Genomic DNA, 113255 nt, shown 5'->3' with positions numbered 1-113255 from the left:
ATCTTACATTAAAAACTTTGAAAGAATAAAATCATTACAATTTTTTGAACAACAGGAAAAAGTATATGGAAATGCTAGCTGGGCTAATCCGTCAGATATAGAGGCCGCAGGTCTTAGATCCAAAAAAGGTATGCTGATCGGTGTTGATGCCGGTGGATATTTTGTTGCCGACGGGTTCCAGCATTCCTTATTATTTGCTCCTACCGGTTCGGGTAAAGGTGTGGGTTTTGTGATACCTAACTTGTTGTTTTGGAGTGATTCGGTAGTAGTACATGACATAAAGCTCGAGAATCACGGTTTGACAAGCGGTTGGCGTGAGAAACAAGGTCAGAAAGTTTTTGTATGGGAGCCTTCTAATCCCGACGGTGTTACTCATTGTTATAATCCAATTGATTGGGTTAGTACTAAGCCTGGGCAGATGGTTGATGACGTTCAAAAAATTTCAAACCTTATAATGCCTGAAAAGGATTTTTGGAATAATGAAGCACGAAGTTTATTTTTAGGTGTAACTTTATATTTAATAGCTGATCCTACTAAAACTAAATCTTTCGGTGAAGTAGTGCGTACCATGAGAAGTGACGACGTAGTTTATAATCTAGCAGTCGTACTCGATACGCTTGGCGGTGTAATACATCCCGTAGCATATATGAATATTGCTGCATTTCTGCAAAAAGCCGATAAAGAGCGTTCAGGTGTAATATCTACAATGAACTCATCTCTTGAATTATGGGCAAATCCCCTAATTGATTCAGCTACTGCATCTTCTGATTTCAACGTACAAGAATTTAAAAAAGTAAAAACAACCGTGTATGTAGGGTTAACACCCGATAATATACAGCGTTTACAAAAATTAATGCAGGTGTTTTATCAGCAGGCGACAGAATTTTTAAGCCGTAAAATGCCGGATTTAAAGGAAGAGCCGCATGGGGTAATGTTCTTACTTGATGAGTTCCCGACACTTGGGAAGATGGACACTTTTAAAGCCGGTATAGCGTATTTTAGAGGTTATAGAGTTCGCTTATTTTTAATTATTCAGGATACTCAGCAGCTCAAAGGAACATATGAAGACGCCGGTATGAATTCTTTCTTATCAAATGCGACATATCGTATTACTTTTGCTGCTAATAACTATGAAACGGCAAATTTAATATCGCAGCTTGTCGGTAATAAGACGGTAGAACAAAGATCATTTAGTAAACCTTTATTTTTTGACCTTAATATTTCTACTAGAACCCAAAACGTTTCTCAAGTTCAAAGAGCTTTACTTTTACCTCAAGAAGTAATACAGTTACCGAGAGATGAGCAAATTGTTTTAATAGAATCCTTTCCACCTATAAAATCTCGTAAAATTAAGTATTACGAAGATAAGTTTTTTACTAGTAGATTATTACCGCCGACCTTTGTGCCTACCCAAGTACCTTTTGATCCTAGGGCAAATAATAATGAGGCTTCTGAAGAGACTGAAACAACAACTGCTCCGGAAAATAATGAGTAAGATCCAAAAATGCGTTCAGCTATTATTGATATCGGTTCAAATGCTTTAAGAGCTGTAGTTTATGAAAGTGATGAGCTTGGAGCTCCGGAAATTTTTAATTATAAATTTAGAAATTATCTTACAAATTTACTTAACTTAGATAATTTAGACGTAAAACATCAAACATATTTATCCCTACAATATCTTATTCATATTTTTACCAAACTGTCCGTTACTAATATTAGATGTGTTGCAACAGCTATACTTAGAGGACATCCTAAAGCAGATGAATTCAAAGCTATAATTAAAAAGAGATTCAATATTGATATTGAAATTATCTCAGGTGAACGTGAAGCTTATTTAACTGCTGCCGGATTAATTTCAGGTATTAGTGATGCTTTCGGTATTGTAGCTGATCTTGGCGGCGGAAGTCTTGAGCTTGCACAAATTGAAAATAAAAAGGTCGGTAAATTAAAATCACTACCTCTTGGTACTAAAATTATTGCTAGTAGCAATTTCGGTGATGTTGGACTGATTACTAAAATGCTAGAGGAGGAATTTGGAGCTGCACATTATCCTAATTTATATTTAATCGGTGGTGCTCTTCGTCTAATGAGTCGTATATACATGGAGTCTATAAATTATCCCCTTAAAAATTTACATAATTTTGAAATAAATCGCGTAGAGTTTGAGTTATATCTAGAGAAATTATCACAAATTGATAAATTAAAGCTGAGTTATTATGAGCAGAAGGCCATAAATTATAATGCAGTTTTAGTAATAAAGGCGATGATTAAGGTATTTTTACCGGAAAAAATTATTATCTCAAATTACGGTTTAAAAGAGGGAGTAAGATTTGACTCGTTGCCGCTGCATGAAACAAAAAAAGATATTATCTATGAGCGAGTAAAGAGATTAGTAAAATTTGATAGAAATATATGTAAGATCGATAAATATATAGAAGCTGTACACTATCTTTTAATCAACCCTGACTACACGACGCTTGTCATTATTGAACTTGCTATAATGCTTGCTCAATATAATAAAAATATCGATAAAACGCTCAGAGCAAATTTTGTTTCGGAATTTATATTATCTTCAGACATTCCTTTTAGTCATAGACAGCGTCTAATGCTTGGTATTGCCCTTACAGTTACTTATACTGCTAAAACTGACATGCAGATTAATAAAACAGCTAAGAAAATGATTAGTAAAAGTGATTATTACAATAGTCATATAATCGGTTATTATATAAAAATTGCTAGAGAAATTGATGGACCGGAATTCCAAGAACCTTCTTTTTCGATTAAATTAAAAGACGATAAGTTTTTACAAATTAATGCTTCAAATATCTTGCCTAAACAAGTTTTTGAAAAGGTTTGTGAACGTTTAAAAGATATAAGTTCTGCTAGAAAAAATATTAGCTATAATTTTAATGATTAGGAATAACTCAATAGATCCCGCGATTAAATCAGCTTTGCCCTCATGGCTTAAGAATAAGTGGTCGATGTCATTCCTGCGAAAGCAGGAATCCGCATAAAGCGAGATAAGCCAAGCTTTTAATTTCAAAAATTTACTGTATTTATACTTTTTTCCTGGATTTCTGTTTTCGCAGGAATGACATTATAGTCATAATAAATACAATAATCATGCCCCATCAAATGTGTTACAATTATATTTTTCACCTAGAGTTTGTACCTCATCATTTTCTAAAAAGAGAGGAAGATGTTTTTTTAAAGAAGCTTCGGAGCTTGTAGTGTTTATATTTTTATTTACTAAAGGCTTGATATTTAATTTTAATTGTCCTATTTCATTAATAAGTTCTTTTTTATAAGCAAATATTTCTGCTGATTTTAAAAATAAAGAAAAAATCTTTCGGTCTCGTAAAATTTCTTCTATAGAAAAATTAAGTTTAGGACCTTTATCCTCAGTCATTTCATGATGAAATTGAAAAATGAGGATTGGAGTCCCGAATTGAGATTCAGTTGCTTCAATTTCTCCATCTGAAGTTTTAGCGGTTATTTTTAATAAATCTTTATTATTATTTATTCTATTCCTATCACCTATATCTTTTACTATGTCACCATGAGCTGCTCAAAAATTTTGCCTAGGAATGTTGTTGTCCTTAATATTTGAAGTTTGTTTAATTATTGGAGCTAATTTTGAAAATGACCTGTCAACACTTTTCCGGACAGTTGTTTAAGCGCAATTTTGTATCTCTTCATATCTTACTGGTGATAAATAATCGTTAGCAGAATACATTCTGATACGGTTATAAAATACCTCTATATATTCAAATATGGCATATTTTGCTTCCTCCTTAGTTTTAAATTTATATTGATACATTAATTCTGTTTTTATAGTATGAAAGAAACTTTCAGCAACAGCATTATCCAAGCAATTTCCTTTACGACCCATACTCTGTTTGATACCATGTTGTTTTATAATTTTTAAATGACTATCAGAACAATATTGACTACCTCTATCAGTATGCCAAATAAGCCCTTTTGCTGGTTTACGTTGCCATATTGCCATTAATAAAGCATTATTAACCAAATCAGCTTTCAGGCCACGCCCCCGTATTGCAGCTTAGCATGAATAGTCTATAATCCTCAAACAGTAATAAGAGAGAATTATAGTTAAGGAGTTATGGCAAGAATAGATGTTAAGTGTAGATCAAGAATAGATGTTAAGTGTAGATATTATAACGACACAGAAAAAGTAGTAAAGGCGGGATATTCAATTTCAAAACAACAGAGATATCAATGCAAGCAGTGTAATCGATATTTTTAACTGTAATATATTAATAATGCCTCTAAGCCTGGAGTCAAGGCTCAGATAGTAGATATGTCAATCAATGGCTCTGGAGTTAGGGATACAGTAAGAGTATTAAAAGTGGGTATCAATACGGTTATCCGTGTTTTAAAAAAATCTAGCGTTAAAAAAGATAAATCATTCTATCAATACGATAGAAGTAATTGTTGCTCCTGAAATAGATGAACAATGGTCTTATGTACAGAATAAATCCAAACAAAGATGGCTTTGGTATTCTTTGGATAAGATTTTGTTAAAAGTAGTTGCTTATACTTTTGGTACAAGATGTGATAGCACATCAGAATCATTACTGAAAAAAACCGGAGGATTTTAAGGTTACTTTTTACTTTACAGATGGATGGGGAAGTTATGCTAGGTTATTAGATCCCAAAAAACACATTGTTAGTAAAAAAATATACTCAACGGATAGAACGGGGTAACTTAAATCTTAGAACAAGATGCAAAAGACTGGCGCGTAAAACAATTTGTTTTTCCAAGTCATTGGATATTCATGATAAAGTCATCGGAACTCTTATTGAACGTATAGCCTTTTAATATCCACATCTGTAAAATGGAGGTGCGGCCACTTTCTATTTAATAAATTAGGAGCAATTTGCTTATTATGATTAGAGTCAGTAATGGCTTTAAATTTACGTTTAGTTTTACATAGCAAATTAGCTTCTTTTATTAGTCTTGCAATGCGTCTCCTACTAGCAGTTATATCTTGCCGTGATAGTTCCTTTTTAATAGGTCTAGTTCCATAATTACCTCTACCTTCTTTAAAGATAATTTCAATTCTGTTTGTTAATTCATTACCTTCTTTAACCCTATTACATCCAAGATTATTTAACCATTCATAATAACCATTACGTGATACTTTCATAAATTTACACATAGCAGAAATGGAAAAATTACCTCTGTTTTCCTTTATCCATGCGTACCTTATTGGGATTCTTTTGCAAAGTACGCGGCAGCCTTTTTAATAGATCACGTTCTTGTGTTACTCTATCTAGTTCTTCTTCAATCTCCTTAATTCATCATACAGATGTTCTTCATATCTCATTACTTCCTTGAGTTTTGAATGTTTATTAACCCAATTATATAGACTATACTTCGTAATTCCTAGTTCTCTAGCTGTTTGAGCAAAAGGTTGCTTAGACTCAATAGCTAATCTAATCGCTGATTCTTTAAATTCAGCTGGATATATCTTTGGCTCTATATCCGGCATTTTTATCCCTACTGTTAATATCGTCTATTATTAACTTTCTGGAAAACTATAGTCGCATCATAGTACTACAAAATAGACACCTTTACTCTTAATAGAGCGGTAGAGAAAAGTGATTTTGCTATTTTAAAAGCTGTACTTGACCACAATACTGCAAAAATAGAGTCTTGGATGCTTGATAAAGCTATAGAGAAAAGTGGATTTAGAAATTCTAGATATAGTACCTAAGCATCCTACTATATAGGTAAATAGCTATAATATTTATATGGCAGAAGAGACGTATAATTTGGATGTTATTGAATTAGTAAAGAAATATTATAATTCTACTATAAATACTATTACGCCTGAAGAAACTACTATAGATACAACATTTACTGTAGTAGAAGAAGTATTAGTATTAGGATAGGGGATAGAAGAGGCGTAAATAAAAAATAAAACTCCAGGTCATACCGTGGCCCCTTCGCGGTACCCAAAAACATTAATATCTTTAACTGGACCTAGCTCATAAGTCGGCGTTGTTGTATGGATCGGTTTTTCGTCATTACGAGAAGAATTACGTAGTAATTCGACAAAGCAATCCAGTAAAAAATTCTGTAAATCAGAATTTGTTTAATTATTTTGATTGCCGCGTCGCTTCGCTCCTAGCAATGACGAATCGGGTACCCATGCAATAACGCCTCACAAGTCGCGGGATGACAGTAGAAAACTAATCAACCCAACAACGCTTCGCAGGAATGACGTAGAACGCTTTTTTTTAAGCTATGCAACAAACTTGAACTGAAATTATTTTAAATATCGTTTAAGATTACTTTATTTAATTCATAATTTAAATGTGAGAAATTTATCTCATCAAATCCTTTTCTTGGAATAATAATCATTGCGAATTTTATAGCCTTAAGCTTAGAATCGCTAACGATAATTCTAATTAGATGTCTTATACGCCTTTTGATTTTATTGCGAACAACGGCTTTTTTACTGAGCTTTTTGCTAACTTTGATTCCAAAAAAGGCGTTATATTTTGATTCAAGGAAAATTTTAGGAAGATTTTTTGCTATTACCAAAATAAAATACCTTTCATGGAACTTCTTTCCAAGCTTATTTATAAGCTCAAATTCTTTTTGATTTTTTAAAGAGGTAATATACAATTTGATAAGTCAGATTATTTTAAGCAGATAATTTATGTCTACCTTTAGCACGACGTTTGCTTAAGATTGCTCTTCCAGCCGGAGTAGCCATTCTAGCTCTAAAACCATGTCTTCTTTTTCTAACTAAATTGCTAGGTTGAAATGTACGTTTCATAATATTTATACCGAACGAAAATAAAAATTAATTGTTATAAATATGTTATCCCGTGGCTTGACCACGAGATTTCAAGATACAGACTGTAACACAAGATCCCGTGATCAAGCCACGGGATAACGTTAAATAGTTAAATATGTACTTTTGCTTTTTCTACAATACTTGCGAATCCGTCACTGTTATTTACAGCAAGTTCTGCAAGTACTTTACGATCTATGTCAATTTCTGCCTTTTTAAGAGCTCCCATAAATTGGGAGTAAACAAGCCCATGCTCTCTTGCTGCTGCATTTATTCTTTGAATCCATAAACCCCTGAAATCACGCTTACGATTTCTACGATCTCTATAAGCATATTGAAGAGCTTTTTCTACCTTCTCAATAGCTACTCTAAAGCAGGTACTTGCTCTACCTCTATAACCTTTTGCCAATTTGAGGATTTTTTTATGTCTATTTTTGGAAATTTTTCCTGATTTTGCGCGTGTCATTGCTTAGCTCCTAATTAAATTAATTTATACCGTACGGTAGAAAATATTTTTTAATATTATATCCGTCTTGAGGACAAAGTATTGTAGTTCCCCTAAGGTTACGAATTTGGGCTTTAGTGCGACGACGCATAAAGTGTTTTTTCCCTGCTTGAGATGCTATAACCTTGCCGGTAGCAGTAAGTTTAAAACGTTTTTTTACGGCAGATTTTGTTTTTAATTTAGGCATAATATTCCTTATAATTGGTATTTCTAGATTTGCCGGTAATTAGGCATACCAAAGCCATGTTACCGATGTGTTAATTACGCTAAAGGATAATAGTAGTTTTTTTTATCAGTTATTGCAAGATTTTTTTATAAAAATATACTATAGTGAATTGATTTGAACTTGGTGCTTCGTTATTCGCCCTTTCGTCTATTATTATAGGTTCTACCCTCACGCCTGTCACCAAATTCAACTGAATTCACTATATAATGCGCTTAATCAACCAGTAAATAAATTAAATAATGTTCGGACAAAATCCTAAAAGAAGTATATTAAATGGTGACGGTACTAGGCTAGAGGTCAAGTCTATTTTTAAGACTATACAAGGCGAGGGTATTTTTGTTGGTAGTCCTGCCATATTTATAAGGCTAGGAGGGTGTAACCTTGCTTGTAATTTTTGTGATACGGAATTTGAAGATTTTGAGTTAGTAGATATAGATAAGATTTTAAATAAATCCGAAAGTTTGGCATTAAATTCTAAAAATGAAAAATCGATTAATTTAGTAGTAATAACCGGTGGCGAGCCGATGCGTCAACCTATAGAGCTATTATGTCAGAAGTTATTAGACCGAGATTTTAAAGTCCAAATAGAGACTAACGGGACGTTATATCGCTCTCTGCCAAAAGGAGTGTCTATAATTTGTTCGCCGAAAGCAGGTAAAACCGGTTATAGTAAAATAAGAGAAGACTTATTGCCACAAATTAGTGCAGTGAAATTTATCGTTGCTAAAAATATTTTAGAATATGACATCATACCGGAAGTAGGGCAAACAGCTTATAATATCCCGGTTTTTGTGCAACCTATGGATCAAAACGATCAAAAGCTCAATGATGAAAATAATGAATTAACAGTAAAATTAGCGCTAGAAAGCGGTGCTAGATTGTCGTTACAAACTCATAAGTTCTTAGGTATTGAGTGAGATACTCGTTTTATTTAAAGAATTGGTTATGTCGCTTCTTCAAATAAAACTTAATATATCTCTAGAAATAATCTAAGTATATAGTGAGTATATAGTAAGGTATTCTAAAAATACTTGAATTTTATATTAATCGAAGCTATTATAATCTTTTTTAAGTTTAAAGTGTTGAAATAATGAGTGAAATATTAGAGCTTGAAGCAAAATCCCGTACAGAATTTGGGACGGGAATAGCAAGAGCGTTAAGAAGAGAAGGGCGTATTCCGGCTATTATTTACGGAGCTGGAAAAACACCTGTTAGTATTTCTTTAGAAGAAAAGGAAATAACTAAATATTATAGAAAGCCGGCTTTTATCTCTCAGTTAATTAATTTAACAATTGATAAGAAGCAATATAAAGTATTGCCGAAAGCTGTAGAGTTACATCCTGTTACAGATATAGTACGCCATGTTGATTTTGTTTTTTTAGAAGAGAAAATCCAAAAGATGGAAGTACCTGTAGTATATGAAGGTAAAGAAAAAGCTTTGGGTGTTAAAAGAGGTGGCTACTTTAACATAGTAAAAAGAAGAGTTACTTTACTATGTGATGTTAATAATATCCCAAGAAACGTAACTATCGACGTTACTAATATGCCTATCGCTACTTCACTAAAATCTTCAAAAATAGAATTACCGAAAGGATGCAGTTTTACTACTAAAAAAGAATTCATTCTTGCAACTATAATAGGACGTAGAGGAGCAAAAACTGAAGCTGAAGAAGGACAAGTAGCAGAAGCAGGGAAATAAGTCGGGTAAGTTGAATAATTCATAATATTAAAAAACTTTTTATTTTTTTCTTTAAGAGGTTATTTGCAAATTAATTTTAATTAATAATTTATAAGATTTTGGCAGGAATACTATTCATATTTCAAAAAAATCTTATAATTTGCAGCAAAAGAGAACTAAATTATGGTTAAAATTTGTTTACAAATAGCCTCTAAGTGCAATAATTTTATGTAGTAGTTTTCTTAGTTAATTAATATTAAGAGAAGTTGCTACATATTTTTATATTATCTAACCTTAAAGAAAGGGGTACAATATTATGAATAAGGATAAACCGTTTGGTTATAATGCTGTTGCTAAATATATTGGTAACAAATTTATAGCAGAATTATGGCAGCAAAAATATACTATAATATCCACAATTCTTTTTTCTTATATCAGTAGTGTAAGTGGTGAGAATAATGATGATATTGAACAGAGAGAAAAACAATCTTTTGATAATTCTTTTTCTGATATATTGGTACAAGTAATGATTTGCGTGAATGTCAATATAATACACATAGATATAATAAATTTATTGAAGGTCAAAAAGATACAATACGCGAGCAAGCTACGCTGATAAAGTTTATGAATGAGGTCTGAAGTCTTTATGTAGTATTGTGGCTGGTGTATCTGTTTCTAATGATACTTACAGTCAATCCTGTGTTTTTGTTAATAATGGAGCTATTGATCTTTTATGTACACAGTATGAACAGATAGACCTTATGCATGATGGATTATGAGAAACTTTACGATGTCCTTCCTGCGTAAGCACATGAGCGTCAACTTAAGATGGGGCTCTTCGATGTCATTCCTGCGGAAGCAGGGATCCATGCTAAAAAAATCTTGATTTCAAAGATTTTTTTATTAGATAATTTTTTGTTAAATAAAGCTTCTTGAAGCTTTATTTAACTGGATTCTCGCCTACGCGGGAATGACATAGAATGAAAAATGTCCAGTACTATAGGGAATGGCACCGAGCGTGTTTTTCGATCCACGCAATATAATGCCTTGCAAGAATGACATTATTCGGTACTTCTCCAAAATCAATATTTCTTCAAAAATTTTCCATTACATATTTAGGTAAATATTATGGTCCTTATTATTGGTCTTGGTAATCCAGGAAAAGAGTATCAATATACGAGGCATAATATCGGTTTTATTGCTATAGAGAAAATAGCAAGCCAATATAATTCATCATTTAGCATAAAGAAAAAATTTAATTGTGAGATTGCTGAAACTATTAGTGATGGACAAAAGATTATTTTTATAAAGCCCACTACCTATATGAACTTGTCCGGTAAGTCGGTGGTAGCTTTAAAAACATATTGTAATATCCACCACGCAAAAATTTTTGTTATTCATGATGATATTGATCTAGAAACAGGTAGAATAAAATTTAAAACCGGGGGCGGTAACGGTGGGCATAACGGTTTAAAATCAATTGACTGGGTTATAAGCAATAATTATAATCGCATTAGAATTGGAGTCGGTAGACCGCAAAATAATCAAGATGTAGCAGATTACGTACTTAATAATTTCTTGAAATCCGAATATGAAATAGCAATTCAAGCCATAGATAAAATAGCTAATAATTTTGGTTTGATATTAGAGAATAGGTTAGAAGAATTTAAAAATAAGATTAGATAATGTTATTCTGAGTTGCCTGTATTGCTCAAGAAACCTACTCGATATCATTCCTGCGAAAGCAGGAATCTAGTACTTTAAAACTTTTTAAAAGCCCAATAATATTTCACTTTTTTTGAATTCCCGCTTTCGCGGGAATGACATAAAAATTTGAATTAAGAGGATCGCTTATGAAGCAAGATTTTGAAATTATTTATGCTGAAGAGATGGATAAAGCTTATTCAGCTATAATTTGAGATGCTTTTCATAAAGATGCACAAGAGAAAAAGGGTTTAACAGGGGATTTAAAATCTTTCTCCTTCTCATGTTTAGACCAAAATAAAAATTTTATTGCCGGTATGCAAGGAATAAGCCTTTGGGGTGGTTTGTATATTACCTCATTGTTTGTAGATGAAAATCATAGAAATAAAAAATATGGAAGTTTATTAATGGAAAAAGCTGAAGAATTGGCACGTGAGCGTGATTGTAATTTTATTGTTTTATCGACTATGGATTCTCAGACCAAACTTTTTTACAAAAAACTAGGACATAAACTAGAATTTATAAGACACGGTTATGAAAAAGATCCAGCTTCATATCATTTACGGAAGGATTTATGACACTAAAACTAGGAATTGTTGGTTTGCCGAATGTCGGTAAGTCGACGTTATTTAATGCCTTAACGGCAAGTCAGGCTGCGGATGCCGCTAATTATCCGTTTTGTACTATTGAGCCTAATAGCAGTAAAGTTTTGGTGCCGGATGAGCGTTTGCAACGACTCGCAAGTTTAGCTGGAAGCGGAAAAGTTATCCCGTCTTATATTGAGTTTGTTGACATTGCAGGGCTTGTTAAAGGAGCAAGTAAAGGGGAGGGGCTTGGTAATAAGTTCTTATCTCATATCAGGGAAGTTGATGCAATATTGCATGTACTGCGTTGTTTTGAAGATGAGGATATAACGCATGTACATAATAAAGTTGATTCGCTGCATGACCTTGAGATTATTGAAATGGAATTAATACTTGCCGATATAGAATCGGTTGAGAAGCGTTTAGCTACGAGTGAAAAACGCTTGAAGTCAGGTGACAAAACAATGGCAGAGCTGATAGAGCTATTAAAAGAGGTTTATAAGGTACTTGGTACGAATAAACCTACAAGAGTGTTAAATGAAACTTTAGGAGCTGATAATTTAAAGCAATTGCAGTTAATTACTTCTAAACCTGTCTTATATATATGTAATGTACTTGAAAAAGACGCAGCTATAGGTAATGAGTTTACAAAACTAGTAGCAGAAAGAGCAAAGAAAGAAAACGCTAAAAGCGTGGTAATTTCTTCAAAAATAGAAGCTGAGATTGCTTTACTTGAAAGTATGAAAGAAAAAGAAGAGTTTTTAAAATTTATAGGTCTTCACGAAACAGGGCTTAGTAAAGTCATTAAAGAGGGGTATAATCTCCTAAACCTTAAAAGCTTTTTTACTATAGGCCCTAAAGAAGCCCATAGCTGGACTTTTAAAGACGGTACGCTTGCACCAGCTGCCGCCGGTATTATTCACACCGATTTTGAGAAAGGTTTTATTAGAGCTGAAGTTATCGGCTATGAAGATTATATAAATCTTGGTAGCGAAACAAGGGCCAAGGAAGTAGGCAAAATGCGTTTAGAGGGTAAAGAATATAAAATGCAAGATGGGGATATAGTACATTTTAGATTTAACGTTTAATATACTCGATCAACTTCAAAAATTAGCTACGTCGTCTTATAAGATCTGTGGTGCTCACGTATTAAGTATACGCTTCGCTCCTCGCCGTATAGACTCCATGCTCTTTTTGAAGTCGATCTCCGTCTATCTATTTTTGGCCGCGCCCCCGTATTGCAGCTTAGCATGAATAGTCTATAATCCTCAAACAGTAATAAGAGAGAATTATAGTTAAGGAGTTATGGCAAGAATAGATGTTAAGTGTAGATCAAGAATAGATGTTAAGTGTAGATATTATAACGACACAGAAAAAGTAGTAAAGGCGGGATATTCAATTTCAAAACAACAGAGATATCAATGCAAGCAGTGTAATCGATATTTTTAACTGTAATATATTAATAATGCCTCTAAGCCTGGAGTCAAGGCTCAGATAGTAGATATGTCAATCAATGGCTCTGGAGTTAGGGATACAGTAAGAGTATTAAAAGTGGGTATCAATACGGTTATCCGTGTTTTAAAAAAAAATCTAGCGTTAAAAAAGATAAATCATTCTATCAATACGATAGAAGTAATTATTGCTCCTGAAATAGATGAACAATGGCCTTATGTACAGAATAAATCCAAACAAAGATGGCTTTGGTATTCTTTGGATAAGATTTTGTTAAAAGTAGTTGCTTATACTTTTGGTACAAGATGTGATAGCACATCAGAATCATTACTGAAAAAAACCGGAGGATTTTAAGGTTACTTTTTACTTTACAGATGGATGGGGAAGTTATGCTAGGTTATTAGATCCCAAAAAACACATTGTTAGTAAAAAATATACTCAACGGATAGAACGGGGTAACTTAAATCTTAGAACAAGATGCAAAAGACTGACACGTAAAACAATTTGTTTTTCCAAGTCATTGGATATTCATGATAAAGTCATCGGAACTCTTATTGAACGTATAGCCTTTTAATATCCACATCTGTAAAATGGAGGCGTGACCAGAATGATTTATCTTTTTTAACGCTAGATTTTTTTTAAAACACGGATAACCGTATTGATACCCACTTTTAATACTCTTACTGTATCCCTAACTCCAGAGCCATTGATTGACATATCTACTATCTGAGTCTTGACTCCAGGCTTAGAGGCATTATTAATATATTACAGTTAAAAATATCGATTACACTGCTTGCATTGATATCTCTGTTGTTTTGAAATTGAATATCCCGCCTTTACTACTTTTTCTGTGTCGTTATAATATCTACACTTAACATCTATTCTTGATCTACACTTAACATATATTCTTGTCATAACTCCTTAACTATAATTCTCTCTTATTACTGTTTGAGGATTATAGACTATTCATGCTAAGCTGCAATACGGGGGCGCGGCCCTGTACTTTATCAATGACAAGTATATTAAAAAATCCTGGAATCTTATGAAAAGCAAAACCGACAAAAAAACCGAAATAGATGTAAATAATAGCGTTTTTATTACCTTATTTAGCTGTAAATTAAAATAGGAATAAGTAATAGCAGTAAAAATAGATAAAGCCCCAACACCTACAATATTTATTATACCTTGGTATAAAGCAGCTAAAATCGTAATACCTATACCTAAATATGCAGCTCTTTTATCACGACAAAATAAAGATACTAAGATTGTTATAATAAGAAGAATGTAGGTGATATTTAAGGAGTGCATATAAATCTTTGTAAAAAAACTGTATTTAATATATAGTTATTTTTTAGCATAAAAAATAGAAAAATAAAATAATCATAAAAGGAAACCAATAAAATAATGTATAGAATTGGGAGATTTTATGAAAGATATAGAATATTGGGAAAAAAAATTTAAAAACTGTAAGTATTCTGATAAATTAATCAGAAAGCTTTTATTTTTAAATACCCAAGTAAAGAAACCTGTTGATATTAGAGAAGTTAAAAAAGGTATTTACTATGCTCGTAAATATCATGGTGAGCAAATGCGTCAATCAGGTGATCCTTATTATTCTCACCCAATTGCAGTAGCAATTATGGTAGCGGAATTTGTGGCAAAAGAAGCTCCTAAACTTTTTACTCCTATAATGCTACAAGCTGCATTACTTCATGACACTGTTGAAGATACCGAACTTACTGAAGAGATGATTAGTAACATTTTTGAGAAAGAAGTAGCAAGACATGTAGAAGGTCTAACTAGAATTAAATCTTATGGGAAAATAAGTAGTGCGAAAAGTCTTATTTTATTAATTAAACAAAAAAGATACGATACTGCCCTTATAAAACTTTTTGATAGAATACATAATTTACAAACTTTAGGAGCAAAATCGCCTGAAAAAGCTCATAAAATAATTAAAGAGACATTAAAAAGCTTTTTAGTTTTAAGTGAAATGCTTGAAATACCTTTAGTTTCAGAGCTCATATATGCTGAATGTTATAAAAATAATTTAAAATTTAATATAAATTCTACTTTTAATAAAATTATAAACTTCGATTCTTTTCCATTTTTTCAAAATAAGTTACTCCCATGAAGAAAGTTACACCTACCGGAATGAAAATTAAAAATAATCCCCAATACCCTAAATAATTGGTAATATAAACTAAACCAAATGACGTTATAATATAAGTAAATAATTTTGCTATTGCACTTAGCATACTAGTATATGTAAATCTCTTAAAAACCGGGAAATATTTATAAAATATAGGGGATGCCGGTACGTGATCAAATACGAATAATGCAGCTAAGCACTGAAAAATAAAAATATATAAAGGAGTAGGATTATAATTTAACATTATAGGAAAAAAAACGAGAGAGGTAAAAAATAGATATAATTTTACTTTTAGTATTTTTAAAGGATGAATTCTATAGCTAACAAATGCAAGACCGATAATACCGAGTAAATCTACTATAGATACCCAAAAATTCTGATTTATAATTTGATTCGGAGTAAATCCGCATTCTCTTTTTAATATATCACCGCAATATATATACACAAAATAAAAACACGGCGGTCTGGCGCACTGGATAAAGAAATACCAAATAGAAGTGGCGCTAGGAACTTTTTGATCCAGAATGTCTTTGTCAATTTCTTCAAGTGTAATATTATTTTCCTCAAGCCTTAGTTTTAATTTATTTTTTTTATTTGAAAAGGCATCTGCTTCTTTTAAACTAGTCCTTGCAATAGTACCTACAAAAGCGATAGTTGCACCAATGAAAAAGGCTATACGCCAACTGGATTCATGTTGATAAATATTTTGATTAGTAAAAATTGATGCAATACCTAGTGCTACCGTGGTGCCTACAGCAGAAAATACTGTTATAACTGCTACTAATGGATACTGAATAGGAGGGGCTGAATTTTCAGTTAAATATAACTCTGCACCTCGCGCTTCTGCAGTTGCCGACATACCTTGAATTATACGACATATAGTAAGAATCCAAGAGGCTGTTATACCTATCTGTGCATATGTTGGCATACTGCCTATAATCACACAAGTAATAGCCATTAATAAGGTAGTTAAAACAACTACAATCTTACGTCCAAAATGATCACCTATATACCCAAATATTAATGCTCCTATAGGTCTTAGTAAATAGGTAGAACAGAAAGAAAAGGCATTAAGCAACGAAAAAGTGAAAGGATCATATTTCGGAAAAAATAAATTGTTTAAAAGTACCGCCATATGCACATAAAGCATAAGATCAAAATACTCTAGAAATGTACCTATAGAAAGTAAACCAACAGCTTGCTTCTGTTCTTTATTTAAATTTCTTTGTTCTTTTTCGTAGCCTAACATAACCTATTATAGATAATTAGATTGTGAATTAAGCTATACCTTTTTGAATAAAAGTCAATAAAGTATTAAGAATTTTTTAAGTATCTATTTTTCTCTAAACGCTTTAAATGCTGTATCAGTTACAGGGTCAAGTAAATATTTAAGTAGTGTTCTTGTGCCGGTTACGATTTGTACTTCGGCTTGCATACCCGGATGTAATTCAAGGTTTTTAACTTTAGCAACTTTGTTAAATTCATCCATATCGATTTCGACTCTTGCAATATAATAATTATCTTGTTGTTGCCCCGGATGTTGTCTCTCATCTTGCACTATATCAGGTGATACGCTGACTACTTTACCGGTAAACATTGGAGTAGTTCTTGATTTAAATGCACTAAAGCGTATTTTAGCAACTAACCCTTCATGTACTGAATCGATATTTTTTTGCGATACTTTTGCTTCTATTATTAACGTATCGTTAGTCGGCGAAATTTCCATAATAGGTTGACCGTGACCTATAACACCTCCGATTGTATGATATTTCAAGTTATTAACTATACCATCAACGGGTGATCTGATAATTACACGGTTAAGAGAATCTGTAAGAGAAGTATATTTTTCTTTAAGAGATGCTGTTTGTACTTGAGCTTCACGAAGTTCGGTCAAAGTGTCCTTAGTATATTTATTTTGTTGATTTATAATACTAATTTGAGCTTCAGTAATAGTGTGGCGTGTTCCTGCTATTTCGGATTCATTTGTAGCAACATCGCTTTTTGCAGCAGCAACTTTAGCTTCTTGCTCTAGTAAGGCTGCTCTCTGTACAAACCCTTTTTCTTTTAAGGTTCTTAAAGCTTTTAAACGATCTTGGTAAACTTCGGCTGTTTTGCTTGCTGCAGCCTTTCTTGCTTCTAGACCTTCAATTTTTTTCTCAAGCTGAGAAATACGCTGATTTAAACCGTCTTTTTCTGAATTAAATAATTCTTTTCTAGATCTAAATAAATTTTCTTGTGTATGAATTATTTTGGCCACTTCTGGTAAGTTTATATCTTGCATTAGAAAATCGGAGAATTCGATTTGTTCTAAATTATCACGTTCGGCAATTAAGCGATTTTCAGTTGCTAAAAAATTACGGTACTGACCAAGAATATTTTCATGTTCGCTTTTTATTCTAGTTTCTTCAAGCTCTATTAACTTGTCACCTTCTTTGACCTTATCGCCTTGCTTAACATAAATAGCATTAATTATTCCACCTTCATGATGTTGGATTGTTTTTTTGTTTGTGCTTGGCATTACTATTCCGACTGCCACGGCACCACTATCAAGTGGCGCAAGGGCCGACCATACGCCACCGATCAATACTAAGAAGATAATAACATAAATACCGAAAAGTATAGGCGATCTTGCGGCTTGTGCCACGTTATTGCGATCCTTATCAGTTTTTTTGGTAGTAAAATTAACAAACCTATCAAGCTTTACTAATAAGAATTCTATAGCGTGAGAAGTTTTTTTTAATGTGGTATTTATTAAAGCCTTACGTTTAGAACTTTGACCTTTAAGGCTTAACGCATCTTCTCGTAAGGACAATAATTGTTTTAATTGTTCTGGAGTAATTTGAGGTTTATTGTGTTTTAAGTCCTGCATAATATTTATTAGTTATTAATATGAATTGTGCCGCTTTTTAAAGTTTTAAAGTGTTTTTGAATCTCTTCTTCTGTTCCGTAAACTGCAACAGCTCCATCTTGTAATATTAGAATTTTATCAACAACGGATAATACAGAAGGTCTATGTGAAATTACAAGAACGGCTATCCCTTTAACCTTTGCTTGCTTTAAGGCATTTGCAAGAGCAACTTCACCTGCCTCATCTAAATTAGCGTTAGGCTCATCTAAAATGATGAGTTTTGGATTACCGTAAAAAGCTCTAGCAAGTCCTATACGTTGTCTTTGCCCACCTGATAGATTAGAGCCTGCAGTACCAATATCAGAATCATAACCATCCGGAAATCTTAATATCATCTCATGAGCACCGGCCATTTTAGCTGCTTCAATAACTCTTTGTGGATCGGCATCCTCTTCCATTCTAGCTATATTTTGCTTAATGCTACCGCTAAAAAGTTCTATTCCTTGGGGAAGATAGCCGACATGTCTACCAAAATCGTCTCTATTCCAGCGATAAATCTCTGCTTCATCTAAACGTACTGAACCTGATGATTCTTTCCATACACCGACTAGAATTTTAGCTAAAGTTGATTTTCCCGTAGCCGAAGGACCGATAATTGCTAAAGTCTCACCGGGCTGCACCGCAAAGCTAACGCCTTTTAAGATATATTTTGGTACAGGCGGTTGAGGTAAATGTTTTGGTATAGGATGAGCGTAATAAATATTTTCAACGGTAAGATGTCCTTCAACGTTTGGAATCGGCATTGCTTCATCTCTAGAAGAATAAGTGCTAAATAAATTATTAATGTTTTTGTATGATTTAATAGCGCCGCTCATACTTTTCCATAGCTCAATAGCATTATCGAAAGGAGCAAGAGCTCTGCCGACTATTATAGAACTCATAATCATATTACCGGGAGTCATGGCAGCACCATGAGTATCTACAACAAGATAAGCCCCAACGCCTGTAACAGCCATTTGCATTATATTACGGATAAACCTTGAAAAGTTAGAAATAACACCGTTACGATAGCTAGCAACCGATTGCTTACCAAGTGCTAGCAAATTAAATTTATGCCAATTATGAGTAACGTTTTTCATCATTCCCATTGCTTCAATTGCTTCCGCATTTCTGTTAGCAATATCAGCCTGAGTCATACCTTTTATCGAAAATTCAGTAGCTTCACCGAGCGTCTTATTAGTAGCAGCCGCATTAAAGAAAGCCGTTGAAACTATAACTATTGCTCCAAAAACCGTAATAAAACCGAGATATGGATGAATTGAAAAAATAACTGCAATATAAATAAGACTCCAAGGGGCATCGAATAAAGTATTAATCCCGGTACTTGTTAGAAATGTTTTAACGGCTTGAAAATCACGTAATAATTGGCTAGAACCCATATTTGCTCGTGTTGCAGCTGCAGAAATCGAATAAGCAAAAATTATGGGTGCTACTGTTCTATCAAGCCATTCTCCAACTTTTATAAGCGTAAAAGAACGGGCAATTTGCAGTAATCCATAAACGAAATAAATATATGCGATTATTATTGATAAAAATAATAATGTTTGTAGATTACCGCTCCCAAGAACCCTATCAAGAACTTGTAGAGAGTAAAGAGGAGTAATTAACATTAGTAAATTAATTACAAAAGCAAACCAAAAAACTATCCAAAAAGCTGTTCTACATTCACCTAGTGCTATTACTAACGGGTTTTTTTTGTTTAAATTATTATTTTTATTATCCATATTAGTTATATTATTATAAATAAGTATTAATCAGTTCTTCGGCAATTTGGACGCTGTTTAAAGCTGCTCCTTTACGTAAGTTATCACATGTGATCCATAGATTTATCGTATCATCTCTACTTACATCATTTCTAATTCTAGAGACATATACGGCATCTTCACCTACTACTTCAACCGGTGAGGCATAAGTAAAATCTTTGTTGTGGGAAATCGTAACGATTCCATCAGAATCTTGTAATATTTCTTCAGCTATAGCAGCATCCATTTTGTCGTTAAATTCTATATTAACCGATATAGAATGACCGAGAAATACCGGTACTCTGACAGAAGTAACGCTAACTTTAATATGATCGCCTATAATTTTGTTTAATTCAAAAGCAATTTTTGCTTCTTCACTCGTATAGCCATTTTTATTTAAATCACCTATATGAGGAAACAGATTAAATGCAATTTGTTTTGGAAATATGTTGGGATCATTTTCTCCAAAAGTATATTTGGATTTTGTTTGATCGTAAAGTTCGTCCATTCCTGCTTTACCAGCTCCCGATACCGATTGATAAGTAGATATCACTACTCTTCTAATTTTTATTTCATTATCCAGCGGTTTTAATGCTACTGCAAGTGGAATCACTATACAATTAGGATTAGCTATGATGTTTTTAGCGATAAAGTCTTTAAGTGTTGATAAATTAGCCTCAGGTACAATTAAAGGTACTTGATCATGGGTTCTAAAAAGTGAGGATTTGTCGATAACTACACAATTACCAGCAGTAGCTTGCGGTATAAATTCTTTTGAAACTTTTGAGCCGGCACAAAAAAAGGCAATATCGATATCATCAAAATTTAAATTAGCTAAACTACTAATTTGCAGTATTTCTTCCCCAAAACTTATTTCTCGCCCTATAGAGTTATCTGAAGCTATAGCATGGACTTTATTAACAGGGAAATTACGTTCAGCAAGAATATTTAGAGTTTCACGCCCTACATTTCCTGTAGCTCCGATTACTGCAATATTGTATTTTTTAATCATTTTTATTTATTAATCCGATGAGTTTTTTGCCGCCGATAATATGGAAATGGAAATGAAAAATAGTTTGTCCTGATTTCTCACCTTTGTTAGTTATTAAACGATAACCATCTTTATCTAAACCTGCTTCATTTGCTATATCAGAAATTTTAGCAAAAAAATGCTTTATTTCGTCTATAGAAGCTTTAGAAATAAAATTGGCATAATCTATATATTCGTTTTTAGGTATAACGATAATATGCACAGGTGCTACGGGCGCCATATCTTTGAATGCTAAAATTTGTTCGTCTTCATAAATTATTTCTGCCGGAAGATCTTTATCTATAATTTTTGCAAAAACATTTTCTTTGTTATACATATATTATTTTTTAGAAATTTCAATTCGGCTTCGATTTTTGAATTTGCGATTATAATATCCTCTAGTCGGTAATTATTCCTTTTTAAATAATTTTCTCTAATATCTGAAGCAAAAAAGCCGAAACCTAATATTAAGATTATCTTAAATATAAACGTTAGCTCTTCAATATTAATTGCCGTAACGATTATATTCGCTATTACGGCAATAGCAACAACTAACCACATTTTATGGTATAATGCCCAAAATATACTTAAAAGAGCAGCTATCCACGAAAAGCCTTCTTCAATAACAATAAAATTATTATTTTTTTGTGTGGAGTTAATGTATATTGCGTATATATTCATTATTTAAGTTTAAGTCTTGAAAATTCAAGGGACAATAATTAATTAAATTGGATTAGTCAAGTATACTAAGATAGAACTTCAAAAATTAGCATTGTCGTTCTACAAGAGCTGTCGTACTCACGTATTAAGTATACGCCCCGTTCCTCGCCTTGTGAACTCCTTGCTCTTTTTGAAGTTGTGTCGAAGTATAATAACTCTTCATTTTACTTCAGAGTAAAATATTACGTTATAGTACTTAATTAACAACTTAATATCAATAAATTTATATATTATGTCAGATAATTTAGCCTTACACGGCACAACAATACTTTGTTTAAAAAAGAACGAAGAAATAATTATAGCGGCGGACGGACAAGTCTCGCACGGCAATACAATATTAAAGTCCGGTGCTAGAAAACTACGCACTATAGCAAACAATAAAATTATTGCCGGTTTTGCAGGTTCTACGGCTGATGGGCTTGCTTTATTTGAAAAACTTGAAGCAAAAATAGAAAAATATTCACATAATTTACTTAGAAGTGCAGTTGAGCTTGCTAAAGATTGGCGTAGCGATAAATATTTGAGACGTTTGGAAGCAATGATGATAGTAGCTGATCATAGTCATATATTAATTTTGACTGGTAATGGTGACGTTGTAGAGCCTGAAAATGATGTTGCGTCAATAGGGTCAGGCGGCTTATTCGCGCTATCTGCCGCCCGCGCTCTGATGTCTTACGAGAATAATCTAACGGCTGAGGAAATTGCTTTAAAATCTATGAAGATAGCTGCCGATCTTTGTGTATTTTCTAATCATAATATTATAATGGAAAAAGTTGTATGAAAGCTACTAAAACTACTTATAAAAAAGACCCTATGGGGCTTACCCCTTCCCAAATAGTTAATGAACTTAATAGATTTATCGTAGGTCAAGAAAAGGCCAAAAAAGCCGTTGCTATTGCACTTAGAAATCGTTGCCGCCGTAAAAGAGTAGAAGGTAATTTACGTAATGAAATAGTACCGAAAAATATCTTGATGATAGGTTCAACCGGTGTTGGTAAAACGGAAATAGCTAGAAGGCTTGCAAAGTTGACTAATTCCCCTTTTTATAAGATAGAGGCAACTAAATTTACTGAAGTTGGGTATGTAGGGCGTGATGTAGAGTCAATTATTCGCGATCTAGTTGAAATAGCCGTTAATACTGAAAAAACTTTAGCAAAAACAAAAGTAGATATTAATGCACGCGAAAAAGCCATAGAAAGAATATTAGATAGTTTAGTAGGTAAAACCTCTAGTAATGAGACTAGAGAAAAGTTCAAAGAAAAAGTTTTAAACGGCGAACTTGATGATACGGAAATCGAAATTAGCATTGTTGATACTACGCCTGTTGGCAGTGGAAGTTTTGAAATACCGGGTATGCCTGGAGCATCGATGGGTGTACTTAATCTTGGCGATATGATTGGACGAGCACTTGGCAGCAGTAAGACAAAAACAAAAAAAATGCTAATTAAAGATGCTATGGCTATTATTATACCTGAGGAATCAGAAAAATTAATAGACCAGGAAAAAATTATTCAGCAAGCTATAAGTTTAGCAGAAAATGACAGTATAGTTTTTATTGACGAAATTGATAAAATAGCTTCAACCGATAGTTCTGGAGCAAAAAATGCCGAAATCAGTAGAGAGGGTGTGCAAAGAGATTTGTTACCTTTAATAGAAGGAACAACGGTTAATACCAAGTATGGACCGGTTAAAACCGATCATATGTTGTTTATTGCTTCCGGTGCTTTTCATATTGCTAAACCTTCTGATTTATTACCGGAGTTACAAGGAAGATTACCGATTAGAGTAGAATTAAATTCGCTCACCAAAGATGATATGATTAAAATATTGCTTGAACCTGAAACTAGTTTAATAAAACAATATTCGGCATTAATAGGTACGGAAGACGTACATCTTGAATTTACTGATTCTGCTATTGAGAGGATAGCTGATTATACTATTACCGTTAATTTAGAAGTCGAAGATATAGGTGCAAGAAGACTGCATACTATACTTGAGAATCTGCTTGAGGATATAAGCTTTGAAGCTAGCGAAATGAAATGCAAAAAAATAACTATTGATGATAAATTTGTAGAAAATCAATTATCTAAAATAATAACTAATCTTGACTTAGCTAAGTTTGTTCTATAATATGCTTTTTCAATTAAAAGTGTTGTTTTTTGTCGTTTCGAAGAAAAATTGAAAATTTTGACGAAGTAATCTCAGGAGTTTGTTATTGTTTCATGAGATTGCCACGCAGCCTATGGCTGCTCGCAATGACGACTTTGGTGCCCATGCCACAACATCTTCAAGCTGAAAAAAATAGCATTTTAAGAAAAATTTATGATAATTCATATAGCAAGTCTAACGTTTAATGGAATTGATATTATCGATGTTGATGTGCAGGTACAAATATCACCAAGTATTCCCGCTTTTACTATAGTACGGCTTGCCGATAAAACTATAGCCGAGTCGAAAAAACGAGTTAAAGCAGCGTTATCCTCTATAGGGCTTGCACTACCTACTAAAAAGATTTTAATAAATTTAGCTCCGGCAGATTTAGTAAAAGAGGGAAGCAATTTTGATCTTGCGATTGCCTGTTCGATACTTACCGCAATGAATATTTTACCGGAGCTTGAAATATCTGAATATTTGATAATAGGAGAATTATCGTTAGATGGTTCAATCTTACCGGTAAGTGGAGCATTGCCGGCAGCGATTGGGGCTTTTGCTAGAGGTAAAGGTCTTATTTGTTCAAGCAAAAACGGCTCGGAAGCCGCTTGGTCCGGTAACGATAATATACCTGTTGCAGGTAATTTAATTGAACTAGTAAATTATTTTAAAGGTTCACAAGTTTTAACTCCTCCGGAAGCGAGGCTACAAGATGAGCCGATAAATTATCCCGATTTTAAAGATATAAAAGGTCAAAAAATTGCTAAAAGAGCTTTAGAAATTGCAGCATCAGGGGGCATAACCTTTTAATGTTCGGTCCTCCCGGAGCCGGTAAATCAAGGCTTGCTGCTTGCCTTCCCGGTATATTGCCTAAATGTCTACAAAAGAAATTTTAGAATGCAGCACGATTACAAGTATTGCTGGAAAATTTTCAGACGGTAAGCTTACCAAAGCAAGACCGTTCAGAATCCCGTATCATTCATGTTCGCCTACCACTATGGCTGGTGGGGGCGTTGGGAAAAAAGTAAAGCCGAGCGAAATTACGCTAGCTCATAACGGGGTATTATTTTTAGACGAATTACCTGAATTCCCGCATAATGCTATTGATTCCTTAAGACAACCTATTGAAAATGGTGAAATATTAATTTCAAGATCAAACGCCCATATAAAATATCCGGCAAATTTTCAGTTAATAGCAGCTATGAATCCTTGTAAATGTGGTTATTTGGGTGATCCTTATAAAGAATGTATGAAAGCTCCAAAATGTTCTAGCGATTATCAAATGAAAGTATCGGGACCTATTATGGATAGATTTGATTTGCATATAGAGGTATCAAATATTAGTATTTATAATTATGACTTGATTGCAGATAACTCTGAGGAAGAATCTGAATATATAGCTGCAAGAGTCGAGAAAGAACGCTTGATCCAAGAAAAGAGATATGAGGGTTATAATATTAAAACAAATAACAGATTAGATGGGCAGTTATTAATAGATTACGCTATGCATATCGATGAAGGTAGAAATTTACTGAATGAAGCAGCAAATAAGTTTCGTTTATCAATGCGGACTTATAACCGAATACTCAGGGTAGCACGTACGATTGACGATCTTGAGGATGCAGATAAGGTCTTGAAAATGCATATTGCGGAAGCTTTGGGCTATCGTAAAATGGAGTTTAATAATACGTAATTAGATAAAGAGGTTGATTCATGGCTACCTATGTCATTCCCGATTTCGTGGGAAGGCATTGTTGCGTGAATCAATTTCACTGCTGTCATCCCGTGATTTATTCACGGGATTCAGTAAAAACACTAATAATATTAGTATTTTTTATTATCTTCTGGATACCGTGATCAAGCCACGGTATGACACCGAATGCGTTTTTCGATTCACGCAACAATACTTTCGCGAGAATGACAGATAAATGGAAATATTATAAATATGACAAAAATTTACTTTATAGCTGGTGAGATGTCGGGAGACTTTATCGGTGGACGCATAATTCAGCACTTAAAAGATAATAAAGAAATAAAATGTATTGGTGTTGGAGGTAAATACATGGAAGAAGCCGGTAGTTTTAAAAGTTTATTTCCTATTACCTTCATAAATTTAATGGGTTTTGTAGAAATTTTACCTCATATTTTAAAGCTTAAAAAATTAATTGATAAGACTGTGGAGGATATAATAAATAGTAAAGCTGATTTATTAATTACCATAGATTCACCAGGGTTTACTTATCGTGTGGCAAAGCGGGTAAGAAAACTTTTACCAAAACTGAAAATGATTCACATCGTTGCACCGTCAGTTTGGGCATATAAAGAGGATAGAGCAGTAAAATATGCCCAAATTTATGATTGTTTATTTGCTTTACTACCTTTTGAACCGCCGTATTTTACTAAGGTTGGGCTTGATTGCAGATATATAGGTCATCCAATCATGGAACAGGAGTTTTATAGCGATAAAATAACTTTACGTGAAGAGTTTAAAATAGACGAGAATGAGAGAGTTTTATGTATTACTCTTGGTAGTAGAAAGGGTGAAATTCTAAGACACTTACCGGTTTTTATTTCCTCTATTGAAGAAATATTCAAAATCTGTAAGAATCTAAAAGTTATATTTACTCTTTCAAATTCCGCTCATGAGGTAATAATAAAACCGTTTTTAGAAGATGTTAAATTTAATTATTTATTTTCAACTGAAAGACTTAAAACTTATGCTGTTGCGGATATAGCTCTAGCAAAGTCCGGTACTAATACTTTAGAGATAGCAGCTTCCGGTACCCCTATGATTGTAGCATATAAGGTTAATATTTTAAGCTTTTTTATCATTAAGTTATTGATAAAAATAAAATATGTTACGTTAATAAATATTATAGCCGATAAAGAAATAATTCCGGAATTCATCCAATTTAATTGCAAAGCTAATCTTATTAATAGTAAGCTTCAAGAGTTATTATTTAATTCTACGAAAACTTATGAACAGGTAATAGAAAGCCAAAAAATTTTACAAAAATTAGGATTTGAATCAAACCGATTACAGCTAAATTCTGAAAGCTTTGGACAAGGTGAATTTAAGAGTAAGTCGGTGCAGCGTACAAAAGTACGTGAGCATAGACTCGACTCGGAAAATTCGCTTGGATTAAGCTTTTGGAATGACGTTGTACCTTCTTATATAGCTGCAGAAATTATTAAACAGGAGTTCTTAGAACCTAAAATAGAGTTGTTAAAAGAGAAAGATTAGTACTCGAACCGGTGGTCCATAACATTTTTTGAATTATAATAAACATTAATATTAATATAATAACAAAATATATTTCCATGTTTTTTCTTATAGTATTAATTTGTTTCATTAAAATTTCTAAATCATTGGAAATTTTTTTGTATTCCTTATTGTTATCAGAACGCATTGTTGTCAAGAAACCGGATAAGTTTCCCAGCTTATTTTGTAAAGCTTTTAACCTCTCAGTATGTTCTTTATGTTTTAGATCTGTATTGTGATCTTGTATCATAATATATAATGTCCATTATAAGATCAGTATTAACGTCGGTATAGTAATATGAACTATGAATAAAGATTTATATTTTTTGTTTGTAATAAAAATTCCAACTTTTCATTTCACAGGAGTATACTATTGTTATAGTAAATTGGTTTACAACATGATTCAGAAAGCTTGATACAAGTGAATTTTGCATGACTTGCCTGTGCTCACGTATTTTTATACGCTGCGCAGGCTCGCATTTAAATTCACTTGTATCAAGCTTTCTGAATCATGTTGTACGTTATTAATTTTGTTGCTTATTAGTCACATAGTTTTAATATTTTAATTACCAAATATTAAAACTATTGATTTATTTAGCAAAAACTATATAATTTAAATTTAGTCAATATCTGACTTTAACCAGACTTTAAGTTAGTTTTACTACATGTTATTTCAAATGTCAAGAAAAAACCATATTTCGTGGTAATTTTTTTTTATCAATATTTTTTAAGCTTTATAAAAATAATAGTTACTATGTTAAAAAACCTATTAAAAACTAAACTTTTTTTAGTTATAGTATCTCTAATTGTATTTATTACATTGCTAAATTTTAGTATATTTTATATTTTTGTGCCGGGTAATCTTACTCAAAATAAAACGATAATTATTGAATCTAAACTATCCGTAAATCAAATAGTTACAAAACTTTATTCTAGTGAAGTAATCAAATATCCAAGAATTTTTAAAGTAATTGCTAAAATTTACTCTGTAAAAAATTCTCTTAAAAGCGGTGAATATGTGTTTACACGTAATATATCTCCTCTGCAAACTTTAAGAATATTATCAAGCGGTAAATCTATAATACATAAGATAATTACACCGGAAGGTACGGTAGTTAGTGAGGTTATAAAGAAAATTAATGAAGAGAGTCGTTTGCTCGGAGAAATAAAAGGGATAATACCGGAAGGTTTTTTAATGCCGTCTACATATTTTTTTTCTTATGGAGATCAAAAAGAGCAGATAATCGAACAAATGAGAAATTTAATGTCTGCTAATTTAGATAAGGTAATGCAAAATCTTTCACCAGATTCTCCTTTAAAAACTAGACTTGAGGTATTAACGCTAGCTTCGATAATTGAAAAAGAAGCCGGTTCAAATGCAGAAAAACCTATTATAGCAGCAGTATTCATTAATCGTTTAAAGAAAAATATGAAGCTACAAGCTGATCCGACTACTATATATGCTTTGACTGAAGGGAAATTTAAATTAGCAAGAGCTTTAACAAAAAAAGATTTATTGCAAGAACTGCCATATAACACTTATTATATTAAAGGTTTACCGCCAGGTCCGATTTCTTGCCCATCGTTAAAATCTTTAGAAGCAGTGGTAAAACCTGCAAAAACGGATGCCCTATTCTTTGTAGTTGACGGTAAGGGAGGGCATAATTTTTCCAATAATCTTAATGATCATAATAGATTTGTTGAAACTTATCGAAAAAGCTTGGTTAAAGTACCTGAGCCGGAAATTGATCCTGACAAATAGATATACTCGTCACAACGTGTATTAATTAGATAAATATATATTATGAATAATACAGAATTTAGTAAAATAGCCGAAACGACAATTGCCTATATATCAGACAAGATAGAAGAGCAAGACAAAGAAGCGAGTATAGATGTAGATTTACAAGATGATATATTAAATATTGAGACCGGTAAAGGTGTATATGTAATAAATAAGCAAAGTGCAGCCAAAGAAATTTGGTTGTCGTCGCCGGTTAGTGGCCCTCATCACTTTTTTTATGAACAAGGAAAATGGAAAAATAGAGCAGGGCTTAAATTGATGGATATTTTGGCCGATGAGCTTGAGATTGATTTTAATTAGGATAATAATATGAAGGATTTTGAAACTGTCGATAGTGCCGAAAAAGTTTATGATTTAATAATAAAAAATATACCTGCCAACACATTAATATCAATATTTTTTGATGCTGATGATACGCTTATAACTCCTCAAGCAAAAACTTTTAAGAAGTCGCCTTATAATCAAATGATTGATAGAATTAAGGAAAATAAAAGTAATTATGATAATTATGAGGAAATCGTCAGTAATTGGCGTCTGCAGCGAAAAGTAATATTAATTGATGAGGAGTGGGTAGAAGTTATAAACAAGCTCAAGGAAAAGTTTCCCGTTTATGCTCTTACACAAATGAATACGGGAGAATTCAGTAATATTCTTTCTATGCAAGATTGGCGATATAAAAAATTAAAAAGTTTAGATACAGAGTTTTCTGATAATGAAAAATTGGTAATTTATAACTCAGGACAAAAGAATGGTGTTATTTTTTATAAAGGGATATTTATAACCGGTAACCACTCAAAAAGCAGTATTTTATCAAAATTTTCTGAAGAATTAAATGCTAGTTTTATTGTATTTGTTGATGACCGCACGAAACATGTGGAAGATGTAAGAGATTATTGTAAAAAGAATAAAATCGGTTTTTTTAGGCATTTTATTTGACGGGCTTAAAAATTTAATAAGCGAACCCGATCCAAAACTTGCCGAATTTCAAGAATCATATTTAATAGAAAATGCCCAGTGGCTCGAAGATGATGAAGCTTATTATAAATTGCAAAGTGTATGTCATCCTCATGGAAGCGGGAATCCGGTCAAAAATGCTAATCTTTAGCATTTTTTAATTATTTTTCTAGATTGCCGAGCGATTTTCGACCGCTCGCAATGACAATATCTATCTTTGGTTAGCAATATCATAAAAAATATTGACGAAAATAGTAACGCTTATAAATCTGGACTTAGAAACTGGGACATAGTTATAAAATATGATTTTCCTAAATGTGGTTCTCCTGATCAGATAGTTACAATCAAAACAACTAAAGGCGAGTTTAAATATAGACCTGAAAGTGCTAATAAAAAAGATATATACAGATTCAAGCCCAATCTATCTAAAGAAGATAAGCTAAAAATCAAAAAGTTTTTTGGTTTTTAAATTTTTTGCAACAAAATAATTAACAATTAATAATAGAATTATACCGAAAAATATTTCCCCCTCCCTTATTTTTATGTATTATCCAAAAATAAATATAAACTAAAGAAAGAGGAGGCAATGAATTCTCTATTAAAAGTATTATATCCGAATAGAGTTGTAGAACATTTAAATGATCTGTCAACATTTTTCCGGACAGTTGTTTAAGCGCAATTTTGTATTTCTTATATCTTACTGGTGATAAATAATCGTTAGCAGAATGCATTCTGATACGGTTATAAAATACCTCGGCCGCGCCCCCCGTATTGCAGCTTAGCATGAATAGTCTATAATCCTCAAACAGTAATAAGAGAGAATTATAGTTAAGGAGTTATGGCAAGAATAGATGTTAAGTGTAGATCAAGAATAGATGTTAAGTGTAGATATTATAACGACACAGAAAAAGTAGTAAAGGCGGGATATTCAATTTCAAAACAACAGAGATATCAATGCAAGCAGTGTAATCGATATTTTTAACTGTAATATATTAATAATGCCTCTAAGCCTGGAGTCAAGGCTCAGATAGTAGATATGTCAATCAATGGCTCTGGAGTTAGGGATACAGTAAGAGTATTAAAAGTGGGTATCAATACGGTTATCCGTGTTTTAAAAAAATCTAGCGTTAAAAAAGATAAATCATTCTATCAATACGATAGAAGTAATTATTGCTCCTGAAATAGATGAACAATGGCCTTATGTACAGAATAAATCCAAACAAAGATGGCTTTGATATTCTTTGGATAAGATTTTGTTAAAAGTAGTTGCTTATACTTTTGGTACAAGATGTGATAGCACATCAGAATCATTACTGAAAAAAACTGGAGGATTTTAAGGTTACTTTTTACTTTACAGATGGATAGGGAAGTTATGCTAGGTTATTAGATCCCAAAAAACACATTGTTAGTAAAAAATATACTCAACGGATAGAACGGGGTAACTTAAATCTTAGAACAAGATGCAAAAGACTGACACGTAAAACAATTTGTTTTTCCAAGTCATTGGATATTCATGATAAAGTCATCGGAACTCTTATTGAACGTATAGCCTTTTAATATCCACATCTGTAAAATGGAGGTGCGACCCCATCTTCTAATAATTGATGATATATATAACGATATCCAAATTCTGGATTATCTGTATATATCTCATCTATTCTATTTAATATACTTATATTATAGCTACTAACCTCTTGTACTTTATAATATGCTGAAGAACGGTTAACCCCTAATAATTCACATTGTCTTGTCTTTGGTAATTGTCCTAGCTTGGACTCTACAAGACTCTTTCTATTTAATAAATCCAAGCTTCTTAGCTTTCCCACTGCCCAATCCCTCTCGATTGTAGTTTTCCCCAAATCCTTCGCTAGTTCATCATTCTGTTCCTTAAGTCTATTAATTTGCTCTTGATATTCACTAACTACCTTGGCTGGCTCAAATGCTATCGCTGCATTTGATAAAACTACTTCTTTCAATGTGATATGCTATTGCTGCTAACCTCATATTTAGATGATAACTGTGATATTGTTACATCCTCTTTTAATAATTCTAACACTATCCTTGTCTTCTCTTTAGCACTGAAATTCCGTATCTGTTTTCTTGTCATTTTATATCCTATAAGTTATTGCCTGCATTCTAACTTATTACCAAGATACACCAACTATTTTTTGTCCAATTTTTTCAGTTCATTATAAGCAATTCATTTTTAAAATGTTAACAAAGCTGCGGAAGATTTCACGATGTATGCTAGTTCTGCAGTAAACCATGCTACTAATATAGTGGCGAACGGTGCAAAATTTGTAGGTTCTGTTCAAGAACTTACTCCTGATGTAAGTAGTTATTTTTTTGTATCTACATTTGCTCAAACAGCTATAGCAAGTCTTGCCACTTTTGCTTATTATAATCCTACGATTCTTATTGGGGCTTTGACCGTCGGAGCAATTTTAGTTTCTCCGCCAGATTCTATCGAATGTGTAAAAAAATACAGTAAAAGCAGGGCTAACTGCAGGATATGTAGCTTGTGAAACTGTGGAAGGTTTAGTAGAAGGAACAGTGGGTATAGTTTCTCTTATCGCTGATAATATTTACGGCTGCGATACTACAGAGCTTGTCGGTGTCATTAATACTAACATGATAGAGTATTATAGCTGAGATATTATCATACTCAATCATAATTGCGAGGAGTTGTGTGGCTTCTATGTCATTCCTAGCTAAAAGCGGGAATCCAGAAAAAAGCGAGATAAATCGAGCTTTTAATTTTAAAAACTTATTCTGTGTAACATTTAAATTATTGGATTTCCGCTTTTAGCTAGGAATGACATAGAGAGTCACGCACTAGTTAGGCGCTTTACTATCTCTTTCCGATCAATCAAAGGTAAAACTCCTGCGATTTCCGGTCCTGATTCTCTACCGGTTAAAGCAAGACGAAGAGGTAAAAATAGCTCTTTACCTTTTCTGCCTGTTATATTTGTTATTTCTTTGGTCCAAATGCTCCAGCTACCTTTAGTGATTTCACCTTGCGGTAATAATTCTGCTGCTTGCTTTAAATACTCCTCATCTAAATTCAGGTTTTCTACGTTTGGAGTTTGATGACAAATCTCCCACCAATCCTTTACATCACGTAATTTTTGTAAATTAGGTCTTACCGATAACCAAAAATTTTCATCAATATACTCGGCAGCTATTTCTTTGACACGTTCTTTTACTTCTTCAAAGCTTAAACTTATCAATAATTTATGATTTAATCTTTCTAAATCTTCCGGTTGATAGATAGTTGGGCTTTTAGAGAAACTACTTATCTCAAACTGAGCCGCTAGCTTATCCATGTTTTTATAAGGCAAGATTTGTGCGGATGAACCAAGTAAACTAAAAAAGCTAGCAATTGCCATAGCTTCAAGCCCAATCGTATCTCTAAGTGTTGCGATTTCAAACCCCCCGACTCTTTTAGAAATTTTCTCATCTTTATTGATAACTAAGCTTAAATGACCAAAAGTTGGAGGCATAGCATTTAAAGCTTTAAACATTTGAATTTGAATGGCAGTATTGCTAACATGGTCTTCACCTCTAATAATATGAGTAATATCATAATCGATATCATCAATAACCGAGCAGAGTATATAGGTCATACTACCGCTTTCTCTTATCACTATCGGGTCACTTAAAGCTTTACCGTCATATTTAACCTCGCCTTTGATCATATCATGCCAGCTAATCGGTTCATGATTTATCAAAAATCTATAATGCGGTCTTCTTTCCTGTTCTATATATTTTTGTGTTTGCTCTTCTGTTAGATTTAAACTAGCGCGATCATAAATCGGTGGCAAACCTTTAGATAATTGAAATTTACGCTTTAATTCTAGCTCTTCAGGAGTTTCATAGCAGGCATATAATCTTTTTTTGTCTAATAATAGATTTCTGATTTCATCATATCTATTTAAACGACTTAATTGATTAAATGCTTGGTCCCAATTAATATTTAAAAACTTTAGATCTTCCTCGATAGCGTCTTTGTATTCCTGTTTACTACGTTCTAGATCCGTATCGTCAAACCTTAAGATAAACTGCCCGCTATGCTTTTTTGCATATAGCCAGTTAAGTAGTGCTGCTCTAATATTACCGACATGTAACATACCAGTCGGTGACGGAGCAAATCGTGTTATAACTTTTGCCATGTTTACTTGTTTTTTAGTGTTTCGTACTATTTGTTCGTCATTGCGAGTGGGTATTGTAGCGTGGTTCAAAAAACCCGTTCTTAATGTCATTCCTGCGAAAGCAGGAATCTATAAAACTACTCAATTAAATCTTTCCGCTCAGGATTAGTTTTTTCAATCAGTTCTATTTTTCAACTACGCTTCCATTTTTTTAAGTTTTTTTCTCTAGTAAGCGTTTCTTTAATATCAGTAGACTCTTCTGTATAAACAAGTTTTGTAATATTATACTTTGAGATAAAATCTTTTATTATTTTTTGTTTATGTTCACAAGCACGACGTATCATATTATTAGTAATACCAATATATAAAGTACCCTACTTATTAGAGCATAATATATACCCAATACATCTTTGTTATTTAGTTTATGGATTACTGCTTTCGCAGGAATGACATCAATTAAGTCACGGGGTGATACTGAACCATTTATTCCTGTTTCTTCTCTAATTTCGCCTTATTGTCTTCGATTAGCTGCATAGCTTCATCTAAGCTTAAATTCAGAAAATCATATTTTTTTGGTATAGAAATAAACTTACCCATATATTTCATATAAGGACCGAATTTACCGTATCCTACTATAATTTCCTCATCATTATCTTTATGAATACCGATTTTAAGCGGTAAGCTTAGAAGCTTTAATGCCATATCAAGTGTGATGTCGCTTGGTTTCAAGCTAGGAGGCACAGGGCTACGTTTCGGTTTTACTTTGCCTTCTTGTTCGCCAAGTTGAATATAAGGTCCATAAGGTCCTTTTTTTAAATGTATTTCTATTCCGTTTTTATCCGCGCCTAAAACTTTATTCTCATTAGGAGTATCAGAAGGCTCACCCTCATCCTCGTTATTATCGTTACCGCTAACAATAGATTTTCTAAAGGTACATTCAGGGTAATTGCTACATGCTAAAAACGCTCCGAATTTACCAAGCTTTAAACTAAGCTCACCCGTTTTACATGAAAGACAAACTTTAGATTCTTTATTCTCACCGAACAAGTGATAATCAAGGGCTTTCTGCACATAGCTAATAATTTCGGTTATTTTTTGTTCGTTTACCGACTCAACATTATTATTAAAGCCATCCCAAAAATTACTTAAGGCAGATTTCCATTCAAGCTTGCCGGCTGCTATTTCATCTAATTCATTTTCAAGACCTGCGGTAAAATCATATTCAACATATTTTTTGAAAAAACCAACCAAAAATACTGTTACCAAACGTCCAAGCTCTTCGGGCATAAAACGTTTTTTCTCAAGAGAGGCGTATTTGCGATCTTGTAAAACCGATAAAATATTAGCATAAGTGGAAGGGCGACCAATTCCAAGTTCTTCAAGCTTTTTCACTAAACTTGCTTCCGAATATCTTGGCGGAGCTTCTGTAAAATGCTGATTTGGAATAACTTCTTTAGTTCTAAGCTGCTCTTGTTCTTTTAAAGGCGGTAGCATCTTATTTTCTTCTTCAGCTTCATCATCCACACTTTCGCGATAAACTTTATAAAATCCGTCAAAGGCTATAGTCGATCCGCTTGCTTTTGCTAAATACTCTTTGTCTTCTGAAGCTAAACTTGTAACTACCAAATCCATTATCACATTCTCCATTTGACAGGCTATAGTCCTTTTCCAAATTAGTTCATAAAGCTTGTAATAATCCTTTTCTAGCTTTTCTTTTAAGCTATCGGGAGTATAAGTGATATTTGTCGGTCTTATCGCCTCATGAGCTTCCTGAGCATTTTTTACCTTGGATTTATAAATTCTAGGGCTACTTGGTAAATATTTATCGCCGTAACTTTTATCTATTAACTTGCGTATATCTACTACTGCATCATTTGATAATGTAACGCCGTCGGTTCTCATATAGGTAATAAGCCCTATAGTTTCATTACCTATGTCAACGCCCTCATAAAGTTTTTGTGCTATTTGCATAGTTTTTTTAGTACTAAAACCTAATTTTCTTGCTGCTTCTTGTTGTAGTGATGAAGTGATAAAAGGAGGTTGTGGCTGACGTTTTTGTTGTTTCTTTTCTATCTTATCAATATGAAATTTTTGAGCTTTTAATTTCTCAGTTAAATCTTTAGCATCTTTTTCATTAATAATTGAGAATTTTTCTAGCTTCTGATCATTTACGTGAGTTAATTTAGCAACAAACGGCCCATTGTTGCTATTTTGCATTTTAAGGCTAATATCCCAATATTCTTCTGACTTAAAACGCTCTATCTCATCTTCTCGCTCGCATATTAACCGCAGAGCTACAGACTGTACACGTCCCGCTGATTTACAGCCTGGTAGCTTACGCCATAAAAGAGGCGAAAGAGTAAAGCCGACTAGATAGTCTAAAGCTCTTCTTGCTTGCTGGGCACTTACTAAATTATTATCAAGTTTTCTAGGGTTTTCAACGGCGTGAATAATTGCTTTTTTAGTGATTTCGTTAAATGCTACTCTTTTGAAAAAGTCATCAGATTTAACTTTATTTTTTGCTTTTATTACCTCTGTAACATGCCATGAGATAGCTTCACCCTCACGGTCAGGATCGGTTGCAAGATATACCGCATCGGCCTTTTTTGCATCCTTAACTATTGCATCTACATATTTACCGGCTTTGTCTGAAATGTCATATTTCATCGCAAAATTTTCATCAGGTAATACCGAGCCTTTTTTAGAAGGTAAATCTCTGATATGACCGAATGATGCAATGACCTTAAACTCGTCACCCAAATATTTATTTATTGTTTTCGCCTTTGCCGGCGATTCTACTATTACTAATTTCATCTATGATTATTATTCGTTATAAACTAATGATATTTTATTACCGGCGTGGCGTACCACTTTGCCGGCGAGTTCTAATTCTAATATTATCGTATATATAATAGGAAGAGATAACTCTGTTTCTTTTTGTAAATACTCGAAACTAATAGGTACTGCCGATAATAATTCCAGTATAGCAGTACGCTCCTTTTTGTGGCGGTTCTTTAACATATTTCGTATTTAGTGTCTCTAGCTCAACAAAATCCTTAAATAACCCCCCATCTTTTTTAATAAAATTTTCATATTGCGGTAAATTAGCTACAATATCGTCTACTGATTACACTAAATATACTCCTTCTCTAATTAATTTATTTGTACCCTGATATCGTGGATCTAAAGGAAACCCAGGAATGGCAAATATTTCCCTATTTTGTTCGAGCGCAAATTTTGTAGTTATCAGTGAACCCGATTTTAAACCTACTTCTACTACTATCACTCCTAAGGTTAGCCCTGATATTATCCTATTACGCTGCGGAAAATGTTTTTCAAGCGGGGTAGAGCCTATAGGTAACTCAGCTAATATTAAACCTTCTCCTGCTAAATTTTCAAATAGTTTTTTATTTTTCGGCGGATATATATGATCAATACCGCCCGCAATAACCCCGATAGTTTTAGAAATTGCAGCTTGATGCACGCTACTATCTATTCCTCTTGCTAACTCTGAAACAGTTATATAATCTTGCTCTACTAAACCTGTAGCAATCTTATGAGCAAAGTTTCTTCCGTTTGCAGAAGCGTTTCTTGCACCTACTATTGCAACGCATTTTTTATGATTTAATAACTCTACATTACCTTTATAACTTAGTATCGGTGGTGGGTCATAAATTTCAAGTAATAATTTTGAATATTCTAAAGATTTATAGGTGATAATTTTAGCATTGTCTTCTTCAAGAAGCCCTATTTCTCTTTCGGTCTCACTTTTGCTAAAAATTTTAATTGGTTTTGACTTTTCGCCTCGCAATGAAAAATCCTGAGCGTTATCTACGGCAGTTGCTGCATCACCAAATAATCTAATTAAACTAAAGAAAGTTTTAGGACCGATATTTTCACTCCTAATAAGACGTAAAATATTGATTGTTTCAATATCATAAGATATTTTGGAGCAAAAATAATTCTTTTAGCGTTATTTGATATGGGTTAGCGTCATACCGCGATTTGATCGCGGTATCTCAGGACACAGCCTGTGATATAAGATCCCGTGGTCAAGCCGCGGGATGACATACAACTACAACTTCTCGGCATGTGAGCTTAAATAATGCGATATTCCCTCACGTGACGGAGTAATTGCTTCCTCGCCTTTATGCCAACCGGCAGGACAAACTTCACCATGCTTTTGATGATGAGTTAAAGCATCGATTACTTTTAAGGTGTAATTAATATCACGACCGATAGGCAAGTCATTAACTAGCATATGGCGTACTATGAAATCTTTATCGATTAAAAAAGTTCCACGCAAAGCAACGCCATCTTCATTAAGTACGTTATATTTTGAAGAAATATCCTTTTTTATATCGGAAACCATTGGGAATTGAACTTGCCCAAGTCCTCCTTTATTATGCGGAGTATTTTTCCAAGCTAAATGGCTAAAATGGGAATCAACGCTAACAGCTACTACTTTAGTACGCCTTTCGGTAAATTCACCAAGCTTATTGTGAAATGCTATAATTTCCGATGGGCAAACAAAAGTAAAATCTAGGGGGTAAAAAAATAATACTATATTATCGCCTGTGGCATAATCGCTAAGTTTAAACTTATCATCTATATTATTATTAGGCATGATAGCTTTAGCCATAAAATCCGGAGCAGTTTTGCCAACAAATACTGACATATTTATAACCTTTTATTAGTTAATAATCTGATATGATATATAAAACTAATTCTTATTACAAGAAGCAAATTTATATAATTTATTACTTATTCGTTTTCTTTTTTTGTGGAAGCTTTTAATTGGTTAAATATACTTAACGCCCCGGTTACAAAACTACTCGGTTCTGAAAGATTTGCCGGTAAAATCACGGTATTAGTATCTTTAGCTAAATTACCGAATGCACTAATATATTGTTCGGCTATTTTAAGAGCTACCGCATCACTTCCTCCTGTTCTTTGTACTACTGCCGCAACAACCTCAATACTATTTGCTGTAGCGGTGGCGACTAAGCCTATAGCTTCGGCTTCACCTTTTGCCCTGTTAACTTGGTCAGTATAGGAAGCTTCTGAATTTAACACTACTTGTGCTTTTTCACCTTCTGCATGGTTAATTTTTGCTTGCCTATTACCTTCAGATTCTAGAATTTGAGCTCGCTTTTGACGCTCGGCTGCTACTTGTAATTCCATAGCTTTAAGTATAGTTTGCGGTGGCTGTATATCCTTAATTTCATAACGCATACATTGTATACCCCAATTTATAGCAGCCTGATTAATAGCTGCTACAATCGCTACATTTAAAGTTTCGCGTTCTTCAAAAGTTCTATCTAAAGGAAGCTTACCAATTTCCGAACGCATGGTAGTCTGAGCAAGCTGTGTTATAGCATAGTAAGGATTATTAACACCGTAAGATGCGGCCATTGGATCAATGATTTTGACATATAAAACGCCGTCGATAGATAGGGTTACGTTATCGTTTGAAATAGCTGTTTGTGCCGTGACGTCTATTGCTTCTTCTTTTAAAGTATGCCTGTATGCTACTCTTTGAATGACAGGGATTAGTAAATTTAAACCAGGCTGGAGGACCTTATCGAATTTCCCAAGTTTTTCCACTACCCATGCCTGTTGTTGCGGTACAACTTTAACCATCTGTATTATAACTAAAATCGCTATAATACTAAAAATTAATAATGCATATTCCATAATCTAATACCTTTTTTATTCTTACTTTATATTATTTTTGATTATAAGAAAAGAATTTAAATAAAACGGTCGTGCCCCCGTATTGCAGTTTAGCATGAATAGTCTATAATACTCAAACAGTGATAAGAGAGAATTATAGTTAAGGAGTTATGGCAAGAATAGATGTTAAGTGTAGATCAAGAATAGATGTTAAGTGTAGATATTGTAACGACACAGAAAAAGTAGTAAAGGCGGGATATTCAATTTCAAAACAACAGAGATATCAATGCAAGCAGTGTAATCGATATTTTTAACTGTAATATATTAATAATGCCTCTAAGCCTGGAGTCAAGACTCAGATAGTAGATATGTCAATCAATGGCTCTGGAGTTAGGGATACAGTAAGAGTATTAAAAGTGGGTATCAATACGGTTATCCGTGTTTTAAAAAAATCTAGCGTTAAAAAAGATAAATCATTCTATCAATACGATAGAAGTAATTATTGCTCCTGAAATAGATGAACAATGGTCTTATGTACAGAATAAATCCAAACAAAGATGGCTTTGATATTCTTTGGATAAGATTTTGTTAAAAGTAGTTGCTTATACTTTTGGTACAAGATGTGATAGCACATCAGAATCATTACTGAAAAAAACTGGAGGATTTTAAGGTTACTTTTTACTTTACAGATGGATAGGGAAGTTATGCTAGGTTATTAGATCCCAAAAAACACATTGTTAGTAAAAAATATACTCAACGGATAGAACGGGGTAACTTAAATCTTAGAACAAGATGCAAAAGACTGACACGTAAAACAATTTGTTTTTCCAAGTCATTGGATATTCATGATAAAGTCATCGGAACTCTTATTGAACGTATAGCCTTTTAATATCCACATCTGTAAAATGGAGGTGCGACCAATAAAACGATACTCGACATTGCTTAAAAAAAGTTGTTTTATGATATAGTTTGGTCCGTTGGTGTCATTCCCGCGGAAGCTGGAATCCAGAAAATAAGTATAAATACAGCAGATTTTGAAATATAAAGCTTGATTTATCTTGCTTTACCCTGGATTCCCGCTTCCGCGGGAATGACATCGAAACTTTGACCAACTGCTTTAGTCATACTTAATTATATATTTTTTTATCAATAAAATGGGTTTTAATTACTTTGAGTAAAGAGAGAATGCTTGAATATTCTTCAAGTTACTCATTTACATTTTTTATCTCATTTAAAGCACTACTAAAATCTTTCTGTAATAAATAATTTCCTACAGCTTTATTTTGTTCTAATGTTTTAAGTAAAATATTTTGTAAAAATCTATAGTAATAGTCTTCTAGTTTAGATGTATCAGACATAATAATAAATATATAATTATTTAGATTTTAATTTATATATAAATTTTTTAATAATTCAATAATTTTTAACTAGATTTACAGATACTTAAGTCCTTATCTATTATGTCGGAATCTATATTTAAACAATCAAGTATTGAGTGAAACACATAATCATGGCTAATTTCGGTATTGGCATAATTTTTAATTGAGCCTACCGATTCAGGATATTTTGCTTTAAAATCATCCGATACCCAGACTATAAGCGGTACGGTTACTTGTTCTGCAAGTAGTGGGCCTCCGTGTCCGTAATAGCCGTTTTCTCCGAGAGATTCTCCATGATCCGATACATATACTAAGAAAGCATTTTTATTTTTAAGTAAATCTATTAAATTAGATAAAAAAAAATCAGTATATAAAATTGAGTTGTCATAGCTGTTAACTAAAGCAAGCTTATCGCAATCGCTGGCATCCCCTTTAACTTTAATAGGACAAGTAGGGGTGAAATGTTCAAATTCTTTAGGATATCTTGTATTATAGTTCCAGTGACTTCCTGAAGTATGAACTACTAAAAATTGTTTCCCCGAATTTGTTATTATTCTTTCTATAAAAGGGAGCATCTTTTCATCATGATCATTTAGAGAGAATAGGGCAGAGCCGCTAGGTACTATGGTAAAATTCACATCATTATAGATATTACTGAGGTCAAAATTTGCGAAACTCCTCATTAAAGTCTGAGTGCCGATCCAAGTAGTATTAAAGCCGAGATTTGTTAAAACCGATAAAAAGCTATTTTCGTGTCTACTATTCTCAATTTCACTTGCAGGGTAACGTGAAATTAAAGACGGGACCGAAAGATATGTAAGATTAGAAGAAGATTTAGCTTTGAAAGAAATTAAGTTTTGAGTAACCTTTAAGTAAGGAGTCGTATCTCTTTCATAACCGTTAATACCGAAATGATCAAATCTTGCCGATTCTCCTATAACTAAAACGCCTATAATATCGGTGTCAGAGTTATCTATAAAATTATATTGTTTGCTAATATCTGCATAATTTTTATCACCAAAATTTCCGGCAAGATTAAGATAGCTATTATGTAAATACTGAACGGGAAAATAATTTTTTAGTATCTTAAATGAAGGTGAAATAATATTATATACAAAAATAAGTAAGCAAGCGGCAGATAATAGTTTTGTTACGAATGATTTAGAATTTTCGGCAGGAAAAGATTTGAGGGTATAAAAACAGGTAAAAAGGCAAAAAATTATCCATATTATTAACTTAATGCTGGTTAATTCATAAACTTCGTTTAAATCCGTTGAGAAAAAACTACCTATTACTTGTTTAGTAGGATGGATTTTGAAAAAATAAATGTAATAACTAGCAATAGCGGATGTTATAAATAAAAATCCCACGCTGATTTTTAACACTAATCTATGCACGCTAAGACCAAAAAATTCTATAAAAGAAAATATATAAATATAACAAAAATCTTTTGATAGCTCTAGTATCCCCCTAAAGATTGTTGCTTTATAATAATCAAATTTATAAATCAATATTGCGGTGTTAAATAACAAACAATAAATAAAGGCTAAAATTGCCGATAATTTAATTAATTTGATGTCTACGTGTTTTTGAATAGTTTTTAGCATATAAAACATAATGTAAATAGATTTAATAACTACCATGATCGTAAAAAATCTTCAAGAATTTTATCCGCTTTTAATTCCGAACGCTCCTCTTATAGCTATTGATTACGGAAGCAAAAAATTAGGAATCGCATTATCTAATCAAGAACGTAGTATTGCTATGCCTTTAAATACTATAACCGATATAAATAAAAAGGTCGTTATCACTCCTTTGCTTAATATCATCCAGAAATATAAAGTTTGTGGTGTTGTAATAGGTCTACCGATTGATATGAGCGGAGTAGTAACGGAGCAAACAAATATAGTGATGAAATTTGCAGAAGAGTTAACAAAATCTATAAATTTGCCTATATATTTACAAGATGAAAGATTAACTACCAAAGCCGCAAATAATTTCCTTAAATCATTTGGGGTGAAAAGAAAAGATCGTAATAATAACGATGATGCAGTAGCTGCTAGTATGATTCTTGAAACCGTACTTGATTCTATAAAAAGATTTTAATTAGGAAATAATTGAGGAGTTGCTGCATGGATCGAAAAACCTACTCAATGCCATCTCCGCGAAAGCGGGATCCAGAAAAATAATTTCAATGTTGATATAGAAGTTGCATATTTGACAAAATAAACCTATAAAAACAGGTTTTTATAGGTTTTACTGGATTCTCGTCTACGCGGGAATGACATAAAACGGTCAATGCAACAAAGTCAAGAATTTATGACAAACAAATTACCTCCTATTCCACCGGGACAAATTTTACTAGAAGAATTTATGGAACTTATGGGGATTAGTCAAAGCAAACTTGCTTGTGATATTGATGTACTTGCTACTAGGATTAATAATATAATTAAGCATCATTGTTCAATTACCGCCGATACAGCACTTCGTTTAGGTAAGTATTTTAATGTTAATCCTCGCTGGTGGATGAATATGCAAAACCAATATGACTTAGAGCTTGCCTAAGATGAAAGTTGGAAAGCTAAAGAACGTAGAATAGGAACCTTTTCTATGGCAAGTTAATTATTTTTTATGATAGCACAAAAAAGTTATATCGATAATAATGGAAAGCTTGCTATTCCTGTAAAAGTAAGACAGAAATTAAGACTTAAAATAGGAGATAAAGTAACAATTAAGTATAGCGATTTAGAATTAATAATATCGACTTTTCATCCAAATATAGAAAAAGCAAGAATCATACTGGATAAATATAAAGATATTGATTTATATAGAGAATTAAAGCTTATTAGAAAAGAAGAAGAGATAAAAATCAATTAGGAATGTTCATAGAACCTAGCTTTGCAAAAACCTTATTGTAAAGATATATTATTTATGATAGAACCGATTTGAGAAAAATAAATAAAATATTTCATGAAAATATTAATTTTAGGTGTTACCGGTATGCTCGGTAATAGCGTGTTTAGGTTTTTAGGTCAAGATAGTAAACTTGATGTTTATGCGACGGCCCGAAGTTCCTTCATTTGTTCATATTTTTCTAAAGATTTATCAGATAAATTAATTACAAATGTAGATGTAGAGAACCACGATTCTTTAGTTGAAGTCTTTAATAAAATAAATCCTGATGTCGTCATAAATTGTATAGGACTTGTAAAACAATTAGCAGATGCTAATGACCCACTAAAAGCATTATCGGTAAATAGTTTATTACCGCATAGACTGGCTAATTTATGTAAGCTTAGCGATAGCAGGTTAATACATATTGGTACTGATTGTGTGTTTTCAGGAAAAAAAGGTAATTATAAGGAAAGCGACTTTCCTGACTGCTATGATCTTTACGGTCGTTCTAAATTTCTTGGTGAGGTAGACTACCCGCATGCTATTACGCTGCGTACTTCAATTATAGGTCATGAGCTAGCAGGCAATAGAAGTTTAATTAACTGGTTTTTAAGTGTAGAAGGACACGCGAAAGGTTTTGAGAAAGCTATTTATTCAGGATTTCCAACTGTAGAACTTGCAAGAATAGTACAGGATTTTGTATTGCCTAATAAAGAATTGCGTGGGCTTTATCATGCTGCATCAAAACCGATTAATAAGTTAGAATTGTTAAAATTAGTAGCGGAAATATATAATAAAGAAATCGATATTATTCCGTCAGATGAACTTGTGATAGATAGGTCGCTAGATGCTACTCGTTTTAATGAGGTAACGGGATATACTCCGCCTGATTGGCGTGAGCTTGTAAAGCGTATGTATGAGTTTGGCTAAATTGTCATTGCGAATGTTCTCTATGTCATTCCTGCGAAAGCAGGAATCCAGTACTTAAAAGCTTTATTGAGAAAGTAAAAAATCTTGATCTAAAAGATTTTTCTAAAACTCTATTTGTTTTGCTTTACGCTGGATTCCCGCTTTCGCGGGAATGACCCCAAAATAATTTTTAAATAGGTATTTATATATAATGTTTGTAGATAAGACTTTAATGATTACAGGAGGTACCGGTTCGTTTGGTAATGCGGTGCTTTCTCGTTTTCTTAAATCCGATATTATTAAAGATATTAAGGAAATTAGAATTTTCAGTAGAGATGAAAAAAAGCAAGAAGATATGCGTATTGCTTTGAATAACTCAAAACTTAAATTCTATATTGGGGACGTGCGTAATTATAAAAGTATCGATGAGGCGATGCATGGTGTAGATTATGTATTTCATGCAGCAGCTTTAAAACAAGTTCCGACTTGCGAATTTTATCCTATGGAAGCAATCAATACTAACGTCTTAGGTGCTGAAAATGTTTTAAGTGCAGCCATTAATAATAAAGTAGCAAAAGTTATAGTACTGAGTACTGATAAAGCAGTTTATCCGATTAATGCTATGGGGTTATCAAAAGCATTAATGGAAAAGTTAGCAATAGCAAAAGCTCGTATGCGTTCGCAAGGTGAGACTGTGCTTTGTGTTACTAGATACGGTAATGTTATGGCTTCTAGAGGGTCGGTAATTCCTCTTTTTATCAATCAAATAAAACAAGGCAAGGAATTAACCATTACAGAACCGTCAATGACGCGTTTTTTAATGTCGCTCGTAGATTCCGTAGATTTGGTTTTATATGCGTTTGAGCATGGTCATCAGGGTGATATTTTCGTACAAAAATCTCCCGCAAGTACGATTGAAGTACTTGCAAAAGCATTACAAGGAATATTCGATAGCAAAAATAAAATACGCTTTATCGGTACACGTCATGGAGAGAAGCATTATGAATCGTTAGTATCATCCGAAGATATGGCAAAGGCTGAAGATTTAGGCGATTATTACCGCATTCCTATAGACGGGCGAGATCTTAATTATGCAAAATATTTTGTTGAAGGGGAAAAGAAAGTGGCGCTTTTAGAGGATTACACTTCGCATAATACAAAACGTTTAAATTTAGATGAAGTAAAAGAGTTATTACTGACTCTTGACTACGTACAAGAGGAGCTAAAAAATGCTTAAGGTAATGACGATTGTCGGTACTCGTCCTGAGCTTATCAAACTATGTTGCGTGATTTCCGAGTTTGATAAATATACTAATCACATACTAGTTCACACCGGTCAAAATTATGCTTATGAGTTAAATCAGGTTTTTTTTGATGATATGGGAATTAGAAAACCTGATTATTTCTTAGAAGTAGCGGCAGACAATACGGCAAAATCTATCGGGCTTATTATTGAAAAAGTTGACATAGTCCTTGAGAAAGAAAAACCTGATGCAATTTTATTTTACGGTGATACTAATTCTTGTTTATCGGTAATTGCTGCTAAACGTCGTAAGATCCCGATTTTTCATATGGAAGCAGGAAATCGTTGTTTCGATCAACGAGTGCCGGAGGAAATTAATCGTAAAATAATCGATCATACTAGTGACGTTAACATTACGTTAACCGAGCATGCAAGACGCTATTTAATTGCTGAAGGGCTACCTGCCGAGCTTATTTTTAAATCAGGTTCGCATATGCCTGAAGTCCTTGACCGCTTTATGCCTAAAATATTAAAATCTGATATTTTAGATAAATTGTCACTTACATCAAAACAATATTTCTTAATTAGCTCACATCGTGAAGAAAATGTCGACGTAAAGAGTAATCTAAAAGAACTATTAAATAGTTTACAAATGCTTGTTAAAGAGTATAATTTTCCGATAATTTTCTCAACACATCCAAGGACTAAAAAAAGGCTTGAGGATTTAGATGAGTTTAAAGAACTTGGCGATAAAATAAGATTTTTACCGGCTTTTGGTTTTACGGATTATGTAAAACTACAAATGAATGCATTTTGCATTTTATCCGATAGTGGTACTATTACCGAGGAAGCATCAATACTTAATCTGCCGGCTTTAAATATTAGAGAAGCTCATGAACGTCCCGAAGGTATGGACGCCGCAACGCTTATTATGTCGGGTTTTAAGGCTGAGCGGGTACTACAATCGGTGAAAGCTATTACAGAAGAACACGATAATAATAAAAATACGCAAGATATTATATCTGATTATGCCGAAGCAGGGCTTGTATCGAAAAAAATATTGCGCATAGTTTTAAGTTATGTTGATTATGTTAATCGCACGGTTTGGTTTAAAAAGTAATTCTATTCACTATCATCATATCAAAAACATGAAATTCTTTAAATTAATAAAACTTAACACTTTATTTTTAAGTGTTTTTTTACTAATAACTCTTATATCTTCTTTTTGCTATTCCAACGAAAATTCTTATAAAAGAATAGTTTTTCTTGTTAGTACAGAGACATTCGGTGGCAAAGGCGTATACGCAATGTATAATGAGATAAAAAAAATAGGTCATGATGTCAAAATTGTAATAGTACCTCATCCTCATCCCAATATTCAAGGAGGAATAGATACCGAGTTTATTAGTAAATTTGATACACAAGATGTGATATATCCATGTGGTAAGTATTCTTCTTATTCAAATGTTAATACAAAATGTGAAATTTCTGAACTAAAAAATTATCAGCCGGATTTTATCTTTACGCAAAACCCTTACGAAAATTTTCAAGGCTATATATCAGAACCTTTTACGGCTGCTAATTTGTATAAGAGCTTTAGAAGAACTAAAACAAAAATTATGTATATAGTCTATGGTCCGCATATCTTTCATCAAAAAAATATTGATGATGATAAGTTATCAAGTTTCATAGAGACGGTATTTGTTGATTCAGAAAGTACAAAGGATATCTTTATTAGTAATTATAAATTTCCTAAGGATAGAGTTGTTGTTTCAGGTTATCAACCATACTATGAAGTAAGAAATTATAATATTAAAGAAAAACCAAACTCGGAAACCATTTTATGGCTTCCTAGATGGGAATTATCATTTAAAAATAGAGATTTATATGAAGGAGGTTCTACTTTCTTAAATTATCACTATTTTTTCTATAATTATGCATTACAACATCCTAATATTCATTTTATCATAAGACCGCATGTTACACTATTTACCTATGCGGTCGGTAAAAATTACTTAAGCCAAAGTGATATGGATAATATATTAAGTAGATTTAATTCTCTAAAAAATGTTACTGTTTCTGCGCATGCATTCAGGTCGTTACTGGATGATATAATGGTGTCGGATATTGTAATAAGTGATGGTACTTCATCTCTTGCTGAAGTAGTAGTTGCCGATAAGCCTATAATTTACTTAAGTAATGGTTGGAATAATGAATTTAATAGCAATGCTCTCTCTAAAGAATTAAAAAAATATATGTATTTTGCTTATGAGCCACAAGATATTATTAACTATATAGAATTTATTAAGCAAAATCATTATTTACCTTATCATGAAAATAGTAGTGGCAGGAATCAATTTAAAAAAATGCTTGATCCCGTAGAAAACCCTGCTGCATTCATTGTCGAATATTTATTAAAGTTATAATAGTTTAAATAATTTATGTTAGAAGAAATTTATAATAATGGAGCAAGATTAATTCCCGGGAAAACTCATGATATTTTAGAAGTGATTCGTCATAAAAGTAGCTATAAGGTTTTTAAAAAAATTATAGAAGCCGATATACTTAATATCCCATTAATGCTAAATCAAAAGATTAAAATTTTAGATATAGGTTGTGGAACAGCACACGGGACTTTTATGATTAGCGATATATTAAGAGTAGAAATTATAGCAATAGATATCAGTAAAGAATCTATAATTTATGCTGAACAAGATCATGGAGTATCTAATATAAAATATACTAAATCTGATTTATTAGTTTTATTAAAAAAGCAGAAGAATATGATTATGTTGTATCACGACATGCACTTGAGCATATTGAAGATGGGTTAAATCTAGCACTCAATCTTAAATGTAAAAAACGATTAATAGTAAATGTACCTTTTAATAAACCGGAAGGGAATATATATAACATTTAGTTAACTGGATTACTACAAAAGACTTTGAATCATATCAGAACAAAGAATTTTTATATGAAGGATTATATGGCGTAACTAACGACGCACATTCTAAAAAAATCCCCCCTAATTCTATAATCTGTATATCTAGTAACTCAGATTTAAAGTCTATAAAACAATTATCTAACTATCCAATCTCATCTTGGATTCCGGAATTTTTAGAAAAACTAGGTTTACAATTCCAAGATATATTAAAACAATTGCTGCAAACTAGAGGGGCATTTAAAAATAGCGAAGAGAAAAATTTAAACTATAAAATTAAATAATACTGTAACAGTGCTAAATAATGCTTTAGAAGAAATAAAAATTCTTAAAAATAAATTAATTATTAGTGAAGAAGAAAAATCTATTTCTCTAAAGCTCTATAGAAAATTTAAACAATAAGAGGCATTGCTAACTAAAGAGAGATGTCATACCGTGGCTTGGGAACTAGATCTAGTTCATAAATCACTAGATGACACAGAGCTTCTTATTACTATCTCTCTTTAGTTAGCAATGCAACAATAAAACTAACATTTTATATATTATTTTTAAAAGTTATGACAACTATAAAAGATAAATCTCTAAATATTTACCGTCCTTTAGTCTCGATTATTATACCTGTCTATAATGGGGCTAATTATATGAAAGAAGCTATAAATAGTGCTTTAGCACAAACTTACAAAAATATTGAAATTATTGTTGTTAATGATGGTTCAAAAGATAATGGAGAGACAGAAAATGTAGCGTTATCATATGGTGATAAAATACGCTATTTTCATAAAGAAAATGGTGGTTGTGGTTCTGCTTTAAATTACGGTATAAAAAACATGAAAGGGGAATATTTTTCATGGCTTAGTCACGATGATTTATATTATCCAAACAAAATTGAGCATCAAGTTAATATATTAAATAAATTAGATAATAAAGATACTATCATTTATGGTGGTTATGAATTAATTGAGGAAAAAGGAAACTCTCTACGTTATATTAAACCGGATAGTGTGCTACCTATAAATAAACTTAATATTTCGTTATTACCTTTATTACGAGGGTTAATACATGGTTGCTCGTTATTAATTCCTGCTAAATATTTTCATGAAGTCGGTATATTTAATGAAGCTTTACCGACAACACAAGACTATGATTTATGGTTTAAAATTTTCCGTGTTGCTCCTATTCATTTTGACGAGTCTATCCTAATTAAATCTCGCTTTCATTCAGAACAAGGTAGTAAGAAAGTATCAAATCATAATGAAGAATGCAATGTATTATGGTCATCGTTTCTTCACGAGTTAACAGAAGAAGAAATGATTAAAATGGAAGACTCTCCTTATTTATTTTTAATTCGTACAGCTAATTTTTTATCAAATAATACTCCATATAATAAAGCCTGTGATTTAGCAAATATTATGGCTAAGCAAGTACTACATGATACTAAAGTTAGTGTTATTATACCGGTATATAATAGAATAAATTGGGTAATTGAAGCTATAGAAAGTGTACTTATTCAAACACACAAAAATTTTGAGATACTTATAATAGATGATGGATCGACTGATGATATATCACAATTAACTTCAATATGCAAAAAAGATAAAAGAATAAAATATTTTCATAAAAAAAATGAAGGACCTGCTGCTGCACGTAACTTAGGTATTAAAAATGCTATAGGAAAATATATTGCTTTCCTTGATTCGGACGATTTGTTTTATAAGGATAAAATAGAAATTCAATTAAAGTTTATGGAAAAAAATAATTTTATATTTTCCCATACTTCATATAAAAAAATAAATGAAAAAGGAAAATATATAGAATCCGTTCATTCTGGGTTTTTTAGTGGAAATGTTTTTCCTAAAGTCATACAGACTTGTCCAATAGCAATGCCGACAGTTATGGGAACTTGGACGTTATTCCAAGAAAATTTATTTCCTGAAAATATAAGAAGCGGCGAAGATTGTTGTTTATGGATATCTATTGCTAGTAAAAACTCAATAGGCGGTATAGACAAAGAATTGTCTAAAGTACGAATTAGCGGCGGTACTAATACGTTTATGGATCCAAATAAATATTCAGTAGGTTTAATAAATATTACTTCTTATGTTCTTAATGATTCTTATTTAAGTAAATTTAGTCCGTTTACTATTAATTTGTTATTAGCGGCTGTTACACAATTAAGATTATTAGAAAATAAAAATGAAGACTATAAAAAAAGTAATATTTCTTTTTTCAAAAATAACTATGTAATTCAAAAAATACGAACCTATTGCTTTGTGACAAAAATTTTGATTGCATTAACTATTACTTCTATAAGGCAAGAAGGAATGCGTGTAACAATTTCTAGAATACAAAGATGGCTTAGAAAGCATATATAAATAATTATTCCTCAAGTATCCTAATTTTTGATCCATCACCGATTTTAGTCATACCTTCCGTAACAACTAAGTCACCCTCTTTAATATCATCAGAGATGATTTCAATTAAACCTTTAGTACGCGTACCGGTTTTTACGTATAATTGTTTTATCGTATCACCGTCTATTTTATAGATAAAGTTACCTTGATTATTTCGTTGAATACAACTTTCAGAAACGGCTAGATTTTTATGTGGATTAATTATAAGCATAACATCTACATAACTATTATGTAGGATTTTTGTACCCATAGGTAAAATAATTTTAGCTGTTAAAGTGCCGTTATCTGATAAGTAATGCGATACTGCCTCGATTTTACTTTTAATTTTTCCTGCAATTAAAACTTCAGTATCGACTACAACTTTTCCGCTTAAAGACTCCGGTAATTCAATAAAAATACTTTGTGAGTCTTTTGTTCCGGTAATGCTAAAAAGATAATCGCCTATTTTTACTTCATCTCCGACCATAGACTTAATAACACCTATTTTACCTGGGTATGGTGCAGTAATTATCATATCATTGTATGTTTTTAGGGCTTTAGAGTAATTAAATTTGGCATCCTCAAGTTCACTTTTTGATCTTTTATGTTCTTCGCTGCTTACAAATTTTTTAGCAAATAAAGCCCCTTTTCTATTAAAATCTTCTTGTTTTGTATTTAATAAAGCTTCTGCTCTAGATTTAGTGGTTTCTGCTATGTTTCTATCTATAACTAGCAATATATCCCCTTTTTTTACTATTTTTCCTTGATGTGCCGAGACTTTTTCAACTACTCCGGTGGCATTAGAATAATAATCACGGCTATTATCATTTTGGCATTGCCCTACAATATTAAATATGTCGTAAAGCTCGGCAATTTGTACTTTAGTTGCCTTTACCCCTGTAATTTTTTCTTCTTCCTTTTTACTTGCTATACTAGAAAGAGAAATAAGTAAGACAAAAAAACTGATATATTTTATAAACATAATATTACACTCTAAGATCAATGGGTGTCATGCCGTGGCTTTGTGTCCACGGCTACAGTACCGGACATTTTTACTCTATGTCACTCCCGTGTAGGCGGGAATCCGTTACTTTAAGGTCTGCTAAAGCTTCATTTGAAAAGTAAAAAATCTTTGAAATTAAGATTTTTTAAAAGATCAATTTATCTCGCTTTATCCCGGATTCCCGCCTCCGCGGGAATGACATCGAGGGCTTTTTAAAAACTGTATAGTACTATAAGTTCACGGCATCTAGGGAAAGCAGCTAAAGCGTATATTGTTATGAATTTCTAGCTGGATACCGTGTACAAGCTACTAGATGACAAAGTATGTCCCTTAAGTTCTTCATCCGTTAGCCATTTATATTCTTTTTCTAGAATTTCAAATCTAATTTTTTCTAATTGTTCATCAAGATCAGGTTCAGGAACGCTAGCAGAGCCCATAAATTCAAATCCTTGATAGTTAATTTTAAGTTTATTACAAGTTTCTTGTAATGATAATAAATTTTCTTCTATGTCATCAATAAATATTATTGATTTAGGATAATAATGCACTTTATGCAATACATATTCAAGTACGCTTCCTTTATCATATTCTGCAGTATAAATTATTCCGTCTTTCAAAGTAGGTTTACCGTAACCGGCATTAAAATCTTCTATTATAATTTCATCCTTCAAAGGTGAAAATTCTTGAAAGTTTACTTTTAATTTAGTGAGTTCATGAATTCTCCATTCAATCATATCTTCAATTGTACCGAATTTCCCGGTAGGAAGTTTAGTAAGACCCATTGCTGGTATATTTTTTTCTTTAAGTAAAGCAAATATTGTTAAGATATCTGGGTTAACAAATCTAGCTTTTCTATCTTTAAGAACAATGCTAAGTAATAATGCGCATTCTTTTCTAGTAAGTCTTTTTTCAATGTCCACCATCAATTCTTTTCTATAATCATGTGTTAACCGAGATTCATCGCTATCCATCACAATTACTCCATCAACGTCAAAAAGCACCAAACTAGTATTATCTGCTTGCTTTATTGCTTCTATAACTTCTTTAAAATAATGAATTTTATTTATTTTGCTGTGCATACTTATTATTGCTTATTTATACTGTATTTATTATTTCTTCTAAGGAATTAGATATTATCTTTAAATCTTCTTCTCTAGATAAATTATGGTGACCATCTTTAATTAGTTTCATTACTATTTGCTTACTAGTTATTTTTTCTAATAATTTTGTTGAAACATTATAAGGTACATCTTCGTCTAACATACCATGAATTAGATGCACCGGTATATTTATATCAATTTTGTTTTTTGTGAGCAGTAAATGTTTTTTTGCATCTTCTATCAGTTTATAGCAGATAGGATATTTATGCTCACAATTCTTGCCTGCTACTTCTAGCACCCCCTCTTCTTGCATCTTATTTTGATCGCCTAGCGATATATTTTGCCAAATATCTTGCGTAAAATCAGAAGCGGGAGCTAAACATACAAGCCCTTTTATTTTATTAGGAAATTTTAAAGCCGCAAGAAGTGCAAGCCATCCTCCCATGCTCGAACCGACTAATATCGCCCCTGTATCTATTAACTCATTTAAAATTAGTGATACTCCCTCTAACCAATCACTGATTGTTTGATCTTCAAATCGTCCTGATGCGTTTCCACAGCCGAAATTATCAAAAACAATAAAATTATAATTGTTTTTTTTACAATAATCTATTAAATAGATAGCCTTAGTTGATTGCATACTAGACATCAAGCCGTGTAAAAAAATTACAGATGGAATATTTGTATTAATTATACTATAATAATTATAGACAATAAATTTGTCTTGTGTTCTATTATAAAGCTTATGCATTTTAAATAATTATTTTAATAGATTGAGATTTAATGCCTTCATTAAAGTCAAGTAAACGATACAATAAATATACTATTTTGCAAGTAGTTCCTGCTCTAGTTTCGGGAGGGGTTGAAAGAGGTACTATAGAAGTTGCAAAATATCTTAAAATTCTTGGTCATACTCCTATCATAATCTCAGCAGGTGGTACTCTAGTTAAAGAATTAGATAAGGAAGATATATTGCATATTGAAATGAGCAGTAGCAGTAAAAATCCCTTTGTAATTTTGAATAATGCAAGATTAATAGCAGAAATAATTAAAAAATATAATGTTGATATAGTTCATACAAGATCAAGAGCCCCGGCATGGAGTTCATATCTAGCAACAAAATGGACGAATGCTAAATTTTTGACTACATTTCATGGAGTTTATAATATTCCGAATAGTTTTAAAAAATATTATAATAGCATAATGCTAAAAGGCGAGAAAGTTATTGCCGTGTCCAATTTTGTAAAACAGCATTTACTCGAAAACTATAAAATTGATGAAGATAAAATAGTAGTAATTGAGCGTGGAGTGAATTGTGATTATTTCGATCCCGCAAATTTAACGCCGGAAAAACTTGAAAAATGTCGTGATAAATATGATGCACCGAGCAAAGTGCCAATAATATTAATGCCTTCTAGAATGACAAGCTGGAAAGGGCATCTTGTTTTAGTAGAAGCATTAAGTAAATTAAAACATAAAGATTTTTATTGTTTAATGGTCGGTGATATATCTAGACATCCCAATTTTACTAATAGAGTAAAAGAGCTTATAGCTAATCTAAAATTTCAAAATAAAATTCAAATTTTCGGTAATGACTCAGATATAATAAATCTTTACGGAATTTCCAATATTATTGTTTCTGCCTCAATCGAGCCTGAAGCTTTTGGCAGAACTATTATTGAGGGGCAAGCGATGGAGAAGCTTGTTATTGCAACCAATATCGGCGGAGCAGTAGAAACAATAAATAATAATATCACCGGTTTCCACGTAGAACCAAATAATGCTGAAGCATTAGCAGAGAAAATCGATTATTGTTTCTCGATTTTAGGTACTGATATTGCTAAGAAAATCCAAGAAGCAGCAAGACATACTGTAATAAATGATTTCTCCCTTGATCTAATGCTTAGAAAAAACCTTGAAGTCTATAAAGAAATCTTAAAAAATTCTCATAATTGAACCCTAGGTTCTGTATACTTTTAATAAAATGATCATAAGAATTATTATAGTCATGAGATTTACCGTCATGATACACTACAAGCATTAAAGTTTCCGGTAAAAATTCTTTTAAAGCTTGTTGTGCATTTTCTATAGATGTTTTATCAAGATTGGCAAACACTTCATCTAAAATTAATATTTTAGGGTTTGAAATTATAGCTTTAATGGTTCCAATTTTTTCTCTTTTGACCACTACTTGGTGCATTTATTACATCATAATTTTTATCACTTAAGTGCATAATTAATGTACTTAGATCTAATTTTATAAATAGTGTATTAATTTTTTTTCCAGTGATTGTCTATTACCTTTAATGATTGATCAAGGCCTAAGGTTATTACTTCAAATAAAGTAGATTGGAACCGGTATATAGCTATTCTGGTCAATAAATATTATTTTTAGATTTTGATAATGAGTAGGTATGGAAATTTCACCAACGCTATGGCATGGATCAGCAATACAATTTACTAAACTCTTTAAAAAAGTAGTTTTGCCTTTTCCTGAAGAAGCTGAAAGAAGATAATGTTCTCCTAGTCTTAATACTAATTTTTCAAAATTCAAAATAGTTTTTTCTTCTATAATTAGGTTATAATCAGAAATTACAAGTTCATCATTTGTATCATTAATAGACCATGTTATTCCTTTTTATTCTCAGAGGAAATTGCCTCTATTAATTTTGTAATTCTTGCTTGTGATATAACGGCTCCACTAAAGATTATTTTTAATGAGGAACTTGTTAAGAGTGATTTTAAGGTCTCAAGTCAAGAATTAAGTAGTAGAGCTTGCTCAAGTGTAATCTCTCCATTTTTTACTTTATAAATATAGTAAAGTGATTTTATGAATTTATCTTAGATATCTAATATAGTAGTTATAGTATTTCTTGCGCTATCTAAAAGCAACATTTTCTTCGATATTTCTTTTTTTAGCTTTAAGTTGCTTAGAATATTGATTTTGTACAACGTGTTAAAGAAGTTTTATATGATTGGAATAATGTGCTTATTATAATGAACTGAAAAAATTGGACAAAAAATAGTTGGTGTATCTTGGTAATAAGTTAGAATGCAGGCAATAACTTATAGGATATAAAATGACAAGAAAACAGATACGGAATTTCAGTGCTAAAGAGAAGACAAGGATAGTGTTAGAATTATTAAAAGAGGATGTAACAATATCACAGTTATCATCTAAATATGAGGTTAGCAGCAATAGCATATCACATTGAAAGAAGCAGTTTTATCAAATGCAGCGATAGCATTTGAGCCAGCCAAGGTAGTTAGTGAATATCAAGAGCAAATTAATAGACTTAAGGAACAGAATGATGAACTAGCGAAGGATTTGGGGAAAACTACAATCGAGAGGGATTGGGCAGTGGGAAAGCTAAGAAGCTTGGATTTATTAAATAGAAAGAGTCTTGTAGAGTCCAAGCTAGGACAATTACCAAAGACAAGACAATGTGAATTATTAGGGGTTAACCGTTCTTCAGCATATTATAAAGTACAAGAGGTTAGTAGCTATAATATAAGTATATTAAATAGAATAGATGAGATATATACAGATAATCCAGAATTTGGATATCGTTATATATATCATCAATTATTAGAAGATGGGTATAAGATAGATCGAGATCGAGTACTAAAATATATGAGATTAGTTGGTATTGAAGCGATATATCCTCATAAAAAGAAACTCACTACCATCAAAGATGGTGAGCATAAAATATACAGCTATCTACTTGATAAATTCTGGATTAAAACAGATAAGACTAAGAAAGTAGTTGTTCCTACTGCCAATGAGGTTTGGAGCGGAGATATTACATATATTCGCACTAAAGGCGGCTTTATGTATCTAACAGCCATTATAGATTGGCATAGCAAAGCCATATTAAGCTATAAACTGTCGAATAGTATGGATGGACTATTAGTTACTGATGTATTGAAGGAGGCATTAAGTAAGTATCAAGCTCCGCAGATTTTGAATAGTGATCAGGGTAGTCAATATACTAGCAATGATCATATAAGTATTCTTAAAAGTCATGATATACAGATATCAATGAATGGTAAGGGCAGAAATATTGATAATATTGTTATTGAGCGTTTCTTTAGGACACTGAAATATAATTGTATATTTATTAATGATTATCAAAATATAGGAGAACTTAAAGAGGGTATCAATGATTATATCAGTAAATATAATTATCAGAGATTTCATTCAAGTATTGGGTATAAAAAACCCATGAATGTATATCTCGATAGCATACAACATCATACACAAATAGCAGCTTAATTTTGAACAAAATTACCAAGTACATTGTTCATATATTTTGTCTTGATTTTTCAGGTCATTATATATTATATTTTTTCCACACCGTAAAATACTGATTTTTGCTCTTTGAGAAACAAGGGGCCCTATAGCGACAGTAGGGCCCTGTATGAGTAAGGTTAATGCAATTAATGTATTGCCATCATTTCCGGTGTAGTTAATAAAACTACTATTGGTCGTGCCCCCGTATTGCAGCTTAGCATGAATAGTCTATAATCCTCAAACAGTAATAAGAGAGAATTATAGTTAAGGAGTTATGGCAAGAATAGATGTTAAGTGTAGATCAAGAATAGATGTTAAGTGTAGATATTATAACGACACAGAAAAAGTAGTAAAGGCGGGATATTCAATTTCAAAACAACAGAGATATCAATGCAAGCAGTGTAATCGATATTTTTAACTGTAATATATTAATAATGCCTCTAAGCCTGGAGTCAAGGCTCAGATAGTAGATATGTCAATCAATGGCTCTGGAGTTAGGGATACAGTAAGAGTATTAAAAGTGGGTATCAATACGGTTATCCGTGTTTTAAAAAAATCTAGCGTTAAAAAAGATAAATCATTCTATCAATACGATAGAAGTAATTATTGCTCCTGAAATAGATGAACAATGGCCTTATGTACAGAATAAATCCAAACAAAGATGGCTTTGATATTCTTTGGATAAGATTTTGTTAAAAGTAGTTGCTTATACTTTTGGTACAAGATGTGATAGCACATCAGAATCATTACTGAAAAAAACTGGAGGATTTTAAGGTTACTTTTTACTTTACAGATGGATGGGGAAGTTATGCTAGGTTATTAGATCCCAAAAAACACATTGTTAGTAAAAAATATACTCAACGGATAGAACGGGGTAACTTAAATCTTAGAACAAGATGCAAAAGACTGACACGTAAAACAATTTGTTTTTCCAAGTCATTGGATATTCATGATAAAGTCATCGGAACTCTTATTGAACGTATAGCCTTTTAATATCCACATCTGTAAAATGGAGGTGCGACCTTACATCTGTTAGCAACGGAAGTAAAATGATACAGCACAATGGATAAAAATTGATACAGTATTAAAGTAATATCTTCTGGGTAAGGAGGTAAAAAATAATGATAATACTGGAGCAAATAATGGAAATAAAAATATTAAATAAACAAGACACAAGCCTAAGAAGTATATCAAGAGAAGTAAGTGTTTCAGTAAATACAGTACGTAAATATTTAAAATATGATGGTAGCCCTAAATATAAGGATGGGAGGAAGTTGATAACAAAGCTAGCCCCGTATAAGGAGTACTTGAGCGAAAGAATAAAATCAGCCTATCCTATATCGCTACCCGGCACTGTATTGTTTCAAGAGATAAAGGAGATGGGTTACACGGGCAAGATGACCCAACTCAGAGATTATTTAAAAAGCATAAAGCCAGCAGCTAAGCAGGAGGATATGGTAAGATTCGAGACTGCATCCGGTAAACAGATGCAAGTTGATTGGATTGAATTTCGTAAAGGCAAGAACACTTTATCAGCTTTTGTAGCTACATTAGGATATAGTCGAGCAAGTTATGTGGAATTTGTTACTAATGAGAAGCTTGTAACGTTAATAGAATGCCATAAGCGTGCATTTGAATATTTTGGCGGAGTACCAAAAGAAGTGCTTTATGACAATATGAAAACAGTAATACTGGGTAGAGATACGTATGGTCTTGACATACATCTTTTTAATAAAGGAATGCTAGATTTTGCAAAACATTATGGTTTCCGCTTAAGAGTGTGTAGACCTTATCAAGCAAAAACCAAGAGCAAGGTTGAGCGATTTAATAGATATCTCAGAGAAAGCTTTTATAACCCATTAGTGACAAAATTAAAAACAGCAGAGCTAGTGTTGGATGTGGATACTGCAAATTCAGAGGTGCTAAAATGGCTGCGAGATATAGCGAATATGCGTGTGCATGGCACCACAGGTGAAATACCTGTAAAAAGATTAAAGTCTGAGAGGAGTACTCCTCAACCACTACCATTGGATTATAGCGGTAGTCATCCTGCGGTATTAGAGATTATGGAAGGTAAAGAAGAACGATTTTCTACAGTTTCTTTGCAGCATTCCCTATGCGTATACTAGATATATTGGAGGCATTATGAACCTGCAGCACCAACGTATAGCAGAGATGTGCCACTCATTAAATCTTGTTCAGGTAGCTGAAAATTATTTTGATATCGCACAGTCCTTCTAGTAAAGAAGACTCAAGTTATACGGATTTCCTTGAGTCAATATTAAAAACAGAGTTGTTGGCGCGACAAAATAGGAGTAAATCAATACTCACAAGAATGGCAGACTTTCCTGCTATAAAAACGCTGGATGATTTTGACTATGATTTTGCTACAGGAGTCAAACGCAAGGTTCTGGAAAATCTAAGTTCCCTATCTTTTGTAGAAAGACAAGAAAACATTATTTTGCTTGATCCTTCTGGAGTAGGAAAAACACATATAGCTATTGCCCTTGGTTATGCAGCTACGCAATGTGGAATCAAGACTAAATTTATAACAGCTGCGGATTTAATGCTCGTACTTAATGCAGGACTAAATCAGGGAAATCTAGGCGCTATACTTAAAAAAGTCATCCTTCCATACAAATTACTCATAGTAGACGAATTTGGGTATCTGCCATTAAAACAGGAACAAGCTAATCCATTATTTCAGGTTATAGCAAAGCGTTATGAGAAAGATAGTATAATTCTTACAAGTAATCTTCCATTTGGACAATGGCACAATAATCTTGCTCAGGATAGTGCTCCTACAGCTGCTATCTTAGATCGTCTGCTCCATCATTCCACGATACTCAATATTAAAGGGGATAGTTTCAGACTTAGAAATAAAAAGAAAGCTGGTCTTGTATCAATAGAGGTGATTAATAAACAGGAGGATAATCTTATGACTTAAATATCAAATGATTTCTTATTATACTGTATCAATTTTCAAACAGTATATATTAAAATTATGTATCATTTTTCGACCGCTGTTGACAACATTTGTTATAGCCATATTTTTAATAATTGGATTATTAGAAATATGATAAAATTTTTGTATTACATCCTTAATTTTATTTTTTGAATCATTTTTAAAATTGTTAGAAAGTATATTAGTATCAATTACCTTAATATTAGGAGTTAAGTTTGTCTGAATTTCTTTTAAATTTTCCTGATAATTTAAGAAATCAGTCCCATAATATGCTAAGCTCAATATTGCAGCTGTAGAAGTTAAATAAATTGGTACTGAATAATTAGGAAAAGCTGTGATGAAATTTGTAGTGATAGGGTAGATTAAACTTCCTTTAAATGTAACAAAAGTAAGATAATGTTTTTGAAAATACTCTTCGGTTATTAAGATTTCATCAGCAAGAGTTGCTGAAACAAAAAGACCGCCTCCTTTTGTCCCATTTACAATAAACCAGTTATAACGCTAATTATTAAATGCGTGCCATATGCTAACTTCTTGGAAAAGGTAGAAGCAGCATTATTTTTATTAAAATTTACCTTATTAGATGAAATTGTAGATATTATATCATCTATATCATAGCCTAAGTTAGAAAAAGATTTTATTACTGGATTCTTACGGAATAAAAAAAGGACAGTATCATAAATATTAATTTTTATTAAAAAACGCACTATACGTTCTTAAAAATAATACGCAAGTAGAAAATAACAATTATTATATATAGAGCTTTGTTTATTAAAAATAAATATCATCATTGCGAGCAGGCGTTGTTGCGTAGATACTGAAGGTCGTCATTGCGAGGAAATTGCATAGCAACTGACGAAGCAATCCAGTAAAAAATTCTGTAAATCAGAATTTTTTATTATTTTTTCTGGATTGCCGCGTCGCCTGCGGCTCCTCGCAATGACGACCTTCAGTATCCACGCAATAATACCTTTCGAGCGGCCGAAAGGAGCGTAGCAATCCACCCCTGCTTCGTTTAAATTCACAGTTTTTTCTTAGCTCAGACGTTAAATTATTAACTAATCTATCTTTAATAAACACTTTCGAATTAGGTTATAAGTTATATTACAGTATAAAGGAAAAATGTAGGTGTAGGGAAGAAAGTGAAAAGGTAGATAAATAAAACCTACCTTTTTGTAATTGTTAACGAGAATATAACTCGATTACTAAATGAACTTCTGCATCAAAAGGATAAGGAACGTCAGAAAGAGCAGGAACTCTTAAATATTTACCGGTTAATGAAGGTACATCAAATGATAAATAATTGGGAGTTGTTTGACCTTGTTTTGAAACAGATTCTTGAATAAGCGGAAGTTGTTTTATAGATTCCTTAATCTCTACAACATCACCTTCTTTGAGGCGCATACTTGCTATATCGGCTTTCTTACCGTTTAATTTAATATGACCGTGTGAAACTAGCTGTCTTGCAGCGAAAATAGTCGGCGCTATATTCAGTCTATAAACGACTGCATCAAGCCTACTTTCAAGCAATCCAATGAAATTTTCACCGATATTACCTTTCATTTTTCGAGCAAGTGTAAAAATATTTCTAAATTGTTTTTCAGTGACACGACCGTAATGGCATTTTAATCTTTGCTTAGCTTTTAAATGTAAACCATAATCTGAAGTTTTGATCATGGTATTCCGCCCATGCTGCCCTGGACGATAATTACGTGTATTGAAAGCATCCTTGCTATCACCCCATAGGTTTACCCCAAGTCTCCTACTAGCTTTATATTTAGAACGAACAATTTTTGTCACTGATAATATCCTTAACTTAATTATTTATTATTGAATTACAAGAAAATATATACATTTCTTGCATCAAAGTCAATCATTGATTTTTAACCCAAAACATTTTATACTTAAATAAAAAAAATCATATGAGTTCTTTGGTAAAGCCAATAAATTTAGATAAAATAAATTACTCTCAGAGTACTGTTAAAGACTATATCTTACTTCTGAAACCGCGCGTGATGTCGCTTGTAATTTTTACGGGTTTTGTAGGTATGTGGCTTGCTCCTTATTCCGTGCATCCTTTTATTGCTGTTATTGCAGTTGTTTGCATAGCACTTGGTGCAGGTAGTGCAGGGGCAATTAATATGTGGTACGATAGAGATATCGATAGCTTAATGAAACGTACCCAAAAAAGACCTATTGTCAGAGGAGCTATAGAGCCAGATGAAGCTTTATCTTTTGGTTTGATAACGGGATTTTTTTCAGTATTTTTTATGGCTTTATGTGTTAATCTACTTGCAGCATTTTTATTACTATTCACTATTTTTTATTATATCTGTATTTATACCATTTGGTTAAAGCGTCGTTCTATACAAAATATCGTTATTGGCGGAGTATCGGGTGCATTGCCTCCTGTGATAGGTTATGCAGCGGTAAGTAATACTGTATCTCTGGAGCCAATTACATTATTTTTGATTATTTTTATTTGGACGCCGCCGCATTCATGGGCTCTTGCTTTATTCTGTAACGATGATTATAAAAACTGTAAAGTACCGATGATGCCTGCCGTAAAAGGAGCTTTGTATACTAAAAAACAAATTCTGATTTATAGCATTCTTTTATTTATTGTTTCCCTAATGCCTTTTTTTATCGGAATGAGTAATGTTATATATTTAATAATTGCCAGTATTCTTGGGTTGGTATTTTTATATTATGCCGCTTCTTTATTCTATGATACCCCTGATAACAAACAAGCTAAAAGACTTTTTGCTTACTCAATATTTTATCTGTTCTTTATATTTTTACTTTTGTACCCAACTAATACTATATCTTCTATTAGCTGAGAGAGATAGTATAGGGGTGCTTTTATAGAAGATAAAATTGAAACCCAACGTGAAGAAACATATAATTTAAGTTATGGAATTATGGAAAAGCAAAGCCATCTAAATTTTAATAATAAAAATTATAAATGGAAAAATGATATTGATTATCGTAAATCTCCTGAATCTTACAGAGTAGGCAAAGGTGAGCAGGGAGTATTAATTTGACCTGTCAACACTTTTCCGGACAGTTGTTTAAGTGCAATTTTGTATCTCTTCATATCTTACTGGTGATAAATAATCGTTAGCAGAATACATTCTGATACGGTTATAAAATACCTCTATATATTCAAATATGGCATATTTTGCTTCCTCCTTAGTTTTAAATTTATATTGATACATTAATTCTGTTTTTATAGTATGAAAGAAACTTTCAGCAACAGCATTATCCAAGCAATTTCCTTTACGACCCATACTCTGTTTGATACCATGTTGTTTTATAATTTTTCTAGAAAATAGATCAATAACAGTTGCTAAATATAGCCAGCCTTCACCAGTTGGCACATAGGTTATGTCTCCAACCCAATAACAATTAGCAGCATAAACTGTAAACTCTCTATTTAATAAATTAGGAGCAATTTGCTTATTATGATTAGAGTCAGTAATGGCTTTAAATTTACGTTTAGTTTTACATAGCAAATTAGCTTCTTTTATTAGTCTTGCAATGCGTCTCCTACTAGCAGTTATATCTTGCCGTGATAGTTCCTTTTTAATAGGTCTAGTTCCATAATTACCTCTACCTTCTTTAAAGATAATTTCAATTCTGTTTGTTAATTCATTACCTTCTTTAACCCTATTACATCCAAGATTATTTAACCATTCATAATAACCATTACGTGATACTTTCATAAATTTACACATAGCAGAAATGGAAAAATTACCTCTGTTTTCCTTTATCCATGCGTACCTTATTGGGATTCTTTTGCAAAGTACGCGGCAGCCTTTTTAATAGATCACGTTCTTGTGTTACTCTATCTAGTTCTTCTTCAATCTCCTTAATTCATCATACAGATGTGATATGGCTCGTAAATATTTGCAAATGGGTTTTACTAGAAGTAGATGTTATGCTAATTATAAAGGTGGAAAAAAATATGACAAAGAACATGATTATAAGAAATTAGAAAGAGGAGGGGGTGATCCAAAAAAAAGTGAAAAGTGCCGATATATTTTTTAAAAAATGGCGAGAAGTAGAAGAGAATGAGAAATATAAAAAGATAAAAATAGAATGGAGGAAGCAATTTGGATAAATACCATTAACTTTCTCCTATAAGTTCTATAATTTATAATTAGAGAGATATTAAAGTTTAGTCTTGTGTTGATTAATGCGTTGACTTTTTCTTTATCAATTTAGTTTTTTACATTACATTAATAGAGGTTAGATTATGACTAAAGATGAAATTGCAAAACTATTTAAAAAATGTATCAATTTACATAGCAGATATCAATATCAAGAGGAAAAAGATAATCTACGAAGATTCGTTGAAACTGATCCTGATGAACTTTCAAATTTTATTGCAGCTTATAATAAAACTGAAAAGTATAACAATAGGGAAGCTGAAGTTTTTCATGATTTAAGTTCTATTTTAATGGAAAAACAACAAGATAATGCGATAAATTATTAAAGAAAGCTATTGAACTAGATCCAAGTATAGCATACTACCACGAAGAGTTTTTGATCGCACCTCCATTTTACAGATGTGGATATTAAAAGGCTATACGTTCAATAAGAGTTCCGATGACTTTATCATGAATATCCAATGACTTGGAAAAACAAATTGTTTTACGTGTCAGTCTTTTGCATCTTGTTCTAAGATTTAAGTTACCCCGTTCTATCCGTTGAGTATATTTTTTACTAACAATGTGTTTTTTGGGATCTAATAACCTAGCATAACTTCCCTATCCATCTGTAAAGTAAAAAGTAACCTTAAAATCCTCCAGTTTTTTTCAGTAATGATTCTGATGTGCTATCACATCTTGTACCAAAAGTATAAGCAACTACTTTTAACAAAATCTTATCCAAAGAATATCAAAGCCATCTTTGTTTGGATTTATTCTGTACATAAGGCCATTGTTCATCTATTTCAGGAGCAATAATTACTTCTATCGTATTGATAGAATGATTTATCTTTTTTAACGCTAGATTTTTTTAAAACACGGATAACCGTATTGATACCCACTTTTAATACTCTTACTGTATCCCTAACTCCAGAGCCATTGATTGACATATCTACTATCTGAGCCTTGACTCCAGGCTTAGAGGCATTATTAATATATTACAGTTGAAAATATCGATTACACTGCTTGCATTGATATCTCTGTTGTTTTGAAATTGAATATCCCGCCTTTACTACTTTTTCTGTGTCGTTATAATATCTACACTTAACATCTATTCTTGATCTACACTTAACATCTATTCTTGCCATAACTCCTTAACTATAATTCTCTCTTATTACTGTTTGAGGATTATAGACTATTCATGCTAAGCTGCAATACGGGGGCACGACCGAGTTTTTTAATAAGTTATATAAAATAAATTCTAAGGAAGCGCTCGCTTCTATCAAAAGAGCTATAGGGTTAAATCCAAATAAAAAATCATTACATGAAGAACTTATTATTTTGTTGAAAAAAATGGATTGTGACGAAGAAGCAACAAAAGTTACGGAAGCAATCCAAGATTTTCCTAAAAACATACCTAATTTAGTATTAGATACTGAGGACAGAATTAATGTTTTTTTGTTAGGATTAGATTATGTAAGTTAAAATAACTTCCTCAATCCTTTCTGTAAAAGCTTATTCACGGGATCCGCTTGTTGATTTTTCGGTTGAGTATTGCTTTGTTCCTCTGCATTTGAATCCCTTTTCTTACGCAGACCCAAAGCGTCTTTAATGATATTTTCAGGTTTCTTCTCTCCGCTTTTTAGGTCCTTAATAACACTATTAAAGACATTTTTAACTAAATATGTTTGAAGAGCCTGAATATCTAGCTTATGCTGCGGATTATTTATAGATCCGTATAATTTTACAGCTATAGGCGGTAAGTCTGCAATAGTAACGCTTGCACTAATATCCATCATATATTGCGGTAAGTTAATTTGGCCGCCTGCATTTGCTTTAGCAGACGAAGCATCTAAACTACATTCGTTTAAATTAAGTTTGCCTTGTGCTATATTTCCGCCTGCGATTAAATTTTTAAAAGATGTTGATCCCCCGCTAAAGGAGCTGTTAATAAGTCGCAATACTCCCTCGGTATTTTTAGTATTATTTACTGCATCTGAGATTCGGTTTAAATCAAATCCGCTTATTTTCCCGTTATCACTATTTACGTTAAATTGTCCGTTTAGATTATTAACATATGTATAAACACTATTACCGTGAGAAGTAAAGTCGGCTTTAAAGCTTAGTCGACCACCAGTTATTTTTATTTTACCCGATTGCGGAGTTAAATTTTTTAAGTAGGCATTTTTTAAATCGATTTTAATTGCAACGTTTTGATCTTTTTCTGAACTCACATAACCGGTGCTACTTAGTTCACCGCCGTAAATGCTCGCATTAACTGAAGTAATATTTAGTTTACCGCCGGTGATATTTAATTTTGCTTTTAAATTATTTATGATTAATGAGTCGTTAGTTAATTTATCAATATTTGCGGATAATTGCCCTTCAATTTCATTTAAAAATCCTAAGTTAATAGGATTATTTGACCAAGGAGAATTATTTTTAGCTGTAGGTATATTTTGAGTAGCAGGACTAGTAGTTCTGTTTGAAGCAGGAGTAGGGCTATTGTCTGCAAGAATTTTCTCTAAATTAACTAACGGGCTGTATAAATTAAGATTAAAATTTGGTCTCTGAGCTGCTAAATTAATATCACCTTTAATAGATATATTAGTATTAAAAGCGGATATTTTATTATTAATATGGAAAGTATCTTTCACCTTTTGTACTTCCCCGTTTAACTGCAATACCCCAATCTTACTTAAATTACTTACCCCCATAAGAGACATAAACGACTCAAAATTATTAATTTTTAGATTATGGGAAATAGTTATACCCTGTATTAAGTTTTTAAGCTCAATATCTCCGGTTAGATTACTATTTGCAGCCGATAAACTAATATTTTGTAATTTTATTGCCTGAGAATTATAAATCGCGTTAGAAGTAAATATAAGTTTTTGGTTAATAATAGGAGGTAATTTTTCAGTCTTTAGCTTTAAAGCGTCAAGTATAGGCTTTAAACTATCAGCTTGTAGCATAATATTTGTCTTATCTAAATTAGAGCTAATCTCGGTTATAATGTTACCAGGGTTTGCAATGATATTTGATTTTAAACTATTACGCTCTATATCATAATTTGCATTTGCTAATAATTCCATATTTGGATAATTAAGCCTAGCATCCCTAATAGTTATATTTTTATTATCGGCAGTAATTGCCGTAGTTAGCTCATAGTCATTTTGTAAGTCAGCCGGCATACCTAAAGTTTTAGTATTACCTTTAATATTTGCGTTACCTATAAAAGAATTATTTTCGCTATCAAATTTTCCTTCGATTTTAATTTTTTCACCGACAAGATTAATATTGGCACTTAACGGAATTACTTTCCCAATTTCTTCAATATTTCCGTCTATATTAATCCGTTGCTGCAAAGCCTTTAAAGCTAAAGTAAAATCTATTGGCCCCTTAAGGCTTTTAATTTTAGTACCTAAGTTAATATCGTTAAATATTTTCTCACTATTTTTTTCTATATAGATTACTTTGCCGTCTATAATTTTAAAATGACTAATCAAAATAGGAAGTTCTAATTCAGTCTTATTGTCAAGTCCTACAGAATCAGTATTATTTGTTTGAGATTTAGTATTATTAGATGTAACAAATTGCCAATTTTTTTGTCCGTTATTCAGAACTTCTAAATTTATAGTTGGTTTTTGCAGTTCTATAGAAGCTACTTCAATTGCTCCTCTAAAAAGAGAGAAAAGCCGTAATGATGCTTTAGCATTTTCAACGGAAACTAGATGAGGTTCTTTTGTGCCGTCTATCGATGATAATTTAATTTCTGATAGTGATACTGCAGGATTTGGTAATAAAGATAATTTTATATCGCCGTTAATAGTTAAATCTCTATTTGTAACCTCTTTAACTTTATCTATTATTACCCCTTTATAATTATTTAAAGGAATAAAGAAAGGAATAACAATTAATAGCAATATTATGCTTATGAATATAATAAGCGAATATTTTAAAACTTTAGGCATAGAGTTTAACCTTCTATTTATATATAATTGATTATAGTATTTAAGGCTTAATTGTCAACTTAAGGAAAATGTCACCCCGTGGCTTGACCACGGAGTTCAGTTAAAAACGCTAAAACAACGTATATAATAAGTTATTTTCTAGATACCGTGGTCAAGCCACGGGATGACAGAGGTGAATAAAAATCGTGTGGTACTTAGAGAAATTGAAAAATTATGATAAATTATTCAAACTTCTCCTTGATAATTTAAAATCACATAATCTTTAGTTATAACAGAAAAAAATTCTTTATTGAAAGGTAATAATTCAGTTGTTTGGTCTGAAAATTCTATTTCAATTATGTCACCTGCGCCAAAGTTAAGAATATTTTTAATTTTACCTATCTCTTTATGATTTTGGTCTAATACCGGTAAATGATTTAAATCAGCTATATAAAATTCATCTTCTTCTAGTTCCTCTAAATTTGATCTTAAGCAAAATAGTTTATAACCTTTTAAATTCCCAGCTTCATTTCGAGTAGCTATATCATTAAAGGTACAAATTAATTCTCCCTTGGGATTTTTGCTAATTAGCTTAATATGTACATCTTCTCCAGACTCATTCACTAAATTTCTTTCAAGTATTTTTGTAGCAGGTTCGGTAAAAGATTTTAAAATTATATGACCTTTAATCCCGTGACATGATTTTATTACACCGACTAAAATTAAATTTTCTAAAGAATTCATCAATTTGCCTTTAAATTTTGATAGTTATATATAATAATATATCTAAAAGGTTATCTGTAAACTTATTTTAAAGCTAATTAAAATAAGTTTACAGATAACCTCTATAGTCAAAGCAGTTGGATTTAATTACAAGGTGCGAGGAGCAAAGCCTATAACTAATAGGAGGCGACGAGTAACGATGTAAGCGAATGAGGATCATTTGACTATAAAAGAAAAATTCTTTAACAGATTTCTAAACATGATAAAAAAAATAGCTGCCGGCATTATAATTTGTTCCTCATTATTATTATTTACAATTTTTGGTGCGGTATCTTTTGTTAATTATAATTCTATGACTAATAATTTTACTAGTCATTTGGGTATCCAGAAAGAGAATGTCGGAAAAATAAAGATGAATAAATTTCCTTTACCTTATTTAATTATTGAGACGATAAGAGAAGAAGGAAAGTTAGATTTAGAGCAGATTAAAATTCATTTCTCGTTGTGGTCGCTTATAAAATTTAATCCTAAAATTAATAAAATAGACATATTAGATGCTAAATTTTATTCAAATTCCAATGTATTAAATATTTATAATCATGAAGAGTTAATAAAGAATTTCTTTAAATATAAATTACAAAATATAAATCTAAATGTTACTAATCTAAGTATTATTAATAAACAAGACTATTCTATTTTAAATTTTAATAATTGTATTTTAAAAAAAGAAAATGCTTTATCATCTAATTACATATTTAAAACTACTAGTAACTATATAGGTAAAATTTCAGGCTCAATTAATAAACGTGATGATACAGTAGATTTTAGTCTTAATATTGATAATAATGATTATAGTTTTAAATTATCGCAAATTTACAAAGATTTTAAGCTTACTAGTGGTAGCGGTGAATATCAGATTAAAAATTTAGTATCGGTAATATATAGTATATTGCCAGACTTAAGCCACTCTTTGAATAAATTAAATCAAAGTGAGTCTATAAATATTAAATTTAATATCTTAAATACCGAAGATGAAATAGAGTTAAAAGACATAGTAATAGCCTCGTCTTTTATTGCCGGTAACGGATTTGTTAACATTGCTAAAAATGATAATATTACTACTAATGTGAAACTAGATTTCCCTAAAATAGATCTAAGTTCGTTAATTTCTCCAAATGCAGGGGTAACATTTAGCACTTCTCCTTCAAATATTAGATTTATTTTTGCCGATAAATTACTTAAAGCAGACATGACAATTAACGAAATAATTTTAAGTAATAATGAGACATTAGAAAAAATAGCCTTTTCTTCTAATTTATCAAAGGGTACTTTGAAGATAAATGAATTTTCAGGTAATATTAAGTCAGGCGGAGAGTTTAGGCTTACAGGTAGCGTAACGCAAAATTCCGTCAGAAGTATGTTTGATGGACAGGTATATTTAAAGCACAATGATATAAATTCGTTACTGAATATTTTAGGATTTAACGATGTTACTATTAAAGAAGCTACCCCTTTTACGTTATCATCAGATTTAAAACTCACTTCAATAGATTTATTTTTTAAAAACTTATTTCTTAAAACGGATAATTTAAATTTATCAGGAAATTTTTCTAGTAAATTTATTGCTCAAACGCCTCGTCTAGATGCTACGCTTAATATATCTTCGCTTGACTTAAGCAGTCAAGCTTATCCGATAATTTCACCGCTTATTGAGTTTACAAAAAACTTAACTAAAGATATGAAAACTCTAGATTACCCAAGTAAATTTATTCCTATTAGAACAATAGAATATTTAGCTGATTTAGATATTTTGATAGATAGCGTTAAGTATAACGATCATATATTTGACAAAATGAATTTGCTTGCTAAAATTGTACCGGCTAATATCAAAATTAGTAATTTAGATTTTAAAACTGCGGGTTGCTATTTATCAACTAGTTGGAACTTGGATGCGTCGAGTGTATTACCGTTTTTAACTGTAGAAATTAAGAACGGTAATCTTACTACTAATTTATTATCACCGGCAGGGATGCTTAATTTAAGAAATAAATTAGTAAATGATTATAGTTTAGATAAAGCTACCTTACAAGTTTCCGGTAAATTGTCAACATTATCACAAAATGATTTGATATTAAAAAATGTTAAATTTTATATAGCAAATAATAATAATTTGTTGCAGTTTAATAATATTGAAGCAGAATTATTAGGCGGTAAGTTTCAAGGTAGCGGCAATATTTTATTGGAACCTTATTCTATAAATCTCGTATATGCTTTAAATACAATAGATTTAAACAAAGTTTCGGCTCTTATGCCTAAAATATTTACTGCAAGTAGTGGGGAAGTAAGTATAAGTGGTAGTTTAGGAACTAACGGTAATAGCCTTCAAAGCCAGCTATATAATCTTACTACAAAATCACAATTTGCTATAAACAATATAGATATTAATAATTTTGCAATTGATTCTTTTATAGAAAAAATTAATACATCTGATTATAAGGTACAAAATTTAGATAAAGACATAAATAGTGCTGTAACCACAGGACAAGAGGATATTAGAGGTGTAAGTGGTGATATTGAATTACAAAAAGGCATTGCCCTGTTAAAGAAAGTAAAATTTACAACACAATATAGTAGCGGTGTGGCTTCTTTTGCAATTAATATATATAATTTTGATATGGATGCGTCTAGTATTTTATCATTTTATGTGCCGGCAAGACTTGTCAAGTTAAATACATCAAATACGAGTTCCGATAAAGATGTTTTGGGACATCTGAATATAAAAATGCAAGGGAGTATTTTTGCTCCTAAAAAAACTTTTGATAGTAGCGAGCTAAAAAAATTACTTATACCACAAACAACTGAAGATAAAACTACTTCAGATAACCATTAAAAAATAAAAATAAATGACTAGTACAAAAATTTTTGAAGAAAATATTAGCTTTGAAGAAGCTTTAAGAGAGCTTGAGGAAATTGTAAAAAAGATAGATAATGGGCAAGAGAACCTAGAGACGGCAGTTAATAGCTTTGAAAGAGGTGTTTTACTCAAGAATCATTGTGAGAAAAAACTAAAAGAAGCTCGTTTAAAAATCGAAAAAATTACTAAACTTGCTGATTCTACGGTGGTCTTAGAAGAGACGGAAGTGTAGATAAGTTGTACATGTCATTGCTGTGGGTCATTGTTGCGTGGATTGATTCCATCTCTGTCATCCAGCGAGCTTGTAGCGAGATTCAGTTAAAAATACTAAAATCACTAGTATTTTTTATTGTTTTTTTTGGATACCGTGGTCAAGTCACGGTATGACACCAAATGTGTTTCTCGATCCACATGCTCTGCGGGAATGACATAACATAAAAATTATAATACCTATGTTTAATCATATAATTGACTTTATCTATACCGTTCCTAATGTTGTTTTATTCATCACAATAAATATTGTTTTGATGAGTTTTTGTGCGGGATGTTTATATTTAACAAAATACGTTATTCCTAATAATTTTCAAAAAGAAGAGCTTGGAAGTCTTGGTGGATTTTTATCGGGTGTAGTCGGTAGTATGTATGCAGTATCTACCGGTTTTGTATTAATTTATTTACTCGGTAATTTTAATAAAGCACAGGAAGGGGTGGCAGCAGAATCTATAGTGCTGATGAGGCTTGCAGATAGTGTGGGTTGGCTTCCCCATGAAATGAGACCTGCAATTTATCTAGATATTAAAAATTATACCAAAGATGTAATGCATCGTGAATGGCAATTAATGAAAGGCGGCAAGAAAATCGGTCATGAAGCTCTTAGTTCCCTCCAAGATATTAATAAGCAACTACAAGCTTATAAAGCAAGCGAGCAAATGCAGCTATTTACCAAGCAGGAAATCATTGAGGAAATAAAAGAGCTTTATACCGTAAGGTATAACAGGATTAAAATGTCTTATTTTTCTTTAAATATTCAATATTGGGTAGTTGTATGTATAATGACTGCTATTAATTTAATTTTTGTCTGTATGCTTGGCACCAAGCTTTATTTACATAAGATTTCGGTTGGTTTAGTTTGTATCACTTCATCATCAATGCTCTTTTTACTATTCATACTCGATAAGCCTTTTCGAGGTCCTTTCGCCGTTAATCAATATGATCTTATTAAGGCTATACATTATATTGAGAGATTAAATTAGTGCTATCTGTAACGACATAACGCCATAGTTTATCCGTACCTTTAGTAATACCGATATGGGTAGTAGTAGAGTGGCGTAGCGTTAAGCCGATATCGCCGATAAAAAATTCATTGTTATTTATAAAGTCGCATTTGTTATGAGAAATATTAATTCCTAAATATTTACATAATTTACTCGGACCATTTAGGTATAGGGCCGCGCCCCCGTATTGCAGCTTAGCATGAATAGTCTATAATCCTCAAACAGTAATAAGAGAGAATTATAGTTAAGGAGTTATGACAAGAATATATGTTAAGTGTAGATCAAGAATAGATGTTAAGTGTAGATATTATAACGACACAGAAAAAGTAGTAAAGGCGGGATATTCAATTTCAAAACAACAGAGATATCAATGCAAGCAGTGTAATCGATATTTTCAACTGTAATATATTAATAATGCCTCTAAGCCTGGAGTCAAGGCTCAGATAGTAGATATGTCAATCAATGGCTCTGGAGTTAGGGATACAGTAAGAGTATTAAAAGTGGGTATCAATACGGTTATCCGTGTTTTAAAAAAATCTAGCGTTAAAAAAGATAAATCATTCTATCAATACGATAGAAGTAATTATTGCTCCTGAAATAGATGAACAATGGCCTTATGTACAGAATAAATCCAAACAAAGATGGCTTTGGTATTCTTTGGATAAGATTTTGTTAAAAGTAGTTGCTTATACTTTTGGTACGAGATGTGATAGCACATCAGAATCATTACTGAAAAAAACCGGAGGATTTTAAGGTTACTTTTTACTTTACAGATGGATGGGGAAGTTATGCTAGGTTATTAGATCCCAAAAAACACATTGTTAGTAAAAAATATACTCAACGGATAGAACGGGGTAACTTAAATCTTAGAACAAGATGCAAAAGACTGACACGTAAAACAATTTGTTTTTCCAAGTCATTGGATATTCATGATAAAGTCATCGGAACTCTTATTGAACGTATAGCCTTTTAATATCCACATCTGTAAAATGGAGGTGCGACCAGGTATAGATTTTCAGGTGAAATAATATGCGCGCCTCTTATTAAGGTCGCAGCAGGGAAGCCTTCAGTTTCGGTTGCGAAGTTTAAACAATAATACATTCCATAAATTAAATAGACATAGCTAAATCCTGCTGGACCAAACATTACATCTGTTCTTTTAGTTCGACTTCGTGCTGCATGGCAAGCAGGATCGTCCTGCTCTATATAGCTTTCCGTTTCGGTAATGATAGCTGTTTTGCCTTGGAAATATAGGACTTTACCGATTAACTCAGTGCTTACTAAGTTAGTATCTCTTGCAAAAAATTCACGGGATAATGGGATTAAATTCATTTCACTGCAGTGTTTATATTTATGACTCTAGCAAAGCATATCGATGTCATTAGTTGTATAGTACTGGACATTTTTTAAAAAGCCCTCGATGTCATTCTCGCGGAAGCGGGAATCTAGGGTAAAGCGAGATAAATCGAGCTTTTAAAAAATCTTAATTTCAAAGATTCTTACTTTTCAAATTAAGCTTTAAAAAGGCTTTAAAGTAATGGATTCCCGCCTTTGCGGGAATGACATAGAATAAAAATTGTCTGGTACTATACATTCGTTGGCCGGTTTCATCGTCATTGTGAGGAAAAACTATAAGTTTTGACGAAGCAATCCAGTAAAAAATGCTAATCTATAACATTTTTATTATTTTTCTGGATTGCCACGTCGCTTCGCTCTTCGCAATGACGGTTCGTGTATCCGCGCAACAGCGCCCCATTATAAAACGGTTGGCATTTGATGATTCTTTTAAAGGTAAGCCACAAGCCTTTAAGTGCGCCGTGTGTTGTTATAGCTTCTTTAGCATATTCTGAACAAGTGGGATGAAAGCGGCAATTATTGCCAAGTAACGGAGAAATGAAATATTGATAAAATTTAAGTAGTAATAATAAGATTCTAGTCATTTTTGCAGCTTGTCTATTATTTCCTCCATTTTTTCGTGCGTCAGGTCTTCATAATAATCGTCGTTAATTTGTACGACCGGAGCGTTAACGCACGCTCCTAAACACTCTATTTCAATTAAGCTAAATTTTTGATCTTTCGTTACTTCTTTTTCTTCTATACCAAGTTTTTTCTTGCAAGTTTCCATTATATCATTACTACCACGGAGCCAGCAAGGAGTGGTAGTACATACTTGGATATGATACTTACCAACTCGCCTTAAGTTAAACATAGTATAAAATGTTGCAACCTCATAAGCTCGTATATAAGGCATTTCCAACATATTTGCGACATATTCAATAGCAGGAACAGATAGCAAACCGCCGTTTTGACGCTGTGCAAGATCAAGAAGAGGTAGTATTGCACTTCTTTTTCCATGTGACGGATATTTCTTTTTAATCTTTTCTGCTAGATTTAAATTTTTCTTATCAAATGTAAAATTTGTATTCATATGTTTTTTTATGTTGTTTCTGTGTGGATTGATTTTTCCACTGTCATCCCGCGAGCTTGTAGCGGGATCCAGTTCCCTCTTTACTTTTTTATTGATCCCGTGGTCAAGCCACGGAATGACAGTGAGTGTGTTTTCCAGTCATACCTACTCGCAATGACAAATCACCTGTCAATTTCACCGAATACTATATCAAGCGTTGCAATAATAGTAATAACATCTGCCATTAAATGACCTTTGGACATAAAATCGAGGCCCTGTAAATGAGCAAAGCCCGGGGCTTTAATTCGGCATCTATAAGGTCTGTTACCTCCTTGCGAATATAAATACACCCCGAACTCACCCTTAGGGGCTTCTACGGCTTTGTAGGTCTCACCTAGAGGAACGTCATACCCTTCCGTATAAAGCTTAAAATGATGAATCATTGCTTCCATCGATTCTTTCATTTTAGCTCTCGTTGGCGGTGTAATTTTTGGATCGTCGGTTTTCACTTCGCCTTCTGGCATTTTCTCTATACATTGTTTGATTATTTTAACAGATTCGTACATTTCAAGCATGCGTACAAAATATCTGTCGTAACAATCACCGTTTTTACCTATCGGTACTTCAAAATCCATTTCATCATATACGTCGTAAGGGTTTGATTTACGCAAATCCCAAGCTATACCCGAACCTCTAAGCATAGGACCTGAAAACCCCCAGTCCATCGCTTCTTTTTGAGATACAACGCCGATATCTACTAAGCGTTGTTTCCATAACCTATTTTCATTTAGTAGGCTTTCGATATCTTGAAGTTTAGGAGGAAACTGTTCTATAAATTTATCTATATCCTCAAGTAAACCGTCAGGTAAATCTTCAGCAACTCCACCAGGTCTGAAGTAGTTTGAATGCATACGAGAGCCGGAAACGCGCTCATAAAACTCCATGATTTTTTCTCGTTCTTCAAATAACCATAATAAAGGAGTAGTAGCTCCAACGTCTAAGGCTTGGCTGCCTATATTTAAGGCGTGGTTTAGGATTCTTGTTAATTCTGAAAATAATACCCTGATAAACTGGGCTCTTTGTGGAACGTTACATGCTAATAATGATTCAACAGCTAAAGCAAAGGCATGTTCTTGACACATTGGCGAAACATAATCAAGGCGATCAAAATAAGGTATAGCCTGCAAATATGTTTTATGCTCAATAAGTTTTTCCGTACCGCGATGAAGTAACCCAATATGAGGATCGGCATTATTTACTACTTCCCCATCCATCTCAAGGATTAACCTTAAAACTCCATGAGTTGCCGGATGCTGCGGACCAAGATTTAAGGTTAAAGTTTTAGTGCTGTTAGTCATAGTATTTTTTGTTGTTTATTTCTGGATTCTTGTACTTCTATGTCATTCCCGCGAAAGCTGGAATCAAGTACTTTAAAGTTTTTTAAAAACTCGATCTATCTCGCTTTACGCTGGATTTCCGATTTCGCGGGAATGACATCGAGCGGGCTTTTCAAGTAATGCAACAACGCCGTTTTTAGCTAAGAATGACATAGACTATCCTCGCAATGACGATTTTGATGTAATTCTATTTTTGGATTCTCGCTCTCGCGAGAATTACATCGTCTGCCTTCTCATCACCTGGCAGTACATAAGTCGGGCTATGCCAGTGAGAGCTGAAATCGAACTCTCGATATTCTATGTCTAAATCTACCGGCTCATAAGCGACTTTCTTTAGTTTCTCATCATATTTAACTTGTGTATAACCGGTTAACGGGAAATCTTTACGTAATGGATGCCCCTCGAATTCATAATCGGTTAATATTCGTCTTTTATCGTCATTGCCGTCAAAATTTACCCCGTACATATCATAAACTTCACGCTCATACCAGCAAGCAGCATTAAATATATTCATTGCTGAAGGTATAGTTTCTTTTTCGGATATTTGTACTTTTAGTACAAGACGTTTGTTTAATTTTAAACTTAATAAGTTGTAAACTATTTCAAACCTTTTGTGTATTAAGGTTATTTTTTCTGGATTCCCGATTTCGCGGGAATGACATCCTTCCGGAAAATCAGTCCCAAATAAATCAGTAAGTAAAGTGAAGCGTAATTCTTCTGATTCCTTTAAAGCTTTTAAAAATGGTAATAAAAAATTTGGTTCGATTTTATAAGCTAGATAATCCCTAACTGTGACCGGAGTTATTAAAATGCTAGATTTAGCTGCAAGTTTTTCAATGATTTTTTCGAGCGTCATACTTAAAACCTGTAGTGCGTTTAATTTTTTTCTGTAGTTGCATAAGCCCGTAAATTAATGCTTCGGCAGTAGGAGGGCAGCCAGGGACATATACATCAACCGGCACGATTCTATCACAGCCACGCACTACCGAGTAGGAAAAGTGGTAATACCCGCCGCCATTGGCACAGCTGCCCATTGAAAGTACCCATTTAGGTTCGGCCATTTGATCGTATACTTTACGTAGAGCTGGTGCCATTTTGTTAGTAAGTGTTCCTGCAACTATCATAAGGTCGGACTGTCTAGGGCTTGGTCTAAATAGCATACCAAAGCGATCCATATCATATCTACTTGCTGCTGCCTGCATCATCTCAACAGCACAACAAGCAAGTCCAAAAGTCATTGGCCATAAGGAATTAGCTCTCGCCCAGCCTATAACATCATCAACTTTAGTGAGTAAGAATCCTCTGTTAGAAAGCCCTTCATTAAGCAGCTCATCTTCTTGATAAAAGTCATTATGCATTTTTATTCCTACATAAGTTAAATATGGAAATACGAAGTTTAATTTGAAAAGAAGCAAGCTTTTTTGCAGTTTTTAACCGCAGCGTACTTAAATGTACGTGAGGATTAAAAGCAAAAGGAAGTGTCGCTAATTTTTAAATTAAACAAGTATTTTTACTACCAATCTAAAGCTCCTTTCTTCCATTCATATACAAACCCAATAGTAAGTACGAATAAGAAAAACATCATTGAGAAAAAGCCTATTTTACCTATCATATTAAGGCTAATAGCCCAAGGCACTAAAAATGCGATTTCAAGGTCAAAGATAATAAATAAAATGGCAACTAAGTAAAAGCGTATATCAAATTTTGATCTTGCATCGCTAAAAGGCTCAAAACCGCACTCATAAGGCCCTAGCTTATCTTTATTATATTTCTTAGTGGATAATAAATTAGGTAGAATCATTATTACACCGGAAATCAATACCGCAATACCAAAAAATATAGCAATCGGTAGATATTCCTGTAAAAATTCTGAGTTTTGTATCATATATTTTTATTGCATGAATATAAGTGTGGTTTATGTCATTCCTGCGAAAGCGGGAATCCAGTTAATTAATAGATATAAACACAGTAAGTTTTTAAAACTAAAAGCTCGGTTTACCTCGCTTTATGCTGGATTTCTGCTTTCGCAGGAATGACATAAAGAACACTTACTTCTATATTTACCTCAAATAGCATTAATTATCAACGACAATATCAGGTTTAACTAGTAACTTCATTAAAACTAGTACCCAAATACCGCTTGATACCCACCATATTTGCCACATATTATATGAAATCATTCCTATAATATAATAATTTATAAAACACGAATAAGAAGCTACCCTAAAATTGTTATTCTTCATATTATCGATTTGTCTTAAGTATTTATAAACTAAGCATAAAAATAATATTAGCCCTATTACACCGAGTTCAAGAGTAATCTGTAATATATTATTATGAGGGTGTAGTGGCAATGGGTGCCATTTTTCCCCCTTATAATTGATCATTTCACTATCACCAGCTTCGATATATTTAGAAGAGGCAAAGCCGTACCCTAAAATCGGTTTTAGGGTGATTTTGTTTGCAACGAAATGCCAAATAAATAAACGATGAGCTGCAGAAGGTTGTGTAGCTAAATATTTTTCAGATAAATCTTGTGGTTCTATTTGTTTAGCTATAACAGGAAATAGTAACGAGCCGGTAATTAAACTTATTGTAACTAATTTGAAAAATATTGACTTTATAAATCTTGCTAAAATAAATATTACTCCCCCTATACCAAACCCTAAAAAACTTGCTAAACTATCGGAAATACTCAGTAAATAAAGCACTAATATATATAGCATTAAGGCATAACGGTATTTTTTATCATTTATTAGAATGGTGATTGCTACCCAAGCAGTAATTGAAAGTAAAGCACAGCCCCGATCTAGCATATATAAGCCAAAACTAGCTTTGAATATCTTAGTTAAAAAACCATGAGAAGAATATTCGATAAAGAATAATAATATTGCCGTGAGAATTCCTAATATTAAAACTTTTTTGAGTTGCAAGTGATTCCCGAAAGGAGTAGAATTACTAACGTTAAATCCAAGAAATAAGAGTATGAAAACTTGAGCAAAAGTAACTAGACTATTAATAGGATGAATTGCAAATAAACAAGATATAAAGCACCAAGCAGTGAATAATAGTTCTGTTTTTATGTCATTCCCGCGAAAGCAAGAATTCAGTAAAAAATTTTTTATAAGAGTGGATTCTCGCTTTCGCGGGAATGACATTAGCAAAAAAATTGTAACGGTAGTTGCGGCTGATAAGCCTGTAAGCATCCCAAGGCTTGGAATTAAAAATATTAAACTTGAAATTAAATATTGCATCTAAAAACAATCTTTAGCAAATATTTCGTAAATTGGGTGTTCAAACGTTGAAAGTGAAATACTGCCTGAAGTCATCCATCCTTGAAAAAGTAAATTAGGGTCTTCATCGATCTTATATTCCGTTATGGTCATCAACAAATAATTATCTTCATTATATGGATCAAGATTTTTTATACATTTGTGTAATTTGATTTTTATATTACCGAAATATTTTTCTTCTCCAACTTTAAAATTAATTTCTTCAGAAGTAGCAGTAATTTTATTTAGAGCAATAATTTTACCGTTTGTGTAATTCTTAAATTCAGAACTATTATTAATGTTATCGTTTGGATTTAAAATAGGATGGTTTTCATCAAGAGGGATAAATACATCATTTTCAATATCTTCGGTTGTAGTAACCGACTCTAAATTTTCTGCAAATATAGGAAAATAAGTACATATACTCAGTATAAAAACAATTCGTAATAGCTTCATAAATAAAAATGTCTATTTTTAGAAATTATATACTATAGGGGATTAATGGCAACGATAATTTGTGATATATGTCATACCGTGGCCCCGCCACAGTATCCAGAAAAAAATTCAAAAAGGACTGGATACCGCGATCAAGTCGCGGTATGACACCTATTGTAATAACATGATCCACTCTAAAGAACTCTTAAATTCTATTTTACGGCAGGATTTTCACAGCTTTATCATTAAGGTATTTAATAGTATTAATCCGGGAGCAGAGTATTATCCAAGTAAACATATAAAAATAATTACCGACTATTTAAATGCTGTGCAAAGCGGTTATATTAATCTCTTAATAATTAATATAACCAAACCTCTATAAAGCAGTTACAATAAGATGGAGTAATTAAAATAAATCATTGTAATAACATATTCAGTAGACTTTAGAAAGAAAGTTTCAGCAATCAAGAAAAAAAAGAAGATGAGTTTTGCATCAATATCAAAACGTTTTGGAATAGGAAAGAATAGAGTATTTGTATGGACAAAAAGAATATCGCCCTTAAGAAGTAGAAATAAAGATTCAACAAAAATACCGCTTGATAGATTGAAGGTAGGCGTAGAGCAATATAGTGATGCATACCAATATGAAAGGGCTGAGCGGTTAGGAGTTAGTAAATCAGGGATACATAAAGCATTAAATAAGTTAAATATTACGTATAAAAAAAGCTTTAAGACATCCGAAGGCAAAAGAAGAAGAGAGGCTAGAATTTCAGCATAAGATCAAAAAGTATAAAGCGGAAGAGAAAGTGATCGTATTTACCGATGAGAGCTGTTTTGTCCGTAGTGCTCCTAGGACCCATGGGTATTCAGTAAAAGGTCAGAGATGTTATGGTATCCATGATTGGCATCCGTCAAAAAGAACTAATGTTATAGGGGCGTTAATAGATAAATCATTGCTGACTGTGTCAATTTTTGAATGCAATGTTAATACTGCTATTTTTAACGCTTGGGTAGAACAAGATTTAATACCTAAATTACCCCATAATTCAGTAGTTGTAATGGATAATGCAAGTTTTCATAAAAGTCCAAATTTAAAAATTATGATAGAAAAAGCCGGTCATATATTAGAGTACTTACCGCCTTATTCCCCTGATCTAAATCCCATTGAACCAGAATAGTTTTAAGCTAAATCTAGGAGAAGAAAATATCTCTGTGATGTAGACACGCTTTTCGAAAAGTACATGACGTAACTGTTTTATAGAGGCTTAGCTATATCTCGCCTAGGAGTTTAAAATCTATTTGTGTAAGTGTTGCTTGGTTTGCTTATTTACTTGAGGCGAGTCCAGCTAAAAGAATTATGGCTGCCAGCTATTCTCAAATACTTAGCATTTAACACTCACTAGATTGTTGGTTTATTTTAAATTCTGATCGGTATAAGGAACTTTTCCCCAAATACTATCCTTAGTAAAACCAATAACCAAAAAAGCAAGTTTTTAACGACTGCTAACGTTTTTAGATTTGCAACATCGGTTGGGGGAGCAGCAACAGGTGAGGGCGGTGATATATTAATTATTGATGATCCGCATAACCCTACACAAATTAATTCTTATAAAATACGTAAGAAAGTTATAGATTGGTTTGAGCAAACTTTTGTTAGCAGGCTAAATAATCGTAATAAGGGAGCGATAGTTTTAGTTATGCAGCGTCTTCATACGGAGGATTTGTCCGGTTATTTACTTAATAATGGTAATTTATGGCATCATTTAAAAATTCCGGCGATTAGCATTCAAGATTATTCTTTTAAATTAACGACTAATAATAGAGACAAAGAATATCAATATCTTAGTGGTGAGGTGTTAGATAGATATAAAGAACCTTCTGATTGCTTAGCAAAATTAGAACAAGAAATAGGTAGTTATAATTATAATGCTCAATATTTGCAAGAACCGATAGCACGAGGGGTATCTCTGCTTAATATGGAAGATATTATCTTTTATGAAAGTCTATCTGAGAAGTTTGATTATTTTGTGCAAAGCTGGGATACGGCAATTAAAATTTCCAAAAATTCCGATTATAGTGTTTGCGCTATATAGGGAATTTTAGATCAGAAATATTATTTAGTATCATTAGTGTGGAAAAAAGATTAATTATCCTGAGCTTAAGAATTTGACAGAAAAATTAGCAAAAGAGTATAAACCGAGATTTATACTAATTGAAGATAAGGCAAGCGGTCAGCAATTAATTCAAGATATAGGGTTTTTGGGTGATAATATTAGAGTGATAGGAATTAAGCCAAGGCTTGATAAGGTTACAAGATTTGCCCCGATAGTTCCTTTATTTCAGGCTGGTAGTGTTCTAATACCAAGACAATCAAGCATAATTTTAAAGGAATTGGGTCGCACCTCCATTTTACAGATGTGGATATTAAAAGGCTATACGTTCAATAAGAGTTCCGATGACTTTATCATGAATATCCAATGACTTGAAAAAACAAATTGTTTTACGTGTCAGTCTTTTGCATCTTGTTCTAAGATTTAAGTTACCCCGTTCTATCCGTTGAGTATATTTTTTACTAACAATGTGTTTTTTGGGATCTAATAACCTAGCAGGCCGCACCCCCGTATTGCAGCTTAGCATGAATAGTCTATAATACTCAAACAGTGATAAGAGAGAATTATAGTTAAGGAGTTATGACAAGAATAGATGTTAAGTGTAGATCAAGAATAGATGTTAAGTGTAGATATTGTAACGACACAGAAAAAGTAGTAAAGGCGGGATATTCAATTTCAAAACAACAGAGATATCAATGCAAGCAGTGTAATCGATATTTTTAACTGTAATATATTAATAATGCCTCTAAGCCTGGAGTCAAGACTCAGATAGTAGATATGTCAATCAATGGCTCTGGAGTTAGGGATACAGTAAGAGTATTAAAAGTGGGTATCAATACGGTTATCCGTGTTTTAAAAAAATCTAGCGTTAAAAAAGATAAATCATTCTATCAATACGATAGAAGTAATTATTGCTCCTGAAATAGATGAACAATGGCCTTATGTACAGAATAAATCCAAACAAAGATGGCTTTGGTATTCTTTGGATAAGATTTTGTTAAAAGTAGTTGCTTATACTTTTGGTACAAGATGTGATAGCACATCAGAATCATTACTGAAAAAAACCGGAGGATTTTAAGGTTACTTTTTACTTTACAGATGGATGGGGAAGTTATGCTAGGTTATTAGATCCCAAAAAACACATTGTTAGTAAAAAATATACTCAACGGATAGAACGGGGTAACTTAAATCTTAGAACAAGATGCAAAAGACTGACACGTAAAACAATTTGTTTTTCCAAGTCATTGGATATTCATGATAAAGTCATCGGAACTCTTATTGAACGTATAGCCTTTTAATATCCACATCTGTAAAATGGAGGTGCGACCAGGAATTGCTAAATTTTCCTCATATTAAAAATGACGATATAGTGGATTCAGTCAGCCAATTCTTGAATTTTATGAAGGATAAATCGCTAAAGCAACCTGCAAGAATTAGAAGTCTAGTATAAATTAGTTGCTTTTTTGTATGGATGTTGGTAGTATTACAGCGGTTTAGTAGGCTTTAAAAACGCCATTGCGAGAAGAATTACGTAGTAATCAGAGTGAAGCCTTGATGCGGCAATCTCAGGAATTTTATATTACTTGATAAGATCGCCGCGCTCCTTATAGTTGCTCGCAATGACGTTAGACAGCACAAAAATAACCAAGGCTGGGTAGCAAAGTGGTAATGCCGTGGACTGCAAATCCTCTATTCGTCGGTTCGATTCCGACCCTGGCCTCCATTATAGAAATTAAAAAATCTTATGGAATTTATCTCGCAATTCCTAGAAATGCTCTTAGCGGAACGAGCATTATCAAAAAATTCCATACTTAGCTATAAGCGTGACTTATTCGATTTCCAAAACTATCTTGCTAAACAAAAATTATCAGAATTAAATACCACTACGGAAAATATCAGAAATTGGATTGAGTATTTAGCAAGTAATGATTTACAAGCTCGTTCTATTAATCGAAAAATCTCAACTATAAAAAGCTATTATGAATTTTTAATTAGCGAAAATCATACCAAATTAAATCCGGTTCTTAACGTAGATTTACCAAAATATCAAAATAAACTTCCTGAAATATTGTCTATAGATCAAATTAAATCGCTACTTGAATATTGCTCCCAAGACGCTATGCCGGAAGGAATCAGGCTTAATGCTATGATACATTTATTATATGCTAGCGGTCTTAGAGTCTCGGAGCTGATTAGTCTTAAGCTTACTGATATTTTGACTAATAAAGTGTCAGGAGGAGGCGTTAAAAAAATATTCTCTGTACTTGGTAAAGGTAATAAAGAAAGAATTATAGTAATAAATGATCAAGCAATTAGCAGTGTTACTAAATATCTTGAGACTAGAGATGTTTTTGTGAATAAAGCAAAACCAAGAAATCTAATTTATTTATTCCCCTCATCAGCTATTGCCGGTTATATGACTAGGCAAAATTTTGCAATCCTGTTAAAATCTGCCGCTCTCTATGCAGGGCTTAATCCTGAATATATTTCTCCGCATATATTACGCCACAGCTTTGCAAGTCATTTGCTTGAGGGTGGAGCAGACTTAAGAGTGATTCAAGAGCTACTTGGTCATGCTGATATATCTACAACCCAAATATATACCCATCTTCAAACTAATCATCTAAAAAAAGCATTATTGCATCATCCCCTCAGTAAAAATTAATTTATTTTAATATCCCTATAAAGTACTTGTTAATATTTTTTAACTAAATATAATGCCCTCTTATTTTAATATATAAAGGTAGAGTTATTATGAGGCTTAAGAAAATTGTAACTTCTTGTATTGGTGGTTCTAAAGAAAGTCAAGAAGAATATCCTGCATTAGATCAAAAAAAGATGTAGAACCCAATGTCTATTCCGAGGTACATACGCGTCAAGTTAAGGAAAGGCAGTAAGCAATTTGCAAGAAATTTAGAAAAAAGCGCTACTTAAAAAAGGAGGTAAAGAGTATAGGTATTAGTACTGTAACGCTAAGGGACTTATACAATGAAAAATATAACAAAACTACCGAATAGAGTCAAAGAGTTTTTAACAGAAACAGCTATCAGAGTTGCAATTAGCAGCGGTTTTATCAAGGGGAGAAGAGGATTAACCGGCTGTTCGTTTGCACAAGCATTAGTATTGGGTAATTTGAGTGATGCTGATTGTAACATAGAAAGAATGTGTCAATTATTACATGAAGAATCAGTAATAATAAGTAAGCAAGGCCTAGATTTCAGATTTAGTAACTCTGCAGTGGATTTTATGAGGAGTATGTATGAGAAAATATCGGTTTATTTGCAAATAGTTTTAAGCTTGATTGCGGGATATTACAGAAATTTAATAACGTTAAGTTACTTGATAGCAGCAATATAAAATTGCCCGACAATATGGAAAGATTATATAAGGGGCATGGGTCAGGATTTAAGGATCATGAGCGTAGAGTAAAAGCTTCGATCAAGCTGCACATTATATAATTATTCAACACAAACAATAAGTAACATAGATATTCTTGCGGGGGCACGATCAGATCAAGGTTATAAAGATTATTTACAGGATATTAATCCTAATGATTTATTGATAGCAGATTTAGGGTATTTTGTTCCTAAGTCTTTTAGTTCCTTAAGTGCTAAAGGCGCTTATTTTATTAGTCGTTACAAGACTGATACTAATATATATGATAGAGCTAGAAATAAATTAGATTTACTTGAGTTATTAGAGAAAGTAACTTTTTGACAAGGTGATATTTTACTTAGCAAGGAATCATTACTACCGGTTAGGATCGTCTGCCATAAGCTTACAAAAGAACAATCTGATATCAGGAAAAGGAAGGCGAATACACTTGCAAAAGCACGTGGCTATAAGTCTTCTCAAAGAAATCAAAATTTACTTGATTGGTCAATATTTATTACTAATATTCCTGAGAGTCAAGTCAGTATCAAGCATATAGCAACGATATATAGAGCAAGATGGCAAATTGAGTTATTATTTAGGTTATATAAAAGTCATTTTAAATAGAATCTCTTAAAGGAAAAAGTGATTCATCTAGGGCATTATGTGAGCTTTATGCTAAGCTATGTGGCATTATAATTTTTCATGCTATATCTAACTGCCTTATATCAAAAATAAATCAGGAAGTTAGCATGACTAAGGCTTTTCTAGAATTTAAAAGGCGAGTACCAGAACTAACTTTGACGTTTAAAAAATCGATAAATAAGTTGAAAAACTTCTTTAAAAATTTACGAATAGCTTGGGTAAATTTTTGTTTAAAAGATAAATATAGGAAAACAAAAAAATCTACTTTATCTTCTCTTAAACTTATAAGCACCCCTTAACTTGACGCGTATGGTCCAAATAAGTGCGTAAATTTCCCAAAGGGGTCGCACCTCCATTTTACAGATGTGGATATTAAAAGGCTATACGTTCAATAAGAGTTCCGATGACTTTATCATGAATATCCAATGACTTGGAAAAACAAATTGTTTTACGTGTCAGTCTTTTGCATCTTGTTCTAAGATTTAAGTTACCCCGTTCTATCCGTTGAGTATATTTTTTATTAACAATGTGTTTTTTGGGATCTAATAACCTAGCATAACTTCCCCATCCATCTGTAAAGTAAAAAGTAACCTTAAAATCCTCCGGTTTTTTTCAGTAATGATTCTGATGTGCTATCACATCTCGTACCAAAAGTATAAGCAACTACTTTTAACAAAATCTTATCCAAAGAATATCAAAGCCATCTTTGTTTGGATTTATTCTGTACATAAGACCATTGTTCATCTATTTCAGGAGCAATAATTACTTCTATCGTATTGATAGAATGATTTATCTTTTTTAACGCTAGATTTTTTTAAAACACGGATAACCGTATTGATACCCACTTTTAATACTCTTACTGTATCCCTAACTCCAGAGCCATTGATTGACATATCTACTATCTGAGCCTTGACTCCAGGCTTAGAGGCATTATTAATATATTACAGTTAAAAATATCGATTACACTGCTTGCATTGATATCTCTGTTGTTTTGAAATTGAATATCCCGCCTTTACTACTTTTTCTGTGTCGTTATAATATCTACACTTAACATCTATTCTTGATCTACACTTAACATATATTCTTGCCATAACTCCTTAACTATAATTCTCTCTTATTACTGTTTGAGGATTATAGACTATTCATGCTAAGCTGCAATACGGGGGCGCGGCCAAATTGTTAATACTGTTGGTCCTCTTAGTATTTCACATTTCGGACAATTACCTTCGGTTACGGTATCATTTAACATACAAGATGGATATTCAATTAGTGACGCCGTTCCAAAAGTTAATGAGGCTTTAAGAGAGCTACAAATGCCTGCAACCATAACAGGCAGCTTCCAAGGCGCAGCTCAAGCACTTCAGTCGTCTTTTTCCGATCTTGGCTTATTGCTCGGACTTGCCGTTATAGTTATTTATATAATTCTTGGCATGTTATATGAGAGTTTTGTACATCCTATAACAATCCTTTCGGGGCTACCTACGGCTATATTTGGAGCATTACTTACCTTGCTAATATTTAATAGCGAACTTGATATGTACGGATTTGTTGGGCTGATTATGCTAATTGGTATAGTTAAGAAAACGCTATCATGATTATTGACCTTGCTTTAGAACTTGAGAGAACCGGCAATAAATCTTCGCATGAAGCAATCTATGAAGCATATATAATAAGATTCAGACCTATTATAATGACTACCTTAGCTGCATTAATGGGAGCTATGCCCATTGCTCTTGGAGTCGGAGCAACAGGAGCAGAGCGAAGGTCGCTAGGGCTTGCCATAGTCGGTGGTCTACTCACTTCACAATTAACTTACTCTTGGTCGCCCCCCCGTATTGCAGCTTAGCATGAATAGTCTATAATCCTCAAACAGTAATAAGAGAGAATTATAGTTAAGGAGTTATGACAAGAATATATGTTAAGTGTAGATCAAGAATAGATGTTAAGTGTAGATATTATAACGACACAGAAAAAGTAGTAAAGGCGGGATATTCAATTTCAAAACAACAGAGATATCAATGCAAGCAGTGTAATCGATATTTTCAACTGTAATATATTAATAATGCCTCTAAGCCTGGAGTCAAGGCTCAGATAGTAGATATGTCAATCAATGGCTCTGGAGTTAGGGATACAGTAAGAGTATTAAAAGTGGGTATCAATACGGTTATCCGTGTTTTAAAAAAATCTAGCGTTAAAAAAGATAAATCATTCTATCAATACGATAGAAGTAATTATTGCTCCTGAAATAGATGAACAATGGTCTTATGTACAGAATAAATCCAAACAAAGATGGCTTTGATATTCTTTGGATAAGATTTTGTTAAAAGTAGTTGCTTATACTTTTGGTACGAGATGTGATAGCACATCAGAATCATTACTGAAAAAAACCGGAGGATTTTAAGGTTACTTTTTACTTTACAGATGGATGGGGAAGTTATGCTAGGTTATTAGATCCCAAAAAACACATTGTTAATAAAAAATATACTCAACGGATAGAACGGGGTAACTTAAATCTTAGAACAAGATGCAAAAGACTGACACGTAAAACAATTTGTTTTTCCAAGTCATTGGATATTCATGATAAAGTCATCGGAACTCTTATTGAACGTATAGCCTTTTAATATCCACATCTGTAAAATGGAGGTGCGACCATCAAACATTAACATTTAGTCTTCCTAAGTGATTGCTTGAACTTTATCAGTCTTTAACTATCAATTTTTATGAAAAAAAACTGAAGAAAAAGAATTGCAGAAAAAATTATATCAAAAATTATGTCTGATTGTCAAATTCCTTTTGAAAAACTAAATTTTTTTGAAAGTTTTATTGAATACTTAAAAGAATTTTATATTAAAAATAATTTAGCACAAAGTATAATGTATTTATTTATCAGTAATTTTTTTAAGCAAGATGTAGTAAAGAATGTAGATGTGAATAAATTGACTGTGTTAGGAAACTTAGAAAAAAATTAAATGATATGGAAAGTGTTTATATTAAAAGTCTAGGGGATTTAGATATTTTAAGTAACCTTGGTTACCCCACATATAATGAAATAATACCATTAGAATCAATGGAAATTCTAGGAAATAGCGAAAGCCAAGTATGACTTTCTAGATACTGTCTTAAAGTTTTAATTATAAATATAGTAAAAACATCTAGAAATTAATTTAATATATAACTAATATGTGAATAATTATAGGTTAGATTAATACTAAATATGGCTACAAAAAATAAAAAAGAAACAGTGGATACTGAAACAAAAAAATTAGCAAATTTAGTTATCAAAGAAATGGGTAGTGAAAATTTTGATTTTGATGTTTTGCAAAAAATACAGCAGACTTTCAGTACTACAAGTAAGCAAAAGCAAAGGGAAGCTTTTATAAGTTTTTTAGATAAGAAGCTTAATAAAGAGCAATTACATAAACTTAATCAAACAATAATGGAAAATGCAAATGAATTAATGCCGGATAATGATCCTAATTTCGTTTGTCGTACCCCTGATAATAAAGTTTTTCAAGAAATATTATTATTGGAAGCAAAACACTCAGGTATGAAAGCAAAATTTAATGCTAAGGGAGAATTACAACCTCTTGATGTAAAAGATATAACTCAGGAAATATTAGATCATTATCGTATTTTACAAGAAAAATTTTATCCCAAAAGAGATTATAAAGATTTGGTAGATAGTAGAATAGCCCAAAGTATTAATTTTTTATTATATGCTCCACTTTTCCGGGAATCAGAGATATATGCAAAATTAGGTTTAAAATCAGCTGAGATAGAGCAAAAAATACAAGACCCTAACGGTAAGTATGTAAAACAATTAGTAGATGCTAAAATAGGAACCAGTACACATTTTAATATCAAAAAAAAATTAGAAAATAAAGCAAATGAAAAAAAAGATACTAAAATATCTTCAATAATTGAAAAAGCAATAACAACCTTAGAGAAAGACAAAAAGGTAAATATTGAAGATAAGAGACGAGGAGAAATAAAAAGGTATTTATCTAAATCCTTAGAAGGAGCTTCTGATTATATATTAACATTCAAAAAAAATGATTTAGTAGATGTAATATATCAAGGATTGCATAAAAGACAAACTTGGTGGTCAAAGATTGTTAATTATATAGGTGTAAAATCATATTTTATTTCTAAAGAAAATCTTAAAAAAATAGGAAAAACAATAAATAGTGAAGTTAAAAATTCTCATACTCCTTTAAAGATAGAAGTGCAAGAACAGTTAAAGCAAATTTCAAAAGAGTTAAATAGATTAAATAGCCCGGAATTGCCGTCAGAGATTAAAAAGGCTCAGGCAAAATCTAAAAAACTGCCCGCTCCTCCAAAACCTGAACACCTCAAAAAAAGAAATCGCTGATTGTGATGATTTTGTTGCATGGTTTGAAAAATACAGTGTCATCGCGTGATTTATTCGGCGTTGTTGCATGGCCCGCTTTACGCTGGATTCCTGCCTTCGCAGGAATGACATTGATCCTTAAGTTGACACCAATGTACCGTTGCAGAAATGACATCAACTCCTACAATAATTTATTACTTCCCATAATATTATATCCACAATCTACATAATGAATTTCACCGGTAACACCTTTAGATAAATTACTAAATAAATATACTGCTCCTCCTCCCACATCTTCTTGAGTAGTATTACGTTTTAACGGTGCGGTTGCAGCGTGAGATTTAAGCATAGTACTAAAATCACCTATTGCACTAGATGCTAAAGTTTTGATAGGTCCTGCCGAAATAGCATTTACTCTAATGTTGTTTTCTCCCATATCGTTTGCTAGATATTTTACACTAGCCTCAAGCGCAGCTTTAGAAACCCCCATTACATTATAATTAGGTATAACTTTTTCAGCACCGTAATAAGTTAAGGTTACGATGCTCCCATTATCATTCATGAGCGGCTCAGCATGTCTTGCAAGCTCTACTAAAGAATAGCACGATATATGTAGGCTGTTCTTGAAATTTCCAAGGCTAGTATCTATGTAGCGTCCCCTTAGTTCATTCCTATCAGAAAAAGCCATACCGTGAAGTAAAAAGTCAAAAGCCCCCCATTTTTCTTTTATATCATCAAATAAATTACTAATTGATTTTGGATTTGTAACATCAAGTTCGCTAACAAAATTACAACCTATTTCCTCAGCGAGTGATTTAACTCGTTTTTCTAGCACTTCCGATTGATAAGTAAACCATAGCTCTGCCCCGTGTTTTTTAGCAAGCTGTGCAATCACCCACGATATTGACATATTATTTGCAATACCTGTAATTAAGCCTTTTTTCCCTTGTAGTAATCCTGTAGTCATTTATTTACTCGTTATATTAAAAACTTGCTGAAATGATAGCATGATGTATTATTTTGTAAATAAATTTTACTTATTTAAAATAATAAAATGTATAGATCTAAAATTATTTGCTTTTTATTCGGGATGTTAAGCGGTTTAGTTTTTGCTCCGACTTTCTTTATACCGGCATTACTAACGTTATCTTATTTATGCTATATAGTTCAAAAATCTAAAAATTGGCAAGAAGCTGCAAAACTTGGTTATTTATTCGGTTTTGGGCATTTTTTAAGTGGAATATATTGGATAAGCATCGGTGTTAGCGTTTATATTGCAGATTTTTGGTGGGCAATTCCTTTTGCGTTATTTGGTCTACCTATAGTTCTAGCTTTCTTTATATCGGCAAGTTGTATGCTTAGTTTTTTCGCTAAAAATAATAAATATTACCAATTTATATTCTGTTTATGTTGGGTATTATTTGAGTGGGTACGTTCATGGATTTTTACTGGCCTTCCCTGGAATTTAATCGGTCATGCTTTTTCGTTTTCGGATATTTTAATACAGCCTTTAAGTATAATAGGGATATATGGACTTAGTTTTATAGTTATATATATTGCCACGTCCGCTTATCCTTTATTTAGCAAGCAATTTACTAAGTTAAAAATATTACTAGCTAGTTCAATTCTAGTATTAACCGTAATTGTCATTTACGGAGCAGTAAGGCTAAGTAATAATCCTACAGATTTCACTGATATAAAAGTGCGATTAGTGCAGCCTTCGATCCCTCAAATCGAAAAATGGAATGAAGCGGAATTCTGGCATAATTTAATGCTACATATTAATTTATCAGAAAATACAGAGTCTACCGATTTAATTATTTGGTCTGAAGCAGCGTTAGTAGTGCCATTTGATGTACCGCAAGTTAAATCAGAATTATTAAAAATGTTAAATAGAGCAAATGCTACTTTAATAACAGGAGGAATTTTAGATAATAAAAAACAAGGCGATGAATTTGAGCTTTACTCAGCTATGTATTCTCTTGATAAAAACGGTCATAAATTATTTGAGTATCATAAGTCGCATTTAGTACCTTTTGGTGAATATATGCCTCTTAAAAAAATATTACCCGTTAAAAAATTAACTCATGGTTTAATTGATTATAAAGAAGGAGACGGAGGGCTTGTTTATCTTGAAAAATATAATCTAAAAATTAAACCTCTAATTTGTTATGAATCGATTTTTCCTGATTTCGTTCGGACTTCTAATGAAATTGCGGATGTAATAATCAATGTTACAAATGATGCGTGGTACGGTAAATCAAGTGGGCCATATCAACATTTTCATATCAGTAGAAGTAGAGCCGTAGAAAACGGTTTACCTATGATTAGAGTAGCCAATAACGGCATTTCAGCTATAATTGATCCTTTTGGCAGAACAATAAAAAAACTAAATCTAGATGAAATAAATTATACCCAAGGTTTAATTCCTAAAAAACTAACCTCTCCTACTATATTCTCGCAATTTGGTAATTTTACTCTTCTATTACCTATCGTTTTTATACTTTTAATTAATTATTTATTAGCCTTGATTCTTGATAACTAAAGGATTTTAGCGTCATTATATTTAATTTTTAATAAAGTTGCTTGATTAAATATAAAGTAATATATTTACTACATCTAAAGTTGAATAGACTTTACTAATAATTAATTTTTAATGATTAAATCTTATTGTTAAAATGAATGATTCAATAAAACATCCAGACAAACTCGCAAGTGAACGTTTAAAAGAACGGCGTCTTGCTGTAGGTATTAGCAAAAAAGAATTAGGGCAAGCCTTAGATATCAGTGCTCTCCAAGTTAAAAAATATGAAGAAGGTTTAAGTAATATACCTATAAGTAGGTTATATGTTTTTGCAAAAGTTTTAAATACACCTTTAAAATATTTCTTTAATAGTTCTGAAGAAGAAAAGTTAAAAACTGACGATGAAAATACTTCTAATAATAAAATTGAATATCTATTCAAAGAAATAGAAAGTGATTTCTTAAATAATATTGCTGAAAAAGAAGTGCAATATGAAAATGAAATCTCTTTTGATTATAAAGAATTATCAAGGACTATGGAAAGAGAACCTTGATCGTTAACTAGAACATTTACTAGAGTACAACATCCAAATATTAGAAAAATAATAATTGAACTTGCCAGATTAGTACCGATACCTTGTAAATAATATTTAAGTCTTCATTGACTTAGCATTGCCAAAGTATTAATTTTTGTTAAGGTTTAGTAAATTCTGAACCATTAATAATTATTAAATACATGAAGAAAGTTTATGAGTAAAAGTAAGGCTATCGAAAATAACGGTATTAGTAATACAAATATTCCAAACGGTAAATATATGACTCCAAGACCGGAGGGGGTAAAACCTAGTTGTGTAGTTATTACTTATTCTGTAAGCAAGGATATTAAGTCTGCTCGTGAAGCATTAGATGAGCGAGGTGCAAGTGTTCATTACATAATTGATAAGGATGGGACTCAAAAAGAATATCACAATGATTTAACAGATCAAGCTTTTTACGCAGGTAAAAGTAGTTGGAAAGGAGAAGTGGGTGTTAATAAGTTCGGTATCGGGGTTATGCTTATTAATAATGCAGAAAGTGTTTTTCCAAAAGAGCAAATAAAGCAATTATGTAAATTTCTTGAGGATATAAAAGTAAGATATCCGGATTTAGATTTAAAACATGATTTAGTCGGCCTTGGTGAAGTTGCAGAAAGACATGTCGCTCCTGGTAAATTTTTTTCATGGCAAGAGTTAGCAAAAAAAAGTTATGGTGAATATATTGAGACTACTGATGAACAAAGAAATAAAGTATTAGTAAGTCAAAAAGATGAAGGTGATAAAGTTGTGGATTTACAAAAAGCATTAAAAAATTATGGTTACGGAGTAGAAGTTACAGCTGCTGGGGAATTTAATCAAGAAACTACTCATTTTGCCTCAATGTTTAATACGCGTTATGATACCGGTTTACCTAATGAAGATCCTCCTGTAAACTGGACTGAAGCAAGTCAAGATGTTCTATCACAATTACTAGGGCAAGTGGTATTAGAACAAACAGAAAATGCATAGTTTGAGAAATGAATTCCTTTTTCATCTTATAAGCTTTGTTGCATAGATCAAAAAACCCGTTCGGTGTCATACCGTGACTTGACAATGGTATCTAGAAAAGCAACTTAAAGTACTAAATTTTAGTATTTTAAACTGGAACCCGCGATCAAGTTGCGGGATGACAAAGGTGGAATCAATCCACGTAACAATGTCAGGCGGGAATGATATCGAATTTATGTAACAAAGTCTCTTCATGCGAATAAAATATTTCAAGAGTTATGTAAAACAAAGCCGCTTTTTTAGGCAATGCCATTTATTGGCTATTGACACGATCTTAAAATAGTGCTAAGCCTGTAAAATTAAGAGGCTATCTCTAAATAAGTTTTAATTGGTAATTAAAGAGCTTTTTTTAGCGAAAATTATAAGGTTTTTGAAAGAATATATTTATATTTCAAAAAAATCTTATAATTTGCAGCAAATAAAAGAATTAGACTAGCCTTAAAATTTATTTACAGATAGCCTCTATGATAGAGCTTTCTTGACTATTAAGCTTCTAGTCACAGAAAGATAGATTTTTTTATCTTTACTTTATATCTCTACAATTAAAAATATTTATGATATCTTTAAAGGTTAATAGTTTAATACAAAATTGGCGTTGGCGTAGATAACTCTTCACGCTTATGGATTTTCTATATGCAAATTAAAATTTTGATTATTAAATTATAACTTACAATAGGATATTGAAATGTTTACCTCTAATATTTTTCAAAAAATTTTCTCTTTTTTATTACCTTTACTCCTAACTATTACGATTTATGCAGACCAAAAAAAAGTAGCAGTTATTGTTTCGCTTGAACATGCCGCAATGACTGAGATTATATCAGGAATTAAAGAGTCGCTAAAAGATATAGATGCAGAAATTATAGTTAAAAATACTCATGCTGATTCTAATATTTTACTTGCCCTTGTAAAGCAAATAAAAGATCAGAATATTGATGTAATAATTCCAATCGGCACGACGGCCAGCCAAACTGTTATTTCTCATATAACAAATAAACCGATTGTTTGTGCTGCAGCTATGATTAATAGTAAAAATCTACCCTTAGTTACCGGTGTTAATGATGAAATAAAAATCACGGACACAATTAGTAAATTACCTTTTTTACAGAATATCACTTTAATTTATAGCAGTAGCGAGAAAGTTATCCCTGAAGTAGAAATGTTAAAATTATATGCTGGAAAAAACAATATTTCTCTGCACACGGCAATGATACAAAATTTAAATGATATGTCGGTGACTGTAAAAAATGTTCCTAAAAATACGCAGAGTTTTATAATTTTGAAAGATCATTTAGTGGTTAGCGGGATCAATATTTTAAAGCAAGAAGCATTTAAACGCCGTATTCCGATCATCGCTTCCGATGAAGGTTCGGTAGTTAGCGGGGCGACTATTGCTGTAGGAGTGCAAGAAAAGCAAATAGGTGTAGAAGCGGGTTTAATGGCAAAAAAAATCTTGCAAGGAATAGCGCCAAAAGATATTCCGTTTGGGGATATGAACGACCTAACTTTATTTATTAACCTTAAATCATTTGTTAAGCAAGATATTCTAACTAAAGAAAATTTATCCATACTTCCTTTTACTAAAAAAGAACTTACAGAGTAGTAACATGAACATTTTAGTTACTGCTCTTGAGCAATCCTTAATAATGTTGCCACTTATTTTAGGGATGTATATAAGTTATAGGATCCTAAAAATTACCGATCTTAGCGTAGATGGTACTTATGTACTTGGTGCGGCGGTATTTGCATGCACTATTTCATTTGGGTTATTTCCAGCATTAATATTTGCCGTGATAGCGGGCGGAGTTATTGGCAGTATAGTTAGTTTTATGCAGAAAAATAACCGCATTAATGGACTTATAGCCGGCATACTTGCGAGCTTTATGCTCTATTCCGTTAATTTGCAAATTATGCAGCGTCCTAATATATCGGTTCTCGGTATGCCGACTCTGCTATCTATATTAAACATCGAAAATTGGTTAGTGCCTTTAATAATAATCAATTGCCCTATCATATTTGTAGTTATAATTTTATTGAAAGGTAAGCTTGGTTTATTTCTTCGAGCTTTTGGCTTTAATAAAGATTTATTGATTAATTTAGGAAAACCTGTCGAGCTTTACCGCGCGCTTGGTCTTAGCATAAGTAATTGTCTTGCTGCTTTAACGGGTACTTTATCGGCACAAGTAAACGGTTTTGCCGATATTAATATGGGTTTTGGGGTAGCACTAGTCGGTATCGGTGCGATTGTTATAGGACGTCATATTTTAATCCATGCTAATAATTTTAATGCGTTTAAAGAAATATTTTCCTGTTTTATAGGTATATTATTTTACTTTATTGCTCTTAGTAGTTTACTTTGGATTGGCATTGATCCTATAAACCTTAAGCTTATATTAGGGATAGTATTGTTTATTTCTTTGAGTACGGTGAGTAAGAAGTAATACTGTAATGTCATTCCCGCGTAGGCGGGAATCTAGAAAATGATCGTCACCCCGTGGCTTGACCACGGGGTCCAGTTAAAAATACTAAATTTCAGTATTCTTATTTGTTTTAATGGATACCGTGGTCAAGCCACGGTATGATACCTAGCACGTTTTTTGATTAAAAAGACAAAATTATGAAACCTTATTTATACGCAGAAAAAATACAGTTCAAAGTTAAGGAAAGAAGTGAGTCTATAATTGCTGACACTACTTTAAATATTGCTAAAGAGGAGTTTGTTGTAATACTAGGACACAACGGTAGTGGTAAGTCCACTTTAGCTAAAATACTTGCCGGTTATTTAAAGCCGACTAGCGGAAAAGTGTTTCTAGATCAAGTCAGAATCGATAAAATACCTAAATCTAAGAAAGCTTCTACCCTGGTTACGATAACACAAAAGGCTGAAGATAGGATGTTTGCCGAGTTGACCCTTGAAGAAAATATTACTTTGTGGGAAAGTAGGTTTTCTAGTAATGAACGGTTAACAAGTAGCGAGGTGTTAGAGCTTACAGGTTCGCCTAAGCGTTTTTTATCACTACTTTCACAATCGCTTGGTAAATTTTCCGGCGGAGAAAAGCAGATTATACTGCTTGCACTTAGCATAGCTCACCCGCCTAAAATATTATTTCTAGACGAGCATACGGCAAATTTAGATCCGAAAGCTTCGTATGCAGTGATGAAAAAAACAGCGGAGATTATAGAGAAGCATAAGATAACTTCCGTTATGATAACGCATAATTTGGAAGATGCCGTAAATTACGGCAAAAGGCTTATAGTACTTGATAGTGGTAAAGTAGTACTTGACTACCTAAAACCACCGGGGTTTTCTTTGAAAGAATTAAAAGAGATTTTAAATTAGAATTGAATATCTGTAGCTATCTGTCCAGCTAATGCAGTACCAAAAGAATAATCACAAATTTCATTTACTAAATTATCTCCTGCATCATCGATAATATCCTGATAAAGAAGTATGAAATTAATAAGATCCTCCTTACTTTCTCCATTATAAAGACGTACCTTTATATCAGTTGATAACGCTCCTTCTGAAGAAGAAGTTGTCGAAGCGGGTTCTACGTTGCAGGTATTACAGGTGCTGCTACCGGAGCTACTTCTTCTGGAGCCACTGCTTCACTATTACCACTAACATAATCAAAAATATGTTGTATTACCTTGTCTTTAATTTTATTCTCAATGCCATAATGTTCTAATGAGGAAATAATATCCTCTATGCTGTCACCATTCTTAAGACGTGCCTTTATATCAAAGTGCATCCATAGAAGCTTCTGATGGAACAATTGTGGTAGCTGTAGGTGCTATAGAAGTTGTTGTTGTTTGTATTGCTTCTACAGGTGCTGCTATCGAAGTTATTACTGGATTATTATCGTTAATACTATAACTCCAAATTTTTTGCATCACTACCTCAGCTACTGCCGGCTTAATAGTAGGATCGCTAAATAATATATCAATAGCTTTTCCTTATCTGATTCCCTTGTAATATAAGTATTTTTTAAATCATTAAAATATTTATCTGCACTAGAATAAATAAGTGTTTGATCTACTTGCATCACTGTAATTAACATTTTTTTAATTTTTTCTGTAGGTGCATAATCCAAAGGTTTTTTCCTTCCGCATCTTCAATATGAACAGAATGTCCTTGTTGAATCAAAAGTGAAATAAGCTTTTCATTCCCTTCTTTTACTGTGTTATGTAAAATTGTGCTTCCATCCGGAAGTTTTTCATCAATATTGTTTCTTGGCATATAAATATCCTTTTTGAGTTTTAATATTATCTTGTCGCGTGAGCATTATTCGCGATATTTTCAATTTCTGCAAACTAAATATTAATTTTTTAATTAATGATTAACAAATTTAATGTTTGTGAAAATGTCATTTTTGTGGAAGCACTTGCGTGTCAACTTAAGGAAAATGTCATACCGTGACCCCTCCAGGGGTATCCAGAAAAAATAAAAAAAAGACTGGATTCCGCTACAAGCTCGCAGGATGACAGCGTCAAATTGATCCACGCAACAATGCCACGCGAGAATGACATAAAACGATCCATGCAACGATTCCCGTTTATAACGGGAACGTGCAGAGTAGAGGCGGGGTTACTTTAACTTGGAAGTTCAATTAAACTAACCTCGTCATTTTGAATAATAGATTTCTGAAATAATATCTCTTCTATCGCATTTAAAGTACCAATATCTCCTGCGTGCGAAACTTCGTATACTAAGCTATTTTTAACTTCTTGGTTTAAACCTACTAATTCACCGGCCCAAAATTTCATAGTTTTGATCCCGAATGGGATTAAAGAAGTTACTTTTCCCCATATTGCATGTTTCGTCTCTTTTTGACATAAAGTGGCTGTCTCTAATAGCTCTTTAGCTTCCGACGTTAGCAGCGGCTCGAGTGTCATTAATAGTTCCACTGCTTTTTACGTTGACTCTGACAAGAGTTTGAAAAAGCCTTCTCTTGTTCGTTTAAGTATTTTTGCTGTTCTAGAAGAAAGTTTTTATATAAAGTTGGAGCGGTTTGAGAATTCTCGTTTTGTATTTCTCGCAAATTTGGTAATATTTTTTTCTTCTAATGTATGGCAAAGTGGGTCGTGCCCCCGTATTGCAGCTTAGCATGAATAGTCTATAATCCTCAAACAGTAATAAGAGAGAATTATAGTTAAGGAGTTATGGCAAGAATAGATGTTAAGTGTAGATCAAGAATAGATGTTAAGTGTAGATATTATAACGACACAGAAAAAGTAGTAAAGGCGGGATATTCAATTTCAAAACAACAGAGATATCAATGCAAGCAGTGTAATCGATATTTTTAACTGTAATATATTAATAATGCCTCTAAGCCTGGAGTCAAGACTCAGATAGTAGATATGTCAATCAATGGCTCTGGAGTTAGGGATACAGTAAGAGTATTAAAAGTGGGTATCAATACGGTTATCCGTGTTTTAAAAAAATCTAGCGTTAAAAAAGATAAATCATTCTATCAATACGATAGAAGTAATTATTGCTCCTGAAATAGATGAACAATGGTCTTATGTACAGAATAAATCCAAACAAAGATGGCTTTGATATTCTTTGGATAAGATTTTGTTAAAAGTAGTTGCTTATACTTTTGGTACGAGATGTGATAGCACATCAGAATCATTACTGAAAAAAACCGGAGGATTTTAAGGTTACTTTTTACTTTACAGATGGATGGGGAAGTTATGCTAGGTTATTAGATCCCAAAAAACACATTGTTAGTAAAAAATATACTCAACGGATAGAACGGGGTAACTTAAATCTTAGAACAAGATGCAAAAGACTGACACGTAAAACAATTTGTTTTTCCAAGTCATTGGATATTCATGATAAAGTCATCGGAACTCTTATTGAACGTATAGCCTTTTAATATCCACATCTGTAAAATGGAGGTGCGACCAGCCGGTCTAACATGACTATATCTACTTGTTTATAATGCCCCATAGATTTTTTATTTATGAATAGCTTTAGATTATTCATATCAAATTTAGCAACAATATTTTGATTTTTATCCTATGTTAAAAATTTAGATGTTAAGAATTTTGCAAGTTTATTTAGTTTATTATGTTTGAGTTGTGCGTTGATTGTGGTGTTTGCGTAATTTTCTGTATGACGAAAATGCAAAATAGTAAAATCGTTGGTAAAATATAGTAAATTATCATTCGTACTTAAAATTGAGTGTAAGTTATCCATGCTTGTTAATTCCTCCTCTTTCATTATAAAAAGGGATCATGTAATATAGAGAGTACTAAGAGTGGTATTTTGTTTCAAGGCATCCACTATTTCTTGTAGTTCTTGTGTCGTTAGTTGTCCTCCTTGAAAGTCTATAAAGGTAAGAGTGTTATTTCTTCCTATGACTCCTGCTATTTGTTTAATGTTTCCAATCCAAAGAGTTATAGAGTCTAGAGTAGTATTTTTTTCTAAAGATTCAAAAAAAACCTCCGATATTTCATTGGGAACAGAAAATAAGAGATTAAGAGAATTAAGAGTTTGGTTTTCGTTTAAAACTGTAGCAAGGCCGTCCATTAGAACTAAGTCAGCACCTTCCTCAGAGCCCCGCCTGCTGTAACGCCAAAATGTTTAAGCCCTGTATTTATCCTCAAGCATTCAGTTAATTTTTCTGTACCCACTTTTGTTAGATATTTAGCCATTTTAAATGAGGCAAGAGTAGTATTGGTTGCTAAAGCTTGACTGAATAGCGTCATAGAGTCGTCATTTTTCATAACGCTAGAATCGATTACAAGATGCTTAAGAGATTTATTTGTTTTTAAGACATCTACTAATTCCGCTACTTCCATCCCATCTCCATAAACTGAAAAAGAAGTAATAGATGTGCTTGTTGCTAAAGCTTTCAATAATTCAGACACTGCCGGTGAATGTGCCTGGTTAGCATAAAAATAAAGTGATGTTATAGTAGTATTTGCTTTGAAAATTTCAGAAAACTTTGTTCCTTCAGACTTACATTTGATCTCACTTCTAAAAGAAGTAATAGATTTATTGTTTTTTTAAAGCTGCTGCTAATTCTGTTATTGCTTTAGGATCAGGCTTAAATGATGAATAAATCGAAAAATCAAATGACCTAATAGTAGTGTTGTGAGATAGAACCGGCGCTAAATCTCTTATCATATCAGTTATTTTGCTATCCGATATATTGTTGTCGCCAACGTTAAAAGAAGGAATATACGCGTTGTAACTGTCGGACTTGGTAAATAGAATAGAAAGTAAAGAATGATCTTTTTCTAAACTTTCAATATGTTGTTTAAGGCCGTATTTTTCAAAAAAAGTTTATTAGCGAATCATTATTTTCTGTGTACATATATTAAAAATCCTTAATAAATTATTTTTACTTAAAGATTTAGTAATATATAAGTAATGGCAATTAAGTCAAAGAAAAATAAAATAAGCTGTTACTTTTTAACTATCTATTAGTTTTTTGGATAGGGCTCCTATGTCATACCTGCGCTCGCCTATGTCATTCTCGCGTAGGCTGGAATCTAGAAAAAAGCGAGATAAATTGAGCTTTTAATTTTTAAAGCTTATTGTGTTTATATTTTTTAGTGACTGGATTCCCGTTTCCGCGAGGATGACATAAGAGTCATCCAACAAGGTCGGTAAAACCAAACTATGAGTAAGCAGATTAAAAGAGCGATATTTAAGAGTAGATTATACTCTGTCATAGAAATACCGAAGATTTTGATGGCAGGTTTCGTGCAGGAAGTGATTGGCTGAGAGTAGAACATTTGCTTGATATGCTGGATGGATAGACCTTTCGGGATACGGATCATTGATGAACAAAGGCTACTGGGTTGTACTATGCCTCTTTCTACGAAGCTATGATATGTTGATAATATACAAGAGCTAAGAATAGTTAAGAAGATAAATATCAAAGTATATTTGCTTAATTGTCTAATGATTAGAGCAGTTAAGCAGATTTTTATTAAAGTTAAATATGGAAATCTTTCGTAAACGCATAAAGGGCAGGGGGTATAATGGAATATATATTCAGCAATATAAGCAGTAGCAAGTGCTATTATAGAAATTGCAATCAGCCCTAAATGTAGGACTTTATAACTATCTTTTCTGATGTAATTTATGATAGAGTGAAAGAACATGGGCCCTAAGATTATGTTTAAGTATTCTATGTCGTTTTTGCTTTCTTGATGTCATTCCCGCGAAAGCGTGAACCCAGCACTTTAAAGCTTTTTAAAAACTCAATTTATCTCGTCTTATCCTAGATTCCCGCTTTCGCGGGAATGACATAAGGGGCCGACGGGAATGACAATTAAATTTTACAAATAAATAAATTTAGTATATTGTTACTGATTATTAATTAAAGTGCAAGAAAAATAAAATGTCGGAAATTTGGGAAGATGCTATTAAGTCAAATTCTTGGCCTTTTCTAGAAGCTAAAAAGATATTAGACAGCTTAAATGGTAAAGCTCCTGAAAAAGGCTATGTATTATTTGAAACGGGTTACGGCCCTTCAGGCTTGCCTCATATCGGTACTTTTGGTGAAAATGCTCGTATGGTAATGGCGCAGAAAGCGTTTGAACAATTATCCGATATCCCGACTAAACTAATCTGCTTTTCTGATGATATGGACGGGCTTCGTAAAGTGCCAAGTAACATACCGAATCCTGAAATGATAGCGCAGTATTTGGATATGCCGCTTACCTCCATTCCTGATCCGTTCAAGGAATGTGAAAGCTATGGGCATTATATGAATGCAAAACTTCGCTCATTCCTTGATAAATTTGGTTTTGAGTATGAATTTTACAGTAGTACCGAAGTGTATAAAGCCGGCAAGTTTGATGAGATGCTGATAAAGGTGCTTGAGAAATATGACGAGATAATGGAGCTGATGCTCCCGACTTTTAGAGAGGAGAGAAAAGCTACATATTCGCCTTTTATGCCTATATGTCCGAAAACAGGTAAAGTACTGCAAGTACCTATAGAGAAGTGGGATGCTAAAGCGGGAACTGTTACCTATAAAGACAAAGACGGTAATTATGTAGAAGTACCGGTAACAAGAGGGTATTGTAAATTGCAGTGGAAGCCGGATTTTGGTATGCGTTGGGCAGCTCTTAAGGTTGATTACGAGATGTACGGTAAAGATCATTTGGCAAATGGCAGAATTTACTCAGAAATTTGCCGAATCCTAGGCGGCAAGCCGCCGGTGCAGTTATGTTATGAGTTATTCTTAGATGAGAACGGTGAGAAAATTTCGAAATCAAAAGGTAACAGTATTAGTGTTGATGACTGGCTTAAATATGCTCCTGTTGAAAGTATGGCATTATTTATGTACCAAAATCCGACTAGAGCTAAGCGCTTGTTTTTTGATGTAATTCCTAAAAATGTCGATGAATATATTACTTTTAATCAGAAATATCATTTGGAAGAAGATAGGTCAAAGCGTTTTGCAAATCCCGTTTATCACATCCATCATGGAAATGTGCCAAAAATTGAGACTTTTGGAATTACTTATTCGTTGCTTTTAAATCTTACTTCCGCGTGTAACCCTTCAGATAAATCGGTGCTTTGGGGCTTTATTAGCAAATATGAGCCAAAAGCAACTCCAAATACCAGCCCTTATCTTGACCATTTAGCAGAATTTGCTATAAGATATTATAATGACTTTATTAAAGCACATAAATCATATTTAGTCGTTTCCGAAAAGCATAAGGCTATCTTACAGGATATTTTAAGTATGTTATCTGATATATCTGAGCAGACAGAAGCAGAGGCGATTCAAAAAGCAATATACGATATAGGAATGAAAGCAGGATATGAAAATTTGCGTAATTACTTCAAAGATCTATATCGGATATTGCTAGGACAGAATGAAGGACCAAGACTTGGGACTTTTATAAAGCTTTACGGGGTGCAGGAAATGAAGAAGCTGGTTGAAGGGAAATTGTAGGGTTATACCGTGGCTTATACTTGCGTTGCTATGTCATTCTTGCAACCATTTATGTCATTCCTGCGAAAGCAGTAATCCATAAACTAAAAAACAAAGATGTATTGGGTATATATTATGCTCTAATAAGTAGGGTACTTTATATATTGGTATTACTAATAATATGATACGTCGTGCTTGTGAACATAAACAAAAAATAATAAAAGATTTTATCTCAAAGTATAATATTACAAAACTTGTTTATACAGAAGAGTCTACTGATATTAAAGAAACGCTTACTAGAGAAAAAAACTTAAAAAAATGGAAGCGTAGTTGAAAAATAGAACTGATTGAAAAAACTAATCCTGAGCGGAAAGATTTAATTGAGTAGTTTTATAGATTCCTGCTTTCGCAGGAATGACATATAGAACCCCGGTATGACATTATTAACAAATGAATGAAATTTTTTATAGTACGTTACCTATTTTTTTAATTACGCTTCTTGGTAGTATTATCAAAAATAAATGGTTAACTTCGGAAGAATTTTGGCGTGGTATTGAAAAATTATCGTATTTTGTACTATTTCCCGCCATGCTATTTAATTACGTATCTACTGCCGACTTAAGTGTTGCATCGATAATTAAGTTAGTAGTAGCTCTTATTATCTCTACTATCCTTGTATCAATTGGTCTTATAATTTACCAAAAAAAATATAAAGTAGATAAAGTCCAATTTACTTCCATCTTTCAAGGCTCAATTCGTTATAATAGCTATATTTTTTTTGGGGTAAGTAGCCCGTTACTTGGTCCTAGTGGGCTTTCCATCGTCGCCGTTATTTCTTCCTATATGATTATTTTTACCAATATTTTATCGGCAATGATTTTCGCTTATTATATCCCTAATAAATCCGTCACTAATACTATTAAAACTAGTTTTGTTTTAATGATGAAATTAATTGTGCGTAATCCGTTAATTATCGCAAGTTTAGTAGGATTCGTTTTTAATTACTCAAATCTTGAATTACATTTAGGGCTTAAAAAAACCTTAGATAGCCTTTCAAATGCCGCTTTAGCTATCGGTATGTTAAATGTCGGGGCAGGGCTTAATTTTACCATTAGACAAGAGCTTTTACATAATGTAATGTTTACAAGCTTTGTTAAATTAGTTGCGTTTCCATTAGTTAGCGTAGTAGTACTATGGTTAATGTCAATTGAGGGAATAGATAGATCGGTAGGAATATTATATAGCTGTCTTCCATGCGCAAGCACGGCTTATGTTTTATCTCGTCAGCTTGATGGCGATCCTGATTCTATGGCGTCGATTATAACATTTACTACTTTTTTCTCGGTAGTTACTATATCAATTATTATGTATATAATGGGGTGAAAAATGTCATTCCCGCGAAGGCGGGAATCCAGGGTAAAGCGAGATAAATCGAGCTTTTAATTTTAAAAATTTGCTGTATTTATACTTTTTTTTGGATTCCCGCCTACGCGGGAATGACATAAGGAATACGGTATGACATACTATAACAACAAAACAGGAATTTCTAAAATGGATGAAATGAATAAAATAAATTATGCTGAAGCCCTTGAATATCACGAAAAAGATAAACCTGGTAAAATTGCTATTACTGCAACAAAGTCTTTAGTTACTCAGCAAGATTTATCACTTGCTTATTCACCTGGGGTTGCTGCTCCTTGTCTTGAAATTGCTAAATATCTAGAGGAAGTATACAGATATACTGCTCGTGGTAATTTAGTTGCCGTAATCTCTAACGGTACTGCTGTACTTGGTCTTGGTAATTTGGGAGCGGCAGCGTCAAAACCGGTTATGGAAGGTAAAGCCGTACTATTCAAAAAATTTGCCGATATTGATGCAATTGATTTGGAAGTCAATACTGAAGATCCTGAAGAATTTATTAATGCCGTGAAATATCTAGGTTATAGCTTCGGCGGTATTAATCTTGAAGATATTAAAGCTCCGGAATGTTTTATTATAGAAGAAAAGTTAAAGTCATTAATGGATATACCGGTATTTCATGATGATCAGCACGGAACGGCGATTATTACCGCAGCAGGGCTTATAAATGCAACATATCTTACTAATCGTAAGCTTGAAGATCTAAAAATCGTAGTTAACGGTGCAGGTGCTGCCGCTATTGCTTGCATTGATTTGTTAATTGCTCTTGGAGTAGATAAATCAAAGATTATTTTATGTGATACAAAAGGCGTTGTTTATCAAGGGCGCCTAGAGGGCATGAATAAATGGAAAGAGCTGTATGCAAGCGATACTAAGCTTAGAACTTTAGCGGAAAGCTTAAATAATGCAGACGTATTTATAGGGTTGTCGGTAAAAGGGGTGGTAACTAAGGAGATGGTCAGCAAAATGGCAAATAATCCGATTATTTTTGCTATGGCTAATCCTGATCCGGAAATTACTTCGGAAGAGATAAAGCTTGTACGAGATGATGCGATTATAGCAACAGGGCGATCTGACTATAATAATCAGATTAACAATGTTATGGGATTTCCGTATATTTTTAGAGGAGCGTTAGATGTAAGAGCTAAGACTATTAATACGGAAATGAAAATAGCTGCTGCAAAAGCTATAGCAGGACTTGCTCGTAAACCTGTACCTGAAGAGGTGTATAAAGCTTACTTAGGACGTAAGATGGTTTTTGGTAAGGAATACATCATTCCCGTACCGTTTGATCCACGTTTAATTACCGTAGTAGCATCGGCAGTTGCCGTTGCTGCAATAGAAAGTGATGTCGCTAGAATTAAGGACTTCAATATTGGTAAATATAAAAAAGAATTAGGTAGTAGATTAAATCCTACGGCTAACTATATGAATTTCTTAGCTGAAAAAATTCATAATGCACCGCTTAAACGGATTGTTTTTGCTGAAGGGGAAGAGGAAGAAGTAATCTCCGCTGCTCTTATGATGCGTGATGAGAAATACGGTAATCCTATTATAATCGGCCGTTTAGAGCGAATTGAGGCAACATTAAAAAAGATAGGTCAAGATATTAGCTTAGACGGAATTCAAATAATGAATGCAGCTTTAACTGATAGTCTAGAGAAATATATTAATTATTTATATAAAAAACTACAACGCAAAGGTTATTTATATCGTGATTGTGCAAAGCTTGTTAAAACAGATAAAAATATTTTTGCCGCTTGTATGGTGGCATGTGGTGATGGTGATGCTCTTTTAACCGGTGTTACAAAAAGTTATATTGATAGTTTAGAAGATATCATGAAAGTTATTTCGCCGAAATCTGATCGTAGAATATTAGGCTATTCAATTATGATTGCTAAGGACAATAATATTATTATTGCCGATAATTGTATCACCGAATATCCAAATAGCTGGGAGCTTGCACAAATAGCAACCCAAACGGCAGAAATTGCTAAAAATATGGGTATTATTCCAAGAGTTGCACTTCTTTCTTTTTCTACATTCGGCAATTCTTCTAAAGAAAAAACGGCTCGGATACGTGAAGCCGTAAATATACTCGACAATTTTAGTGAAGACAAAGAAGAGCTTAACGGTATGAAAGTAGATTTTGAGTATGACGGTGAAATGTCGGTTAAGGTGGCTTTAGATGGTGATTTACGTAAATTATATAAATTTTGTAGATTATCGGGAACTGCGAATGTATTAATTATGCCGGGTTTAAATTCCGCGGCTATTTCTACTGAATTATTACAAGAATTTTCTTCAAATAGCTTTATAGGTCCTATAACAAACGGTTTTGAAAAACCTGTTCAAATACTTCAAGCTACAGCAACAGCTAATGAAATACTAAAAATAGCAACTTTTGCTTGTATTGAGGCTATTAAAGAGGTTTAAGAGACTATCTATAAATAAATTTTAACCGATAATTCAATTCTTTATTTCTGAATAAAATCTTACAAGCACAGTAACAGCTAGTAAAATATTAAAAATTATGACTTTTACTTGTGCTGAATCTATAAAAGGTCTTTAATTACTAGATATTTAATTAACTTGTGAGAGATAAAATGGAATCATTGATAAAAAATGAAGTAATTAAACTTTTTAATGATAAGCCAAAAAGCGGAATCGCAGGAATTAAAAAATGGTGTGCTGATAATAATAAAGATTTTGCAGAAGAAACCGCTAAATTTTTTTTATGAGGAAAAAAATAATCTAAATTTAGAGTTTGTAGGAGATTATCTTGGAACAGATGGAGGCGATAATAAAAAAGTATTAGAAAGTTTTACTAAGCAATTTAATTTTTAAAGAAAAAGATTATTTAGAAAGTTTACGTGGGTTTTTTACAATCATTTAAATTACCGAGAAAAGCTCAAAAAATAGATAGGCTAACAGAAAGTTTTGGGACGAACTATTATGAAAAAAATTTAAACGGTGAAATAAAAAATAAAGATGACACATATACACTAGCTTACCAAACAATTATGCTTAATACCGACCTGCATAATCCTAGTATTGCCGAACCAAAAAAAATTACTTTCGAGCAACTAAAAAATAATTTAAAAGGTACTAATGAAAGTCAAAATTTTAATGATAATTTTTTGAAAAAGATATACGACGGAATAAAAGCTAAACCCTTCGTACTAAATTTTATAGATAGTAGTCCTGGTTATGAGATAGATAATATAAGTTCACAAAATGATCAAACTTTTAAAAAATTAAGTAAATTCTTAGAAGAAAAAAGAAATATTAGGAACATCTTTCCTAAATTACAAAATAATAATTTAACGACAGAATTTAAAAATCCTAAAACATTGCTTAATAAGCTTACCGGTTATGAAAGGAGTGTAATAGTTAAAGATGAGAAAGGCGGTAAGGCAGAAATTCAAGTCTATAAGCCAAGTGTATTTTCAAGATGGTTTTCGGGAGAAAAGTCTAAAATCACAATTCAGCCTTTAAGTAAAGAAGGAAAGCAGCCCTCGGAACAATCATTAAAGTTAGCAGCACAGATTACTGCAAGCTTTGAAACTAAAGTAACGTCTATTAAAGCAACTTATGATTGTTTAAAGGAAGATTTAAAGAATCAGTATGAGAATATTAGAAATCCTAAAAAAGAATTAGAAAGAGCGAGTTCTATTGCAGAGCTGCATAAGAATATTAAAGAAATTACAGAAATTGCACAACAAACAAATCAACAAATACCTGAAAAAACCTTTGGCTTCTAAAGAGAGTTTTGAAGATCTCACACAAGCAGAGACAGGAATAATGCCGGTAGAAATATTAATAAAGAGTTCATCTCAACCAATAGAAAAGCCAAAATTTAATTCTTTTGTAGAGGAGTTAGCATGGAAAAATGTGCAAAGAAAGCAAATTATTGATACTCCAATAAGTCAAAATAAAGAACCTAAAATACAAACAGATAATCATGCAAAACGTTTAGAAGAATTAAAGCAAAAACAGCAAGAATTAGAAGATAAGAAAAAAGGGCTTGAAGAAAAAACCAATTCTAGTATTACTAGAGAAGAAAAGTGGAAAATTGTTGCAGAATTGGAATCTATTAATAATCAATTTAAAGCTATAGAAAAAGAACGTAGTAATATTAATAGTGTTTCAGATAGAGAAAAACAATTTAATAATAAAAATAACCCCTCATCGCCTACGAAAGGAGAACCGACAGCAGCAGATTCGCAGCAACAAAGGGTATTAGCAGCAATAAAGCGTATGAAAGAAGAGAAAATAAAACAGCAGCAAGCAGAAGCTACTAATCAACTTTCAAAAAATGCTCCAGCTGCGCCTAGTGGTACTATACCAGTGCCGCCTCCAATACCTGGGAGTGGTCTTCATATTCCGCTTCCGCCACCACCTCCTCCGCTTCCATCAATTCCAAAAGGCGTAAAAAAAGAAGCAGAAGATATTGGTAAACAAATGCCTCAAGAAGGTAATAAAGAAGGGCTGGCAAAAGCTATGGAGGCACAAAGAAGAAAGATAGAATCTACAGGAAGGGGAGTATAACTTGCTGCATAGATCGAAAAATAAGCTCGATGTTATCCCGTGGCTTGACCACGGTATCCAGAAAACAATTTAAGATACTAATAATTATTAATATTTTAAGCTGGACCCCGCGATCAAGTCACGGAGTGACAAGAGTGGAATTAATCCACGTAACAGCACCTTATAAGGATAACTTAAAATGGTTAGGATGTCCTACAAGCAACAATGTTTAGGCAATATTCATTATTAAATTTCTTTCTTCTTGATTCAATTAAAGAGTCAACTAATGATATGTTATCTTTATTTCTAGATTTTGCTAAGAGTCTTCCCAATTAAGTGTGTAAACTTTTTTTCAAAGGCCTAGATTATATCTTTAAATTTTATTAAAAAATGAGCCATAGCCGCATTCCAATTTGATATAGGCATGGACCATTTCTTGGTCATGTAATCAATTGCTAAATACAAGCTTTTAAAAACAGCATTATCATTTGAAAAACACGTTTATTTTTAGTGACTTTTCGGAGTTGACTATTAACGGATTCCACAGCATTAGTTGTGTAAATTATTTTTCGTATTTCTTCAGGGTATTCTAAGAAAATCATTAAATTATCCCAATGAACGTACCAAGATTTAGCAATTTGAGGATATTGTTTACTCCATTTAGATTCAAAAGCCTCTAAAGTGGAAGGTGCTTCTTTTTCTGTGCTAGCTGTATAAATAGGTTTTAAATCACCGGCTAGCTCTTTTCGGTCCTTGTATGATACATATCGTAAACTATTTCTAATTTGATGTACAGTACATAATTGATGCTCCGTCTTTGGAAAAACAGCACTTATAGCTTCAGACATACCAGTAGGGTTATCACTACATGCTATCAGTATGTCTTGCATACCTCTATTTCTCATCTCAGTAAAATTACCAAGCCAAAATTTATCTCCTTCATTCTCACTGGCCCACAATCCTAAAATATCTTTTCTTCCTTCTAAATCAATACCTAAGGCAACATATACCGGTTTATTTATAATCCGCTTATCTTGACGCACTTTTACTATTAAACAATCAAAAAATACTTAGCATATACTGGATCTAATGGACGGCTCTGCCATAGCTTAACATCCTCTATTATATCATCTGTGATTTGGCTAATTAAACTCTCGCTTACATCAGCTCCATATAACTCCTGGTCGCACCTCCATTTTACAGATGTGGATATTAAAAGGCTATACGTTCAATAAGAGTTCCGATGACTTTATCATGAATATCCAATGACTTGGAAAAACAAATTGTTTTACGTGTCAGTCTTTTGCATCTTGTTCTAAGATTTAAGTTACCCCGTTCTATCCGTTGAGTATATTTTTTACTAACAATGTGTTTTTTGGGATCTAATAACCTAGCATAACTTCCCCATCCATCTGTAAAGTAAAAAGTAACCTTAAAATCCTCCGGTTTTTTTCAGTAATGATTCTGATGTGCTATCACATCTTGTACCAAAAGTATAAGCAACTACTTTTAACAAAATCTTATCCAAAGAATACCAAAGCCATCTTTGTTTGGATTTATTCTGTACATAAGGCCATTGTTCATCTATTTCAGGAGCAATAATTACTTCTATCGTATTGATAGAATGATTTATCTT

The 113255-nt window shown here is 32.5% G+C and carries 127 protein-coding genes, 1 tRNA gene and 27 pseudogenes (2 of these 155 only partly in view); 87 read left to right on the top strand and 68 right to left on the bottom strand.

Annotation, left to right across the window (positions count from 1 at the left end):
- A protein-coding gene (locus AAGD46_RS05895; RefSeq protein ID WP_341786908.1) for a type IV secretory system conjugative DNA transfer family protein crosses the window boundary here: on the top strand, positions 1-1495 show its 3' portion. Its footprint begins 281 nt before the window's first position; the window shows 1495 of its 1776 coding nt (coding positions 282-1776); the start codon falls outside the window, past its left edge; its stop codon occupies positions 1493-1495.
- A gap of 9 nt (positions 1496-1504) precedes the next feature.
- Complete coding sequence (locus tag AAGD46_RS05890; RefSeq protein WP_341786907.1) at positions 1505-2917, top strand: Ppx/GppA phosphatase family protein; 1413 nt, start codon at positions 1505-1507, stop codon at positions 2915-2917.
- 204 nt (positions 2918-3121) lie between these two features.
- Here the strand turns inward: AAGD46_RS05890 and AAGD46_RS05885 are convergent, their stop codons facing one another.
- Together AAGD46_RS05885 and AAGD46_RS05880 are read right to left on the bottom strand one after the other, a co-directional pair.
- A complete protein-coding gene (locus tag AAGD46_RS05885; protein ID WP_341786906.1) occupies positions 3122-3409 on the bottom strand; it encodes a hypothetical protein in 288 nt (95 codons plus the stop codon).
- A 264-nt stretch (positions 3410-3673) separates the two neighbouring features.
- Entirely contained in the window at positions 3674-4030 is a 357-nt protein-coding gene (locus AAGD46_RS05880) for an IS3 family transposase (protein WP_341786905.1), read from the bottom strand.
- A 93-nt stretch (positions 4031-4123) separates the two neighbouring features.
- On the opposite strand from AAGD46_RS05880, the pseudogene AAGD46_RS05875 reads away from it, so the two are divergent.
- Positions 4124-4843 (top strand): annotated as a pseudogene (locus AAGD46_RS05875) (IS1 family transposase).
- Here the strand turns inward: AAGD46_RS05875 and AAGD46_RS05870 are convergent.
- Positions 4821-5171, bottom strand: coding sequence for an IS3 family transposase (locus AAGD46_RS05870; RefSeq protein WP_341786904.1), 351 nt, complete (start codon positions 5169-5171; stop codon positions 4821-4823). The pseudogene AAGD46_RS05875 and the gene AAGD46_RS05870 sit on opposite strands and share 23 nt — an antisense overlap.
- Before the next feature lie 126 nt (positions 5172-5297).
- Positions 5298-5516, bottom strand: a complete 219-nt coding sequence (locus AAGD46_RS05865) for a transposase (RefSeq protein ID WP_341786903.1) — start codon at positions 5514-5516, stop codon at positions 5298-5300.
- 69 nt (positions 5517-5585) lie between these two features.
- On the opposite strand from AAGD46_RS05865, the pseudogene AAGD46_RS05860 reads away from it, so the two are divergent.
- Positions 5586-5919 (top strand): annotated as a pseudogene (locus AAGD46_RS05860) (hypothetical protein); the annotation flags it as partial.
- 382 nt (positions 5920-6301) lie between these two features.
- Here AAGD46_RS05860 and rnpA read toward each other — a convergent pair.
- From rnpA to rpmI, 4 genes are all read right to left on the bottom strand, one after another.
- On the bottom strand, positions 6302-6658 hold the full coding sequence (rnpA, locus tag AAGD46_RS05855) for a ribonuclease P protein component (protein WP_341786902.1): 357 nt from the start codon (positions 6656-6658) through the stop codon (positions 6302-6304).
- 19 nt (positions 6659-6677) lie between these two features.
- Positions 6678-6812 carry a 50S ribosomal protein L34 gene (gene rpmH / locus AAGD46_RS05850; protein WP_341786901.1) on the bottom strand — a complete coding sequence of 45 codons (135 nt, stop codon included), beginning with the start codon at positions 6810-6812 and terminating at the stop codon, positions 6678-6680.
- Between the two features lie 130 nt (positions 6813-6942).
- Complete coding sequence (rplT, locus tag AAGD46_RS05845; RefSeq protein WP_341786900.1) at positions 6943-7296, bottom strand: 50S ribosomal protein L20; 354 nt, start codon at positions 7294-7296, stop codon at positions 6943-6945.
- 19 nt (positions 7297-7315) lie between these two features.
- Positions 7316-7522, bottom strand: a complete 207-nt coding sequence (rpmI, locus tag AAGD46_RS05840; RefSeq protein ID WP_202068800.1) for a 50S ribosomal protein L35 — start codon at positions 7520-7522, stop codon at positions 7316-7318.
- 278 nt (positions 7523-7800) lie between these two features.
- Between rpmI and AAGD46_RS05835 the strand changes: the two genes are divergently transcribed.
- The 8 genes and pseudogenes from AAGD46_RS05835 to AAGD46_RS09420 form a co-directional block, all read left to right on the top strand.
- Complete coding sequence (locus AAGD46_RS05835) at positions 7801-8478, top strand: 7-carboxy-7-deazaguanine synthase QueE (protein WP_341786899.1); 678 nt, start codon at positions 7801-7803, stop codon at positions 8476-8478.
- A 173-nt stretch (positions 8479-8651) separates the two neighbouring features.
- Positions 8652-9260 (top strand): 50S ribosomal protein L25/general stress protein Ctc, encoded by a 609-nt coding sequence (locus AAGD46_RS05830; RefSeq protein ID WP_341786898.1) that lies wholly within the window; start codon positions 8652-8654, stop codon positions 9258-9260.
- 295 nt (positions 9261-9555) lie between these two features.
- Positions 9556-9855 (top strand): hypothetical protein, encoded by a 300-nt coding sequence (locus AAGD46_RS05825; RefSeq protein ID WP_341786897.1) that lies wholly within the window; start codon positions 9556-9558, stop codon positions 9853-9855.
- A 512-nt stretch (positions 9856-10367) separates the two neighbouring features.
- On the top strand, positions 10368-10925 hold the full coding sequence (gene pth, locus AAGD46_RS05820; protein ID WP_341786896.1) for an aminoacyl-tRNA hydrolase: 558 nt from the start codon (positions 10368-10370) through the stop codon (positions 10923-10925).
- Between the two features lie 335 nt (positions 10926-11260).
- Positions 11261-11521, top strand: coding sequence for a GNAT family N-acetyltransferase (locus tag AAGD46_RS05815; protein WP_341786895.1), 261 nt, complete (start codon positions 11261-11263; stop codon positions 11519-11521).
- Entirely contained in the window at positions 11518-12615 is a 1098-nt protein-coding gene (ychF, locus tag AAGD46_RS05810) for a redox-regulated ATPase YchF (RefSeq protein ID WP_341786894.1), read from the top strand. The genes AAGD46_RS05815 and ychF overlap by 4 nt, the downstream gene beginning before the upstream one ends.
- Before the next feature lie 415 nt (positions 12616-13030).
- Positions 13031-13333, top strand: coding sequence for an IS1 family transposase (locus AAGD46_RS09425; protein WP_410525927.1), 303 nt, complete (start codon positions 13031-13033; stop codon positions 13331-13333).
- 55 nt (positions 13334-13388) lie between these two features.
- A pseudogene (locus AAGD46_RS09420) lies at positions 13389-13553 on the top strand (IS1 family transposase); the annotation flags it as partial.
- 53 nt (positions 13554-13606) lie between these two features.
- On the opposite strand, the gene AAGD46_RS05800 reads toward AAGD46_RS09420, so the two are convergent.
- Entirely contained in the window at positions 13607-13696 is a 90-nt protein-coding gene (locus tag AAGD46_RS05800) for an IS1-like element transposase (protein ID WP_341786649.1), read from the bottom strand.
- 709 nt (positions 13697-14405) lie between these two features.
- On the opposite strand from AAGD46_RS05800, the gene AAGD46_RS05795 reads away from it, so the two are divergent.
- A complete protein-coding gene (locus tag AAGD46_RS05795; protein ID WP_341786893.1) occupies positions 14406-15113 on the top strand; it encodes an HD domain-containing protein in 708 nt (235 codons plus the stop codon).
- Here AAGD46_RS05795 and AAGD46_RS05790 read toward each other — a convergent pair.
- The 6 genes from AAGD46_RS05790 to AAGD46_RS05765 form a co-directional block, all read right to left on the bottom strand.
- A complete protein-coding gene (locus tag AAGD46_RS05790) occupies positions 15064-16380 on the bottom strand; it encodes an MFS transporter (protein ID WP_341786892.1) in 1317 nt (438 codons plus the stop codon). The genes AAGD46_RS05795 and AAGD46_RS05790 overlap by 50 nt on opposite strands.
- An 84-nt stretch (positions 16381-16464) precedes the next feature.
- Positions 16465-18000 carry an HlyD family type I secretion periplasmic adaptor subunit gene (locus tag AAGD46_RS05785; RefSeq protein WP_341786891.1) on the bottom strand — a complete coding sequence of 512 codons (1536 nt, stop codon included), beginning with the start codon at positions 17998-18000 and terminating at the stop codon, positions 16465-16467.
- An 8-nt stretch (positions 18001-18008) separates the two neighbouring features.
- Positions 18009-19763 carry a type I secretion system permease/ATPase gene (locus AAGD46_RS05780; RefSeq protein ID WP_341786890.1) on the bottom strand — a complete coding sequence of 585 codons (1755 nt, stop codon included), beginning with the start codon at positions 19761-19763 and terminating at the stop codon, positions 18009-18011.
- A 13-nt stretch (positions 19764-19776) separates the two neighbouring features.
- Positions 19777-20793 (bottom strand): aspartate-semialdehyde dehydrogenase, encoded by a 1017-nt coding sequence (gene asd / locus AAGD46_RS05775; protein WP_341786889.1) that lies wholly within the window; start codon positions 20791-20793, stop codon positions 19777-19779.
- Positions 20786-21148 carry an HIT domain-containing protein gene (locus tag AAGD46_RS05770; protein ID WP_341786888.1) on the bottom strand — a complete coding sequence of 121 codons (363 nt, stop codon included), beginning with the start codon at positions 21146-21148 and terminating at the stop codon, positions 20786-20788. The genes asd and AAGD46_RS05770 overlap by 8 nt, the downstream gene beginning before the upstream one ends.
- A complete protein-coding gene (locus AAGD46_RS05765; protein WP_341786887.1) occupies positions 21112-21492 on the bottom strand; it encodes a DUF2628 domain-containing protein in 381 nt (126 codons plus the stop codon). Before AAGD46_RS05765 ends, AAGD46_RS05770 begins: the two co-directional genes overlap by 37 nt.
- A 271-nt stretch (positions 21493-21763) precedes the next feature.
- On the opposite strand from AAGD46_RS05765, the gene hslV reads away from it, so the two are divergent.
- The 5 genes and pseudogenes from hslV to AAGD46_RS09410 all read left to right on the top strand — a co-directional run bounded on the left by hslV (position 21764) and on the right by AAGD46_RS09410 (position 25375).
- Positions 21764-22312, top strand: a complete 549-nt coding sequence (hslV, locus tag AAGD46_RS05760) for an ATP-dependent protease subunit HslV (RefSeq protein ID WP_341786886.1) — start codon at positions 21764-21766, stop codon at positions 22310-22312.
- Entirely contained in the window at positions 22309-23661 is a 1353-nt protein-coding gene (gene hslU / locus AAGD46_RS05755; RefSeq protein WP_341786884.1) for an ATP-dependent protease ATPase subunit HslU, read from the top strand. Before hslV ends, hslU begins: the two co-directional genes overlap by 4 nt.
- A gap of 192 nt (positions 23662-23853) precedes the next feature.
- Positions 23854-24492 (top strand): magnesium chelatase domain-containing protein, encoded by a 639-nt coding sequence (locus tag AAGD46_RS05750; protein WP_341786883.1) that lies wholly within the window; start codon positions 23854-23856, stop codon positions 24490-24492.
- A pseudogene (locus AAGD46_RS09415) lies at positions 24492-24967 on the top strand (ATP-binding protein); the annotation flags it as partial. The gene AAGD46_RS05750 and the pseudogene AAGD46_RS09415, both read left to right, overlap by 1 nt.
- Positions 24965-25375: an ATP-binding protein gene (locus AAGD46_RS09410; protein WP_410525980.1), complete on the top strand. Its 411-nt coding sequence runs from the start codon at positions 24965-24967 to the stop codon at positions 25373-25375. The pseudogene AAGD46_RS09415 and the gene AAGD46_RS09410, both read left to right, overlap by 3 nt.
- Positions 25376-25490: 115 nt before the next feature.
- Here AAGD46_RS09410 and AAGD46_RS09405 read toward each other — a convergent pair.
- Positions 25491-25586 (bottom strand): annotated as a pseudogene (locus AAGD46_RS09405) (permease); the annotation flags it as partial.
- A gap of 41 nt (positions 25587-25627) precedes the next feature.
- Between AAGD46_RS09405 and lpxB the strand changes: the two are divergent.
- Positions 25628-26926, top strand: coding sequence for a lipid-A-disaccharide synthase (lpxB, locus tag AAGD46_RS05735; protein WP_341786881.1), 1299 nt, complete (start codon positions 25628-25630; stop codon positions 26924-26926).
- Here lpxB and AAGD46_RS05730 read toward each other — a convergent pair.
- Together AAGD46_RS05730 and AAGD46_RS09400 are read right to left on the bottom strand one after the other, a co-directional pair.
- Positions 26895-27194 carry a hypothetical protein gene (locus AAGD46_RS05730; RefSeq protein WP_341786880.1) on the bottom strand — a complete coding sequence of 100 codons (300 nt, stop codon included), beginning with the start codon at positions 27192-27194 and terminating at the stop codon, positions 26895-26897. The genes lpxB and AAGD46_RS05730 overlap by 32 nt on opposite strands.
- A 142-nt stretch (positions 27195-27336) precedes the next feature.
- Positions 27337-27432, bottom strand: a pseudogene (locus tag AAGD46_RS09400) (palindromic element RPE3 domain-containing protein); the annotation flags it as partial.
- 266 nt (positions 27433-27698) lie between these two features.
- Here AAGD46_RS09400 and mltG point away from each other — a divergent pair.
- From mltG to AAGD46_RS05705, 4 genes are all read left to right on the top strand, one after another.
- Positions 27699-28706, top strand: a complete 1008-nt coding sequence (mltG, locus tag AAGD46_RS05720; protein ID WP_341787913.1) for an endolytic transglycosylase MltG — start codon at positions 27699-27701, stop codon at positions 28704-28706.
- Positions 28707-28748: 42 nt separating this feature from the next.
- Positions 28749-29048 carry an iron donor protein CyaY gene (gene cyaY, locus AAGD46_RS05715; protein ID WP_341786879.1) on the top strand — a complete coding sequence of 100 codons (300 nt, stop codon included), beginning with the start codon at positions 28749-28751 and terminating at the stop codon, positions 29046-29048.
- Positions 29049-29057: 9 nt separating this feature from the next.
- Entirely contained in the window at positions 29058-29684 is a 627-nt protein-coding gene (locus AAGD46_RS05710) for a DUF2608 domain-containing protein (protein ID WP_341786878.1), read from the top strand.
- A 235-nt stretch (positions 29685-29919) separates the two neighbouring features.
- On the top strand, positions 29920-30171 hold the full coding sequence (locus tag AAGD46_RS05705) for a hypothetical protein (RefSeq protein ID WP_341786877.1): 252 nt from the start codon (positions 29920-29922) through the stop codon (positions 30169-30171).
- Between the two features lie 19 nt (positions 30172-30190).
- On the opposite strand, the gene AAGD46_RS05700 is transcribed toward AAGD46_RS05705, so the two are convergent.
- Positions 30191-30487 (bottom strand): hypothetical protein, encoded by a 297-nt coding sequence (locus AAGD46_RS05700; RefSeq protein WP_341786876.1) that lies wholly within the window; start codon positions 30485-30487, stop codon positions 30191-30193.
- Between the two features lie 251 nt (positions 30488-30738).
- Between AAGD46_RS05700 and AAGD46_RS09395 the strand changes: the two genes are divergently transcribed.
- The 3 genes from AAGD46_RS09395 (at position 30739) to AAGD46_RS09385 (ending at position 31259) form a co-directional block, all read left to right on the top strand.
- Positions 30739-30882: an IS1-like element transposase gene (locus AAGD46_RS09395; RefSeq protein WP_341786690.1), complete on the top strand. Its 144-nt coding sequence runs from the start codon at positions 30739-30741 to the stop codon at positions 30880-30882.
- Positions 30839-30937, top strand: coding sequence for an IS1 family transposase (locus AAGD46_RS09390; protein WP_410525950.1), 99 nt, complete (start codon positions 30839-30841; stop codon positions 30935-30937). Before AAGD46_RS09395 ends, AAGD46_RS09390 begins: the two co-directional genes overlap by 44 nt.
- A 166-nt stretch (positions 30938-31103) precedes the next feature.
- A complete protein-coding gene (locus AAGD46_RS09385) occupies positions 31104-31259 on the top strand; it encodes an IS1 family transposase (RefSeq protein WP_410525951.1) in 156 nt (51 codons plus the stop codon).
- Here the strand turns inward: AAGD46_RS09385 and AAGD46_RS05690 are convergent.
- Positions 31256-31678 carry a hypothetical protein gene (locus AAGD46_RS05690; protein ID WP_341786875.1) on the bottom strand — a complete coding sequence of 141 codons (423 nt, stop codon included), beginning with the start codon at positions 31676-31678 and terminating at the stop codon, positions 31256-31258. The genes AAGD46_RS09385 and AAGD46_RS05690 overlap by 4 nt on opposite strands.
- Before the next feature lie 264 nt (positions 31679-31942).
- Here AAGD46_RS05690 and AAGD46_RS05685 point away from each other — a divergent pair, with 264 nt between their 5' ends.
- Both AAGD46_RS05685 and AAGD46_RS05680 read left to right on the top strand, forming a co-directional pair.
- A complete protein-coding gene (locus AAGD46_RS05685) occupies positions 31943-32227 on the top strand; it encodes a hypothetical protein (RefSeq protein ID WP_341786874.1) in 285 nt (94 codons plus the stop codon).
- A 4-nt stretch (positions 32228-32231) separates the two neighbouring features.
- A complete protein-coding gene (locus tag AAGD46_RS05680; RefSeq protein WP_341786873.1) occupies positions 32232-32354 on the top strand; it encodes a hypothetical protein in 123 nt (40 codons plus the stop codon).
- 176 nt (positions 32355-32530) lie between these two features.
- Here AAGD46_RS05680 and gltX read toward each other — a convergent pair whose 3' ends face one another.
- From gltX to AAGD46_RS05645, 7 genes and pseudogenes are all read right to left on the bottom strand, one after another.
- The gene (gene gltX, locus AAGD46_RS05675; protein ID WP_341787912.1) at positions 32531-33874 is read right to left on the bottom strand and encodes a glutamate--tRNA ligase; all 1344 of its coding nucleotides are present in this window, start codon (positions 33872-33874) and stop codon (positions 32531-32533) included.
- 170 nt (positions 33875-34044) lie between these two features.
- Positions 34045-34261, bottom strand: a pseudogene (locus tag AAGD46_RS05670) (GIY-YIG nuclease family protein).
- A 75-nt stretch (positions 34262-34336) separates the two neighbouring features.
- Entirely contained in the window at positions 34337-36667 is a 2331-nt protein-coding gene (topA, locus tag AAGD46_RS05665; RefSeq protein WP_341786872.1) for a type I DNA topoisomerase, read from the bottom strand.
- Positions 36668-36676: 9 nt separating this feature from the next.
- Positions 36677-36874, bottom strand: coding sequence for a hypothetical protein (locus tag AAGD46_RS05660; protein WP_341786871.1), 198 nt, complete (start codon positions 36872-36874; stop codon positions 36677-36679).
- A gap of 106 nt (positions 36875-36980) precedes the next feature.
- Positions 36981-37745 (bottom strand): DNA-processing protein DprA, encoded by a 765-nt coding sequence (dprA, locus tag AAGD46_RS05655; RefSeq protein WP_341787911.1) that lies wholly within the window; start codon positions 37743-37745, stop codon positions 36981-36983.
- A 183-nt stretch (positions 37746-37928) separates the two neighbouring features.
- Positions 37929-38531 (bottom strand): peroxiredoxin, encoded by a 603-nt coding sequence (locus AAGD46_RS05650; protein WP_341786870.1) that lies wholly within the window; start codon positions 38529-38531, stop codon positions 37929-37931.
- 86 nt (positions 38532-38617) lie between these two features.
- Positions 38618-39550 carry a stomatin-like protein gene (locus tag AAGD46_RS05645; protein WP_341786869.1) on the bottom strand — a complete coding sequence of 311 codons (933 nt, stop codon included), beginning with the start codon at positions 39548-39550 and terminating at the stop codon, positions 38618-38620.
- 149 nt (positions 39551-39699) lie between these two features.
- On the opposite strand from AAGD46_RS05645, the pseudogene AAGD46_RS05640 reads away from it, so the two are divergent.
- Positions 39700-40418 (top strand): annotated as a pseudogene (locus AAGD46_RS05640) (IS1 family transposase).
- A gap of 238 nt (positions 40419-40656) precedes the next feature.
- Here AAGD46_RS05640 and AAGD46_RS05635 read toward each other — a convergent pair.
- Both AAGD46_RS05635 and AAGD46_RS05630 read right to left on the bottom strand, forming a co-directional pair.
- Positions 40657-40887 (bottom strand): annotated as a pseudogene (locus tag AAGD46_RS05635) (hypothetical protein).
- Positions 40888-40952: 65 nt separating this feature from the next.
- Positions 40953-42515, bottom strand: coding sequence for a phosphoethanolamine transferase (locus AAGD46_RS05630; protein ID WP_341786868.1), 1563 nt, complete (start codon positions 42513-42515; stop codon positions 40953-40955).
- A gap of 34 nt (positions 42516-42549) precedes the next feature.
- Between AAGD46_RS05630 and ruvX the strand changes: the two genes are divergently transcribed.
- From ruvX to AAGD46_RS05585, 9 genes and pseudogenes are all read left to right on the top strand, one after another.
- Entirely contained in the window at positions 42550-43014 is a 465-nt protein-coding gene (gene ruvX / locus AAGD46_RS05625; protein WP_341786867.1) for a Holliday junction resolvase RuvX, read from the top strand.
- Positions 43015-43206: 192 nt separating this feature from the next.
- Complete coding sequence (locus tag AAGD46_RS05620) at positions 43207-43473, top strand: HigA family addiction module antitoxin (RefSeq protein WP_341786865.1); 267 nt, start codon at positions 43207-43209, stop codon at positions 43471-43473.
- 66 nt (positions 43474-43539) lie between these two features.
- The gene (locus AAGD46_RS05615; protein ID WP_341786864.1) at positions 43540-43785 is read left to right on the top strand and encodes an AbrB/MazE/SpoVT family DNA-binding domain-containing protein; all 246 of its coding nucleotides are present in this window, start codon (positions 43540-43542) and stop codon (positions 43783-43785) included.
- A gap of 93 nt (positions 43786-43878) precedes the next feature.
- Positions 43879-44733 carry an SDR family oxidoreductase gene (locus tag AAGD46_RS05610; RefSeq protein WP_341786863.1) on the top strand — a complete coding sequence of 285 codons (855 nt, stop codon included), beginning with the start codon at positions 43879-43881 and terminating at the stop codon, positions 44731-44733.
- A gap of 190 nt (positions 44734-44923) precedes the next feature.
- On the top strand, positions 44924-45949 hold the full coding sequence (gene capD / locus AAGD46_RS05605; RefSeq protein ID WP_341786862.1) for a UDP-glucose 4-epimerase: 1026 nt from the start codon (positions 44924-44926) through the stop codon (positions 45947-45949).
- The gene (wecB, locus tag AAGD46_RS05600; RefSeq protein ID WP_341786861.1) at positions 45942-47075 is read left to right on the top strand and encodes a non-hydrolyzing UDP-N-acetylglucosamine 2-epimerase; all 1134 of its coding nucleotides are present in this window, start codon (positions 45942-45944) and stop codon (positions 47073-47075) included. The genes capD and wecB overlap by 8 nt, the downstream gene beginning before the upstream one ends.
- Positions 47035-48381, top strand: a complete 1347-nt coding sequence (locus AAGD46_RS05595) for a hypothetical protein (RefSeq protein ID WP_341786860.1) — start codon at positions 47035-47037, stop codon at positions 48379-48381. The genes wecB and AAGD46_RS05595 overlap by 41 nt, the downstream gene beginning before the upstream one ends.
- 15 nt (positions 48382-48396) lie before the next feature.
- Positions 48397-48880 (top strand): annotated as a pseudogene (locus tag AAGD46_RS05590) (class I SAM-dependent methyltransferase); the annotation flags it as partial.
- A gap of 573 nt (positions 48881-49453) precedes the next feature.
- On the top strand, positions 49454-51268 hold the full coding sequence (locus tag AAGD46_RS05585; protein WP_341786859.1) for a glycosyltransferase family 2 protein: 1815 nt from the start codon (positions 49454-49456) through the stop codon (positions 51266-51268).
- Positions 51269-51272: 4 nt separating this feature from the next.
- On the opposite strand, the gene AAGD46_RS05580 is transcribed toward AAGD46_RS05585, so the two are convergent.
- The 3 genes from AAGD46_RS05580 to AAGD46_RS05570 all read right to left on the bottom strand — a co-directional run bounded on the left by AAGD46_RS05580 (position 51273) and on the right by AAGD46_RS05570 (position 54140).
- The gene (locus AAGD46_RS05580; RefSeq protein WP_341786858.1) at positions 51273-52268 is read right to left on the bottom strand and encodes an efflux RND transporter periplasmic adaptor subunit; all 996 of its coding nucleotides are present in this window, start codon (positions 52266-52268) and stop codon (positions 51273-51275) included.
- Positions 52269-52573: 305 nt separating this feature from the next.
- Complete coding sequence (locus AAGD46_RS05575; RefSeq protein WP_341786857.1) at positions 52574-53368, bottom strand: DUF2608 domain-containing protein; 795 nt, start codon at positions 53366-53368, stop codon at positions 52574-52576.
- Positions 53369-53384: 16 nt separating this feature from the next.
- Positions 53385-54140, bottom strand: a complete 756-nt coding sequence (locus AAGD46_RS05570; protein ID WP_341786855.1) for an alpha/beta hydrolase — start codon at positions 54138-54140, stop codon at positions 53385-53387.
- Between the two features lie 32 nt (positions 54141-54172).
- Here AAGD46_RS05570 and AAGD46_RS05565 point away from each other — a divergent pair, with 32 nt between their 5' ends.
- Positions 54173-55345: a glycosyltransferase family 4 protein gene (locus AAGD46_RS05565; RefSeq protein ID WP_341786854.1), complete on the top strand. Its 1173-nt coding sequence runs from the start codon at positions 54173-54175 to the stop codon at positions 55343-55345.
- Here AAGD46_RS05565 and AAGD46_RS05560 read toward each other — a convergent pair.
- A complete protein-coding gene (locus AAGD46_RS05560) occupies positions 55293-55589 on the bottom strand; it encodes an ABC transporter ATP-binding protein (RefSeq protein WP_341786853.1) in 297 nt (98 codons plus the stop codon). The genes AAGD46_RS05565 and AAGD46_RS05560 overlap by 53 nt on opposite strands.
- Before the next feature lie 135 nt (positions 55590-55724).
- Positions 55725-55943: a hypothetical protein gene (locus AAGD46_RS05555; RefSeq protein WP_341786851.1), complete on the bottom strand. Its 219-nt coding sequence runs from the start codon at positions 55941-55943 to the stop codon at positions 55725-55727.
- Positions 55944-56600: 657 nt separating this feature from the next.
- Here AAGD46_RS05555 and AAGD46_RS05550 point away from each other — a divergent pair.
- The 6 genes and pseudogenes from AAGD46_RS05550 (at position 56601) to istB (ending at position 60630) form a co-directional block, all read left to right on the top strand.
- Entirely contained in the window at positions 56601-57665 is a 1065-nt protein-coding gene (locus tag AAGD46_RS05550; RefSeq protein ID WP_410525926.1) for an IS3 family transposase, read from the top strand.
- A 490-nt stretch (positions 57666-58155) separates the two neighbouring features.
- A complete protein-coding gene (locus AAGD46_RS09380) occupies positions 58156-58299 on the top strand; it encodes an IS1-like element transposase (RefSeq protein ID WP_341786690.1) in 144 nt (47 codons plus the stop codon).
- Positions 58256-58354, top strand: a complete 99-nt coding sequence (locus tag AAGD46_RS09375; protein WP_410525950.1) for an IS1 family transposase — start codon at positions 58256-58258, stop codon at positions 58352-58354. Before AAGD46_RS09380 ends, AAGD46_RS09375 begins: the two co-directional genes overlap by 44 nt.
- Positions 58355-58442: 88 nt before the next feature.
- Complete coding sequence (locus AAGD46_RS09370) at positions 58443-58676, top strand: IS1 family transposase (RefSeq protein WP_410525955.1); 234 nt, start codon at positions 58443-58445, stop codon at positions 58674-58676.
- A gap of 149 nt (positions 58677-58825) precedes the next feature.
- Positions 58826-59812, top strand: a complete 987-nt coding sequence (istA, locus tag AAGD46_RS05540) for an IS21 family transposase (protein WP_341787866.1) — start codon at positions 58826-58828, stop codon at positions 59810-59812.
- Between the two features lie 16 nt (positions 59813-59828).
- Positions 59829-60630: pseudogene (gene istB / locus AAGD46_RS05535) on the top strand (IS21-like element helper ATPase IstB).
- An 18-nt stretch (positions 60631-60648) separates the two neighbouring features.
- Here istB and AAGD46_RS05530 read toward each other — a convergent pair.
- Together AAGD46_RS05530 and rpsD are read right to left on the bottom strand one after the other, a co-directional pair.
- Positions 60649-60930 carry a hypothetical protein gene (locus AAGD46_RS05530; protein ID WP_341786850.1) on the bottom strand — a complete coding sequence of 94 codons (282 nt, stop codon included), beginning with the start codon at positions 60928-60930 and terminating at the stop codon, positions 60649-60651.
- A 900-nt stretch (positions 60931-61830) separates the two neighbouring features.
- The gene (gene rpsD, locus AAGD46_RS05525; protein ID WP_341786849.1) at positions 61831-62448 is read right to left on the bottom strand and encodes a 30S ribosomal protein S4; all 618 of its coding nucleotides are present in this window, start codon (positions 62446-62448) and stop codon (positions 61831-61833) included.
- Positions 62449-62570: 122 nt separating this feature from the next.
- Here rpsD and cyoE point away from each other — a divergent pair, with 122 nt between their 5' ends.
- Positions 62571-63488: a heme o synthase gene (gene cyoE, locus AAGD46_RS05520; RefSeq protein WP_341786848.1), complete on the top strand. Its 918-nt coding sequence runs from the start codon at positions 62571-62573 to the stop codon at positions 63486-63488.
- A gap of 81 nt (positions 63489-63569) precedes the next feature.
- Positions 63570-63689, top strand: a pseudogene (locus AAGD46_RS05515) (DUF4385 family protein); the annotation flags it as partial.
- Positions 63690-63719: 30 nt separating this feature from the next.
- On the opposite strand, the pseudogene AAGD46_RS09365 reads toward AAGD46_RS05515, so the two are convergent.
- Both AAGD46_RS09365 and AAGD46_RS09360 read right to left on the bottom strand, forming a co-directional pair.
- Positions 63720-63947, bottom strand: a pseudogene (locus AAGD46_RS09365) (IS3 family transposase); the annotation flags it as partial.
- A gap of 30 nt (positions 63948-63977) precedes the next feature.
- Positions 63978-64394, bottom strand: a pseudogene (locus AAGD46_RS09360) (IS3 family transposase); the annotation flags it as partial.
- A 148-nt stretch (positions 64395-64542) separates the two neighbouring features.
- On the opposite strand from AAGD46_RS09360, the gene AAGD46_RS05505 reads away from it, so the two are divergent.
- Both AAGD46_RS05505 and AAGD46_RS05500 read left to right on the top strand, forming a co-directional pair.
- Complete coding sequence (locus tag AAGD46_RS05505) at positions 64543-64698, top strand: DUF4385 family protein (RefSeq protein WP_341786847.1); 156 nt, start codon at positions 64543-64545, stop codon at positions 64696-64698.
- 208 nt (positions 64699-64906) lie between these two features.
- Complete coding sequence (locus AAGD46_RS05500) at positions 64907-65146, top strand: hypothetical protein (protein ID WP_341787968.1); 240 nt, start codon at positions 64907-64909, stop codon at positions 65144-65146.
- A gap of 82 nt (positions 65147-65228) precedes the next feature.
- Here AAGD46_RS05500 and AAGD46_RS09355 read toward each other — a convergent pair whose 3' ends face one another.
- The 3 genes from AAGD46_RS09355 to AAGD46_RS09345 all read right to left on the bottom strand — a co-directional run bounded on the left by AAGD46_RS09355 (position 65229) and on the right by AAGD46_RS09345 (position 65749).
- A complete protein-coding gene (locus AAGD46_RS09355; protein WP_410525951.1) occupies positions 65229-65384 on the bottom strand; it encodes an IS1 family transposase in 156 nt (51 codons plus the stop codon).
- 166 nt (positions 65385-65550) lie between these two features.
- The gene (locus AAGD46_RS09350) at positions 65551-65604 is read right to left on the bottom strand and encodes a hypothetical protein (protein ID WP_410525954.1); all 54 of its coding nucleotides are present in this window, start codon (positions 65602-65604) and stop codon (positions 65551-65553) included.
- A gap of 1 nt (position 65605) precedes the next feature.
- Positions 65606-65749, bottom strand: a complete 144-nt coding sequence (locus AAGD46_RS09345; protein ID WP_341786690.1) for an IS1-like element transposase — start codon at positions 65747-65749, stop codon at positions 65606-65608.
- A gap of 280 nt (positions 65750-66029) precedes the next feature.
- Here AAGD46_RS09345 and AAGD46_RS05490 point away from each other — a divergent pair.
- Positions 66030-66284, top strand: a pseudogene (locus tag AAGD46_RS05490) (hypothetical protein); the annotation flags it as partial.
- On the opposite strand, the gene AAGD46_RS05485 reads toward AAGD46_RS05490, so the two are convergent.
- Together AAGD46_RS05485 and rimM are read right to left on the bottom strand one after the other, a co-directional pair.
- Positions 66281-68773: an AsmA family protein gene (locus AAGD46_RS05485; protein WP_341786846.1), complete on the bottom strand. Its 2493-nt coding sequence runs from the start codon at positions 68771-68773 to the stop codon at positions 66281-66283. The pseudogene AAGD46_RS05490 and the gene AAGD46_RS05485 overlap by 4 nt on opposite strands.
- A gap of 225 nt (positions 68774-68998) precedes the next feature.
- Positions 68999-69496 (bottom strand): ribosome maturation factor RimM, encoded by a 498-nt coding sequence (rimM, locus tag AAGD46_RS05480; RefSeq protein ID WP_341786845.1) that lies wholly within the window; start codon positions 69494-69496, stop codon positions 68999-69001.
- 238 nt (positions 69497-69734) lie between these two features.
- Here rimM and AAGD46_RS05475 point away from each other — a divergent pair, with 238 nt between their 5' ends.
- The 3 genes from AAGD46_RS05475 (at position 69735) to AAGD46_RS05465 (ending at position 73642) form a co-directional block, all read left to right on the top strand.
- Entirely contained in the window at positions 69735-72365 is a 2631-nt protein-coding gene (locus AAGD46_RS05475; protein WP_341786844.1) for an AsmA-like C-terminal region-containing protein, read from the top strand.
- A gap of 13 nt (positions 72366-72378) precedes the next feature.
- Positions 72379-72621, top strand: coding sequence for an exodeoxyribonuclease VII small subunit (locus AAGD46_RS05470; protein WP_341786843.1), 243 nt, complete (start codon positions 72379-72381; stop codon positions 72619-72621).
- A 295-nt stretch (positions 72622-72916) separates the two neighbouring features.
- Positions 72917-73642, top strand: coding sequence for a hypothetical protein (locus tag AAGD46_RS05465; protein WP_341787909.1), 726 nt, complete (start codon positions 72917-72919; stop codon positions 73640-73642).
- Here the strand turns inward: AAGD46_RS05465 and AAGD46_RS05460 are convergent.
- Positions 73614-73835, bottom strand: a pseudogene (locus tag AAGD46_RS05460) (DNA-3-methyladenine glycosylase); the annotation flags it as partial. The gene AAGD46_RS05465 and the pseudogene AAGD46_RS05460 sit on opposite strands and share 29 nt — an antisense overlap.
- A 280-nt stretch (positions 73836-74115) precedes the next feature.
- On the opposite strand from AAGD46_RS05460, the gene AAGD46_RS09340 reads away from it, so the two are divergent.
- From AAGD46_RS09340 to AAGD46_RS09330, 3 genes and pseudogenes are all read left to right on the top strand, one after another.
- Positions 74116-74259 (top strand): IS1-like element transposase, encoded by a 144-nt coding sequence (locus AAGD46_RS09340; RefSeq protein ID WP_341786690.1) that lies wholly within the window; start codon positions 74116-74118, stop codon positions 74257-74259.
- A complete protein-coding gene (locus tag AAGD46_RS09335; RefSeq protein ID WP_410525969.1) occupies positions 74216-74416 on the top strand; it encodes an IS1 family transposase in 201 nt (66 codons plus the stop codon). Before AAGD46_RS09340 ends, AAGD46_RS09335 begins: the two co-directional genes overlap by 44 nt.
- Before the next feature lie 55 nt (positions 74417-74471).
- Positions 74472-74636: pseudogene (locus AAGD46_RS09330) on the top strand (IS1 family transposase); the annotation flags it as partial.
- Positions 74637-74668: 32 nt separating this feature from the next.
- Here the strand turns inward: AAGD46_RS09330 and AAGD46_RS05450 are convergent.
- From AAGD46_RS05450 to AAGD46_RS05410, 9 genes and pseudogenes are all read right to left on the bottom strand, one after another.
- Positions 74669-74995, bottom strand: a pseudogene (locus AAGD46_RS05450) (DNA-3-methyladenine glycosylase); the annotation flags it as partial.
- Between the two features lie 332 nt (positions 74996-75327).
- A complete protein-coding gene (gene yidD / locus AAGD46_RS05445) occupies positions 75328-75603 on the bottom strand; it encodes a membrane protein insertion efficiency factor YidD (RefSeq protein ID WP_341786842.1) in 276 nt (91 codons plus the stop codon).
- Positions 75600-76091 carry an NADH-quinone oxidoreductase subunit NuoE gene (gene nuoE, locus AAGD46_RS05440; RefSeq protein ID WP_341786841.1) on the bottom strand — a complete coding sequence of 164 codons (492 nt, stop codon included), beginning with the start codon at positions 76089-76091 and terminating at the stop codon, positions 75600-75602. Before nuoE ends, yidD begins: the two co-directional genes overlap by 4 nt.
- 161 nt (positions 76092-76252) lie before the next feature.
- Complete coding sequence (gene nuoD / locus AAGD46_RS05435) at positions 76253-77428, bottom strand: NADH dehydrogenase (quinone) subunit D (RefSeq protein ID WP_341786840.1); 1176 nt, start codon at positions 77426-77428, stop codon at positions 76253-76255.
- 226 nt (positions 77429-77654) lie between these two features.
- Positions 77655-78323: an NADH-quinone oxidoreductase subunit C gene (locus AAGD46_RS05430; RefSeq protein WP_341786839.1), complete on the bottom strand. Its 669-nt coding sequence runs from the start codon at positions 78321-78323 to the stop codon at positions 77655-77657.
- The gene (locus AAGD46_RS05425) at positions 78301-78825 is read right to left on the bottom strand and encodes an NADH-quinone oxidoreductase subunit B family protein (protein WP_341786838.1); all 525 of its coding nucleotides are present in this window, start codon (positions 78823-78825) and stop codon (positions 78301-78303) included. The genes AAGD46_RS05430 and AAGD46_RS05425 overlap by 23 nt, the downstream gene beginning before the upstream one ends.
- Positions 78826-78980: 155 nt before the next feature.
- Positions 78981-79352, bottom strand: coding sequence for an NADH-quinone oxidoreductase subunit A (locus AAGD46_RS05420; RefSeq protein ID WP_341786836.1), 372 nt, complete (start codon positions 79350-79352; stop codon positions 78981-78983).
- Between the two features lie 190 nt (positions 79353-79542).
- On the bottom strand, positions 79543-80721 hold the full coding sequence (locus tag AAGD46_RS05415) for an O-antigen ligase (protein ID WP_341786835.1): 1179 nt from the start codon (positions 80719-80721) through the stop codon (positions 79543-79545).
- Entirely contained in the window at positions 80722-81195 is a 474-nt protein-coding gene (locus AAGD46_RS05410) for a DUF2155 domain-containing protein (protein ID WP_341786834.1), read from the bottom strand.
- 460 nt (positions 81196-81655) lie between these two features.
- On the opposite strand from AAGD46_RS05410, the gene AAGD46_RS05405 reads away from it, so the two are divergent.
- The 4 genes from AAGD46_RS05405 to AAGD46_RS05390 all read left to right on the top strand — a co-directional run bounded on the left by AAGD46_RS05405 (position 81656) and on the right by AAGD46_RS05390 (position 83655).
- Positions 81656-81952 (top strand): IS630 transposase-related protein, encoded by a 297-nt coding sequence (locus AAGD46_RS05405; RefSeq protein WP_341786833.1) that lies wholly within the window; start codon positions 81656-81658, stop codon positions 81950-81952.
- Positions 81882-82352, top strand: a complete 471-nt coding sequence (locus AAGD46_RS05400) for an IS630 family transposase (RefSeq protein ID WP_341787877.1) — start codon at positions 81882-81884, stop codon at positions 82350-82352. Before AAGD46_RS05405 ends, AAGD46_RS05400 begins: the two co-directional genes overlap by 71 nt.
- Positions 82353-82871: 519 nt before the next feature.
- On the top strand, positions 82872-83267 hold the full coding sequence (locus tag AAGD46_RS05395) for a hypothetical protein (RefSeq protein ID WP_341786832.1): 396 nt from the start codon (positions 82872-82874) through the stop codon (positions 83265-83267).
- A gap of 73 nt (positions 83268-83340) precedes the next feature.
- The gene (locus AAGD46_RS05390; protein WP_341786831.1) at positions 83341-83655 is read left to right on the top strand and encodes a hypothetical protein; all 315 of its coding nucleotides are present in this window, start codon (positions 83341-83343) and stop codon (positions 83653-83655) included.
- Here AAGD46_RS05390 and AAGD46_RS05385 read toward each other — a convergent pair.
- The gene (locus AAGD46_RS05385; RefSeq protein ID WP_341786830.1) at positions 83599-83811 is read right to left on the bottom strand and encodes an IS1 family transposase; all 213 of its coding nucleotides are present in this window, start codon (positions 83809-83811) and stop codon (positions 83599-83601) included. The genes AAGD46_RS05390 and AAGD46_RS05385 overlap by 57 nt on opposite strands.
- 53 nt (positions 83812-83864) lie before the next feature.
- Here AAGD46_RS05385 and AAGD46_RS05380 point away from each other — a divergent pair.
- From AAGD46_RS05380 to AAGD46_RS05365, 4 genes and pseudogenes are all read left to right on the top strand, one after another.
- Positions 83865-84583: pseudogene (locus AAGD46_RS05380) on the top strand (IS1 family transposase).
- A gap of 350 nt (positions 84584-84933) precedes the next feature.
- A tRNA-Cys gene (locus tag AAGD46_RS05375) sits at positions 84934-85008 on the top strand.
- 21 nt (positions 85009-85029) lie between these two features.
- Entirely contained in the window at positions 85030-85950 is a 921-nt protein-coding gene (gene xerD, locus AAGD46_RS05370; protein ID WP_341786829.1) for a site-specific tyrosine recombinase XerD, read from the top strand.
- 323 nt (positions 85951-86273) lie between these two features.
- Positions 86274-87601: pseudogene (locus tag AAGD46_RS05365) on the top strand (IS4 family transposase).
- Positions 87602-87674: 73 nt separating this feature from the next.
- On the opposite strand, the pseudogene AAGD46_RS09325 reads toward AAGD46_RS05365, so the two are convergent.
- The 3 genes and pseudogenes from AAGD46_RS09325 to AAGD46_RS09315 form a co-directional block, all read right to left on the bottom strand.
- A pseudogene (locus AAGD46_RS09325) lies at positions 87675-87839 on the bottom strand (IS1 family transposase); the annotation flags it as partial.
- Between the two features lie 157 nt (positions 87840-87996).
- Positions 87997-88050, bottom strand: coding sequence for a hypothetical protein (locus AAGD46_RS09320; protein ID WP_410525952.1), 54 nt, complete (start codon positions 88048-88050; stop codon positions 87997-87999).
- A gap of 1 nt (position 88051) precedes the next feature.
- Positions 88052-88195 (bottom strand): IS1-like element transposase, encoded by a 144-nt coding sequence (locus AAGD46_RS09315; RefSeq protein ID WP_341786690.1) that lies wholly within the window; start codon positions 88193-88195, stop codon positions 88052-88054.
- Positions 88196-88474: 279 nt separating this feature from the next.
- Between AAGD46_RS09315 and AAGD46_RS05355 the strand changes: the two are divergent.
- The 7 genes and pseudogenes from AAGD46_RS05355 to AAGD46_RS05335 form a co-directional block, all read left to right on the top strand.
- Positions 88475-89148: pseudogene (locus tag AAGD46_RS05355) on the top strand (efflux RND transporter permease subunit); the annotation flags it as partial.
- A gap of 254 nt (positions 89149-89402) precedes the next feature.
- A complete protein-coding gene (locus tag AAGD46_RS09310; RefSeq protein WP_341786690.1) occupies positions 89403-89546 on the top strand; it encodes an IS1-like element transposase in 144 nt (47 codons plus the stop codon).
- The gene (locus tag AAGD46_RS09305; RefSeq protein WP_410525956.1) at positions 89503-89601 is read left to right on the top strand and encodes an IS1 family transposase; all 99 of its coding nucleotides are present in this window, start codon (positions 89503-89505) and stop codon (positions 89599-89601) included. Before AAGD46_RS09310 ends, AAGD46_RS09305 begins: the two co-directional genes overlap by 44 nt.
- Before the next feature lie 157 nt (positions 89602-89758).
- Positions 89759-89854: pseudogene (locus AAGD46_RS09300) on the top strand (IS1 family transposase); the annotation flags it as partial.
- Positions 89855-90073: 219 nt separating this feature from the next.
- Entirely contained in the window at positions 90074-90271 is a 198-nt protein-coding gene (locus AAGD46_RS05345) for a hypothetical protein (protein WP_341786828.1), read from the top strand.
- Between the two features lie 5 nt (positions 90272-90276).
- The gene (locus AAGD46_RS05340; protein WP_341786827.1) at positions 90277-90405 is read left to right on the top strand and encodes a hypothetical protein; all 129 of its coding nucleotides are present in this window, start codon (positions 90277-90279) and stop codon (positions 90403-90405) included.
- 111 nt (positions 90406-90516) lie between these two features.
- Positions 90517-91674 (top strand): DUF5410 domain-containing protein, encoded by a 1158-nt coding sequence (locus AAGD46_RS05335; RefSeq protein ID WP_341786825.1) that lies wholly within the window; start codon positions 90517-90519, stop codon positions 91672-91674.
- 160 nt (positions 91675-91834) lie between these two features.
- Here AAGD46_RS05335 and fabI read toward each other — a convergent pair whose 3' ends face one another.
- The gene (gene fabI, locus AAGD46_RS05330; RefSeq protein WP_341786824.1) at positions 91835-92620 is read right to left on the bottom strand and encodes an enoyl-ACP reductase FabI; all 786 of its coding nucleotides are present in this window, start codon (positions 92618-92620) and stop codon (positions 91835-91837) included.
- 87 nt (positions 92621-92707) lie between these two features.
- Between fabI and lnt the strand changes: the two genes are divergently transcribed.
- The 6 genes from lnt (at position 92708) to AAGD46_RS05300 (ending at position 99099) form a co-directional block, all read left to right on the top strand.
- Complete coding sequence (lnt, locus tag AAGD46_RS05325) at positions 92708-94198, top strand: apolipoprotein N-acyltransferase (protein WP_341786823.1); 1491 nt, start codon at positions 92708-92710, stop codon at positions 94196-94198.
- A gap of 133 nt (positions 94199-94331) precedes the next feature.
- Positions 94332-94730 (top strand): helix-turn-helix transcriptional regulator, encoded by a 399-nt coding sequence (locus tag AAGD46_RS05320; RefSeq protein ID WP_341786822.1) that lies wholly within the window; start codon positions 94332-94334, stop codon positions 94728-94730.
- 195 nt (positions 94731-94925) lie between these two features.
- Positions 94926-95720 carry an N-acetylmuramoyl-L-alanine amidase gene (locus AAGD46_RS05315; RefSeq protein ID WP_341786821.1) on the top strand — a complete coding sequence of 265 codons (795 nt, stop codon included), beginning with the start codon at positions 94926-94928 and terminating at the stop codon, positions 95718-95720.
- 724 nt (positions 95721-96444) lie between these two features.
- Positions 96445-97362: an ABC transporter substrate binding protein gene (locus tag AAGD46_RS05310; protein WP_341786820.1), complete on the top strand. Its 918-nt coding sequence runs from the start codon at positions 96445-96447 to the stop codon at positions 97360-97362.
- Between the two features lie 4 nt (positions 97363-97366).
- Positions 97367-98200, top strand: coding sequence for an ABC transporter permease subunit (locus AAGD46_RS05305; RefSeq protein ID WP_341786819.1), 834 nt, complete (start codon positions 97367-97369; stop codon positions 98198-98200).
- Between the two features lie 176 nt (positions 98201-98376).
- Positions 98377-99099: an ATP-binding cassette domain-containing protein gene (locus tag AAGD46_RS05300; protein ID WP_341786818.1), complete on the top strand. Its 723-nt coding sequence runs from the start codon at positions 98377-98379 to the stop codon at positions 99097-99099.
- 211 nt (positions 99100-99310) lie between these two features.
- Here AAGD46_RS05300 and AAGD46_RS05295 read toward each other — a convergent pair whose 3' ends face one another.
- The 4 genes from AAGD46_RS05295 to AAGD46_RS05280 all read right to left on the bottom strand — a co-directional run bounded on the left by AAGD46_RS05295 (position 99311) and on the right by AAGD46_RS05280 (position 100667).
- Positions 99311-99511 carry a hypothetical protein gene (locus AAGD46_RS05295; protein ID WP_341786817.1) on the bottom strand — a complete coding sequence of 67 codons (201 nt, stop codon included), beginning with the start codon at positions 99509-99511 and terminating at the stop codon, positions 99311-99313.
- A complete protein-coding gene (locus AAGD46_RS05290; protein ID WP_341786816.1) occupies positions 99501-99653 on the bottom strand; it encodes a hypothetical protein in 153 nt (50 codons plus the stop codon). Before AAGD46_RS05290 ends, AAGD46_RS05295 begins: the two co-directional genes overlap by 11 nt.
- 160 nt (positions 99654-99813) lie before the next feature.
- Positions 99814-99999, bottom strand: coding sequence for an ankyrin repeat domain-containing protein (locus AAGD46_RS05285; RefSeq protein ID WP_341786815.1), 186 nt, complete (start codon positions 99997-99999; stop codon positions 99814-99816).
- Positions 100000-100352: 353 nt separating this feature from the next.
- Positions 100353-100667: a hypothetical protein gene (locus AAGD46_RS05280; protein WP_341786814.1), complete on the bottom strand. Its 315-nt coding sequence runs from the start codon at positions 100665-100667 to the stop codon at positions 100353-100355.
- Positions 100668-101120: 453 nt separating this feature from the next.
- Here AAGD46_RS05280 and AAGD46_RS09295 point away from each other — a divergent pair, with 453 nt between their 5' ends.
- The 3 genes and pseudogenes from AAGD46_RS09295 to AAGD46_RS09285 all read left to right on the top strand — a co-directional run.
- Entirely contained in the window at positions 101121-101264 is a 144-nt protein-coding gene (locus AAGD46_RS09295) for an IS1-like element transposase (RefSeq protein WP_341786690.1), read from the top strand.
- The gene (locus AAGD46_RS09290) at positions 101221-101319 is read left to right on the top strand and encodes an IS1 family transposase (RefSeq protein WP_410525956.1); all 99 of its coding nucleotides are present in this window, start codon (positions 101221-101223) and stop codon (positions 101317-101319) included. Before AAGD46_RS09295 ends, AAGD46_RS09290 begins: the two co-directional genes overlap by 44 nt.
- Before the next feature lie 157 nt (positions 101320-101476).
- Positions 101477-101641, top strand: a pseudogene (locus tag AAGD46_RS09285) (IS1 family transposase); the annotation flags it as partial.
- Between the two features lie 359 nt (positions 101642-102000).
- Here AAGD46_RS09285 and AAGD46_RS05270 read toward each other — a convergent pair.
- The 3 genes from AAGD46_RS05270 to AAGD46_RS05260 all read right to left on the bottom strand — a co-directional run bounded on the left by AAGD46_RS05270 (position 102001) and on the right by AAGD46_RS05260 (position 103883).
- Positions 102001-102297: a hypothetical protein gene (locus tag AAGD46_RS05270; RefSeq protein WP_341786812.1), complete on the bottom strand. Its 297-nt coding sequence runs from the start codon at positions 102295-102297 to the stop codon at positions 102001-102003.
- A 5-nt stretch (positions 102298-102302) separates the two neighbouring features.
- Positions 102303-102638 (bottom strand): hypothetical protein, encoded by a 336-nt coding sequence (locus tag AAGD46_RS05265; RefSeq protein WP_341786811.1) that lies wholly within the window; start codon positions 102636-102638, stop codon positions 102303-102305.
- A gap of 687 nt (positions 102639-103325) precedes the next feature.
- The gene (locus AAGD46_RS05260) at positions 103326-103883 is read right to left on the bottom strand and encodes a disulfide bond formation protein B (protein ID WP_341786809.1); all 558 of its coding nucleotides are present in this window, start codon (positions 103881-103883) and stop codon (positions 103326-103328) included.
- Between the two features lie 239 nt (positions 103884-104122).
- Here AAGD46_RS05260 and AAGD46_RS05255 point away from each other — a divergent pair, with 239 nt between their 5' ends.
- From AAGD46_RS05255 to AAGD46_RS05225, 7 genes and pseudogenes are all read left to right on the top strand, one after another.
- Entirely contained in the window at positions 104123-105691 is a 1569-nt protein-coding gene (locus AAGD46_RS05255; RefSeq protein ID WP_341786808.1) for a lysine--tRNA ligase, read from the top strand.
- Between the two features lie 96 nt (positions 105692-105787).
- Positions 105788-106004 (top strand): annotated as a pseudogene (locus AAGD46_RS05250) (GIY-YIG nuclease family protein).
- A 116-nt stretch (positions 106005-106120) separates the two neighbouring features.
- Complete coding sequence (locus AAGD46_RS05245) at positions 106121-107053, top strand: AEC family transporter (protein ID WP_341786807.1); 933 nt, start codon at positions 106121-106123, stop codon at positions 107051-107053.
- A 168-nt stretch (positions 107054-107221) separates the two neighbouring features.
- Positions 107222-109525 carry an NADP-dependent malic enzyme gene (locus AAGD46_RS05240; protein WP_341787908.1) on the top strand — a complete coding sequence of 768 codons (2304 nt, stop codon included), beginning with the start codon at positions 107222-107224 and terminating at the stop codon, positions 109523-109525.
- Between the two features lie 210 nt (positions 109526-109735).
- Positions 109736-109936, top strand: coding sequence for a Sec7 domain-containing protein (locus AAGD46_RS05235; protein WP_341786806.1), 201 nt, complete (start codon positions 109736-109738; stop codon positions 109934-109936).
- 26 nt (positions 109937-109962) lie between these two features.
- The gene (locus AAGD46_RS05230) at positions 109963-110853 is read left to right on the top strand and encodes a Sec7 domain-containing protein (RefSeq protein ID WP_341786805.1); all 891 of its coding nucleotides are present in this window, start codon (positions 109963-109965) and stop codon (positions 110851-110853) included.
- Positions 110843-111640, top strand: a complete 798-nt coding sequence (locus AAGD46_RS05225) for a hypothetical protein (protein ID WP_341786804.1) — start codon at positions 110843-110845, stop codon at positions 111638-111640. The genes AAGD46_RS05230 and AAGD46_RS05225 overlap by 11 nt, the downstream gene beginning before the upstream one ends.
- A 434-nt stretch (positions 111641-112074) precedes the next feature.
- Here the strand turns inward: AAGD46_RS05225 and AAGD46_RS05220 are convergent.
- The 3 genes and pseudogenes from AAGD46_RS05220 to AAGD46_RS05215 form a co-directional block, all read right to left on the bottom strand.
- A pseudogene (locus AAGD46_RS05220) lies at positions 112075-112742 on the bottom strand (IS256 family transposase).
- A gap of 89 nt (positions 112743-112831) precedes the next feature.
- A pseudogene (locus AAGD46_RS09280) lies at positions 112832-112996 on the bottom strand (IS1 family transposase); the annotation flags it as partial.
- Between the two features lie 55 nt (positions 112997-113051).
- On the bottom strand, positions 113052-113255 hold the 3' portion of the coding sequence (locus tag AAGD46_RS05215) for an IS1 family transposase (RefSeq protein ID WP_341786803.1). The gene runs 33 nt beyond the window's last position; only the last 204 of its 237 coding nucleotides appear in the window; its start codon lies off the right edge, out of view; the stop codon is at positions 113052-113054.

Origin of the sequence: Rickettsia endosymbiont of Cantharis rufa (assembly GCF_964026445.1) — a bacterium.
In the GTDB taxonomy this organism is placed as follows: domain Bacteria; phylum Pseudomonadota; class Alphaproteobacteria; order Rickettsiales; family Rickettsiaceae; genus Rickettsia.
Note: the sequence above shows the minus strand (reverse complement) of the source record. Positions and strands in the feature narration are given on the sequence as shown.

Coding starts and splice junctions, on each gene's coding strand:
- xerD (WP_341786829.1), top strand. CDS start 85,030: ATGGAATTTATCTCGCAATTCCTAGAAATGCTCTTAGCGGAACGAGCA.
- AAGD46_RS05890 (WP_341786907.1), top strand. CDS start 1,505: ATGCGTTCAGCTATTATTGATATCGGTTCAAATGCTTTAAGAGCTGTA.
- AAGD46_RS05790 (WP_341786892.1), bottom strand. CDS start 16,380: ATGTTAGGCTACGAAAAAGAACAAAGAAATTTAAATAAAGAACAGAAG.
- AAGD46_RS05395 (WP_341786832.1), top strand. CDS start 82,872: ATGCAGCGTCTTCATACGGAGGATTTGTCCGGTTATTTACTTAATAAT.
- AAGD46_RS09395 (WP_341786690.1), top strand. CDS start 30,739: ATGTCAATCAATGGCTCTGGAGTTAGGGATACAGTAAGAGTATTAAAA.
- hslV (WP_341786886.1), top strand. CDS start 21,764: ATGTCAGATAATTTAGCCTTACACGGCACAACAATACTTTGTTTAAAA.
- AAGD46_RS05305 (WP_341786819.1), top strand. CDS start 97,367: ATGAACATTTTAGTTACTGCTCTTGAGCAATCCTTAATAATGTTGCCA.
- asd (WP_341786889.1), bottom strand. CDS start 20,793: ATGATTAAAAAATACAATATTGCAGTAATCGGAGCTACAGGAAATGTA.
- AAGD46_RS05580 (WP_341786858.1), bottom strand. CDS start 52,268: ATGTTTATAAAATATATCAGTTTTTTTGTCTTACTTATTTCTCTTTCT.
- AAGD46_RS09315 (WP_341786690.1), bottom strand. CDS start 88,195: ATGTCAATCAATGGCTCTGGAGTTAGGGATACAGTAAGAGTATTAAAA.
- AAGD46_RS05825 (WP_341786897.1), top strand. CDS start 9,556: ATGAATAAGGATAAACCGTTTGGTTATAATGCTGTTGCTAAATATATT.
- rpmH (WP_341786901.1), bottom strand. CDS start 6,812: ATGAAACGTACATTTCAACCTAGCAATTTAGTTAGAAAAAGAAGACAT.
- AAGD46_RS09425 (WP_410525927.1), top strand. CDS start 13,031: ATGTCAATCAATGGCTCTGGAGTTAGGGATACAGTAAGAGTATTAAAA.
- AAGD46_RS05770 (WP_341786888.1), bottom strand. CDS start 21,148: ATGTATAACAAAGAAAATGTTTTTGCAAAAATTATAGATAAAGATCTT.
- AAGD46_RS05595 (WP_341786860.1), top strand. CDS start 47,035: ATGTTGATTATGTTAATCGCACGGTTTGGTTTAAAAAGTAATTCTATT.
- AAGD46_RS09380 (WP_341786690.1), top strand. CDS start 58,156: ATGTCAATCAATGGCTCTGGAGTTAGGGATACAGTAAGAGTATTAAAA.
- AAGD46_RS09340 (WP_341786690.1), top strand. CDS start 74,116: ATGTCAATCAATGGCTCTGGAGTTAGGGATACAGTAAGAGTATTAAAA.
- ychF (WP_341786894.1), top strand. CDS start 11,518: ATGACACTAAAACTAGGAATTGTTGGTTTGCCGAATGTCGGTAAGTCG.
- AAGD46_RS05570 (WP_341786855.1), bottom strand. CDS start 54,140: ATGCATAAGCTTTATAATAGAACACAAGACAAATTTATTGTCTATAAT.
- lnt (WP_341786823.1), top strand. CDS start 92,708: ATGTATAGATCTAAAATTATTTGCTTTTTATTCGGGATGTTAAGCGGT.
- capD (WP_341786862.1), top strand. CDS start 44,924: ATGTTTGTAGATAAGACTTTAATGATTACAGGAGGTACCGGTTCGTTT.
- nuoD (WP_341786840.1), bottom strand. CDS start 77,428: ATGACTAACAGCACTAAAACTTTAACCTTAAATCTTGGTCCGCAGCAT.
- AAGD46_RS05255 (WP_341786808.1), top strand. CDS start 104,123: ATGTCGGAAATTTGGGAAGATGCTATTAAGTCAAATTCTTGGCCTTTT.
- AAGD46_RS05485 (WP_341786846.1), bottom strand. CDS start 68,773: ATGCCTAAAGTTTTAAAATATTCGCTTATTATATTCATAAGCATAATA.
- AAGD46_RS05795 (WP_341786893.1), top strand. CDS start 14,406: ATGAAAGATATAGAATATTGGGAAAAAAAATTTAAAAACTGTAAGTAT.
- AAGD46_RS05340 (WP_341786827.1), top strand. CDS start 90,277: ATGGAAAGTGTTTATATTAAAAGTCTAGGGGATTTAGATATTTTAAGT.
- AAGD46_RS05710 (WP_341786878.1), top strand. CDS start 29,058: ATGAAGGATTTTGAAACTGTCGATAGTGCCGAAAAAGTTTATGATTTA.
- AAGD46_RS05660 (WP_341786871.1), bottom strand. CDS start 36,874: ATGTTAAAGAACCGCCACAAAAAGGAGCGTACTGCTATACTGGAATTA.
- AAGD46_RS05645 (WP_341786869.1), bottom strand. CDS start 39,550: ATGGAATATGCATTATTAATTTTTAGTATTATAGCGATTTTAGTTATA.
- AAGD46_RS05615 (WP_341786864.1), top strand. CDS start 43,540: ATGATAGCACAAAAAAGTTATATCGATAATAATGGAAAGCTTGCTATT.
- AAGD46_RS05345 (WP_341786828.1), top strand. CDS start 90,074: ATGTCTGATTGTCAAATTCCTTTTGAAAAACTAAATTTTTTTGAAAGT.
- AAGD46_RS05270 (WP_341786812.1), bottom strand. CDS start 102,297: ATGGACGGCCTTGCTACAGTTTTAAACGAAAACCAAACTCTTAATTCT.
- istA (WP_341787866.1), top strand. CDS start 58,826: ATGGAAATAAAAATATTAAATAAACAAGACACAAGCCTAAGAAGTATA.
- AAGD46_RS05475 (WP_341786844.1), top strand. CDS start 69,735: ATGATAAAAAAAATAGCTGCCGGCATTATAATTTGTTCCTCATTATTA.
- AAGD46_RS05575 (WP_341786857.1), bottom strand. CDS start 53,368: ATGCACAGCAAAATAAATAAAATTCATTATTTTAAAGAAGTTATAGAA.
- AAGD46_RS05560 (WP_341786853.1), bottom strand. CDS start 55,589: ATGCACCAAGTAGTGGTCAAAAGAGAAAAAATTGGAACCATTAAAGCT.
- AAGD46_RS05610 (WP_341786863.1), top strand. CDS start 43,879: ATGAAAATATTAATTTTAGGTGTTACCGGTATGCTCGGTAATAGCGTG.
- AAGD46_RS05730 (WP_341786880.1), bottom strand. CDS start 27,194: ATGATACAAGATCACAATACAGATCTAAAACATAAAGAACATACTGAG.
- AAGD46_RS05815 (WP_341786895.1), top strand. CDS start 11,261: ATGCAAGGAATAAGCCTTTGGGGTGGTTTGTATATTACCTCATTGTTT.
- pth (WP_341786896.1), top strand. CDS start 10,368: ATGGTCCTTATTATTGGTCTTGGTAATCCAGGAAAAGAGTATCAATAT.
- gltX (WP_341787912.1), bottom strand. CDS start 33,874: ATGGCAAAAGTTATAACACGATTTGCTCCGTCACCGACTGGTATGTTA.
- AAGD46_RS05750 (WP_341786883.1), top strand. CDS start 23,854: ATGATAATTCATATAGCAAGTCTAACGTTTAATGGAATTGATATTATC.
- AAGD46_RS05285 (WP_341786815.1), bottom strand. CDS start 99,999: ATGCCAAGAAACAATATTGATGAAAAACTTCCGGATGGAAGCACAATT.
- AAGD46_RS09410 (WP_410525980.1), top strand. CDS start 24,965: ATGAAAGTATCGGGACCTATTATGGATAGATTTGATTTGCATATAGAG.
- AAGD46_RS05780 (WP_341786890.1), bottom strand. CDS start 19,763: ATGGATAATAAAAATAATAATTTAAACAAAAAAAACCCGTTAGTAATA.
- AAGD46_RS05565 (WP_341786854.1), top strand. CDS start 54,173: ATGCCTTCATTAAAGTCAAGTAAACGATACAATAAATATACTATTTTG.
- AAGD46_RS05885 (WP_341786906.1), bottom strand. CDS start 3,409: ATGACTGAGGATAAAGGTCCTAAACTTAATTTTTCTATAGAAGAAATT.
- AAGD46_RS05295 (WP_341786817.1), bottom strand. CDS start 99,511: ATGCACTTTGATATAAAGGCACGTCTTAAGAATGGTGACAGCATAGAG.
- AAGD46_RS05470 (WP_341786843.1), top strand. CDS start 72,379: ATGACTAGTACAAAAATTTTTGAAGAAAATATTAGCTTTGAAGAAGCT.
- rpmI (WP_202068800.1), bottom strand. CDS start 7,522: ATGCCTAAATTAAAAACAAAATCTGCCGTAAAAAAACGTTTTAAACTT.
- AAGD46_RS05405 (WP_341786833.1), top strand. CDS start 81,656: ATGAGTTTTGCATCAATATCAAAACGTTTTGGAATAGGAAAGAATAGA.
- AAGD46_RS05410 (WP_341786834.1), bottom strand. CDS start 81,195: ATGAAGCTATTACGAATTGTTTTTATACTGAGTATATGTACTTATTTT.
- AAGD46_RS05650 (WP_341786870.1), bottom strand. CDS start 38,531: ATGTCAGTATTTGTTGGCAAAACTGCTCCGGATTTTATGGCTAAAGCT.
- AAGD46_RS05630 (WP_341786868.1), bottom strand. CDS start 42,515: ATGCTAAAAACTATTCAAAAACACGTAGACATCAAATTAATTAAATTA.
- AAGD46_RS05425 (WP_341786838.1), bottom strand. CDS start 78,825: ATGCATAATGACTTTTATCAAGAAGATGAGCTGCTTAATGAAGGGCTT.
- AAGD46_RS05870 (WP_341786904.1), bottom strand. CDS start 5,171: ATGAAAGTATCACGTAATGGTTATTATGAATGGTTAAATAATCTTGGA.
- AAGD46_RS05300 (WP_341786818.1), top strand. CDS start 98,377: ATGAAACCTTATTTATACGCAGAAAAAATACAGTTCAAAGTTAAGGAA.
- AAGD46_RS05465 (WP_341787909.1), top strand. CDS start 72,917: ATGAGTTTTTGTGCGGGATGTTTATATTTAACAAAATACGTTATTCCT.
- AAGD46_RS05700 (WP_341786876.1), bottom strand. CDS start 30,487: ATGCTAAGCTGCAATACGGGGGGCGCGGCCGAGGTATTTTATAACCGT.
- yidD (WP_341786842.1), bottom strand. CDS start 75,603: ATGACTAGAATCTTATTATTACTACTTAAATTTTATCAATATTTCATT.
- AAGD46_RS05765 (WP_341786887.1), bottom strand. CDS start 21,492: ATGAATATATACGCAATATACATTAACTCCACACAAAAAAATAATAAT.
- ruvX (WP_341786867.1), top strand. CDS start 42,550: ATGATCGTAAAAAATCTTCAAGAATTTTATCCGCTTTTAATTCCGAAC.
- AAGD46_RS05240 (WP_341787908.1), top strand. CDS start 107,222: ATGGATGAAATGAATAAAATAAATTATGCTGAAGCCCTTGAATATCAC.
- topA (WP_341786872.1), bottom strand. CDS start 36,667: ATGAAATTAGTAATAGTAGAATCGCCGGCAAAGGCGAAAACAATAAAT.
- hslU (WP_341786884.1), top strand. CDS start 22,309: ATGAAAGCTACTAAAACTACTTATAAAAAAGACCCTATGGGGCTTACC.
- AAGD46_RS05830 (WP_341786898.1), top strand. CDS start 8,652: ATGAGTGAAATATTAGAGCTTGAAGCAAAATCCCGTACAGAATTTGGG.
- AAGD46_RS09310 (WP_341786690.1), top strand. CDS start 89,403: ATGTCAATCAATGGCTCTGGAGTTAGGGATACAGTAAGAGTATTAAAA.
- rimM (WP_341786845.1), bottom strand. CDS start 69,496: ATGAATTCTTTAGAAAATTTAATTTTAGTCGGTGTAATAAAATCATGT.
- AAGD46_RS05500 (WP_341787968.1), top strand. CDS start 64,907: ATGACTAAAGATGAAATTGCAAAACTATTTAAAAAATGTATCAATTTA.
- AAGD46_RS05245 (WP_341786807.1), top strand. CDS start 106,121: ATGAATGAAATTTTTTATAGTACGTTACCTATTTTTTTAATTACGCTT.
- fabI (WP_341786824.1), bottom strand. CDS start 92,620: ATGACTACAGGATTACTACAAGGGAAAAAAGGCTTAATTACAGGTATT.
- AAGD46_RS05785 (WP_341786891.1), bottom strand. CDS start 18,000: ATGCAGGACTTAAAACACAATAAACCTCAAATTACTCCAGAACAATTA.
- AAGD46_RS09345 (WP_341786690.1), bottom strand. CDS start 65,749: ATGTCAATCAATGGCTCTGGAGTTAGGGATACAGTAAGAGTATTAAAA.
- AAGD46_RS05320 (WP_341786822.1), top strand. CDS start 94,332: ATGAATGATTCAATAAAACATCCAGACAAACTCGCAAGTGAACGTTTA.
- AAGD46_RS05505 (WP_341786847.1), top strand. CDS start 64,543: ATGGCTCGTAAATATTTGCAAATGGGTTTTACTAGAAGTAGATGTTAT.
- cyaY (WP_341786879.1), top strand. CDS start 28,749: ATGAATAATACAGAATTTAGTAAAATAGCCGAAACGACAATTGCCTAT.
- AAGD46_RS05585 (WP_341786859.1), top strand. CDS start 49,454: ATGACAACTATAAAAGATAAATCTCTAAATATTTACCGTCCTTTAGTC.
- AAGD46_RS05235 (WP_341786806.1), top strand. CDS start 109,736: ATGATAAGCCAAAAAGCGGAATCGCAGGAATTAAAAAATGGTGTGCTG.
- AAGD46_RS05865 (WP_341786903.1), bottom strand. CDS start 5,516: ATGCCGGATATAGAGCCAAAGATATATCCAGCTGAATTTAAAGAATCA.
- cyoE (WP_341786848.1), top strand. CDS start 62,571: ATGAGTTCTTTGGTAAAGCCAATAAATTTAGATAAAATAAATTACTCT.
- AAGD46_RS05835 (WP_341786899.1), top strand. CDS start 7,801: ATGTTCGGACAAAATCCTAAAAGAAGTATATTAAATGGTGACGGTACT.
- mltG (WP_341787913.1), top strand. CDS start 27,699: ATGTTAAAAAACCTATTAAAAACTAAACTTTTTTTAGTTATAGTATCT.
- lpxB (WP_341786881.1), top strand. CDS start 25,628: ATGACAAAAATTTACTTTATAGCTGGTGAGATGTCGGGAGACTTTATC.
- wecB (WP_341786861.1), top strand. CDS start 45,942: ATGCTTAAGGTAATGACGATTGTCGGTACTCGTCCTGAGCTTATCAAA.
- AAGD46_RS05315 (WP_341786821.1), top strand. CDS start 94,926: ATGAGTAAAAGTAAGGCTATCGAAAATAACGGTATTAGTAATACAAAT.
- AAGD46_RS05420 (WP_341786836.1), bottom strand. CDS start 79,352: ATGATACAAAACTCAGAATTTTTACAGGAATATCTACCGATTGCTATA.
- rplT (WP_341786900.1), bottom strand. CDS start 7,296: ATGACACGCGCAAAATCAGGAAAAATTTCCAAAAATAGACATAAAAAA.
- AAGD46_RS05335 (WP_341786825.1), top strand. CDS start 90,517: ATGGCTACAAAAAATAAAAAAGAAACAGTGGATACTGAAACAAAAAAA.
- AAGD46_RS05260 (WP_341786809.1), bottom strand. CDS start 103,883: ATGTTCTTTCACTCTATCATAAATTACATCAGAAAAGATAGTTATAAA.
- AAGD46_RS05290 (WP_341786816.1), bottom strand. CDS start 99,653: ATGCAAAAAATTTGGAGTTATAGTATTAACGATAATAATCCAGTAATA.
- AAGD46_RS05620 (WP_341786865.1), top strand. CDS start 43,207: ATGCAACAAAGTCAAGAATTTATGACAAACAAATTACCTCCTATTCCA.
- nuoE (WP_341786841.1), bottom strand. CDS start 76,091: ATGAATACAAATTTTACATTTGATAAGAAAAATTTAAATCTAGCAGAA.
- AAGD46_RS05310 (WP_341786820.1), top strand. CDS start 96,445: ATGTTTACCTCTAATATTTTTCAAAAAATTTTCTCTTTTTTATTACCT.
- AAGD46_RS05385 (WP_341786830.1), bottom strand. CDS start 83,811: ATGCTAAGCTGCAATACGGGGGTGCGGCCTGCTAGGTTATTAGATCCC.
- AAGD46_RS05800 (WP_341786649.1), bottom strand. CDS start 13,696: ATGTCAATCAATGGCTCTGGAGTTAGGGATACAGTAAGAGTATTAAAA.
- AAGD46_RS05685 (WP_341786874.1), top strand. CDS start 31,943: ATGTATGCTAGTTCTGCAGTAAACCATGCTACTAATATAGTGGCGAAC.
- AAGD46_RS05430 (WP_341786839.1), bottom strand. CDS start 78,323: ATGACGCTCGAAAAAATCATTGAAAAACTTGCAGCTAAATCTAGCATT.
- AAGD46_RS09295 (WP_341786690.1), top strand. CDS start 101,121: ATGTCAATCAATGGCTCTGGAGTTAGGGATACAGTAAGAGTATTAAAA.
- AAGD46_RS05415 (WP_341786835.1), bottom strand. CDS start 80,721: ATGCAATATTTAATTTCAAGTTTAATATTTTTAATTCCAAGCCTTGGG.